This is a genomic window from Stenotrophomonas sp. YJH_SMC_57 (assembly GCF_059369755.1).
Window position 1 is genome coordinate 342137 of sequence record NZ_JCAFSZ010000001.1, and the last position, 115343, is coordinate 457479.

Genomic DNA, 115343 nt, shown 5'->3' on the forward strand with positions numbered 1-115343 from the left:
TGCCCGAACGCGACCACCACGCCCTGCTCGGTCGTGCCGGTACGGATGGCCTCTGCGATCTGCGATACCGGTGTGGGCTCGCGCGCTTGCTTGATGTCCTTCAGGGACTTCACCAGGCCAAAGCCCACCGAAAGAACGCACAGGAAGATCGCCAGCGCGACACCACGGCGCGGCTTGCCCGCCGCTTCGGCCGCCCGCACCGTCGACCACAGCACCAGGCCGATGATCGATGTGGCGAACACGATATTGGCCGCCTGGTAGTAAGGATGGGCGATGTGCAGGTTGGTGAAGACCAGGAACGGCGCCAGGTAGGCCAGCAGCAGGATCCCCACCGCCGCGCGCGTGCGCTTCTGCCACAGCCCGGCGATGATGAAGATGAGGAAGATCCAGTTGGAGCCGATCGCACCGGAGAAGCGCTTCTTGAACACCGTGCCCCACCAGGTGGCCGGGTCCAGGCGCTGGTGCAGGGTGCCGTAATTCCAGGTGGACAGTGCGTCAGACGTGATCTGCCGGCCCAGCGCGGACTGCGCCTTCAGCGCGTCGGCATGCTGCAGCCACAGGCTGAGTGTGGCCAGCACGGCAAGCGCGGACAGCGCCCCCCAGAACATCAGGCGCCAATGCTGCTGCAGCCACTGCGGGCGCCAGCCATGTTCACGCACGGCCAGCCACAGGAAGACCAGCGCGACAAACGCGGCAAAACCGAAGAATGAGGTGACCTTGATGGCCGCCGACAGCACTGCCGCGCAGATGGCAACCAGCCCCACCCAGAGCCGCGGCTGGTTGCGCAGCTGTGCCATCGCCCAGACGAAGAGCAGGCCAAAGAACACGGCACTGGATTCCATCATCACCGAACGCCCCCAGAACTGGGCATACGGCGAGACAGCGAACGCGCCCGTCACGCAAAGCGCCAGCGTGCGGTCAGGGCGCCAGGCGAGCAGCGTACGGTAAACCAGCCAGATGCTGCCGACGTGGAAGACGGTGGACACCAATCGCCCGCTGTTGTCGGCACTCATGCCGGTGATGCTGGACAACAGGGCTGCCAGCCACTGGTAAAGCGGGAACTCGAAGGGAATCGACCAGGGCGCCCCCAGCACCGGGGTCAGGTAGTCCAGCCAGGGACCGCCGCGCAGCAACCAGTCGATCGACAGCACTGTCTGCGTCTGCCGGAAACCGGAGGCATCGACCGGTGGCATCGACCAGCTGCAGGCCAGCAGGATCAGCAGCGTGATCGCCGAAAACCACAACAGGATCTTGCCTGGCAGGAGGCTGCGGTCTGGGTTGCTTTCCTGGGTCACGCCTGTTGCTCCTGTCGGTGGCCGCCCACGACAGGGCGCGCTTCACGGGCGCGCAGTGTCTGCGCTGGCGCACGCGAGTGCAAGCCATTGCGCGTGGCTGCGGCTCAGCCCTGCGGTGGCAGCGGCGCCTTCAGGGGCTCGGCGTGGATGACTTCGGTGGCCGCTACCGGTGCGGACTCGCCCTCGCCTGCCGGCTCCTGTTCCACCGGATCGACATCGAACGGCGTGCGGAACACCAGCGACGGCAGCAGCGTGGTCAGTGCCGCGTACAGCAGCAGCGCGCCGAACAGCACCGCCGGAATCTGGAAGCGTTCGCGCATGATCGCCGCCAGCACCAGGGTGAAGATCAGGGTCGGCGCCAGCGCCAGCGAGACCCGCAGGCTGCTGCGGAAACTCTCGCCGAACATCACCCGCCGCTGCAGCCAGACCACGCCGATGCGCAGCGGCAGCACCACCAGGGTGATCACGATGCCCAGCCCCAGCGCCTCAAAGCTGAGCGCTTCGCTGGGCACCTTGGTGCCGGCGTTGAAGAAATAGAACGGCACGAAGAACGAGGCGAACAGGCGCAGCGCGTGCAGGTTCTCGTGCGAGGCCAGCAGCGGCATGCGCTGGTGCAGCAGGCGTGCGACCAGGCCGGCGATGAACGCGCCCACCAGGTAGTACACGCCCAGCAGATAGGTGATGTAGGCCGCAACCATGCCGACCATCACCAGCAGCGAGAATTCCGAGCCGGGCGCGTGCGGTGCCACCCAGCGGCCCAACGCGATGAACAGCAGCGGCAGGCCGATCATCATCGCCAGCAGGGCCAGGCTGGACAACGCCATATGGCCCGGATCACCGGCCTGCAGCACGATGAACAACGCCGCCAGCGCCAGCAGTTCGCCGGCAATGGCCTTGCTGGTCACCCAGAACCGCTCGTCTTCGCTCAGGCCCAGCCGCGACAGCGAATCCATGATGAAGCCGGTGGAGGGCGTCAGCAGCGCCAGCGCCAGCAGGCCCGCGGCCTGCCACGGCAGCCCCGCGTAGCGCCAGGCCAGCCAGCCCACGCCAAACAGCGTGCCGGTACGGATCACCAGGTGCGCCAGCAGCGGCCACATGCCACGACGCAGCGCCCGCAGATCCACTTCCAGGCCGGCGAACAGGAACAGCGAGGAAATGCCCAGCGTGGCCAGCAGGCCGATCACTGCATCGTGCGCCTGGTCACCCAGCCACAGCATGCCGATGATGCCGAACAGCAGGCAGGTCAGCGGCGCCGGCAGGCTGAATCGCTGCAGCGCGCGTGGGATCACCAGCAACGCGAAGATCAGCAGCAGGTAGATCAACTCATGACTCATCGGGGTCTTCCGTGGCGTTCGAACGCGCGCAGGATGCGCGTGCCCGACCGATCCGGCAAGCCATTTTTCGAATGACCCCGGTTACCTCATCCGATCATCGCATCGGCCAGCGCACCCACCCGTGCGAGCACGGCTGCACGCTGGTCGTCATCGACCGACGCGCCCTGCAGATAGGCGGTGACCACCCACGCCGGGCCGCCCGCATGTGGCCACAGCACGGCGATGTCGTTGCGCGTGTCATCACCGTTGCTGCCGGTCTTGTCGCCCACCCGCCAGCGCTTGCCCAGCCCGGCGCGCAGGCAGGCATCGCCGGTCTGGTTGTCGATGAGCCAATCGGCCAACTGCTGGCGCGATGCCGGCTGCAGGCCATTGCCCACCGCGAAGCGGGCCAGGCTGGTGGCCATCGCGGCCGGGCTGGTGGTATCGCGCGGGTCTCCCTTCGCGAACAGATTCACGTCCGGCTCGTTGCGGTCATTGCGGGTAACGCTGTCGCCCTGCCCACGCAGGAATGCCGTCAGCGCCGGCGGCCCGCCCACCACGTCCAGCAGCAGGTTGGCCGCGGTGTTGTCGCTGGTGGTCAGCGTGCCCCTGCACAGGTCGCGCACCGTCAGGTCCTTGCCCACATGGCGACGTGCCACCGGGGCGTAGGACAGCAGATCCTTCCCGGCGATGGGTACGCGGGTATCGAGTGAAACGCGGCCTGCATCCGCCAGGCTCAGCACGTGGGCCACCAGCATCGACTTGAACGTGCTGCACATCGGGAAGCGTTCGTCCTGCCGATGCCCGCCGATGCGACGGCCACTACCGGTGTCCAGCACGGTCACGCCCAGGCGGCCACCACTGGCTTTCTCCAGCGCGGCGAAATCGGCGGCGCCGGCAATGGCGGCGTTCGCGGCGGATGTGCCGGACGCAGGGACAACGGCCCGCGCCAGCGCAGGGGCAAGCAGCGAGGAAGCAACGGCAGCACCACTGAACTGCAGGAATCGGCGACGGGCGAGCATAGGGGTTCTCCTGGTGACCGCTCGATTATTGAAGCCGCCTGCGGGGGCGACCAGCGCAAAAAATCAGCATCTGACATGAGATTTATTCATGCATGCCGCCTTCAACCCCCTAATTTCAGAAACCGGCCAGTGAAGCGCTAGGATCAGCCATCACTCCAGCTCACGGCTTCGCCATGCTGCACCCTACCCTGCCGCTGAATGCGCTGCGCGCCTTCGAAGCCGCCGCCCGCCACCAGAACTTCACCCGTGCCGCGCTGGAGCTGTGTGTCAGCCAGGCCGCGCTGAGCCATCAGATCCGTGGCCTGGAGGATCGGCTCGGCATCCGCCTGTTCCATCGCCTGCCGCGTGGTGTCGCGCTGACCGACGAGGGCGCGGCGCTGTATCCGGTACTCAACGAATCCTTCGAACGCATCTCGGCCAGCATTGCGCGCTATACCGGCGGACCGGCGCGCGAAGTGCTGACGCTGGGCGTGGTCGGCACCTTCGCCACCGGCTGGCTGCTGCCACGGCTGGCCGCATTCGAGGCCGCGCACCCGGACATCGAGCTGCGCCTGCAGACCCACAACAACCGCATCGACCTGGCCGGCGAAGGGCTGGACCTGGCGATCCGCTTCGGTGATGGCGACTGGCAGGGCCAGGCGTGCACCGCGATCCTGGAGGCGCCGTTCGCGCCACTGTGCGCACCGGCACTGGCACGACGGCTGAAGCAACCGCGCGACCTCGCCACGCTGCCGTTGCTGCGCTCCTACCGCAGCGACGAGTGGCCGCGCTGGCTGCAGGCGGCCGGGGTCAATTGCGTGGAAGCGCGCGGGCCGGTGTTCGATTCTTCGTTGACGGTAGCGATGGCCGCCGCCGGCGGTGCTGGTGTCGCGCTGCTGCCGCTGCGCATGTTCGAGCAGGAACTGGCCGAAGGACGGCTGTTGCAGCCGTTCAGCACCACGCTGGAGCTGGGCCGCTACTGGCTGACCCGGCTGCGCTCGCGTGCCGAGCGTGAGCCCGCCAGGCGCTTCCGCGAATGGCTGCAGGCGCAGGGCACGTAGGTAGTGCCGGCCGCTGGCCGGCAACTCCTTGATCGTTGTGGGCGCCCCGCGCTGCCGGCCAGCGGCCGGCACTACCGGTCAGGACTCCAGCAGCTCCATCCACGCCGCTTCGGCCTTTTCCAGCTGCGCGGCCGCGGTTTCGCGGTCACGACCGATCACCGCCATGCGCGTGGCATCGGCGTAGTTGGCCGGGTCGGCCAGCTGGCGGTCCAGTTCGGCCAGCGCACCTTCCAGTTCGGCCACCTTGGCTTCGGCGGCGGCCAGCTTGTGCGGGTTCACCGGCTTCTTCTGCACCACCTGCGCCACCGGTGCGGTCTTGACCACCACCGGCTCTTCCACCTGCTCCATGCGTGCCTTGGTGCCCTGCGCCTGCGGGCGGGTACGCAGCCACGCGGCGTAGGCATCGAGGTCGCCGTCGAACGGCTCGACCACGCCATCGGCCACGCGCCAGTAGGTATCGCAGACCAGGCCGATCAGGTGGCGGTCATGCGAGACCATCACGATCGCGCCCTCGAAGGTCGCCAGTGCTTCGGCCAGCGCTTCGCGCATTTCCAGGTCGAGGTGGTTGGTCGGTTCGTCCAGCAGCAGCACGTTCGGCTGCTGCCAGGCGATCAGTGCCAGTGCCAGGCGCGCGCGCTCGCCGCCGGAGAAGCCATCGACCGGCTCGAACGCGCGGTCGCCGGGGAAGTTCCACTTGCCGAGGAAATCGCGGAACGACTGGTTCGGTGCATCCGGCGCGATCTCGCGGAAGTGCTCCATCGGCGACTGGCCTTCGTGCAGCGACTCCACCGTGTGCTGGGCGAAGTAGCCGATCTTCAGGTCCGGGTGGGCCATGCGCTCGCCGACGATCGGCGCCAGTTCGCCCACCAGGGTCTTCACCAGCGTGGTCTTGCCGGCGCCGTTCGGGCCGAGCAGGCCGATGCGCTGGCCCGCTTCCAGGCCGAAGCCGACGTTGTGCAGGATCACCGCGTCCTTGCCGTAGCCGGCCTCGACGTGATTCAGGCGGATCAGCGAGAACGGCAGCTTGGCCGGCGGCGCGAACTCGATGCGGAACTCGCGCTCGGCACGCACCGCTTCGGTACCGGCCAGCTTGGCCAGGCGCTTCATGCGGCTCTGTGCCTGCGCGGCCTTGCTGGCCTGCGCCTTGAACCGGTCGATGAAGCTCTGCAGGTGGGCGCGTTCGGCCTGTTCCTTCTCGTGCGCGATCTGCTGCTGGCGCAGCTGTTCGGCGCGCTGGCGCTCGAAATCGGTGTAGCCGCCCGGGTAGAGCTTGGCGCCGCCACCGTGCAGGTGCAGGGTATGGGTGGCCACGTTGTCGAGGAACTCGCGGTCATGCGAGATCAGCAGCAGGGTGCCCGGGTACTTCAGCAGCCACTGTTCCAGCCAGTACACCGCGTCCAGATCCAGATGGTTGGTCGGTTCGTCCAGCAGCAGCAGGTCGCTGGGCATCATCAGCGCCCTGGCCAGGTTCAGGCGCACGCGCCAGCCGCCGGAGAACGAGGACACCGCGCGGTGGTGGGTCTCGGCCGGGAAGCCGAGGCCGTGCAGCAGCTTGCCGGCGCGCGCTTCGGCGTCGTAGGCGTTGAGCTCGGCCATCTTCGTATGCGCCTCAGCGACCGCTTCCCAGTCCTCGCGGGCGGTGGCGTCGGCCTCGGCAGCCAGCACCGCGGCCACCTCGATGTCACCGCCCAGCACGAAGCTCAGCGCCGGATCGGGCAGTGACGGCGTTTCCTGGGCCACGCTGGCGATGCGCACCTTGCCGGGCAGGTCGACGTCGCCCTTGTCCGCCTCCAGCTCGCCCTTCACCGCCGCGAACAGGCTGGACTTGCCAGCACCGTTGCGGCCGACCACACCCACCCGGTAACCGGCGTGCAGGGTCAGGTCGACATTGGACAACAGCAGCCGCTCGCCGCGGCGCAAGGCGAAATTACGAAGGGAAATCATCGGGGGAGGGGTCCATATAACCGGATGGAATGTGCTGGTGAGCACTGTTCCTGCGACGCAATTCTAGCGTTAACGAATACTTGACGCGTCCCGGGATGCGCGGCGGCCGACGTTCCTCTCTCCCACGTCCTCGCCGCGCGCCTCCCGGGCTCCCCTCCCCGCCTGTGCCTGTGAGAGCTAAATGGTTGCTGCTGCAACGTTTTTCTCGATGACCGGCATTTGACAGCCACTGAATATCCCGTTAATTCCTGCCTTGCGCACCGCAACAACCGCCGTCCGCCTCACCCCCGTGATGTCGATTCCGGTGCCACCCCCGCCAACCGGAGCCCCATCCCGATGACCCGCAAGACCCGCCTGATCGCCGCCGCCGTCGCTGTCGCACTCGGTGGCTCTCCGTTCGTCGCCGCTGCCCAGCAGGCCGGCACCGCCGCCAACACCCTGGACACGGTGATCGTCACCGGCACCCGCGTGGCCGACCGCACGGTCGCCGAATCACAGTCGCCGATCGACATCATCACCCCGGAAATCCTGCAGTCCACCGGCACCGGTGAACTGGCCACCGCGCTGTCGCGCGCCCTGCCCTCGCTGAACTTCCCGCGCCCGGCCCTGACCGACGGCACCAGCGGCGTGCGCCCCGCGCAGCTGCGCGGCCTGTCGCCGGACCAGGTGCTGGTGCTGGTCAACGGCAAGCGCCGCCATACCTCGGCGATGATCAACGTCAACGGCAGCATCGGCCGTGGTTCGTCGGCGGTGGACATCAACGCGATCCCGATCGCCGCCATCGAACGGGTGGAAGTGCTGCGTGACGGCGCTTCGGCGCAGTACGGCTCGGACGCCATCGCCGGCGTCATCAACATCGTGCTCAAGGGCAGCGGCCGCGGCGGCAGCCTGGCGGTGGACTACGGCCAGTACTCGGCCGGTGACGGCAACAAGTACCAGCTGTCCGGCGACACTGGCGTCGAGTTCGGCAACGGCCGTGGCCGCGTGCACGTGGCCGGCCAGATCAGCCAGCAGGACGAGAGCAACCGCGCCGGCCCGTACCGCGGCACCACTCCCAACACCGGCAATTTCCCCAGCATCGGCCAGACCACCTTCATCGTCGGCGACCCGCGCGTGGATGCCACCGCCGCCTCGGCCAACGCCAGCTTCGACTTCAGCGATCACGTGACCGGCTACGCCAGCGCGCTGCTGAGCAACCGCGACATCACCTCGTTCGCGTTCTACCGCTCGCGCAACCACAACGGGCAGAGCGCGCTGCTGGCGCAGACCTACCCGGACGGCTTCGTGCCGGAGATCAACCAGTACTCCAAGGACCGCTCGCTGGTGGCCGGGGTCAAGGGCAACACCGACAACGGCTGGACCTGGGACCTGAGCCTGAACCATGGCGAGAACACCCTGGACTTCCACACCCGCAACAGCATCAACTACAGCCTGGGTGCGACCAGCCCGCGCTCGTTCTACGACGGTACGCTGAAGTACCAGCAGGACATCTTCAACGCCGACCTGACCAAGTCGCTGGACTGGGGCCTGGCCTATCCGGTCACGCTGTCCTTCGGCGGTGAGTACCGCAAGGAGAAGTGGGACCAGAACCCCGGTGAGCTGAGCTCGTACACCGGCAGTGGCGCGCAGGGCTTCGGCGGCTTCACCCCGACCAATGAAGTGCATGCCGACCGCCACAACTACGCGGTCTACGCCGGCCTGGAAGCGGACCTGACCGAGAAGTTCTCGGCCGGCATCACCGGCCGCTACGAGGACTACTCGGACTTCGGCGACCGTTTCTCCGGCAAGCTGTCGGCGCGCTATGCGTTCACCGACAAGGTCGCGCTGCGGGCAACCGCCTCCAGCGGCTTCCGTGCACCGTCGCTGGCGCAGCAGGGCTACCAGGCAGTCACCAGCCAGTTCACCAACGGCGTGTTCGTCGAACGCGGCACGTTCCCGACCACCAGCGCGGCTGCGCAGGCACTGGGCGCCTCACCGCTGAAGGCCGAGACCTCCACCTCCTACAGCCTGGGCCTGGTGCTGCAGCCGGTCGACCGCCTGTACATCACCGTCGACGCGTACCAGATCGACATCGATGACCGCATCGCGCTGTCGTCCAGCATCACCACCAACGCCGCCAGCAGCGCCCTGCTGACCAGCCTCGGCCTGCCGCAGGTGACCGCGTTCTCGTACTTCACCAACGGCCTGGATACGCGCACCCGGGGTGTCGACTTCGTGTCCAGCTACACCGTCCCGTTCGCAGCCAGCAGCCTGGAACTGACCGCGGCCTACAGCTACAACGACACCGAAGTGCGTCGCGTCGGCGGCACCCCGGCAGTATTCGGCACGCTGGGCCTGACCCAGTCGCTGATCGGCCGCGATGAAATCGGCCGCATCGAAGACAGCTACCCGCGCGACAAGGCGATCCTGAGCGGCACCTGGCGTTCGGACCACTGGGAACTGGGCCTGGCCGCAACCCGCTACGGCAAATTCACCGTGCGCAACTCGGCCACCGCGCTGCGTGACCAGACCTACGGCGACGCCTGGGTGGTGGATGCCTCGGCCAGCTACAAGCCGAGCAGCAACTGGACCCTGACCGTGGGCGCGGACAACCTGCTGGACAAGTACCCGGACCGCACCGAAGACCTGCAGAACTCCACCTTCGGCATGCTGCCCTACAGCAACTACTCGCCGTTCGGCTTCAACGGCGCGTATGTCTACGGCCGCATCAAGTACACCTGGTAAGCGGTAGTGCCGGCCGCTGGCCGGCAACCCCTCGCCGCATCTGGAGGAAAGCCCCTTCGTGTTGAAGGGGCGCGCCGAAGGCGGGGGTAGAGGAGAAATGCGTGGGCAAACCCGCCGGCCACAGCATGTGGCCGGCGGGTTTGCCGTATCTGGCCTCATCGGTGAAAATCGGGACATCCCCCCGATTTCTGCGAGAGCCGATGCACCATGACACCGACCTGATCAACATCGTGGCCGTTGGCCTGGGGCTCGCCTTCATCTTCGGCGCGCTGGCCAACAAGCTGCGCTTGTCTCCGCTGGTCGGTTATCTGGTTGCTGGCATCTGTGTAGGCCCGTTCACCCCCGGCTTCGTCGCCGACCAGGCGCTGGCCAACCAGCTGGCCGAACTGGGCGTGATGCTGCTGATGTTCGGCGTCGGCCTGCACTTCTCGCTGAAGGACCTGATGGCGGTCAAGGCCATCGCCATTCCCGGCGCCATCGGCCAGATCGCGGTGGCCACCCTGCTCGGCTGGGGTGTGGCCTCGCTGATGGGCTGGCCCGCCATCCATGGCGTCATCTTCGGATTCTCACTGGCCACCGCCAGTACCGTGGTTCTGCTGCGGGCCATGGAGGAACGCCGCCTGCTGGAAACCATGCGCGGCAAGATCGCGGTCGGCTGGCTGATCGTGGAAGACCTGGCCTGTGTGCTGGCACTGGTGATGATGCCGGTGATGGCCGGCGTGTTCGGCCCCGACGCGGCCAAGGAATCGCACTCGCTGGGCAGCGTTCTGGCCGATATCGGCTGGACCTTCGTGCAGCTGGGCCTGTTCGTGGCGGTGATGCTTGTGGTCGGGCGCCGGGTCATTCCGTGGATCCTGGAACGCATTGCCGGCACCGGTTCGCGCGAACTGTTCACGTTGTCGGTGCTGGCGATCGCGCTGGGCGTGGCGTTCGGCTCGGCGATGCTGTTCGGCGTTTCATTCGCGCTGGGCGCGTTCTTCGCCGGCATGCTGCTCAACGAATCGGAACTGAGCCACAAGGCTGCGCATGATTCGCTGCCGCTGCGTGATGCGTTCGCGGTGCTGTTCTTCGTCTCGGTGGGCATGCTGTTCGACCCGAACATCCTCATCCAACACCCGTGGCAGGTCCTGGCCACGGTGCTGATCATCATGTTCGGCAAGTCAGCGGCGGCATTCTTCATCGTGCGCGCCTTCGGCCACCCGACCAGCACCGCGCTGACCATCTCGGCCAGCCTGGCGCAGATCGGCGAATTCGCCTTCATCATCGCCGGCCTCGGCGTGGCGCTGCAGATCCTGCCGAAGGAAGGCCAGTCGCTGGTGCTGGCCGGTGCGCTGGTCTCGATCATGCTCAACCCGCTGGTGTTCGGCCTGCTGGACCGCTGGCAGGCCAAGCAGGAGCAGTTGCCACAGCCGCCCGAGCCGGAAGAAGCCACTGGCCCGTCCCGGGACCTGCATGACCACGCCATCGTGATCGGTTACGGCCGGGTCGGCAGCGAACTGGCGCAGGTGCTGCGCGACCGTGGCGTGCCGGTGCTGGTGATCGATGACAACAAGGAGCACGTCGAGCAGGCCCACGCCAAGGGCCTGGCGGCGATCCGTGGCAGTGCCGCCGCTGATCGGGTGCTGGCCGAGGCCCACCCGGAGCGCGCGAAGATCGCGGTGCTGGCGATTCCGCAACCGCTGGAAGCCGGCGAGGCGCTGGCCAAGCTGCGCGCGATCAATCCCGACCTGACCCTGCTGGCGCGTGCGCACAGCGATGCCGAAGTGAAGCATCTGCTGGAACACGGTGCCGATGGCACGGTGATGGCCGAGCGCGAGCTGGCCTATTCGCTGGCGGAGATGATCATGTCCACGCCGCCGTACCGGAACCTGGGGCAGCACAGCATTCCGGTGGTGTGAGGGGAGTGCGGCAGGGCTTGCAGCCCTGCACCTGCCGAAGCAACGGCAACGGCAACGGCAAAAGCAGAAGCTGACATCCCGTGGGATGGCGGGGTGGGTCCAGTTGCTGTTGGTGGGTGTCGACCTTGGTCGACACGGCGGCACAAAAAAATCCCCGGTCGACCCGCATCGACCGGGGATCTGGATCGCCACGTTGCCACTGCCTTGGAGAGGCAGTTCCACCGTAGCGCATCGCGCGGCCGGTGGTGATCGCCGGTGGCGATATGCACCAAGCGCGTGGCTATCAGGCGTTGGCCAATGCCTGCTCCAGGTCGGCGCGCAGGTCGCCGATGTGCTCGATGCCGATCGACAGCCGCACGGTGTCTTCGCTGACCCCGGCCTTGGCCAGTTCGGCCGCGTCCAGCTGGCGATGGGTGGTCGAGGCGGGATGGGTGGCCAGTGACTTCGCATCGCCCAGGTTGACCAGACGCGTGAACAGTTTCAGCGCATCGAGGAAGCGCGCGCCGGCTTCGCGGCCGCCCGGCAGGCCGAAGGTCAGCACGCCCGAGCCGTGTCCGCGCAGATAGCGCTGTGCGGCAGCATGCTCGGGGTCGTCGGCCAACCCGGCGTAGCGTACCCAGGCCACCTTGGCGTGCGATTTCAGGAACTGCGCCACAGCCAGCGCATTGGCATTGATGCGCTCCATGCGCAGGGCCAGGGTCTCGATACCCTGCAGGATCAGGAACGCATTGAACGGCGACAACGCCGCGCCGGTGTTGCGCAGCGGCACCACCCGCGCGCGGCCGATGTAGGCGGCCGGCCCCAGCGCTTCGGTGTAGACCACACCGTGGTAGCTCGGGTCGGGCTGGTTGAGGCGGGCGAAGCGCTGGGGCTGCGCCGCCCAGTCGAAGCGACCGGAATCGACGATCGCGCCGCCGAGGCTGTTGCCATGGCCGCCCAGGTACTTGGTCAGCGAGTGCACCACGATGTCGGCACCGTGCTCGAACGGGCGCAGCAGGAACGGCGTGGCCACGGTGTTGTCGACGATCAACGGCACGCCTGCCGCGTGAGCGACTTCGGCGATCGCGGCGATATCGGTGACGTTGCCCCGCGGGTTGCCGATCGACTCGACGAACACCGCCTTGGTGCGCTCGTCGATCAGACCGGCGAACGCTGCAGGATCGGCCGGATCAGCGAAGCGCGCCTGGATGCCGTACTGCGGCAGCGTGTGCGCCAGCAGGTTGAGGCTGCCACCGTACAGCGCGCTGGACGCAACAATGTTGTCACCGGCCTCGGCGATGGTCTGGATCGCGTAGGTGATCGCGGCCTGCCCCGAGGCCAGTGCCAATGCGCCGATACCGCCTTCCAGCGCGGCCAGGCGTTGCTCCAGCACGTCGGTGGTGGGGTTCATGATGCGCGTGTAGATGTTGCCCGGCACCTTCAGGTCGAACAGGTCGGCACCGTGCTGGGTGTCATCGAAGGCATAGGCCACGGTCTGGTAGATCGGCACCGCTACCGCGCGGGTGGTCGGGTCGGGACGGTAGCCGCCGTGCACGGCCAGGGTTTCCAGTTGCCACTGCGGGTCGCTCATTGCACCAGGCTCCATCCGGGGAAACCGCCAACATAGGCCAAGCGCGGCCACCTGCTGAAAGCCGCTGGCGATGACGCCCATACCGCCGGTTATCAGGTTGGCCGCGATTCAGGCAGCCGTCATGGCCCGTTGCTAGGCTTCGCCGCCGGGCGATCCTGCCCGGGCATGGAGGCCCAATACGCATGCAGCCCTCTCCCTGGACACCCGCCGCCAGCGGCGCGCCGACCCCGGTCCTGCTGGTGGAAGACGATCGCCGCCTGGCCGAGCTGGTCAGCGACTATCTGCGCGAACATGGCTTTGCCGTGCAGCACGTTGCCCGCGGCGACCTGGCCGGCGCGGCGTGCCGCCAGCATGCACCGGAACTGGTGGTGCTGGACCTGATGCTGCCGGGCCTGGGCGGCATCGATGTGTGCCGGCAGATCCGCAGCTTTTCCGATGTGCCGATCCTGATGCTGACCGCCTGCGAGGACGATATCGAGCAGGTACTGGGGCTGGAATCGGGCGCCGACGACTACGTGCACAAGCCGGTTGAACCACGCCTGCTGCTGGCCCGCCTGCGCGCCCTGCTGCGCCGCCGTCATGGCAGCAGCACTTCCGGTACGCCGTGCCGGTTGATGCATGGTGAACTGTTGATCGACCGCATGCAGCGCGAAGTACACCTGCATGGTCAGCCGGTGGAACTGGGCACAACCGAATTCGAGATTCTGTGGCTGCTGGCCAGCCGGCCGGGGCAGATCCTGTCGCGCGACCAGATCCTGCAGGCGGTGCGCGGCATCGGCTTCGATGGGCTGGACCGCAGCGTCGATGTCAGCATCGGCAAGCTGCGCCGCAAGCTTGGCGACGACGCACGCGAACCCCGGCGGCTCAAGACCGTGTGGGGCCGCGGCTACCAGTTCAATCCCTCGGCCTGGTCAGCATGAAGCGCCTGTTCCTGTGGTTGTGGTTCGTCACCAGTGCCTGTTTCCTGGTGTCGGTGTTCGTCCTCAACCACATCCTGGACGGCATCTACCTGCCGGTACAGGATCGTGTGTTCGCCGAGCAGGTGCGCGGGCAGGTGTATGCCCTGCGCACTGGGCTGGCCGGCCTGGACGCTGCACAGCAGCGCGCGCGCGTGCAAGAGTGGCAACCCCACTATGGCATCGCGCTGACCCTGCTGGAGACGCCTCCCGTGCTCGACGCGCAGGAGCAGGCCCATCTGCAGGCACAGGGCTTCATCGTCCGCGATCATTACCAGCAGATCCTGTTGCCCATCGAAGCTGCCAGCGGCCGCTGGCTGCACCTGCGCCTGCCCGGCGAGGTGCTGATGACCACCTACATGTCCATCGCCGCCTACCTCAGCATCCTGCTGCTGGTCGGGGCCTGCCTGTATGCCTGGGTCCGCCTGCTGTGGCGCGACCTGGAAGCGCTGCGCCTGCATGCCGACCGCATCGGCGCCGGCGACCTGCAGGCGCGGGCGCAGGTGTCGCCGCGCTCACAGATCCGGGTCATCGTCGACCATTCCAACCGCATGGCCGCGCGCGTGGCCGAGCTGGTGCAGCGCCAGCGTGACCTGACCCACGCGATCTCGCATGAACTGCGCACGCCGATTGCACGCGTGGCGTTCGGGCTGGACCTGATGCAGGACAGCGACGATCGCGCACGTCGCGCAAATCTGGCGCAGGGGCTGCACGGCGACCTGGCCGAACTCAACCGGCTGGTGAGCGAACTGCTGGCCTATGAACGCCTGGAGCACCCCAGTGCAGGAGAGCCGCTGCAGCGCATCGAGGCCAACGACTGGCTGCAGGCCTGCCTGGCCGATGCGCGCCGCGACGCCGAACGTGCGGGCCTGGTACTGCAGGTGCAGCCCAGCGCGCTGCCGCGGGTGGATGCCGAACCGCGCCTGCTGCAGTTGGCACTAAGCAACCTCGTGGGCAACGCGCTGCGCCACGCGCGTTCGCAGGTGGAGGTGTCGCTGGTAGGCGTTGGCGGCCGCGCCTGCCTGCGCGTGGATGACGACGGCCCCGGTATCGCCGAGGCCGACCGCGAAAAAGTGATGCGCCCGTTCACCCGGCTGGATGACAGTCGCAGCCGCGATACCGGTGGTTTCGGCCTGGGCCTGGCCATCGTCAACCGCATCGCGGCGCGTCACGGTGGCGAACTGCGCATCAGCCGCGCCACGCTGGGCGGCGCTCGCCTGGAAATGCACTGGCCGCTGGCTGCCAGCTGAACGCCAACAGGCGTGATTACAGTTGCTTACAACTCCCGCACAACTGCGGACGGATCAGTCGACGGCCAATCGCCACGCTGTCGACCCTGCAGCGCGCGCCGGATGCGCGCGCTGCATCCCTCCCATTGTCGAGAGTGCCCATGTCCCAGCGTCACCGTACCCCGTCCCTGCTCTGCGTGGCCCTGCTGCCGCTGTTCGCTGCCCCGATTGCCCATGCCAAGGATGACCACTGGACCTTCGAAGTCGCCGCCGGTGCCGGCGTGACCCCGCGCTACAGCGGCAGCAAGGACTTCCAGGCCTCGCCCATGCTGTCCTTCGACGCCCGGTCACCCGGCGGCTGGTTTCTGGGCACCAGTGGCATCGGCTGGGGCACGGCCATTGGCGAGCATACCCACGTGCGCGCCTACATCGGCGCCAGCGGCAGCCGCCGTGACAAGGACTCCGCTCTCGGCGGTTCCGACTTCCTGCGCGGCATGGGTGATATCCGTACCCGTCCCCTGGTCGGCCTTTCGGCGGGTTATACGCTGGGAGAAGCCGTGCTGAGCGGCACCTGGCAATTCACGCGCAAGGACGAAGACCGCGGCGACAACGGCCTGGCCACCCAGCAGATGCACCTGAGCCTGGCCCTTCCGCTGTTCGACCTGGCCGGTGGCGTGGTCAGCGGCAGCGTCTCCACCGAGTATGGCAACCGCGGCTACATGCAGACCTGGTACGGCGTCAGCCCGGAGCAGGCCGCGCGGACCGGCTTTGCCCAGCACACGCCGAAGGCCGGCCTGGTGAGCGCCGGCCTCGGCCTGAAATGGAGCCATCGCGTGGGCCGCAATGGCAACTGGTACATCTCGGCCGAAGGCACGCGCCTGCTCGGCGACGCCGCCGACAGCCCGATCGTGCAGAAGCCGAACCAGTTCGGCCTGATGAGCGGGTACACGCACCGCTTCTAAGGGCGGGCCGGGCCCGGCCCGGCGTTGCTCACGGGAAACGGGGCGCTGCGCTCAGGCAGCGCCCCGATGGACTCACGCCTTGGCGAACACCAGGTGGCCGCCGTCGTTGCCGACTTCAATGGTGTCACCGTTGACGAAGGCGCCGGACAGGATCTTCTGCGCCAGCGGATTTTCCAGCTGTGCCTGGATCGCGCGCTTCAGCGGACGCGCGCCATACACCGGATCGAAGCCGACGTTGCCCAGCAGGTCGAACGCAGCATCGGACACCTCCAGCTTCAAGCCGCGCTCGGCCAGGCGCTTTTCCAGGCCACGCATCTGGATGCGCGCGATCTGCTTGATCTGCTGCTTGTCCAGCGGGTGGAACACCACGATGTCGTCCAGGCGGTTGATGAACTCCGGGCGGAAGTGCGCCTGCACCACGCCCATCACCGCCGCCTTCATCTGCGTGTAGGCCTCCGGGCTGTCATCAGCGCTCATGTCCTGGATCTGGTGCGAGCCCAGGTTCGAGGTCATCACGATGACGGTGTTGCGGAAGTCCACGGTGCGGCCCTGGCCATCGGTCAGGCGGCCATCGTCCAGCACCTGCAGCAGGATGTTGAACACATCCGGATGCGCCTTCTCCACTTCGTCCAGCAGGATCAGCGAATACGGACGGCGGCGCACCGCCTCGGTCAGGTAACCACCCTCTTCGTAACCCACGTAGCCCGGAGGGGCACCGATCAGGCGGGCGACGCTGTGCTTCTCCATGAACTCGCTCATGTCGATGCGGATCATCGCGTCGGCACTGTCGAACAGGAATTCGGCCAGCGACTTGCACAGCTCGGTCTTGCCCACGCCGGTCGGGCCGAGGAACAGGAACGAGCCGGCCGGCCGGTTCGGATCGGACAGGCCGGCACGCGAACGGCGCACCGCATCGGAGACGACCTTGATCGCTTCCTCCTGGCCGACCACGCGGTTGTGCAGCACCTCTTCCATGCGCAGCAGCTTGTCGCGCTCGCCTTCGAGCATCTTGTTGACCGGAATGCCGGTCCAGCGCGACACGACCTCGGCGATCTCCTCGTCGGTGACCCGGTCCTGCACCAGCTTGAAGTCCTTGTGCTCGGCTTCCTGGGCAGCGGCCAGCTGCTTTTCCAGCTGCGGCAGCAGGCCGTACTGGATCTCGCTCATCCTGGCGAAATCCTGGCGGCGCTGCGCCGATTCCAGCTCCAGCTTGGCCTGCTCGACCTGCTCCTTGATCTTGGTTGCACCCTGCAGCGCGGCCTTCTCCGACTTCCAGATTTCATTGAGATCGGAGAACTCGCGCTCCAGCGCCTCGATGTCGTTTTCCAGATCGGCCAGGCGCTGCCGCGAAGCCTCGTCCTTTTCCTTCTTCAGCATCTCGCGCTGGATCTTCAGCTGGATCACACGACGTTCCAGGCGATCCAGTTCCTCCGGCTTGGAGTCGATTTCCATGCGCAGGCGCGACGCCGCCTCGTCCATCAGATCGATGGCCTTGTCTGGCAGCTGGCGATCGGTGATGTAGCGGTTGGACAGCGTGGCGGCGGCCACGATGGCCGGATCGGTGATTTCCACGCCGTGGTGAACGGCGTACTTCTCCTTCAGCCCGCGCAGGATGGCGATGGTGTCTTCCACCGACGGCTCGCCCACGAACACCTTCTGGAAGCGGCGCTCCAGCGCGGCGTCCTTTTCAATGTACTTGCGGTACTCATCCAGCGTAGTGGCACCTACGCAGTGCAGCTCGCCGCGTGCGAGCGCAGGCTTCAGCATGTTGCCGGCATCCATCGCGCCGTCGGCCTTGCCGGCGCCGACCATGGTGTGCAGCTCGTCGATGAACAGGATGATCTGCCCTTCGCTCTTGGCCAGGTCGTTGAGCACACCCTTCAGGCGCTCCTCGAATTCACCGCGGAACTTGGCACCGGCGATCAACGCGCCCATGTCCAGCGACAGCACGCGCTTGCCGCGCAGGCCCTCGGGCACTTCGTCGTTGATGATGCGCTGGGCCAGGCCCTCGACGATGGCGGTCTTGCCCACGCCGGGTTCGCCGATCAGCACCGGGTTGTTCTTGGTCCGGCGCTGCAGCACCTGGATGGTGCGGCGTATCTCCTCGTCGCGACCGATCACTGGATCGAGCTTGCCGCTCTCGGCACGCGCGGTCAGGTCGATGGTGTACTTCTCCAGCGCCTGCCGCTGCTCTTCGGCATTCTCCGACTGCACGTTCTCGCCGCCACGCAGCTTGTCGATGGCGGTCTGCAGGCGCGCCTTGTCGGCACCGGCGGCGCGCAGCGCCATGCCCAGCGTGCCGCTGTCTTCCAGCGCGGCCAGCACGAACCACTCGCTGGCGATGAAGGCATCGCCGTGCTGCTGGGCCAGCTTGTCGGTCTGGTTCAGCAGCCGCCCCAGGTCGTTGCCCATCGAGACGTTGCCAGCCTGGCCGGACACCTTGGGCAGTGCATCCAGCGCCTCGGTCAGGCGCTCGCGCAGCACCGGCACGTTCACGCCGGCCTGGGCCAGCAGCGGGCGCGTGCTGCCGCCCTGCTGGTCCAGCAGCGCACTGAACAGGTGAACCGGTTCGATGATGCTGTTGTCGCGGCCCACGGCCAGCGACTGTGCGTCTGCCAGCGCCTGCTGGAAACGCGAGGTGAGCTTGTCCATCCGCATTGCAGAACCTCATCGGTGATCAGGGCCGGCCACTGCCGGCGATGCTGGAAAGATGCGGTTGCCCCACCCGGTTTCAAGGGTGACTGCGACTGCATCCGGAGGCCAGTCAGCCCGCGGCCAGCATGCCGCACCGCATGTTGCCGCCGCGTTGATCCTGCGCAAGCCAGTGCGCGCGTAGCACTGGAATCGGCGCATCACGGATGCCATACTTGCGAATCATTCTCATTTCGATCAGCGCCGCGCGTCTCCTTCATGCCTCCCCACCACGAACAACTGGGCGTGCTGTACCGCGATCACCGGGCCTGGCTGCAGGGTTGGCTGAGCAGTCGCGTAGGCAATCGTGATGTGGCCGATGACCTCACCCAGGACACCTTCGCGCGACTGCTGCAGGGCCGCGACCTGGCCGCGCTGCGCGAGCCGCGTGCCTTCCTGACCACCATTGCGCGCGGGCTGGCCGCCAACTGGTTCCGGCGCCAGGTACTGGAGCGCGCCTACCTGGAGTACCTGGCGCAGTTTCCAGAGCCGGTGCTGCCCTCGCTGGAGGAACAGGCGCTGGTGCGTGAGGCCCTGCAACAGATCGACGCGATGCTCGACGGTCTGCCCGCGATGGCACGCCGGGTGTTCATGCTGGCGCAGTTCGATGGGCTGCGCTATGAGGCCATCAGCGAACAGCTGGGGCTGTCACTGTCGACGGTGAAGCGGCACATGAAGCGGGCGCTGATGGACTGCCTGGCGCATGCCGGCTGAGACCGCCGCCGCACCGGCCCTTCCGCCGCGCGTATTGGAACAGGCCGCCGACTGGCTGATGCGCCTGCACGAGGACGACAGCGCGGCGCAGCGCGCGCAATGGCAACGCTGGCACGATGCCGATCCGGCACACGCCCACGCCTGGCAGCGCGCGGAACGTCTGTTGGCGCTGACCGCTCAGGTGCCTACAGCGCTGGCCCAGCGCACCCTGCAGCCGCCCGCGTCGGCTGGGCGCCGCGCCGTACTGCGCAGCGTCGCCGCTCTGCTGGTGGCGCCACTCGGTGGATGGCTGGCCTGGCGGTTGTTGGACGACGCAGCGTGGGATGCCAGTGCGCGCACGGCCGTGGGCGAGCGCGCCCAGCAGGTGCTGGACGATGGCAGTGTGCTGCACCTGGATACCAGCACTGCGGTCGACATCGCATTCGATGCACATGCGCGCCTTCTGCGGCTGCGGCATGGGCAGATGCTGGTGGAGACAGCCGCTGATCCCCAATGCCCGGCAAGGCCGTTCCGGGTTACGACCCCCTACGGCACGCTGCAGGCACTTGGCACCCGTTTCAGCGTGCGCCTGTTCGGGAACGACGCCCTGCTGGTGGTTCAGCGCGGCGCGGTGCGGATCTCCACGCCGGGTCAACAGCGCCAGGTCGACGCCGGGCAGCAGGTGCGCTGGAACCTGACCCGGCTGCCACGGCCCATGCCTGCGCCACCCGGCGCTGACGCGTGGGTCCGGGGCATGCTGGTCGCCGATGCAATGCCGCTGCAGCAGGTCTTGCAGGAGCTGGGGCGCTACCAGCACCGCTGGATGCGCGTGGATCCGCGCATCGCCGGCCTGCCGGTGTCCGGCGCATTCCCGCTGGACGACCTGCAACGCAGCCTGTCGATGCTTGCCGCCACCCATGCGCTTCGGATCGAGCAGGGGCTGTGGATCCACGTGTCGGCTGCGGGACATCGCGGCTGACACTTTTCCGAGCGTCGCGTGGCAGAGGGTATGAACCCCTCACTTTCCTCCCCATGACCGTGAACCTGCCCCGGCTTCGACTGAGCCTCCTCGCCACCGCGCTCGCCGCCACACCCGCGCTGGCTCAATCACCGCCCGATGAATCCCTGCACGTCCAGCGCAGCACCGTCTCGCTGGGCAGTGCACTGGGCGCGTTCGCCGCCGAGCATGGCGTGGCCCTGTCCTTCGACCCCGCGCTGACCCGTGGCCGCCAGGCTCCATCGATTGCCACAGGGCTGGACGTGGACGCAGGGTTCGACGCACTGCTGCACGGCAGCGGGCTGCGCGTGGTGCGCCGCGCCGATGGCAGCTACACCTTGCAGCGCGCGCAGCTCTCGGCAGGCGCACGACGCACCAGTACCCTGCATGTGCCGGGGCGGGACACTGGTTCGACCTTCGGAGGCAGCCTGCAGCTGGACCGCAGCTACGTCGCGGCGCAGGCCGCCGGCAACGGTGACATCACCCGGCTGCTGCGCATCCATCCCGCCGTGCAGTTCGACAATGCCGACCAGGGCAGCTTCAGCCCCGGCGAAATCCGCCCTGCGGAAATCAGCATCAATGGTGCGAAGTTCTATCAGAACGCGTTCATCGTCGATGGCATGAACTTCAACAACGACATCGACCCGGGTGCGGACCCGGAGGTATACCGGCTGTTCTCCGTTCCAGGCGGCTCGCAGGCGCTGGCGCTGGACAGCAGCCTGCTGGAAGACGTCACCGTGCATGACAGCAACGTTTCGGCCGCCTATGGTGGATTCAACGGCGGCGTGGTCGAAGCGAGCACCCGGCGACCATCACGCACCTTCAGCGGCCGCCTGTCCACCCAGTCCTCGCGATCTTCGTGGACACGCTACCACCTGGACTCCACCGTCGCAGACAGCTACCAGAAGGCGTCCGGCGCGAATGACGGGCAGCCGGAATTCAAGAAGACCACCACGCGCGCCGATCTGGAAGGCTATCTGACCGACCGCATCGGCGTCCTGGCCAGTTTCACCCGCAAGCGCTCGACCATTCCCACCTACAACCTGCAGTCGCACCTGGTCGACGACGCGCATCCGGAGAAGCAGATCCAGCGGCGCAGCATCGACAATCTGTTCGTCAAGGCGGTCTGGGAAGCGAGCGACACGCTCGACATCGAGGCAAGCTTTACCCGTGCGCCGGAGGAATCCCACTACTTCCGCTCCAACGTCCCCGGTGCCGGCATCGACATCATTGGCGGTGGCCGCCAGGCGATGCTCAAGGCGACGTGGTCGCCGCAATGGGGCACTCTGACCCAGCAGGTGGGCTGGAGTTCAACCGAGCAGTCCCGCCATCCGCAGTCTGCGGACTACATGAGCTGGCACTGGGCCGAGGGCAAGGACTGGGGAACTTCAGGCAGCTCGCTGGAAGGTGAATTCGGCGACATAGACCAGGCACAGAAGACGCTCCAGTACCGTGCCGATCTGATACTGGCACCGCAGCGCTGGCTGGGCATGGAGCATCGTTTCGCGGCAGGCGTCCAGTACCAGCACCAGGAAGTCGACTACGAGCGCCTGGACGACACCTACATCTATGTCTCGCCGGCGCGCACCACCAGCTGTACCAACAAGGCCGGCATCACCGACACGCAGACCTGCTGGATGGGCCTGACCCGCACCGGCCGCGCCAACACCAGCAACTGGCCCGGACAGTTCTTCACCAGCCGCACCTATTACACGCGCGGCCGGCTGGACTTCCAGATCGACAGCTGGAGCGCCTACGCCGAAGACAGCATCCGCGCGGGGCGCCTGTCATTGCGTCCCGGCCTGCGCATCGACCATGACAGCTACATGCAGCACACCACGGTCGCACCGCGCCTGGCGATGTCACTGGATCTCGACACCGCCGGCGACACCCAGCTGATCGCGGGCGCCAACCGCTACTACGGCCGCAACGCGGCCACGTGGCGGCTGCGCGATGGCCTTGATCGGCTGCAATACAGGAACCAGCGCCGCCCCACCCTCGACAGCGAGTGGACCGCAGGTACGCAGTCCGCCAACGGGCTGCATTTCGATCGCCTGAGAATCGCCTACGACGATGAGCTGATGCTGGGCGTCAAGCAGCAATGGAAGGGCTGGGAGTTCCTCGGCAAGGTCGTCAACCGCAAGGGGCGTGACCAGGTCGTGCGTTCCAGCAGCCGGGTACAGGACGAACGCGCGGATGACCCCTCGCTGGCCACCCACTACGAAACCTGGAGCAACGACGGCCGCAGCGAGACACAGATCATCAGCCTTACCGTGCGCCCCCTGCACCGCCTGCAGTTCGGCGGAACCAGCACCACGGGCCTGCTGGCGCTGGACTGGACCGACAGCCGATCTTCTGCGCCCGACTACGAGGACGACTTCAGCACCGCGTACTACGAGAATCCGATCATCCGCTACGACGGCAGCTACATCCGCTACCGCGATCGTCCGGCAGACAACTTCAACCGCCCATGGACCGCGCGACTGGCCAGCACCACGCATATCCCGGCAGCTCGGCTGACCTGGGGCAATACGCTGCGCTACCGGGCCGGGTATCGCGCGATCCGGGACACCGGACTGAAGGATGTCCATGACGGCCAGAGCGTCGCGGTCTGGGAAAGACGGCGGTTTGCCCCTTCGTTGATCTGGGACATGCGCATCGGCTGGGAGCAGCCGTTGTCGACGATGGGCACGGTGTTCGCCAACGTGGATGTGTTCAACGTGCTGGATCGGCGCGCGGTGAATGGCGTATCCAGCAGCGTCAGCCGCGCGCCGTACTACGAGATGGGACGTTCGTTCTGGCTCGAAGTGGGCTACCGGTTCTGAGGCCCGCGCGCCGCCGCAGGCTTGGCTGGATTGCAGTGCTGGTCAGCGCCGTGCTGGCCAGCGCTGCACAGCCACGTCCTTCCCAGCCGGTCTGCGCGCCTGCTCCGGGCAAGGCGGAACGCTGGGATGGCGCCTGCCTGCGTGCGCTCTACAGCAGCCCCAGTACGCGCTGGCCCGCGCCGGAGGTCGAACCCGGCGTGGCGTGGAAGGAACTGGCCCCACTGCCGTCGCCCGTCGATCCACCGGACAATCCTTCCACGCCAGCCAAGGTGGCACTGGGGCGGCGGCTGTTCTTCGATCCGGTTCTTTCGAAGTCGCGGCAGCTGGCCTGCGCCAGCTGCCACGATCCGGACCTGGGCTGGGCCGATGGTCGCCGCGTGTCCTTCGGTCATGATCGCCAGCCCGGCCGCCGCAATGCACCCAGCGTGGCCACCAGCGCACAGGTGGCACCGCTGTTCTGGGATGGACGCGCGGCCACGCTGGAAGCGCAGGCGCTGCATCCCATCGCCGATCCCATCGAGATGGGGTTCACCACGCAGGGCGCCGTGCGTCGCCTGCGCCGCGATGCATCCTATCGTGCTGACTTCGCCGCGGTGTTCGCGCTGCCGCGCATCGATGCCGCCCAGCTCGGCCAGGCTATCGCCGCCTTCGAGCGCAGCCTGTCGCCGCGCAACAGCCGCTTTGATCGCTTCCTGCGCGGCGATGTACGTGCACTGGACGACACCCAGCTGCGCGGCCTGCATCTGTTCCGCACGCAGGCCGGTTGCATGAACTGCCACAGCGGGGCGGCGCTGACCGACAACGGCTTCCACAATCTGGGCCTACATTTCCGCGGGCGTTCGCGGCAGGATCTGGGGCGTTATGAGGTCACCGGTGATCCCGCCGACAGCGGCCGTTTCCGTACACCGTCGCTGCGAGGCGTTGCCGCCACAGCGCCCTACATGCACAACGGCATGATCCCGAAATTGTCGGGCGTGCTGGCGTTCTACAACGTGGGCGGCGCGCGCCCGCGCGCCCCGGCCGCGCTGCCGGCTGATGCGGCGCCGTTCCCAGAGCCGGATCCACTGCTGCGGCCGCGCGGGCTGGGCCGCCAGGATCTGCAGGACATCGAGGCGTTCCTGCAGAGCCTGTAGCCGCGGATCAGCCGCCCGCAGGCGGCGTGGGAGCCGGCTTCGGCGGCAACAGCGGTGGCGCCACCGCAACGGCCACCGGGCAGCCATAGGTGCCTTCAACATCCATGTACAGGCTGTAGCGCTGGGTCGCGGCAAAGCCCACGCGCCAGTCCGGGTTGAACAGCGGGTTTGGCCCGGGCGACAGCCCCAGGTCCATCGGCAGGTTCAGCACTTCCTCCCCGATCATGACCGGCGTGGTCGCTTCCACGAACTGGATGTCTTCGCTGCCTTCGGTGGTGATCACGTTCTTGCGCCGGATCGCCGACGCAGGTGGCGTGGTCGGCAACGTTCCGCGGGCCTGGAAGGCGCCGTTGAAGCCGGTATCCACCTTGACCAGCACGTTCTGCTTGCCAGCGCGGATCGGATAGCGGACGTCGTACGCATCCGCCCATAGCGAGGACAGCGTGGCCATCCGCCGCGTGCACGGCACCGGGCTGGCCGTGGCCTGGATCACCAGCGCATCCTTGTTGACCCGCACCCGGCCCAGCGCGCGCAGTACGTCCAGGCCGATGCGTGGCAGGTCGTCCTGGCCCAGTACCGCAAAGGACACATCGCGCACGGCGACACCACCGATGTCCAACTCGACCGGTGCCGCCAGCGCATACAACTTGCCAGGGCTGCCATCGACCGCCATGAAGCCCTCGGTCAGCGTCAAGCCCAGCTCGGTCGCCAGCGCTCGGCCGATGCGTGAGTGTGCGGCGCCGCTGTCCAGATGCACGCGCAGCTCGCGTTCACCGGCTGCGGTGCGCAGCTTCAGGCTGAGCGTCGGCAGTTCGTTGTCCAACTGCAAGGGGACACTGATGTCGCTGGCTGGCGGCTGCGCTGCCATGGCATTACGCGGCCATGCGGTAAACCGCTCGAAATGCGGCTCGCTGATGCCAGCAAGATGGATGTCGCGCAGCTTGGGGCTCAGCATCGGCCGGATGTCGCGCTCCATCAGCGTGCGAACCTGGAGCATCTGCGCCGCCCAACCCGCGATATCGCCCTGCAGGAGCAGATTGCCGGCCAGGGTGGCCGAACACAGGTACTCGACCCCCTTCACACTGTCGGCCGCCTCGCTGGCCACGGCCTTCAGGCACTCCTGGGCCGCCTGGCTGGAGCGGTCCAGCTCGCCGCGCACGCGGTAGAAACCCGCCTGGCCCAGCTTGCCCTTCACACCGGGTGACTTGCCCAGCGTCTGCAGCCGGGACAGTTCGGCAAGGCGCACGCTGCGGGTGTAGCCGTAGGGATCGCCCAGTTCGCCATCGCGCGTCTCGACGGCCGCAGCCGAGGCCACTGTCGTGGCGAACAACGCACTCACGCCCAACCACATTCGATGCATCAAGGTCACTCCTGTCTACCTGATCCAGACCCTATCACGCTGGCGATGACACCTGCCCCTGCAGTCTTCAGCCTTCAGCCGCGAGCGATCGCGCTGCGGATCGCCTGCAGCTGCTGCTTGACCGCCCGCGCCTGCGCCGCGTCCATGCGTAGCAGCGCCTTCTGGCCGATCGACCTCGACTGCAACGTGGGATCGACAAAGCGGTAGCGGCCGCGTTCATCGCGTTCCACCTGCGGCGACTGCACCAGTTCCGGCGTGTCCAGCAGATGGTCGATAACCGCGACCAGGCGATCGTTGAAATAGCCTTCGGGCCGGCCCAGGTCGACATAGGCCTGCTGGATCAGCGGATAGAAGCGCCTGTACGCAGCCGCCGTCGCCGCGGGGTCCAGCGCAGTGAACGCCTGCACGTAGGGCGCATAGCGCGCCGCATTGGCCGCGGCAATCCGCTCGCCACCTTCAACGGGTTCCACCTGCAGGCTGCCCGGCAGTGGGCGCGCGGCCAGTGCGGTCGGCGGCACGCTGGGCTTGTCCAGGTTGTCGACCTGGGTCACCAGGCGCTGGATCAGATGATCGCGCAGCAGCAGGGTCAACGGCCCCTCGCCCTGGAACAGCTGGCTCAGCGCGCCCCAGGCGGCGGAATCGCTGTCAGCCAGCTTCGGCAGCGCCGGGTCGGCGGCGGCCCCGGTATCGAGCGGATGCTTGATCGGCGGGGTTGCTGGCGCGGGCGCTGTGGTTGCCTTCGGTTGTGGCGGTGCACCGCTGCTGGCGGGAGGTGACTGCACCGGCACCGACACACCGTCTGCCAGGCCCTTCAGCTGATCGCGGAACAACCAGCCCCCCGCGCCACCGATCACCACCACGCCCAGCACCCAGGGCCATACCGCCTTTCCACTCTGCATGATGCAGTCCCTCGTTGTTCACCTGCATGGACAAGGTGTGACCGGATTGATTGCGGTGGGTTCCCCGTCTGTTCCGCTGCCGTTGGGGTTGGGGCCTGCGCATGCGCCACGCTCACGCCTGCTTTGCACACCTTGCGCGAGGCTGTGGGTCTTGTCGTGCGGAGACGCTGCCATGCAGTACGCGCTGTACTACTGGACCGGCATCCAGGGCCGGGGTGAATTCGTGCGACTGGCGCTGGAAGATGCCGCCGCCGATTACATCGACATGGCGCGGGTGCATGGCGATGCGGTGATGCAGCCGTTCCTCGATGGAAACAGCGAGGGAGCACTGCCCTTCGCACCACCGTTCCTGAAGGCGGGCCGGCAGGTGATCGCGCAGGTGGCGGCAATCCTGGATTTTCTCGGTCCGACCCTGGACCTGGTACCGCAGGCCGCGTCGCGGCGGATGCAGGCGCTGCAGTTGCAACTGACCATCGCCGACCTGGTGGCCGAGGTGCATGACACCCACCATCCAATCGCCGCGTCGAAATACTACGAAGAGCAGAAGACCGAGGCCAAGGCGCGTGCGGCTTCACTACGTGGCGAACGACTGCCGAAGTTCCTCGGCCATTTCGAACAGGTACTGGCCGCCAACGGCGGCCGCCATGCCCTGCGCGAGCATTCCTATGTGGATCTGTCGCTGTTCCAGCTGCTGAGTGGGCTGGACTACATGTTCCCGCGGCGAATGCAGGCGTTGGCGCCCAACCTGCCCCTGCTGCGTGCGCTGCAGGAGCGTGTGGCGAAGCGGCCGAACATCGCCGCCTACCTGGCTTCGGAACGGCGGCTGGCGTTCAACACCAACGGCATCTTCCGGCACTACCGTGGGGTCAGCTTTTCCCATCCAGCGGCTTCACCGCCTGCTTCTGCAACGACAACAGCCCCAGCAGCAGCGCCAGCGCCACATAGGCGCCCGCGAACTGCCAGCTGATGATGCGCGCCAGCCCGTCCAGGTCCCATGGCAGGTAGATGCCACCGCGCGGGTCCACCGAGTGGATCAGGCCGAACAGGGTCAACAGCGCCGCCACCAGCAGGAAACCGCAGGCGCGACGCAGGCGACCATCGACCATCGCCGCCACTGCCGAGATCCACAGCATCGAGGTGATGATGAAGCCGTTGCCGAGGGTGAAGATCACCGCCAGTTCCGGCAGGCCGTGGCCGTCCAGCTTGGTCAGCAACTGCGGCAGCTGGTCCGGCGCGATCCAGCCCGGCGCCTTGATCGCCAGCAGGTACGCCACCGACGGCAGGAAACCGAACACCATCGCACCGGCGTGGTGGCGTGGCGTGGCCTGGAACGCCTGGGTGGTGATATCGATCGCCACGTACACGATGATCGGTGCCAGCACCGCCAGCGGCAGCCACTGCACCAGCCCGGAGATGATGCCGAGCATGCCGCCGATGCCGACGAACAGGCCGGTCAGCAGCGTATAGCCGCTGCGTGCGCCCATGTGCTTGTAGGCCGGCTGGCCGATGTACGGCGTGGTCTGCGCAACGCCGCCGCAGACACCGGCCACCAGCGTGGCCACCGCTTCCACCAGCAGGATGTCGCGGGTGCGGTAGTCATCACCGGCCGCGCGTGCGCTTTCGGACACGTTGATGCCGCCGACCACCATCAGCAGGCCGAACGGCAGCAGCAGCGGCAGGTAGGTCATCGCGGTGGGCAGGCCCTCGAGGAAACCCAGCGTCGGCAGCGGCAGCACCACCTGCGGCGGCACCCACGCCGGCACATGGAAGCCCGGCGCGCCCAGCCCGGCCAGGCCCAGGCCGTAATACAGCACGGTGCCGAACACGAAGGCCAGCAGCACGCCCGGGCCACGCACCGGCAGCTTGCCCTTGGCAATCAGCACGTACAGCAGCAGGCCCAGCGTGGTGAAGCCGACCAGCGGCGAGCGCAGCGTTTCCAGCAGCGGCAGCAGGCCCATCAGCACCAGCGCGATGCCGGCGATGGATCCCAGCAGCGCAGCACGTGGCAGTGCGCGGGTGACCGCTTCGCCGAAGAACGACAACACGAACTTCAGCACGCCCATGATGACCAGCGCGGCCATGCCCAGCTGCCAGGTGGCGATGCCGGCGGCATGCGGGTCCAGGCCCTGCTGCTTGAAGGCGATGAAGGCCGGGCCGAGCACCAGCAGGGCCATGCCGATGCTGGTCGGCGCATCCAGGCCCAACGGCATGGCGGTGACATCGTCGCGGCCGGTACGCGCGGCCAGCCGCCGCGCCATCAGGGTGTACAGCAGGTTGCCGACCAGCACGCCGAAGGCGGTGCCGGGGAACATGCGGCCGAACACCACGTCGGCGGGGAACTGGAAGATCCCGACCAGGGCCATGGCGATGAAGCCGAGGATGGAGAGGTTGTCGACGACCAGGCCGAAGAAGCCGTTGAAGTCGCCGGCGACGAACCAGCGACGCGGTGCGGCGGAAGCGGGAGCGGACATGGAAGGGGCGGTGGGGGTGGGGACCGCCGATGGTAGGCCCAGCGGGGCCTGCGCGCCAATTCCACAGTGGAATGATGGGTTCCAGGCATCGGTGGGCCTCTGGTGGCGGCGGCCTGCCGATGGGGTCAGATCCGTTTTCCGCAGGAAAATGGATCTGACCCCGGCGTTGCCGGCCAGCGGCCGGCACTACCGTGGGAGCAGGCGGCTCACTTCTTCAGGAAGTTGTCCACCAGCAGATGCTTCACATCGTCGAAGCGGCCGTTCAACACCGCCTTGGCCGCATACAGTGCGGTACCTGCCACCTGCTTCGCCTCGATCTGCGGCGGCATCACCAGCTCCGCGCGGCTGGTATGCACATCCAGCAGCGCCGGGCCGCGCTGGGACAGGAAGTCCTGCACCGCATCCTCCAGATCCTCGCTGCGGGTGACGGTGCGGCCATGGAAGCCGATCACCTCGGCCAGGCGGCCGAAATCCGGATTTTTCAGGTCGGTGTAGTTGTCCAGCAGGCCCTCCACCTTCTGCTCCAGCTCGACGAAGTTCAGCGAGCCGTTGTTGAACACCACCACCTTGATCGGCAGGTTTTCCTGCACCGCTGTCAGCAGGTCGCCGAGCAGCATCGCCAGGCCGCCGTCGCCGGACAACGAGATCACCTGCCGTCCCGGGAACGCCTTCTGCAGGCCAAGCGCCTGTGGCATCGCGTTGGCCATCGTGCCGTGCAACAGGCTGGTCAGCGTACGGCGGCGGCCGTTGACGCGGATATGCCGCAGCACCCACACCATCGGTGAGCCACCGTCGGCGGTGAACAGCGCATCGTCCGTCGCGTATTTCGACAACAACGCCGTCAGGTGCTGTGGATGGATCAGCTCGCCCTCGCCCGGCTGCTCTTCCTGTTCGCGCTTCTTCAGCGCCTTGTCGCGGCGCTCGATGCATTCGTCCAGGAAACTGCTGTCCTCGCGCGGCGGCAGCATCGGCAACAAGGCGTCCAGCGTCGGCGCGATGTCACCGACCACGCCCAGGTTCACCGGATGGCGGCGGCCCAGATGGCTGCCGTCGCGGTCGACCTGGATGATCGTGGCCTTGTCCGGATAGAACTGGCCCCACGCGAAATCAGCGCCGAGCAGCAGCAACGTGTCGCACTCCATCAGCGTGTGGAAGCCCGATTCGATGCCGAAAATACCGGTCATGCCCATGTTGTAGGGGTTGTCAGGCTCGACGAAGTCCTTGGCGCGCGAGGTATGCGCGACCGGCGCCTGCAGGCGCCGCGCCAGTTCCAGCAGCTGCGGGTGTGCGCCCTGGCAGCCGGCACCGGCGTAGATGCCAATGCGCCTGCCCTGCCCCAGCAGCTCGGCGATGCGCTGCAGTTCAGCGTCGGACGGACGCAGCACCGGTTGGGTGTAGTGCACCGAGAACGGCACATCGTGCTTCACTTCGGCCTCGCTGATGTCGGCCGGCAGGATCACCACCGCCACGCCGCGGCGGCTGATCGCGGCCTGGCAGGCCAGCGCCACCACGCGCCGTGCCTGCGCAGGGCTGTGCACCTGTTCGCAGAACACCGTGCAGCTGCCATAGACCGCCTTGAAATCCACTTCCTGCGGGAACTCCATGCCGAGCTCGCTGGTGACGATCTGGCTGGCGATCAGCACCATCGGCGCGCGATTGCGGTTGCTTTCGAAGATGCCGTTGATGAAATGCAGGCCACCGGGGCCGCAGGAACCCGCGCAGGCGGTCAGTTCGCCACTCACCAGCGAATCGGCACCGGCAGCGAATGCGGCCACTTCCTCATGCCGCACGTGCACCCAGGCGATGTCACTGCCATGCATCGCATCGGTCACATGGTTGAGCGTATCGCCCACGATGCCATAACAGCGGCGGACGCCTGCCTGCTGCAGGGTGTCCACCACGATTTCGGCCACGCGCTTGCTCATCGGATACATCCTCGAACGGGGGAACGTCCGAGGCTAGACCCGGGGAAGTGATGCCTCCGTGGGCAAATCGCGCATCACCTCGATGTGCAAACTGCGGACGGATGTCCGGTCAATCGTTGACGTTGATCCAGCCCAGCACCGCGCCGTGTTTGGGATTCTGGTAGCGCAGCTTCATCCAGCAGTCCTGTTCATCCAGCATTTCCACACGGTCGCCCTGCACCAGGTAACGCGGGGTGCTGGATGCGCCGGGCTTGTCGAACAGGAACAGGCGCGCGGGCACCACCGTCGCCTGCTGACCACGCAGCGGCCCGCCGGGCGGTGCGCCCAGGCCATCGGCGATGGCGGTCTCCAGCACCTTTCCAGCGGGGTCATAGGTCCGCCAGACCGCCAGCGGGCCCTGCTCGTCGCTCTGCTCCCAACGCAGCGCGGCGTTCAGCGTGTCGCCCAGCATCAGTACGCTCTCGGCGCGGTACAGATAGAGCTTCGAACCTGCAAACCGATACTGGTCGGCGTACCACATCGGGCCGCTGCGGCAGCTGCTGGTGAGGGTGCGGCTCGCACGATCGACCGTCAGCCCCATCAGGTCACCGCAGCTGTCCTTGCCGTGGGTTTCAGCCTGCAACGCACGGAACCCGCCACTGGCAGGATCAAAGCGGTACACCGCCACCGCTTCATTGACCATGCCCACCGATGCGCGTGCGACCAGTTCCGGGTAACCATCGAAGTCGACATCCTCCAGACCCCACCGCGAATTGCCGTCCGCATCCGCTGCGCCGGCCAGCGTCTGGCGCTTGCCCGACGGCGAAAGCTGCACCGCGATGCTGCCATCCTGCTGCGGATCGGCGTGCGCCTGCACGTGGGCGGCCACCTGGAACCGCAGCGTTTCGCTGCCGTCCCCGCCCGCCTGCGCGGCCGGGGCCAGCACGCCTGCCAGCACCACGCCCAGCACCCACTCCCTGCAATCCATCATCGCTCCCTGCGGCACCGCGGCGGCACCTTCAACTCAGAACGATACCTCGACCGGCTGCCGCGACCACAGCACCGACTGATGCTTGGTCTGCTGCTTCCAGGCCAGGCGGATCGCCTCGATGTCGGCCCGGCGCTGCGGGGTGTCCTCGTGCAGCACCACCAGCACCTTGGTGCGCAGGCGGTTGGGCGAGGCATCGCCGCGGAACAGCCACTGGCCGTAGGCATCGAACACGGTCAGGCCATCGGGGAAGCGTGGAGTGACTTCCTTGTCCAGGAAAGTGCGCCACTGCGCCTCGCTGATGGTGTCGGCCTGCGGACGGCTGCCTGCGCCCTGCTCTTCGCCAACGCCGAAATACAGCTCGCTGCGCACCCAGCCGTGGCCGTCGGACGGGCGCGCCGCATCGCCCTTCAGTTCGGCGGTGGTGGCCGTGGCATACGCACTGGGCGCCTGCGAGGACAGGCTGGCGCAGCCGCTGGTGGCCAGCAGCACGGCAAAGACGAGGCCAAGGTGTTTCATCGGTACAGCTCCGGACAAGAGGGGGGACAAGGCGAGCCGGCAGCGTACAGCGCCACCGGCCCGGCGTGCTGATGCCAACCGGGCATCAGCTCATGCCGGACCGGCAGGGGCTTGCATCGGCTACGGTCATCACGCGAAGATAATATATCGCTTCATCCGGATGGATGTAAGTGAAACTATCTCCCCTTCCCCGTCGTCGTTGTTGCTGGAGCCCCCATGTCCGCCCGCCTGCCCGCGTCGCCGCTCGGCCTCGCCATTGCCCTCGCGCTTTCCTCCGCCGCTGTCCCGGCCCTGGCCCAGGACGCCACCAACCTCGACACGGTGATCGTCACTGGCACGCGTGCCGCCGACCGCACCGTGCTCGAATCCACCTCCCCGGTGGATGTGCTCACCGCCGAGGACATCCGCAAGGCCGGCGTGGTCAACGGTGAACTGGGCAGCGCGCTGCAGGCGCTGCTGCCGTCGTTCAACTTCCCGCGCCAGTCCAACTCCGGTGGCGCCGACCACGTGCGCGCCGCGCAGCTGCGCGGCCTGTCGCCGGACCAGGTGCTGGTGCTGGTCAACGGCAAGCGCCGCCACCACACCGCGCTGGTCAACACCGACAGCAAGATCGGCAAGGGCACCACGCCGGTCGACTTCAATTCGATCCCGGTCAGCGCGATCAAGCGCATCGAAGTGCTGCGTGACGGCGCCGGTGCGCTGTACGGCTCGGACGCCGTGGCCGGCGTAATCAACGTGATCCTCGACAACGGCGGCGACGGTGGCGAGATCGAAGCCAGCTACGGCGCCAACCACACCGACCTCAAGCCGATCGGACGCACCCTCACCGATGGCCAGACCGGCAACATCAGCGCCAAGGTCGGTACCGCGCTGGGCGAGGACGGCGGCTTCCTGCGCGTCGGCCTGGAGTACAAGCACCGCGACGGCACCAACCGCGCCGGCTTCGACCAGATTCCGCCGTGGGACCAGACCCCGGACAACCTGGCGTTGCAGGGCAAGCGCAACTACGTGCTGGGCGATGGCAAGAGCAAGGACATCAACCTGTGGCTGAACACCGAGATTCCGGTCGGCCAGACCTCGACCTTCTACGCGTTCGGCACCTTCAACCAGCGTGACACCGAAGGCGCGAACTACTTCCGCTATCCCGATGGCGATGCCAACTGGAAGCAGGTCTATCCGAACGGCTACCGGCCGATCTCCGAAGGCGAGAACCGCGATGTGCAGGCGGTGGCCGGCGTGCGCGGCCAGTGGGGCGAGTGGAGCTATGACGGCAGCCTGGATTACGGTCAGAACGACTTCACCTACCGCCTGCGTGATTCACTCAACGCGTCGCTGGGCCCGACCAGCCCGACCCGCTTCAAGACCGCTGACTACGAGTACGCGCAGACCGTGGGCAACCTCGACCTGAGCCGTGTGTTCACCCAGAGCGACAGCATCAGCCACACGCTCGGCCTGGGCGTGGAAGCGCGCCAAGAGCGCTACCAGACCCGCCCGGGTGACCCGGCCAGCTACGCTGCCGGCCCCTACACCGACCGCCCGACCGGTTCGCAGGCCGGTGGCGGCCTGACCCCGCAGGACGCGGCAAACCTGTCGCGCGACGTGGCCAGCGCCTATGCCAGCCTGTCCAGCCAGTTCGGCGAGAAGTTCTCCACCGACCTGGCTGCGCGCTACGAGCACAACGACGACTTCGGCGGCGAACTGACCGGCAAGCTCGGCCTGCGCTACGAATTCACCCCGGCGTTCGCCCTGCGCGGTGCTATTTCCAACAACTTCCGTGCGCCGTCGCTGGCGCAGATCGGCTACGAATCCACCTCCACCGGCTACAACGCCGGCGGCCAGCTGGTGCAGGGGCGCCTGCTGTCGGTCAACAATCCGATCGCGCGCGGCCTGGGTGCGCAGAACCTGAAGCCGGAAAAGTCGATCAACACCTCGCTGGGCTTCACCAGCCGCATCGGCGAGCACTTCGACCTGTCGCTGGACTTCTTCCAGATCGACATCGACGACCGCATCGCATTGTCGGAGAGCATCACCGGTGATGCACTGACCGACTACGTGGCGGCCAACTACGGTGTCAGCGGCCTGCAGAGCGCCAGCTTCTTCGTCAACGCCGCCGACACCCGCACCCGCGGCGCCGAACTGGTGAGCAACTGGCGCCAGTCGCTGGGCGATGGCCAGCTGTTGCTGACCGGCACCTACGCCTACACCAAGACCACGTTGAAGAACGTGCTTGCCACGCCGCCACAGCTGCGTGCACTGAGCCCGGACTACGTGCTGTTCGGCATCGAAGAGACCAATACGCTCACCGATGCCACGCCGCGCACGCGTGGCAGCGTCTCGGCGGCGTGGAGCAACGACCACTGGTCGCTGAGCACGCGGGTGAACCGCTACGGCAGCGCTACCCGCGTGTTCAACTTCGGTGATGGCTACATCCCGCGCCAGACCTACCAGGCCGAATGGCAGCTGGATGCGGAAGTGGAGTACCGCATCACCCCGCGCTGGAGCGTGGCCATCGGCGGCCAGAACCTGACCGACAACTACCCGGATCGATCCAACAGCGATATCCACTACTTCGGCAACCTGCCGTATGACGTGCTGTCGCCGATCGGCAGCAACGGCGCGTACTACTACGGCCGCGTCCGCTATACCTTCTGATTCACCAGCCCGGTAGTGCCGGCCGCTGGCCGGCAACCGCGAGGTGCATCCATGGGCCATGAAGTAGCCGGCCAGCGGCCGGCACTACCCCGATTCGTAGCCTGACCTCGACCCTACGTACACGCCCACGCTGGCAAGCTGGGCGTCATGGCTGAACCGCTCCCCCTGCGTCCGCCACCGCCCTTGCTGGACGACGCCTGTGCGTTGTTCCTCGATGTCGATGGCACCCTGATCGAATTCGCTGCACGCCCGGATGCCGTGCAGTTGCTGCCGGATGTGCGTGAAGCCATCGGCCGCATCAGCGACCGCCTGGAAGGTGCCGTGGCACTGGTCAGTGGTCGTCCGCTCGAACAGCTGGACCAGCTGTTTGCACCGTTGCAACTGCCTGCCGCCGGCCTGCATGGCCACGAGCTGCGCGGCGAGGATGGTCGTGTGCTGCGCGACGCACATGACGATGACACCGCCGAGTGGCTGCACGCCCTGCACCAGCAGGCAATGCGTTTCGCCCATGGCCATCCCGGCGTACTGGTGGAAGACAAGGGCGTCGGCCTGGCCCTGCATTGGCGCGGCGCTCCACACGCGGCCAGCGAGGTGCGTGCCTTTGCCGACCGCCACGTGCGCGGCCGTACCAGCTATCGCCTGCAGCCGGGCGACCATGTGGTCGAGTTCGTTCCGGTGGGTACCGACAAGGGCCGCGCGGTGCGCCGGATGATGCAGTACCTGCCGTTCCGCGGTCGCCTGCCGGTGTTTCTCGGCGACGACCTCACCGACGAATTCGGCTTCGACGCCGCCAACGGTCAGCATGGCTGGAGCGTGCTGGTGGGCGAACGTGAACCCAGCGCGGCGGTGTTCGCGCTGCCCGACATACGCAGCGTGCACGCCTGGCTGCGTGAGAATGCCTATTGACCCGGCCACCCCCACGGCCGCAACCGACGAGATGTACCGCGTGATGACCCAACCCGATCTTGATCTGGGCGTGGTCGGCAACGGCAGCTTCGGCGCCCTGGTCGACAAACATGCCCGCGTTGTGTGGAGCTGCCTGCCCACCTTCGATGGCGACCCCACCTTCTGCGCGCTGCTCGGCCCCAACCAGCAGACCGGTGGCGATTTCGCCATCGAACTGGAGGATTTCGCCAGCAGCGAGCAGGAGTACCTGACCAACACCGCGATCCTGCGCACCGTGCTGCGCGACGCGCACGGTGGTGAACTGGAAATCCTCGATTTCGCCCCACGCTGGCGCCAGAACGACCGCTTCTACCGCCCGGTCAGCCTGATCCGCCAGGTGCGCCCCTTGGCCGGCAGCCCACGCATCACCGTGCATGCGCGCCCTCTGGCGGACTGGGGTGCACGCGTGCCCGAGTCTACCTGGGGCAGCAACCACGTGCGATGGATCCTGCCCGAGCACGTGCTGCGGCTGACCACCGATGTGCCGGTTCGCTTCGTTCGCGAGGGCCTGCCATTCGTACTCAACCATCCCATCCACCTGATCCTGGGTGTCGATGAATCACTCAACCGCTCGATCAGCGGCTATGTGCAGGAAGCCTTCCAGCGCACCCGCGATTACTGGCGCGAGTGGGTGCGCTACCTGTCCATTCCGCTGGAATGGCAGGACGCGGTGATCCGCAGCGCGATCACCCTGAAGCTCTGCCAGTACGAGGACAGCGGCGCGATCATCGCGGCGATGACCACCTCCATTCCAGAGGCACCGGGCAGCGTGCGCAACTGGGACTACCGCTACTGCTGGCTGCGCGATGCCGCGTTCGTGGTGCGTGCGCTGAACCGCCTGGGCGCGACGCGCACGATGGAGCAGTTCCTCGGCTACATCTTCAACCTGGCCACCACCGACGGCACGCTGCAGCCACTGTACGGCATCGGCTTCGAGGCCAAGCTGGATGAGGACGAAGTGCCCAGCCTGTCCGGCTATCGCGGCATGGGCCCGGTGCGCCGTGGCAACCTGGCCTGGGTGCAGCGCCAGCACGATGTCTACGGCAGCGTGGTGCTGGCGTCCACGCAGCTGTTCTTCGATCGCCGCCTGCAGGACCCGGGCGACGCGCACACCTTCGCCCGCCTGGAACCCCTGGGCGAACAGGCCTTTGCCCTGCATGACGTACCCGATGCCGGCCTGTGGGAATTCCGCGGCCGCACCGAGGTGCACACCTACACCAGCGCGATGTGCTGGGCCGCCTGCGACCGCCTGTGCAAGATCGCCGTGCGCCTGAAGCGCGACGACCGTGCGCGTTACTGGCGCGAACGTGCCGACACCATCCATGCGCGCATCATGGCCGAATCCTGGAGCGAGGAACTGGGCCACTTCACCGATACCTTCGGTGGCCATCGCCTGGATGCCTCGCTGCTGCTGCTGGCCGACATCGGTTTCATCGATGCGCTGGACGCCCGCTTCATCGCCACCGTCGACGCCATCGGCCGCGACCTCAAACATGGCAATTCGCTGTACCGCTACGTTGCCCCGGATGACTTCGGCGAGCCGGAAACCAGCTTCACCATCTGTACGTTCTGGTACATCGACGCGCTGGCCGCGATCGGGCGCCTGGACGAGGCGCGCGCGATGTTCGAAACGCTGCTGAAACAGCGCAATCATCTGGGCCTGCTGTCGGAGGATCTTGCATTCGACAGTGGCGAGGCCTGGGGCAATTTCCCGCAGACCTATTCGCACGTCGGCCTGATCACCGCCGCGATGCGCCTGTCGCGGTCCTGGCAGGAGGCATCGTGAGTCGTCTTGTAGTGGTTTCAAACCGCGTGGCGGTGCCCGGCGAGAACCGTGCCGGCGGCCTGGCGGTCGGCCTGCTGGCCGCGTTGAAGGAACGCGGCGGCATGTGGTTCGGATGGAGCGGCAAGAGCGTGCGCGAGGGCAGTGGCACGCTGCACACGCAGAAGGACGGCGACATCGAGTTCGTCACCCTGGACCTGAGCAAGCGCGAGGTTGACGGTTACTACAACGGCTTCGCCAACCGCACGTTGTGGCCGCTGCTGCACTTCCGCCTGGACCTGGTCGACTACGACCGTGGCACCCGCGAGACCTACCACAAGGTCAACGCGCTGTTCGCCGACAAGCTCGCCCCGCTGCTGCGCGAAGACGACATCGTGTGGATCCACGACTACCACCTGATTCCACTCGGTGCGTTGCTGCGCGAACGCGGCATCGGCTGCCGCATCGGCTTCTTCCTGCACATCCCGATGCCCTCGGCCGACCTGCTGCAGGCCATGCCCGATCACCTGCGCCTGTTCTCTGCGCTGTATGCCTACGACCTGGTCGGCTTCCAGACCCAGCGCGACGCCGATCGCTTCCAGACTTACCTGCGCCTGTTCGGCGGTGGCCGCGTGCTCGACAACGGTGAACTGGAAGCCCCCGGCGGGCGCCGTTTCCGCGCGGCCGCCTTCCCGATCGGCATCGACACCGACCTGATCGCGCGCCAGGCCGGCACCGCCGCCACCAAAGCGGCGGTCAAGGACCTGCGCAACAGCCTGCGTGACCGCCAGCTGGCGATCGGTGTCGACCGCCTGGACTATTCCAAGGGCCTGCCCGAACGCTTCCTCGGCTTCGAGCGCTACCTGCAGCGCCATCCCGACCAGCGCGGCTCGCTGACCTACCTGCAGATCGCCCCGGTCTCACGCGGCGACGTCACCGAGTACCGGCAGCTGCGCAGCCAGCTGGAACAGATCGCCGGCCACATCAACGGGGGTCACGCCGAGCCGGACTGGACGCCGCTGCGCTACGTCAACCAGAACTTCACCCATGCCACCCTCACCGGCTTCTACCGGGCGGCGGCGGTGGGCCTGGTGACGCCGCTGCGCGACGGCATGAACCTGGTGGCCAAGGAGTACGTGGCCTCGCAGGACCCGGAGGATCCCGGCGTGCTGGTGCTGTCGCTGCTGGCCGGCGCCGCCGACGAACTCAAGCAGGCGTTGCTGGTGAACCCGCACGACCTGGACGGCGTCGCCGATGCCATCGCCACCGCGGCGACGATGTCGCTGCGCAGGCGCAAGGAACGTTGGCACGCGATGATGGACCACCTGCGCACCTACGACATCAACCACTGGCGGCGCAGTTACCTGGACGCACTGGAGAACTGATGGATTGCGCCACCAGTCCAGCCATGAAGCGACAGAAGAGCGCCATGTGCGCTCGCAGATTGTCGCTTTAAGCCCGAAAGTAGATGCACGTGAAACCATTCGCCGAACAGGAGAATGGGGCGCCTGCCCGTCCCTGCGGTCCCGGGCAGGCGTGTAAGGCTCGCGTCGCACAAGGCCTCATCGTGTCCTGCCGCACGCTCTGCGGCATCGCCCGCCGGAACGAAGGAGGCACCACCGCCAGCCTTTCACCATGCATTGACGCGCGCTCCCCAGAGTGGCGCCCCCAGAGCTATCGCAATCCGTCGCGCCTGCTGCGCGGCGCGACGCACATCACATTCCGGGGAGTCACTGCATGTCTGCGTACGACCGTTTCATCGAAGATGCCGCAACACGCCTGGAGCTGGGCCATCGCGCCCGCTGGGTGGTGGAGGTCATCAGCGTCTGGATAACCTCCCATCACCGGGGCCTGGACGGTCTGCAGCAGCGGTTTGAACAGGCAGGCCTGGCCTCCCGTTTTCATTCCTGGCGGCAACCGGCAGCGTTGCGGCTGCCCATCGTCGCCAGTGAGCTCGAACGCGCGCTGGGCGCACACACACTGGCCATGATCGCGCACCGTTGTGGCATGTCACCCGGTGCTTTCAGGGTGGTCGCCTGCCACCTTCTGCCCGGGGTGGTCACACTGATGGATGCGCCCGGCGGCCTGGTGCCTTCCCCCCATGTCCATCGCAGCATCGTGGGCCCATCGCCCCGGCGCATGACCGGCACGGTGCCATCGCGCGCGATGTATGGGATGGCCGTGCGCAGCCTGTTGTGGCTGCTGGCCATCGTCGTTGTCCTCGGCCTCACCACCTGGCTGCAGCTGAAGGCCCGCACGCCCCTGTGGACGGTGCCGGACATTCCGCTCGAACACGACGCCTACCTGTCCCTGCAGCAACACGGCACACAGATGCAGGTGCACGGCAACCTGCCCACCGAGGGGGAACGTCGCCGTATCTGGAGCGCGCTGTTGGCGGTACACGGCCGGCAGAACGTGCAGGGCGGGATAACGCTGGACCCACGCGCACGCGCGCCGCGGTGGCTGGATCGCCTGATTGCCGATCTTCCGCAGCTGCAGGGCGATGGGCTGCGGCTGGAGTTCGCCGGATCGCAGCTGCGCATCGACACCTCGCAGATGGAGGACGCGCAGCGGCTGGCCATCTCGCACAGGTTGCGCCAGGACTTCCCGGCGCTGGACATGGCGGGCTTGTGGGGGCCGGGACTGGCTGCGCTGGCGCAGCTGCCAGCGCACGCCGATCCCACACAGCGGATTGAAGCACTGAACCGGACCACCCTGAAGTTCCACGCCGGCACCGCTACGCTCACCGGCGACTCGCGGCAGACGATCGGCACCGTTGCCTCCGCACTGCGCGCAATCCCGGCCGGTGCACGCGTGGAGGTCGCCGCGCACACCGACAGCGCCGGTTCGGCCACAAGCAACCAGCAGCTCAGCCAGTTGCGTGCTGAGGCCGTGGCCCAGGCACTGCAGGAACAAGGGGTGGGCTCGGCCGCACTGGTTCCCACCGGCTACGGGCAGGAGCAGCCGATCGCCGACAACCGCAGCGATCACGGTCGTGCGCTGAATCGACGCATCAGCTACCGGCTGCTCGACTGAAAAAAGGGGACGGAGGGAATCAAGTCGTTCATGCATGAACGACTTGACTCCCTCCGTCCCCTTTTTGTTCAGTCCAGGAAGCGCGCGGCCTGTTCCGGCGCCGGCAGAAGGCAGGCGTCGTGGCGCCCGAACCAGCGGTAGCGGTTGCGCGCCAGCACGAGATAGGCCGCGTCGCGCCAGCGTCGCGGCACCCACTGCAGCACACCGCTCAGGCGCCAGGCGCCGCCCAACCCGGCCAGCACGCGCAGGATCGCGTCGGTGTCGGTCCATGCGCCCTGCGCATCCAGCAGCAGGAATGACCTGGGGTCCTGCGGATCCAGTCCATGCGCGCGCAGCAGCGCACTGCCCCGGGTACCCTGCATCGCCGCGAAGCGATAGCGCCCCTTGCGGTCGAAACGCAGCAGGAAGCGCACCCACCGGTTGCACAGCGCGCAGACACCGTCGAACACGATCACCGCGCCGTCGGCAGCGGTCTCACTGCGGTTCGAGCCAGCCTTCATAGCGGATCAGGGCTCCTGCCCAGGGCAAGGTCACATCAACCCGGAAAGTGTAACGCTGCCCCTGCCCCGCTTCGCGGCAGCGCACGCCGCCAAACCAGCGCGTGGGCAGCGGCAGCACCCCGAACGCCCACACCCGGCGCACCGACCAATCGATGCCGCCCTCGCGGGCCTGCAGGTCGAACTCGAAACGCACCGCGCCCAGCTGCTCACGCAGATGGCCCTCGTGCGCCCACAACCGCGACACCATCGGCCAGCGGCCGAACCGGCGTGCCCAGCGCTCGCCCTGCCCGTGTGCACTGAACGCCACTTCGGTCGGCAGCGCTTCGCCCTCCCTCGGCAACTGCGCCAGGGCGGCCAGCAGCGGCACCAGCCAGTGCCGTCCGCGCTCGATCCGCGCCTGCCCCACGTAGCGGCACGGCAACGCAGCGGCGTGCAGCGCCTGTACCGGCGGCGCCAGGGTGGCAAAAGCCGGCCCCAGCACGCGCGCGAACAGGGGCATGCTCAGCGCGCGATCCAGGCCAGCGTCGCCATGCGCCCGGTGCGACGGTCGCGCCTGTGCGAGTACAGGTCCGGGTCGGCCATGGTCGACACCGTGCCGCCATACACCTGCGCCGGGTCCATGCCGGCGGCCTGCAGCCGCTGGCGGGCCAGCGCGAACAGGTCAACCTTCCAGTGCCCGGGCCGGGTCGCCACGAAAGCCGCCTCCGCAGCCGGGTCATGCCCGACGAAAGCGTGGAAGACCTCCTCGCCGATCTCGTAGTCGGCCGGTCCCGCAGCCGGGCCCAGCCAGGCCCGCAGCTGCGCTGGCGGTGTCTGCAGGGCGGCCACGGTGGCTTCCAGCATGCCGTCGGCCAGCCCGCGCCAACCGGCATGGGCCGCGCCCACCTCGCTGCCATCGGCAGCGGCGAACACCACCGGCAGGCAATCCGCGGTCAGGATCGCCAGCACCACGCCCGGCACCGAAGTCACCGCGGCGTCGGCCACCGGCTCACTGGCGCCCGGCACCGGCGGCGCATCGAAGCGCAGCACGGTACTGCTGTGCACCTGGCGCAGCCAATGCGGCGCGGACGGCAGCGCCAATCCCTGCTGCAACAGCTGGCGGTTGTGCTCGACATTGGCCGGGGTATCGCCATCGGCCGCGTGCCGGTTGCCCAGGTTGAACTGCGCGAATGGCGCCGGCGAGATGCCCGCGCCATGCCGGCGCGTGGTCAGCGCATGGACGCCTGCTGGCGCTGGCCAGTCGGCCTGCAGCAACGGCAGCGCGGCCGCCATCACCAGCGGTCCCGCTCGCGTGCGGCGAAGGCTTCGCTGTCTTCGCGCAGCACCTTCATCAGGTGCAGCATGTCCTCCGGCACCGGCGCGGTGTTGCGCACCGGCTCGCCGGTGATCGGGTGGGTGAACTCCAGCGTTTCGGCATGCAGGGCCTGGCGCTTGAAGCCGCGCAGCGCGGCCACCAGCTCGTCGCTGGCGCCCTTGGGCAGCTTCAGCGCGCCGCCGTACAGCGGGTCGCCGATGATCGGGTGGCGCACATGCGCCATGTGCACGCGGATCTGGTGGGTACGCCCGGTTTCCAGGCGGCACTCCAACGCGGTGTGCGCACGGAAGCGCTCGCGCAGGCGGTAATGGGTGATCGCTTCCTTGCCGTCCTCGCGCACGGCCATCTTCAGGCGGTCGCGCGGGTGGCGGTCGATCGGCGCATCGGCCGTGCCGCCGGCCACCAGTGCGCCCATCACGATGGCCAGGTACTGGCGGTGCACGTCGCGCGCGGCCAGCTGCTCGACCAGCGCGGTCTGCGCTTCCAGGGTCTTGGCCACCACCATCACGCCGCTGGTGTCCTTGTCCAGGCGGTGCACGATGCCGGCGCGCGGCAGCACCGCCACCGACGGGTCGCGGAACAGCAGGGCATTGACCAGGGTGCCGCTATGGTTGCCCGCGCCGGGGTGGACCACCAGCCCGACCGGCTTGTTGATCACCAGCAGGTGCTCGTCCTCGAACAGCACGTCCAGCGGGATGTCCTCCGGCTGGGCGTCGGTCTGGGTCTCGAGCACCACGGTGAGGGTGACCACCTCGCCGCCGCGCAGCGGGTCGCGCGGGCGCACCTGGGCGCCATCCAGCAGGACGTCGCCCGCCTTGATCCACTCGGTCAGGCGCGAACGCGAGTATTCGGGGAACAGTTCGGCCACGACGGCGTCGAAACGACGGCCGGCCGCAGTGTCGGGGACGATGGCCTGGCGGGCCGATTCAGAGGGTTGTTCAGACATGGCAGGGGGCATTCTTTGAAATTTTGGGGTCCCGGCGGCCGGTTTCAGTCGCTGGACAGGACACTAGGCTATCATCGACCCTTCGTATTCCAGCCGCGTCCCGCCTCGACCCCATGATCCGACGCTCCGCCATGCTCTCTGCGCCCGTCCGCCTCACCGCCCTGCTGCTGGTGCTGGTCATCGCCGCCACCGGCTGCCACCGTGGCGCCAAGAAGGGCGATCGCCCCGATGAAGGGACGCCGGTCGAACAGTTGTACGAGAAGAGCCACAAGCTGATGCAGGGTGGCAACTGGAGCGGTGCTGAGACCAGCTTCCGCCGCCTGGTGGCCCAGTATCCGTACGGTCCCTATACCGAGCAGGCGATGATCGAAACCGCCTACGCCCAGTACAAGGCCGGCAAGCACGACGATGCGGTGTCCAGCATCGACCGCTTCATCCGCACCTACCCGACCCACCGCAACATCGCGTACCTGTACTACCTGCGCGGTCTTGCCAACTCCAACCGCAGTACGGTTTTCCTGCGCCGCGTATGGTCGCTGGACGCCAGCCGCCGCGACCTGTCCACGCCGCACCAGGCGTATTCGGACTTCAACATCGTGGTCGACCGCTACCCGAACAGCCGCTACGCCGCCGATGCGCGCAGCCGCATGCTGGAGCTGCGTGACGTGTTTGCCCAGCACGAGCTGGACAACGCCCTGTACTACATGCGCCGCGGCGCCTGGGTCTCGGCGGCCGGCCGCGCCAACTACCTGCTGGAAACCTACCCGCAGAGCGCGTTCCAGTACGATGCCGTCGCCGTCCTGGCCGATTCCTACACCCACCTGGGCAACAAGACCCTGGCCGACGACGCCCGCCGCGTCCTGCAGCTGAACCAGCCGGACCACCCGTGGCTGGAGGGCAAGTGGCCGAAGTACCCGTGGATGATCCGCAAGCTGAACCCGTTCGCCGGCGAGAAGTCCGCCAGCACCGGCCAGCGCAACGCGCGACTGGAAAAGAAATAAGAGAAAGGGCCCCGCAAGGGGCCCTCTTCTTTTCTAGCGGTAGTGCCGGCCGCTGGGCCGGCAACCGATGGCCTGTCTGAGGGTCATGCAACAGCCGGCCAGCGGCCGGCTCCACCCATCGGCCGGGCCACGCCCGGTGCCCCTGCCTCAGCCCTTGTAGCCGTTGCTGATCGGGTAGCGACGCTCACGGCCGAAGGCGCGGCGCGAGACCTTCGGGCCCGGCGCGGCCTGGTGCCGCTTCCACTCGCTGATGCGCACCAGGCGCAGCACGCGGTCGACCACGGCCGCATCGTAGCCGGCGGCCACGATCTCCCCGCGCGACTGCTCCTGGTCGATGTAGCGGTACAGGATGCCGTCCAGCACGTCATAGGCCGGCAGCGAATCCTGGTCCAGCTGGTTCTCGCGCAGCTCGGCCGACGGCGGGCGGCTGATCACCGCCGGCGGGATCACCGGCGCGCCACCCACGGTATTGCGCCACTTGGACAGGCCGAACACTTCGGTCTTGTACAGGTCCTTCAGCGGCGCATAGCCCCCGCACATGTCGCCGTAGATGGTGGCGTAGCCCACCGCGTACTCGCTCTTGTTGCCGGTGGTCAGCAGCAGTCCGCCGAACTTGTTGGCCAGCGCCATCAGGATCACGCCGCGGCTGCGCGACTGCAGGTTCTCCTCGGTCACGTCCGGCGTGGTGCCCTTGAACATCGGCGCCAGCGATTCCATCAGGCCCTTGAACGCCGGCTCGATCGACACCGCTTCCAGCTTTACCCCCAGCGCCTGGCACTGCTCGGCGGCCAGGTCGTTGGACAGGCCAGCGGTATAGCGCGACGGCAGGCGCACGGCGGTCACGTTCTCCGCGCCCATCGCATCCACCGCCAACGCCAGCACCAGGGCCGAATCGATGCCGCCGGACAGGCCCAGCCACACCTTCTTGAAGCCGTTCTTGCGGCAGTAGTCCTGGATGCCGCGGGTCACTGCGCGCCAGGCCAGCGCGTCCATGCTTTCGTCGCCGTCGTCCATCCACACGTGCGGCAGGAACCGGCGGCTCTGGCCGTCGTAGTCCACCACCAGCCATTGGTCGACGAAGGCAGCGGCCGCCGGGTGCACGGTGCCGTCGCCATCGGCCACCACCGAGGCGCCATCGAACACCAGCGCATCCTGCCCCCCCACCACATTGAGGTAGGCGATCGCCGCCCCGCTCTCGCGGGTACGCGCGGCCAGTACGGCGTCGCGCTGGGCGTGCTTGCCCCGCTCGTACGGCGATGCGTTGGGTACCACCACCAGCTGCGCACCGGCGCGCACGGTGTCGGCCAGCGGTTCGGCGAACCACAGGTCCTCGCAGATCAGCAGCCCCACCGGAACCCCATTGACCTCGAACACGCAGCTGCCGCCGTCCGGGTCCACATCGAAGTAGCGACGCTCGTCGAATACCGCGTAGTTGGGCAGCTCGCGCTTGCGGTAGGTCTGCTCGACCAGGCCGTCGCGCAGCACGCTGGCGGCGTTGTAGACCACCGCGCCGGCGGCCTGCGGCCAACCGACCACTGCGGTCACGCCACGGCAGGCGGCGGCAATGCGGCCCATCGCCTGCTCGCACTCGTACAGGAAGCCCGGGCGCAGCAGCAGGTCCTCCGGCGGGTAACCGCTCACGGCCAGCTCGGGGAACATCACCAGCTCGGCGCCGTACTCGTCGCGCGCCTGGCCGATCATCTCGATGATGCGCTCGGTATTGCCGGCGACATCGCCGACCGGGAAGTCGAACTGCGCCATCGCGATGCGGATCGAAGCCATGGGAATCCAGCCTGTGGTTGCAATGCGCCCATTGTAGCGCCGCACCATGCGCGCGCCGGGCGCGCTCACTGCGTGGACAGCCCCGGCTCAGTAGATCCACGCCATGCGTGGATGGGCTTGCCGGGATGGCTGGGGCCAGACGCAGAAAGGCCGCCCGGAGGCGGCCTTTCTGTTTCAAGCAGCCGGCCAGCGGCCGGCTCTACAGAATCGTCTGCCGGAGGCAGTCGATCTTACTTCACCAGCTTGGCGATGGCAGCGCCCAGGTCGCCCGGCGAACGCACGGTGACGACGCCAGCGGCTTCCATGGCGGCGAACTTGCCTTCCGCCGTGCCCTTGCCACCCGAGGCGATCGCACCGGCGTGGCCCATGCGCTTGCCGGCCGGAGCCGACGCACCGGCGATGAAACCGACGACCGGCTTCTTCACGTGGTTCTTGATGTACTCGGCGCCGGCTTCTTCAGCGTCACCGCCGATTTCGCCAACCATGATGATGCCTTCGGTCTGCGGGTCTTCGTTGAACAGCTTCAGGCAGTCGACGAAGTTCAGGCCGTTGATCGGGTCACCACCGATGCCGATGCAGGTGGACTGGCCCAGGCCGACTTCGGTGGTCTGCTTGACCGCTTCATAGGTCAGGGTGCCCGAACGCGACACGATGCCGATCTTGCCCGGCTGGTGGATGTGGCCCGGCATGATGCCGATCTTGCACTCACCCGGGGTGATGACGCCCGGGCAGTTCGGCCCGATCAGCACGGTGTCCGGATGCGAACGGGTCAGCACGTTCTTGACGCGCAGCATGTCCAGCACCGGGATGCCTTCGGTGATGCAGACGATGACCTTGATGCCGGCAGCAGCGGCTTCCAGGATCGCGTCAGCGGCGTACGGCGGCGGCACGTAGATGACCGAAGCGTTGGCGCCGGTGCTCTGCACGGCGTCGGCAACGGTGTTGAAGACCGGCAGGTCGATATGGGTGGTGCCACCCTTGCCCGGGGTCACGCCGCCCACAACCTGGGTGCCGTACTCGATCATCTGAGTGGCGTGGAAGGTGCCCTGCTGGCCGGTGAAGCCCTGCACGATCACCTTGGTGTTCTTGTTGATCAAAACAGACATTGGAATTCCTTGGTGTCGGTATCAGGCGGCGTTCTTGACAGCTTCAACGATCTTCTTGGCGCCATCGTTGATGTTGTCAGCCGGGATGATGGCCATGCCGCTGTCGCGCAGCAGCTGCTTGCCTTCTTCCACGTTGGTGCCTTCCAGGCGCACCACGACCGGAACCTTGACGCCCACTTCCTTCACGGCGGCAATGATGCCTTCGGCAATCATGTCGCAGCGGACGATGCCGCCGAAGATGTTGACGAAGATGCCTTCGACCTTGTCCGAGGACAGGATCAGCTTGAAGGCTTCGATGACGCGCTGCTTGTTGGCACCGCCGCCCACGTCCAGGAAGTTCGCCGGCTCGCCGCCGTTGAGCTTGATGACGTCCATGGTGGCCATGGCCAGGCCGGCGCCGTTCACCATGCAGCCGATGTTGCCGTCCATGGTGACGTAGTTGATGTCCAGCTCCGAAGCGATCACTTCGGTCGGGTCTTCCTGGGTCTTGTCGCGCATGGCGACCAGCGCCTTCTGGCGGAACGCGGCGTTGTCGTCGCTGTCGAACTTGCCGTCCAGCGCGTACAGGTTGCCGTCGTCCAGGATGGCCAGCGGGTTGATTTCAACCAGCGCCAGGTCCTTTTCGTTGAACAGGCGGTACAGGTTCACCATGATGCTGGCGAACTGGCCGGCCTGCTTGGCGGTCAGGCCCAGCTTGAAGCCGAAATCGCGGCCGTGGTAACCCTGCACGCCTTCGACGAAGTCGACGTTCAGCGAGTGGATCAGCTCCGGAGTTTCAGCCGCGACCTGCTCGATCTCCACGCCGCCTTCCGAAGAGGCGATGTAGGTGATGGTCTTGGTGCCACGGTCGACCAGCACCGACAGGTACAGTTCCTTGACGATCTCGCCGGCGGTGGTCACCAGCACCAGGTTGACCGGCAGTTCGACGCCAGCAGTCTGGTAGGTGGCCATCTTGGTGCCGAGCATCTTGGCCGCAGCGGCCTTCACGTCGTCGGTGGTCTTGCAGAACTTGACGCCGCCAGCCTTGCCGCGGCCGCCAGCGTGGATCTGCGCCTTGACCATCCAGGGGCCCTGGCCCAGGGAGTTGGCAGCGGCAACCGCTTCGTCCGGGGTCGCAGCGACCTTGCCGGCCGGGACCGGGATGCCGTACTCGGCAAGCAGTTGTTTTGACTGGTATTCGTGGAAATTCATGCGTCACCGTGGGAATAGGAACGACCGCACGCAATTCCTCAGGGCCCCGGCGGGGCGCCGGCATGGACCGCGGCGGGCCCACTATTGTGGCCGAGCCAGCGCCGGGGCGCAAAGAAGTCTGTACAAAACGCCAGGCCCGGCCAGATTTCCACCGTCATTCAGGCAGTTGCGCCGGGCCCGACGCTGGCCACCGGTGTCCGCGGGGGGCCAAATGCGCGATCCGGGCCACGCCCACGGCACGCTTTGCAGGGCCCTATACTGGTCAGCCAGGGTGCGCAGCGTCGAGCCTGCTCGACCGCTTCCACCACGGGCCACATAGACGCGACGCGCCGGCCCGGCTTCAGGGGACGCCGGACCGGTGCATCGCAGATTCCAGACCCAGGCAGCCAGAAGGGGAGTTCCGGCGTGTCACCCAGTGCTTCATTGATCGACCGCATCGAATCGATCCCGCGGCGTGAGCTGTATTTCTTCGCGCTGTACCGGGTGCTGATCGCAACCGTCATCGCCGCCCTGCTCTACAGCCCGTTGTCCGGCCTGGTCGGCGAGGCCCATCACCCGCGGCTGGCCGATGTGGTTGCGGTCATCTATCTGGCGTTGTCGTTGCTGGCCCTGGTGATCGGCCGCAACGAACGCTGGCTGCGGCCGATCGTGGTCAGCGGCGTGCTGGTGGACATCGTTGCCGCCACCCTGCTGTCACATGCCCTGCCCGGTGCCAGCGCCGGCATCTCGATGTCGCTGCTGTTCAACATCGCCGCCGCCGCCACCCTGCTGCCACTCAGCCTGGGCCTGGGCCTGGCGCTGGCCGCCAGCCTGGCCACCGGCGTCGAATACACCTGGAAGCTGCTGGAAGGCGGCGACCCCACCCGCACCCTGGCCGAGCTGGCGATGTTCACCACCAGCTATCTGGCGCTGGCCTTCATCAGCTACCAGGTCGGCAACCGCGCCCGCCGCAACCAGCAGCTGGCCAACCAGCGCGGCGACGAAGTGGCCAACCTGTTCCAGATCAACGAACTGATCATCCGCCGCATGCGCACCGGCGTGCTGGTGGTGGACGCCGACAACCGCATCACCCTGGCCAACGAGGCCGCCTCGATGCTGCTGGGCGACAGTGACGGCAATGGCGAGAGCGGGCGCCTGGACCTGGCCAGCGCCGCGCCGGAACTGACCCGCCGCCTGCAGCGCTGGCGCAATGGCTGGGCCCAGGACGAACTGCCGCTGCAGCTCAACCCCGACCAGCCCGAAGTACAGCCGCGCTTCGCCCGCCTGCTGGCCGGCAGCGACCTGGCGCTGGTGTTCCTGGACGATTCCAGCGTGGTGTCCCGCCGTGCCGAATCGCTCACCCTGTCAGCGATGGGCCGCTTCTCGGCCAGCCTCGCCCACGAGATCCGCAACCCGCTGGCGGCCATCAACTATGCCGTGCAGCTGCTCGAGGAAGGCACCGGCTTCAACGAAAGCGACCGCCGCCTGCTGCAGATCATCCGCCAGCAATGCCAACGCACCAACGGCATCGTCGAAAGCGTGCTGGGGCTGGCCCGACGCGAACGCGCCACGCCCGAGAACGTGGACCTGGCTGCCTTCGTGCGCCGCTTCGTGCTGGAGTACAAGCAGGGGCAGACGCTGGAAACGGACAGCATCGAACCGATCATCAACGACAGCACGGTGATGGCCCAGGTCGATACCCGCCACCTGTACCAGGTGCTGACCGTACTGGTGCACAACGCGCTCAAGTACGGGCGCATCGGCCAGCAGCCGGCGCGGGTGCGCCTGCGCGTGGCCCAGCACGAGCGCAGCGCGGTGATCGACGTGATGGACCGCGGCCCGGGCATTCCCGAGAGCGTGGCCGCGCAGTTGTTCCGCCCGTTCTTCACCACGTCCGAGCACGGCACCGGCCTGGGCCTGTATATCGCCCGCGAGCTGTGCCGGGCCAACCAGGCGCGGCTCGACTACATTCCGGTGCCGGCCGGTGGCTCCTGCTTCCGCCTGGTGCTGCCCGGTCCGCACACGCTGTTGCCCACCTGATTCCGATTCCGTGCGTCAAACATTTGTCGCATCCAGCCCCCTCGTTTATCTTTCACGCCCATGAACGAAACCCGCAGCGCCCTCGTCGTCGACGACGAACGCGACATCCGCGAACTGCTGGTGCTGACCCTCGGCCGCATGGGGCTGCGCATCAGTACCGCCGCCAACCTGGCCGAAGCACGTGAACTGCTGGCCAGCAATCCGTATGACCTGTGCATCACCGACATGCGCTTGCCGGATGGCAACGGCATCGAACTGGTCAGCGAGATCGCCCAGCACTATCCGCGCACGCCGGTGGCGATGATCACCGCCTTCGGCAGCATGGACCTGGCGGTGGAAGCGCTGAAGGCCGGCGCCTTCGACTTCGTCAGCAAGCCGGTGGACATCTCGGTGCTGCGCGGCCTGGTCAAGCACGCACTGGAACTCAACAGCACCGAACGCCCCGCGCCCGGCCCCAGTGCCGAACAGGGTGCGCGCCTGCTTGGCGATTCGCCGGCCATGGACGTGCTGCGCACCACCATCGGCAAGGTCGCGCGCAGCCAGGCGCCGGTCTACATCCTGGGCGAGTCCGGGGTGGGCAAGGAGCTGGTCGCGCGCACCATCCACGCACAGGGTGCGCGTGCGGCCGGCCCGTTCGTGCCGGTCAACTGCGGCGCCATTCCCGGCGAGCTGATGGAGAGTGAATTCTTCGGCCATCGCAAGGGCAGTTTCAGCGGCGCGCATGCCGACAAGCCGGGCCTGTTCCAGGCTGCCCATGGCGGCACCCTGTTCCTGGACGAAGTGGCCGAACTGCCGCTGCAGATGCAGGTGAAGCTGCTGCGCGCGATCCAGGAAAAATCGGTGCGCGCGGTTGGTGCACCCAACGAGGAACCGGTGGACGTGCGGATTCTCTCGGCCACCCACCGCGACCTGGCGGAACTGGTCGAGGACGGGCGCTTCCGCCACGACCTGTACTACCGCATCAACGTGATCGAACTGAAGGTGCCGCCGCTGCGTGAGCGCCGCCAGGACCTGCCGGAACTGGCTGCCGCGGTGCTGGCGCGGCTGGCCCGCAGCCATGGCCGCGCCACCCCGCTGCTGGCGCCGTCGGCACTGGAGGCGCTGGCCCAGTACGCCTTCCCCGGCAATGTGCGCGAACTGGAGAACATCCTGGAACGTGCGCTGGCATTGGCCGAGGAAGACTGCATCAGTGCCGATGACCTGCGCCTGCCGCAGCACGCGCCGCGCGCGCCGGGCAGTGCCGCCCCCGCTGAGGCGGTGGCCGACCTGCAGCCGGGCAGCGCCGCCCTGCCCTCCTACATCGAGCAGCTCGAGCGCAGCGCCATCCAGCGCGCGCTGGAAGAGAACCGCTGGAACAAGACCCGCACCGCCGCGCAGCTGGGCATCACCTTCCGCGCGCTGCGCTACAAGCTGAAGAAGCTGGGAATGGAGTAGAGCCGGGACCACGCAATCCCGATCACGAACGCAGACCCAAGCGGTAGTGCCGGCCGCTGGCCGGCAACCTCATGCATCGCGGCATCCACGCATGGCGTGGATCTACCTCAATCCTTGGTGACGCGATTGATCTCGGCGAGGCTGGTGATGCCCGCAGCGGCCTTCTTCAGCGCCGACTGCCGCAGATCATTCACGCCGATCTGCTGCGCCGCTTCGGCAATCTGCAGCGCGTTTCCGCCGGCCAGCACGATCGTGGCGATCTCATCGGTCATCGGCATCACCTGGTAGATACCAGTGCGGCCCTTGTAGCCTTCGGTGCATTCATCGCAGCCGACCGCCTCGTACAACTGGATGCCCGCATCCAGCTGCGCCTGGGTGAAGCCCTCGGCCAGCAGCGCATGTTCGGGCAGCGTGGCCAGGCGCTTGCAGTTGCCACACAGGCGGCGCGCCAGGCGCTGGGCGATCACCAGCGTCACCGAACTGGTGATGTTGTACGGCGCGATGCCCATGTTCATCAGGCGCGCGATGGTCTGCGGCGCATCGTTGGTATGCAGCGTGGACAGCACCATGTGGCCGGTCTGCGCCGCCTTGATCGCGATCTCCGCCGTTTCCAGGTCGCGGATTTCGCCGACCATGATGATGTCCGGGTCCTGGCGCAGGAACGAGCGCAGCGCCGCCGCGAAGGTCATGCCGCGCTTGTTGTTCTGCTGCACCTGGTTGACGCCGGGCAGGCGGATTTCCACCGGGTCTTCGGCGGTGGAGATGTTGCGCGTCTCGTCGTTGAGGATGCCCAGCGCCGTATACAGCGACACGGTCTTGCCCGAACCGGTCGGGCCGGTCACCAGCACCATGCCGTAGGGCTTGTGGATGGCATCCTGGAACAGCTTCTGCTGGTCCGGCTCGTAGCCCAGCTTGTCGATGCCCAGCTTGGCCGCGCTGCCATCCAGGATACGCAGCACCACCTTCTCGCCGAACAGGGTCGGCAGCGTGCTCACGCGGAAGTCGATCTGCTTGGTCTTGGACAGGTTGAGCTTGATGCGGCCGTCCTGCGGCACGCGCTTCTCGGCGATGTCCAGCTGCGCCATCACCTTCAGGCGCGCGGCGATGCGCTGATTGAGCTTCACCGGCGCGCGCGCCACCATCTTCAGCAACCCGTCGATGCGCAGGCGCACCCGGTAGTCGTCTTCATAGGGCTCGAAGTGGATGTCCGAGGCGCCCTTGCGGATGGCATCCACCAGCACCTTGTTGACGAACTTCACCACCGGGGTGTCGTCGCCCTTGGCATCGATGCCGGAATCACCGCCGGTTCCCAGGTCCTCGTCACCCGCCGCTACATCCAGGTTTCCCATGCCCTCGTCGTCGCCACCCAGCGCGTCACCGAGCGCTTCGTGGCTGGCATGCCATTGCTCCAGCGTGCGACGGATCTGGTCTTCATCCACCAGAATCGGTTCCACCACCAGATTGGTGTGGAACTTGATCTCATCCAGCGAGTGGGTCGGGTTGCTGGTACCGACGAACAGCTTGCCGCCGCGTTTGAACAGCGGCAGCACGTTGTGCTTGCGCAGCAGTTCCTCGCTGACCAGGCTCATCGCGTTCTGGCTGGCGTCGAAGGTGGAGACATCGAACAGCGGCATGCCGAACTCGACCGCATTGGCGGCGGCCAGCTGCGCTGCGCCGACCACCCTGTTCTGGGCGAACCAGGTTGGCAGGGGCTGGCGTGCGGCGGCAGCCTTGGCCATGGCATCGCGCGCGCCCGCTTCATCCAGGGCGCCGTCCTGAACCAGGCGGCGGGCCAGGCCGGTGATGCCGACGAGGTTGGCGGTGGTTACAGCATTCATATGAATCCTTGGCTCATGGGTCTGGCGGTACCACGCACCTTCCAGAGGCGCAGCACCGGGCAGCAGAACCTGCCACGGCCCCGTGACCGTCGGCATTGCCCATCCATAAGCAACACTGCCATGCCTGAACCTTCCGGCCCGGCAGGCATGATCCTGACTCCCCCGGGCATGATAGCCCCGTCAACGACCCGCCAACATCCCATTGGCGGGCCGGATTTCACTCAACAGCCTGCCGGACGATACCGCGCTTCGAAGGCACTGCCATCGCAGCTCCAGATGCCATCCGCCGCACGGCGGAGGATCAGATCCTTGCCCTGCACCGCGCTACCACCTTGCAGCGTGCAGGTGATGCTGCCGATACCCGCACTGTCCAGCTTCGCTTCAATCGTCGGGCAACGCTGTGTCGGCACCAGGCCGATATAGGCTGCCGTTACAACGCTGGCATCCCTGCTGTCTTGGGCCACGTGTTCCATGGTGGTTTTCCCGGGACGCACATCTGCCAACGCTGCGCCAACCTGTGCCTTGGCCATGTAGTCCTGATAGAGAGGAAGAGCGATTGCGGCAAGAATCGCAATGATCGCGACGACGATCATCAATTCAATGAGGGTGAATCCCTCTTGATCTGGATGTTTCATGACGAGTCTGTCCCCAAAACAGATTGTCAAAGCTTCAACTTCAGGCACGAAAGCCGCACGCTGCAGCCCCCATAAACAAGAGCCCCGCATCGCGGGGCCCCTGTACGTGTGACTGATGGCGAGCCGATTACGGCGCCTTAGCCTCATTGCAGCCACCCGGAATGTACTTGGCATCCAGAGTGTTGGCAGTGCAGGACCAAGTGCCATCCGCAGCACGAGCCAGGACCAGCGAGCCCTTGGCAACCTTTGCATTACCAGCAAGCGCGCAGGTGATCGAAGCCGTGCCAGCGCCAGAATCACCATCAACGGTAATGGTGCAACGATCCGAGTTCTTCAGGCCAAGCTGAGCTGCAGTCTTGTCGAAAGCCTTGCCTTCATTCAGCAGAACTTCGGCCTGGGTCTTGCCCGGGGTGATTTCAGCGAGGCCGGCAGTGGCCTGCGACTTGGCCACGTAGTCCTGGTACATCGGCAGAGCGATGGCGGCCAGGATGGCGATGATCGCGACGACGATCATCAGTTCGATAAGGGTGAAGCCCTTCTGGTTCTTCATTGTGGTACATCCCCAAGATAGTGGTGGTTGATATCAGCGGACAGGTTCGGTCCGGCCAGCGGCCAGTTGAGCGGGTCCTGCCCCCTGCGGGTGGATCAACGCAGGTTGCGTGCCAACCCCGGCACGCCTCCCCCTGGATTTCCCCGCGCCCATGATGGCAGCAATTCCGCGGATGGGAACCCCCCATATCCGAATCTGCGATGGACGCGGCAATGTGACGCAGTGCGTCACCTTTGGCCGGCCCCCGGCACGAAATCGCACGCAGGGCCGCCTTCCAACTGCCCAGACGGCCATGAACCGGCTACCATCGACGGCTAGACGCCCGCTGGGGATGGCGGGTCTTGGGGAGCCTATATGTCTGTCAGTGGCAGTGCGATCAAAAAGGAGCCCGTGGCGCGCAGCACCACGGAGCTGCAGCCGTTTGTCTGGGAGGGGACCGACAAACGCGGAGTCAAGATGAAGGGTGAGCAGATGGCAAAGAACGCCAATCTGCTCAGGGCCGAACTACGCCGACAGGGCATCAACCCGGGCCAGGTCAAGGTCAAGCCCAAACCGCTTTTCGGTGCGGCAGGCAGCAAGATATCGCCGAAGGACATTGCCTTCTTCAGCCGCCAGATGGCGACCATGATGAAATCTGGCGTGCCGATCGTAACGGCGCTGGACATCATCGGCAGCGGGCACAAGAACCCGCGCATGAAGAAGATGGTGGACTCGCTCCGCACCGATATCGAGGGCGGTTCTTCGCTCTACGAGGCGGTCAGCAAGCACCCGGTGCAGTTCGATGAGCTGTACCGGAATCTGGTCAAGGCTGGTGAAGGCGCCGGTGTACTGGAGACGGTGCTGGATACCGTCGCTACCTACAAAGAGAACATCGAAGCCCTGAAGGGGAAGATCCGCAAGGCGATGTTCTACCCGGCCATGGTGCTGGCAGTCGCACTGATCGTCAGCGGCATCCTGCTCGTATGGGTTGTGCCGCAGTTCGAAGACGTGTTCAAGGGCTTCGGCGCGGACCTGCCGGCCTTCACGCAGATGATCGTCAACCTGTCCCGGTTCATGGTGTCGTGGTGGTGGCTGATACTCATCGTCATCATCGGCTCCATCTTCGGCTTCATCGCCGCCTACAAGCGCTCGCCCAAACTGCAGCACAACATGGACCGACTGGTCCTGAAGGTACCGGTGATCGGGCAGCTGATGCACAACAGTGCCATCGCGCGCTTTGCCCGCACCACCGCCGTCACCTTCAAGGCAGGCGTCCCGCTGGTGGAGGCGCTGGGCATCGTGGCCGGCGCCACCGGCAATACGGTGTACGAGGAGGCCGTCCTTCGCATGCGAGACGATGTCTCGGTGGGCTACCCCGTGAATGTGGCGATGAAGCAGCGCAACCTGTTCCCGCACATGGTCATCCAGATGACCGGTATCGGCGAAGAGGCCGGCGCCCTGGATGCGATGCTGTTCAAGGTGGCCGAGTACTATGAGCAGGAGGTCAACAATGCCGTTGACGCCCTGAGCAGCCTGCTGGAACCGATCATCATGGTGATCATTGGTACCATCGTCGGCGGCATGGTCATCGGCATGTACCTGCCGATCTTCAAGCTCGCTTCCGTCGTCGGATAACACATACATGGCTTTTCTCGACCAGCATCCCGGCCTCGGCTACCCCGCCGCGGCCGCCCTGGGACTGCTGCTGGGCAGTTTCCTGAACGTCGTCATCCTGCGCCTGCCCAAGCGGCTGGAGTGGCAGTGGAAGCGCGATGCGCGCGAGGTCCTGGAGGAACCGGACTACTACGAGCCGCCCCCACCGGGCATCGTGGTCGAGCCTTCGCACTGCCCGCACTGCAAGCACAAGCTGAGCTGGTACGAGAACATCCCCCTGTTCAGCTGGATCATCCAGGGCGGCAAGTGCCGCCACTGCAAGGCGCCGATCTCGTTGCAGTACCCGCTGGTGGAGGCCATGACCTCGCTGCTGGTGCTGGCCTGTGTCTGGCAGTTCGGCTTCGGCTGGCAGGGCTTCGGTGCCATCGTACTGACCTGCTTCCTGATCGCCCTGTCCGGCATCGACCTGCGCACCCAGTTGTTGCCGGACCAGTTGACCCTGCCCCTGATGTGGCTGGGATTGATAGGCAGCATCGACAACCTGTACATGCCGGCCAAGCCCGCCCTGATCGGCGCAGCGTTGGGCTACCTGTCGCTTTGGGCAGTCTGGTGGCTGTTCAAGCAGCTGACCGGCAAGGAAGGCATGGGCCACGGCGATTTCAAGCTGCTGGCGGCACTCGGTGCCTGGTGCGGGCTGAAGGGCATCCTCCCGATCATCCTGCTGTCCTCGGTGCTGGGCGCCATCATCGGCTCGATCTGGCTGTACAGCCGGGGCCGTGATCGCGCCACCCCCATCCCGTTCGGGCCCTACTTGGCCATCGCCGGCTGGCTGTACTTCATGTGGGGCGGGCCGTTGGTGGAGCAGTATCTGGTCCTGAGCGGCCTGCGCTGAGGGGATTCCCCATGAGCCGGTATGTGGTTGGCCTGACCGGCGGCATCGCCGCCGGCAAGAGCGAGGTGACCCGGCGCTTCGAGGCGCTGGGCATCGTGGTGGCCGACGCCGACCTGGCCGCGCGCGCGGTAGTGGCCGCTGGCAGCCCGGCGCTGGGCCGTATCGCCGAACGCTTCGGCGCTGACATGCTGCTGGCCGACGGCAGCCTGGACCGGGCGCGCCTGCGCGCCCACGTCTTCGCCGACCCGGCCGAACGGGCGGCGCTGGAAGCCATCACCCACCCGGCCATCCGCCTGCTGATGCAACAGCAGTGCGAGCAGGCCGCCAGCCCCTATGCGATTGCCGCCATTCCACTGCTGACCGAGGTGGGCGGGCGCCAGGCCTACCCATGGCTGGACCGGGTACTGCTGGTGGATGCCCCCGAGGCCGTGCAGCATGCGCGGTTGATGCAACGCGATGGCATCGACGCCGCACTGGCCGACCGGATGATTGCTGCGCAGGCCAGCCGTGCGCAGCGGTTGGCGCTGGCCGATGACGTGGTGGTCAATGATGGGCGGCCGGAGGATCTACAGGCGCAGGTGGAACAGCTGCATGCGCGGTACCTGGGCTTGGCCGCGGGCTGAGACCTGGCTGCCGGCCAGCGGCCGGCACTACCGAAGCACGTCCACGCACCGCGCGGATCTATTCCAATTGCAGGCGCGCGTGGCGGACCAGCTCTCGGGCACCCAACAGCAAGCCATCCACCACATCCGGGCTGAGCTGCTGGTGGGCACCGCCCTGCTCGCGTGCGGCTGCAGCGGCGTGCAGCACCTGGACCAGCACATCCAAGCCCGCCAACGTACGGCCAAGCCCAGCCCTGGTTGCGGCCTGCGCGGGACTGAGACCCTGCGCATCACACCGCCGACCATCCGGGCCGTCATGGCCATCCATGCGGGCCAACAGCGTCGGCAACAGGTCTTCAGGGTCATCGAGCAGGACTTCGAGCCGCTCGGCCGCATTGGCAGGCAGCCGGTTGACGGCATCGCCAATCAGGGCGGAAAGATGGGGAAATTCGGGGCGTGCGGACATGGAGAGTTCCTCGCAGACGGCAAGCCACCTGCAGAAGCAAGGTGGCGGACGGTGCGGGTTGGCGTACCGGACAACTCCCGACAGGTAGAAACTCCGGCGGATTTCAAGAATCCCCTCGCACCGTCCGCCGCAGGCGAAGCACGGTGCATTGTCTTCGATGCAAAACAGAACATCGGAGACTTCCTGTCGAACAGTTGATTTCAGGACGCCAATCCCGGCCAAGGCACCCGCCCCGGCCCAGCCATCACGCCACCTCACGAAGCGCATTTCTGTAGGGAAAATCGCCACTGCAAGGATTCGTGCAACGACACACGCCAGAGGCGCGCAACGCATCACACAGGTGTCGCGATGCACCTCGGCACTGAGCCGCACCAGTAGCGCCAAGCACGCCGGTTACGACACTCCGCGCGCTCCTTAGGCGGCCGCCTCCTCCGCACGCTGCCACCTGCGCGCCAATGCCTCGGCCACCGTCACGCCGGGCGGATTGAGATAGCAGGTGCGCCAGCGCAGGTAGCCCCACTGCCAGTGGTACTCGCGCCCGGTCAGCTGCAACGCTTCATCGAAGTCGTCAGGGCGCTGCCGCCAGTCGGTCAGCGCTTCCAGCTCCTGCACCGACATTCCCAACGGCACCCGTGGCTGGAACATCCGCCTGGAGCGTTGGATGCGCTCACGCTCCTGCCGATGGGACCGCTCAATCGCATCCAGCTCGCGCATCCGCTGCTGATACGCCTCACGCTCGCGCCGCTGCACGTGAACCCACTCGTCATCGTCCAGCCCGAACGGCTTGAACCATGCCCGCGAGTCGTGCACGTATCCATCCAGAAACGCTGCCACGGGCACCGGCGGGGCCTGCCGCGAGTCCCAGATCGCTTGGATCTGGCCATCCAGCCACTGCTGTTCCTTCTTGCCCCGCAACCTCGCCTGCACGAAATCCTGCACGGGAATGCCCTGGAACCGAGGCGGCGTGGCCATGCCGTGGTGGGCCGCGAAAGGTTCCTCGGTGCGCAGGCGGGCGGTGGCGTTGTTGTAGCGCATCGCCCGCGCCTCCTGCACCAGCTCGGCATTGCCGCCGCCCAGGTCCGCGCGGTCCTGCGCAGGCGCCTGCAGGTAGCCCGGCAGGCGATCGAAATCATCCAGATGCTGCCGACGCCACAGCAGGTACTGGCGATAATGGGCATACATCAGCACCGCGGTGCGGTTGGCCCTGGAGGCGGGGGTGCTGGCCGGCAGGAACGGCGCCATCGCCTGCAGGTACGCGTTGTAGTGCTGGCGCAGTTTCGGGGAGACCTCGAACTGAGCGGCGGTTTCCTTATCCGCTTCGTCCATCGGCAGCAACGGCACCCCTGCTGCCAGCGCATGCCGGTACATGTCGCATAGCGGAATCTGCGAAAGCTTGTCGGCATCCTTCGGCGAACGCCCCTGCTCACCGGGCGTGTAGCCGCCGCCCACATCCGAATGTACCCCGGGGTAAATGATCTGCTCGCAGTTCGCGCCGTCCACCAGGTCCACCGGGAACGAACCGCGTACTTCATGCGCGGCCACCATGTGCACGCAGCGGCGCACATCGGCGGGAATGCGCAGGTCTTCGGCTGTTGCCCAGCCGCCATGGCCATCGAATACCGATTCAAAGAAGCTCTGCGCAGCGCCTACCGAAGCGACCGTATCGAACAAGCCGACGAAATCGATCTGCACCGGAATTCCACACAAGCGCAGGGGCCCGGGGCCTGGGTCGCACGCATCGCCGAGCCAGTTGCAGAACACGCGCGCCTCGGTAGCGCCGCGTGAGAAGCCGAACACCGATACACGGATGCGATCCACCCGGGGATTCTGCGCTTGGAACGGCGCTACCTTCTTCGCCAGAAAGGCACGGCGCTCCTGCAACACCGCGCGACGCGAGGTGTGATCGGCACGCGCCAGATGGGTACCACGCACCCGTTGCAGCGCACCGACCATGTTCCAGAAGCCGCCGCTAAGTGAGTTGCGAAGATCGATTTCCTCCTGCCCCTGGTTGACGGCAAGGTAGTTGGACAACGACATCCGCGCCGCCTGCGCCAGGCGCTCAACGTCCTGCAGGTGCAAGCGGAGATCGGAACTCATCTTGCGCACGATGGGGACGGTGGAATCGAAGCCCATCGCAGCGGTGACGGTTGTCTCTGCGAAATGGGTCAAGAGGTGATCCTGGACCTTCATCAGCATCCAATTCACCCGCCCCTCGCCGCCCCAGCCCGCCGCCGCGCCGGCACGGGCATGCCAGCCGGTGCCGGTGTCGCCAATTTCTCTCAGCGCCTCGGTGCCGACGCCTTGGATGTAGCTCGCAAAATTGGTTGGCCGACGACCAATTCCTTTGGCTCGCCCTAGATCATAGACGTCGAAGAGTCGAGACACATTGCTCTCACTCATGTCCTTACGCTTCTTCGATGCCAGCCTGTGATTACGAGTCCCATCGAAGAAGCAGCCCATTGACACGTCTACTCCGCAATCCGTTTCAGTCCCCATACGGGAAGAGGAGTATCTCCCTAGTTCAGTCAAACTGAGTTGCGCCGAAGGATCTGACACCGGAGGCGCCACATTTACTCTCATTCTGTCACCCCGCCCCTTGCCGTCACCTCAAGAAATCCATTGATCTTTTCTGGATCACGCTCGCTGTCGGCAAAATCAAGATCGTAAGCAAATTTAGGGAATCCCGGAAAATATGGCGTAGCTATGACCCTCACCTCATCACCAGGGAAATACATAAAGAAGATGAAACCATCCAAGAAGGGCTTGTAGCGCGGCACAAAAATCTCCTTCTCAATATAGCTATGCGGATCCTTAAGGAACATGCTACTCGTACGGTAAGCAACCGTTACTTTCAGGCCCGGATGCCAAAGCCGAGGAAGCGTCACGCAGCAGGTTCGGCCATTGCTACTGGCTCGGGCACGCATCGCACCACCCCACGCATCATTGATGAAGACTTTTCCTAATCCCTCATCAGAGTAGTTCGCAATTCCAATCATCAGATGCATTTCTGACGGCGCGTCGGTGATATCGTGGCCAGACGCAGCGTCAATGATGCGTGGCTTCGGAGGACTGGGCGGTGGTGGACCCATCCTGAAATCCATGAACTTCAGCACCAGACCCGCCAAGGCAAACAGCGCAAGCCCGATCAGTGCAATCCTGACAAACACCTTTTTCACCACGGCCATTCGCTCGACGCCCTTCATTCAAACGCACCCTCGTCTACGACGCAGGTTGGGGTAGATGATCTGCTCGCAGTTCGCGCCGTCCACCAGATCCACCGGGAACGAGCCGCGTACTTCATGCGCGGCCACCATGTGCACACAGCGGCGCACATCGGCGGGAATGCGGAGGTCTTCGGCTGTTGCCCAGCCACCGTGGCCGTCGAACACCGATTCAAAGAAGCTCTGCGCGGCGCCTACCGAAGCGACCGTATCGAACAAGCCCACGAAATCGATCTGCACGGGAATGCCACACAGCCGCAACGGCCCGGGGCCGGGATCACAGGCATCGCCGAGCCAGCTGCAGAACACGCGCGCCTCAGTGGCGCCGCGCGAGAAACCGAAAACCGATATGCGGATGCGGTCCACCTTGGGATTCTGCTTCTGGAACGGCGCAACCTTCTTCGCCAGAAAAGCGCGTCGCTCCTGCAAGACTCCCCGGCGCGCCAGGTGATCAGCGCGCGCCAGATGGGTACCACGCACCCGTTGCAGCGCACCGACCATGTTCCAGAAGCCGCCGCTCAGTGAGTTGCGAAGATCGATCTCCTCCTGTCCTTGGTTGACCGCAAGGTAGTTGGACAGCGACATCCGCGCCGCCTGTGCCAGGCGCTCTACGTCCTGTAAGTGCAGGCGGAGATCGGCGCTCATCTTGCGCGCGATGGGGACGGTGGAATCGAAGCCCATCGCTTTGGTGACAGTGGTACCTGCGAAGTGATCGAGGAGATGATCCTGAACCTGCATCAGCATCCAATTCACCCGACCCTCGCCGCCCCAGCCGGCTGCCGCGCCAGCACGAGCATGCCAACCGGTGCCAGTGTCGCCAATTTCTTTAAGCGCCTCAGTGCCTACACCCTGGATATAGCTGGAAAATCGAACGGCACGCCGACCCAGACTATCACTTTGATCGCGATCAAAAATTTCAAAAAGGCGCGAGATGTTTGATTCAGTTTTATTGCCCAGGCGATGAGAATTCAGCCTGTGATTTCGCGTTCCATCGAAGAAGCAACCAATGAAGAGCTCCGCACCACAATCGGAAGATGATTCGACATTCGCACCTGCGTTGCGAGCTAGTGCACGATGACTCAAGCCGGTACTACTGTCAGAAGCCGGAGGTGATACAGCCGCTCTCATTGCACTACCTCCTCAGCAGCGGTCTCCATAAGAAACCGTGCAATCTTTGCTTCGTCACGTTCACGCCCTGCAAACTGAATGTCGTATGCGAACCCAGGATAACCGGGCGTGTAAGGTGTAGCCACCACCCTCACCTGATCACCTGGAAAGTAGAAAAAATAGATGAATCCATCTAGAAACGGCTTGTATGGCGCGACAAGGATGTCCCTCTCAACATAGCTCTTGGGATCCTTGATAAACATGCTACTGGTGCGATAGATCACCGTCACCTTCAACCCCGGATGCCAGAGACGAGGCAACGTTACGCAGCAAGTTGCAGCGTTCCCACTGGCTCGTGGCTGCATCCCGCCTGCCCAAGCGTCATTAATAAAGACCGTCCCCAACCCGTCATCCGAGTAGTTGGCTACGCCAATTTTCAGATTCATCTCCGGTGGCGCATCGGTAATATCATGACCAGTATCAGGCTCAATAATGCGTGGCTTCGGCGGAGCAGGCGGTAGCGGGCCCATTCTGAAGTCCATGAACTTCAGCACCAGACCTGCCACAGCAAGCAGCGCCAGTCCAATCAGAATCACCCTCGTCAGAAACTTCTTCATGGCGTCTCATCTTCGCCATGGCGCCCATTCCTCACGGCAACCGCCTTGATCGTCATCCGATGCGCCAGCGCGGGATGGTCGATGCCTCGGCGTGCCAGACGTCCCAGCACGTGTTCCGCGCAGCGATGCACCTGCGAGGGCAGCATGCCGTCCGGGCGCAGCACGGGCCGCTGCAGAATGAAGCGCGTGATGGCATCGGCATGGCTTCCGCTCCGTAGTGTGGCCTCCTGAGCCGCGGTGAACGTGAGCGGCCTGGCGTCGGCATCGAGCGGCACTCCCCCCTTGCCGGTTACGCACATCCAATCTCCGATGCGGGTGGGCAGGTGCCAGTCGTGTAGACCGCCCAGTACGCGCGTCCGCTGTGCATCGTCCAGCGCATCCAGCAGACGGGCGGCGGCACGCCCATCGGCCCAGCGCAGCAACCACGGCTGGCCGGTGCTGGAACAGCCCTCCCAGATCCGCCGTAGATGCTCGGCCAATGCATGCGGGTCGGCGGTGCTGCGCAGCACCGACAGCATCGGTGCGCCGTTGCTCAGGTCCAGCAGCGCCTGCCAGCAGCGTTCGCGTGCTCTGGCGTCGTCCGGCAGGACAACCAGGCATGGCGACAACCGGTCTAACCCTTTGCCGATATAGCGATGCGTAAACAGCGGCACCACGTCAGCGGCCAGCGCGCGCAGCTGCGTCCAGGCGTCCGGCGCGAATGCCATGTCCAGCAGCGCACAGGCGGGCCGCGCGTCCACACGCTGGTCGCCGGGGGTCTGCCACGGCAACCGGGAATGCCGCCACGGATCGATCCACGGGGCGTCAGCCATTCTTCGTAGACCATGGCAGGCCGGCCTGCATCGCCTTCAGCAGGCACTCCACGCAGACCGTCTGTGCGAACTGCGGCAGCGGAAACAGCTCCTGCACCGGACCGGTGAAGTGCCGGTTGCCGGCTTTGATGGTCAATGTGCCTGGACAGCTCACCCGCAGGTGCCCGTCCGCCAGGGTGATCGAAGCGCCGCCGGCAGTTGCGATGTGCAGCGTGTTGCCTGCCGCCAGTTGCACCTCCCCCTGCTGGCTGGCTGCCAGCAGCCCGGCGCGCGCCTGCAGGTGGACGGCGTCTGCCTGCGCCTGCATATCAAGCACCTGTTGGCCAGCCACCACGCTCAACCCGGCACTTCCCGGATTGCGTGTGGCACCCGCCAACACACCTATGGCCTGGCGGCACTGCCAACGCCCATGGCCGACAACGGTCACCGACGAACTGCCGCCACTGGCCAGCAACGTACTGTGCCCCACGCCCAGCTGGATCGCCTTCCCGGCCACCTGGCAGATGCCTGCCGGTGCGGACAGGCCAAGCACCGCAGACCCGGTTGCAGGGATGTCTTCGTCAGCGCCCTGCAGCCGCTGCGATGCCGCCACGCTGTCGGCCAGGGTCTGCAGCACGCTGGCACCGTTACCCTCGATGGCAGGGCCGCGCAGCCGCACTGTGCGCTGCTGCCGTGCCGCTTCATCAAAGGAGTGCGCCAGCACGAGCGTCTGCCGCAACAGCGCGACCGGCGCAGCGCGCAGACCGGCCGGGGTGGCCGCGGAGCGCTGCATGCTGTCCAGCCACAGGCCTGCCGTGGCACGCACGGCGCCCCACGCGTCGCTGCGCAGTTCGAATCCACTTCCGCGCAGGCTGCCGCGGAAATTGTGCTGCAGGTGACGCAGATGACCCATGCTGATCGCGCTGTGGCATTGCGTTGTGCCAAGCCGTACCTGCAGCTGGTCATCGCTGTCGTCGAACTCGAGACTGTTGCCGCCATGGCCGTCCCAGCTCTGCGAGCTGATGCCCCATACGGCGCCGGCATTACGCTGGGCCGATTCACCCGCGCCTGCAGCATGCCAGCGCGGGGCGTTGCCACCGGCCAGGTTGTTCTGGGCACTGCTGCCAGCATCGCTGGACAGCCCCAGCGCTTCAGCGCGTGACTCGCCCTGGCCGTTGTAGAGCGCACCCATCACGATGGGGCGGCAGAGGTCGCCGTTGATGAAGTCCACCACCACCTCCTGGCCCACGCGGGGCAGGAACTGACTGCCCCCGCCGGGGCCGGCAAAGGTCTGGGCGACGCGCAGCCAACCGCTGTCAGCCCTGCTGTCGGTGGCAAAGCCGAACCGCACACGGATGCGCCCGTTGCTGTCCATGTGCAGCGGTGCACCGTCATCGCCGCCGAGCACAGTGGCCAGTTGTGGGCCGGGGGCCGCCGACCGCCCTGGCCTGCCATCCGGAGATCGTCGCCATCGACGGTCGAACGGCATGGCCTCGAAGCGATTGGCATAGCCCAGCCTCTGCGCGCGGTCGGCAGGCACGGTGTCGGGCAGTGCGTGCAGCGGCAGGTGATCCTGCAGTTCGAGAACCTCAGGCAGCGTGTTGACCGCTGCGTGCTGCACCGCTGTAAGCAGCAACGCGGGCGCTACTCGCTGGCCGGGCTCTGGCAACACCTCGAATGCGTAGCCGGGCTGGAAGTCCGGCTCGGTGCCTTCGCCGGTCCAGCGCCGCTGCTCACACAACGCTGCCTCGGTGTCGCGCATCACCTCGGCCAAGGCCTCGCGCGAGGTCTCCCACGCCGCGTGGCGTGCCGGCGAACAGTCCTCCAATGGGCCACTGGCCACAGTGCGCACAGGCAGGCTGGCCGAAACCACATGCAACGGATCGTCCAGATCCGCCACCCGGGTCATGTGGGTCGGCACGACGCGACAGGTCTCATGCAACAGCGCGATGCCCGCGTCATCGGGCACGCGCTGGGTCTGGTGCAGGCGTCGGGGCCGTGACAGCAGCGAGCATCGGGTACTGTCGCCGAAGATCATCAGCGTATGCCCGCCCGGTACATCGGGCAGCGTGCGGATGCACCAGCCCAGGCCTTCATCGGCCATCAACTGCTGCAGGAACGCCATGTCCGATTGGCGGTACTGCACACGATAGCCACGGCACCGGCGGTCGATGGCAGCAGTACTTCCAACGTGCCAGGACCAATGCGCCAGCGGCGCATGCACCGAGAGCACCGTGCTGATGATGCTGGCCACGTCCTGATCCTGGAACACGCGACTGTGGCGGCTGTCATGCAGCCAGGCGGTCCAGTCGGCCAGGTGCACGCGGTACCGGACGAGACGGCCTGCGCAGGCCAGGCGCTCGACACTGCGGATCAGCCCGACCCGGACAACGTCTGCACCGTCCGGCAGTCGTGTGGTGATGCTTGCCGGCCGGGCCACCCAATCGTCCAGGCTGTGCTCGCACGCCTCGCCCAGCAGATCGATCTGGCAGCGCAGGCCTTCGGACAACGATTCGCTGCCGTGCCAGCGCTCCACGATCAACCGCAATGCGGTGGGACCGCAGAATCGATGGACGCGCGACGACGCCTCGTGGGCAGCAACGAACGACGATCGGTGATCCATGGCAGTTCCTTGACAAACACAGCGCGCGAAGAAACGCGCTTTCCATGCTTCAAGCCTTGGCGGATCAATGCCGAGGACGCAATCCGAAAAGTGTCTGAAAAGCGTCGAAGATCAATTTCTGCCCGGTATTACAGCCTTCGCCCGATGCATCGCGGGGGCGTGCAGCCGTTGCCGAGCCACCAGTAAGGCGGAATACGACAACGGCTGTGGGGCGGTGGCTCGCGCGCGGCTGCTATTGCAGCGTCGCTGAACCCCGATTCCTTTCGGCCTGCAACTGCCGCTGTGCGTGGCAGGTCAGCTCCCGCGCAGCCAGCAGAAGGCCATTCATCGCATCCGGGGGCACGACCTGCGACGGGCCTCCCCGGGTGCGCGCGACATGCACGGCATACATCATCCGGGTCAAGCTCGTGATTCCTGCGACGGTGTGCCGGATGCCCGCCGGCGTGCCAGCCTCCGGGGCACTCAGCCCGGTGCGCTGCGTGGAACCGTCGATGTCCATCTGTCCCTTCAGCATCGGCATCAGGCCATCGGGTCCGGACAGTACGTCCTCGACGCGCTGGGCGATTTCGACGGACAGCTGCCTGATCGATTCGCCGACCAGTTGGTACAGGTTCGGGTAATGGGTGCGGTATGACATGGCGCAGCTCCTGGCGGTCGGCGGGTGATCCCGGCAGAAGCATCTGACTCTATGCTCGTCAGTCCGTCAGGAGGCAAATGCGCCAACAGCGCAATCGGATCGCCGAACCATGAGCCCTGACACGCACCAGCAGCGCAACGCCCGCGGGGATCGCGAACCGGACGGCCCCGGACGGGCGTAGTCGTGCTGCGTACGACAGTGGATTCACGCCCTGCGTGGAGCTCACGTGCCGACCAAGGTCGGCACCTACCAAAGCAGCGGCCCTTACAACGGCTTCGGCGAGAACGTCAGGGTGGCGATTACGCCGCGCTCGCCGCCCGGGCGCACGCTTACCTGCCAGCCGTACAGATCGCACAGGCGGCTGACGATCGACAGGCCGATGCCGCCGCCCTGCGAATGGCCGGCATGAGTACCGCGATAGCCACGCTGGAACAGCTTGGCCGCGTCTTCTTCGCTCAGGCCCGGGCCGCTGTCGGTCACCGAGACCGCGTTGGCGCTCACGTGCACGCGCACTTCGCCATCCTGCGAGTACTTCACGGCATTGCCGATCAGATTGCCCAGGGCCACCGACAGGGCCGCTTCCGGCGCGTCGATCACCAGATCGCGTTCGCCTTCCAGCGCCAGTTCCAGCGGCTTGCCACCCAGCTGTGCACGGTGCGCATCCAGCAACTGCTCGGCCACCCGCGCGACGTTGCTGGTGCCCTGCCCGCGCTCGTTGCGCGACAGCAGCAGCAGCGCGCCGATCAGGTCGCTGCACTGCTGTTCGGCGCGCTGGATGCGCTGCAGACGCTGCAGCACCTTCTCATCCAGACCGGGGCGGGTCAGCAGCAGCTCGGTGGCGCCGCGGATCACCGCCAGCGGCGTGCGCAGTTCATGGCTGACGTCGGCATTGAACTCGCGATCGCGCTGCACCACCTCGGTCAACCGCGACGAGTAATCATCCAGCGCCTGTGCCAACTGCCCCACCTCATCGTCGGGGAAGCGCGGCGCCAGCGGTTCGGGATCACTGGTGCCGCCACGGTACGCGCGCAGCCGCGCCGCCAGGTCCGAGACCGGTTTCATCACCTTCGACGCCGACCACCAGCCCAGCACCAGCGACAGCACGCTGAACACCAGCACCGACAGCACCAGCGCGCGGTTGAGCTGTTTGCCACCGCGCACGCTGTCGGTCATGTCGTAAGCCAGGAACGCCCAGGCGTCGGGCGTCTTGCGCACGGCCAGCTTGTAGGCGTAAGGCTGACCGCGTTCGTCAGTACCGGAAATGTTGTGGTTGCCATCGGGCAACGCTGCCCAATCCGGCTCTTCCTCGCGCAATGCCTCGAACTTGTCGGGCTTGACGAGGCGCGCGCGCATCTGCTGCACGGGCAGGTCGGGGTTGCGATCCGGGCTTTCGTAGAACCGACGCACATACTCGTTGATATTGCGGTTCATGACGTCTTCCACCAACTGGTTTTCCACCCGCATGCGGGCCCAGTTGGTGGCGAACGCGAACAGTGTTGTCAGGCAGAAGCCCAACAACACGAACGAGACGATGATGCGGCTGCGCAGGCGCCGCCGGTAAGGCGTGCGCCGACGCTCCCCTTTCGCTGCCACCGAATCAGGCTTCCGGGGTGGCGATGCGGTATCCGATGCCATGGCGGGTCTGGATCAGCGGCACTTCAAACGGCTTGTCGACCACCGCACGCAGGCCATGGATGTGCACGCGCAGCGAATCGGAGTCGGGCAGTTCCTCGCCCCACACGCGGGTTTCCAGCTCCTGGCGGGTCACCACGGCCGGGGCCGCTTCCATCAGCGCCTGCAGGATCTTCAGTGCGGTCGGGTTGAGCTGCAGCAACTTGCCCTGGCGACGCACTTCCAGCGTATCCAGGTTGTACTCCAGGTCGCCGGTTTCCAGCACGCGGGTCTGCACGCCCTTGCCCCGGCGCGACAGGGCATTCAGACGCACTTCCACTTCCTGCAGCGCGAACGGCTTGATCAGGTAGTCGTCGGCGCCGGAATCGAAGCCGGCCAGCTTGTTGTCCAGCGAATCGCGCGCGGTCAGCATCAGCACCGGGGTCTGCTTGCGCGCTTCATTGCGCAGCTTGCGGCAGACTTCGATACCGTCCATGCCGGGCAGGTTGAGATCCAGCACGATCGCGTCGAACTCGTGCACCACGGCCAGATGCAGGCCGGTGACCCCGTCAGCCGCGAAGTCCACCGTGTGCCCGCGGTCCTCCAGGTAGTCACCCAGATTGGCCGCAATGTCGCTGTTGTCTTCGATTACCAGAATTCTCACTGTCACCTCTAATTGACGAATTTGCCGGTGCGCTGGGCCTGGTTCATATCACGCTGTGCCCTGTCCTTCTGCCGGGCGCGCTCGGCGACGGTGGTGCACTGCGTCGTAGACCGGTTCGATCCCGTCGCCTTTTCACGTTGGCATATTAGACGACTATCCTCACGCGCCTGTGTCAAAACCGTGTTCACGATCTGCTGGTCGTTGAAGACGTCGGTTCGCACCTGTTCAGGCATCGAATCGCGGTTCGGATGCTGCTCGACGGCCGTACGCATGCGCACCAGCGCCTCGCGCACGCGGCTGCGGTCGGTCTGCTTCAATTCGCTGTAGGTCTCGCCATCGTTGAGTTCGATTTCGATGCGCTCGATCTGCTGCTGCAGCGGCTTGCCGGGGATGAAGACTTCACCGGCCTCTTTGGACGCGGAGGCGGCGGTGGCCAGGGTCAGCCCCGAGAACAGCATCGCCGACATCAGGAGGGACTTCATGACAAACGAATCCTTGTTTGAATGGATCGCTGACTGTATTCGCACCGCCTTCACGCCAGCAAGTGCCAAGCGCAGGGGCGGCGGACGGCCTAGCGGTTGCCGGGAGGCGAGAGGTCGGTGAAGGTGCGCTGGTCATGGAGCAGGGCCTTGCCCTTCTCCTCGATGCGCCGCCGTTCGGCCACGGTCATGCAGCGGCTTTTGGGCATGTTGCTGCCGGTGGTGCGGGTGTATTGGCAGACCTGCCGGCTGTCGTCATGGGCCCGGGCCAGCACGGTATTGACCCGTTCCTGGTCGTTGAAGACGTCGTTCTGGACCTGCGGCGGCAGTTCCTGCAGCGTCTGGTGGTCCCCCATCCGCTGGGTGATGCGCGCCAGTGCCTGTCGCACCTGGGCGCGGTCATCCGCGGAGATCTCACTGTAGTCGCCGTCGTCCAGGGCCTTTTCGACCTTCCGGATCTGTTCGGCCACCGGCATCTGCCGGTCCATCTGTACAACGGCTTTTTCCGGCTTGGCGACAGCCGTGCCTGCCAGCCCCAGCAACAACGCGATCATGGTGACGCGATACATCGCTTGCCTCCGATCCATCCAGGAACGATGGCGGCCACTCTACGGCCGTCACGGCGCCTCCACAAGCGGCGCGCCCGGCCCATAAAAAAGACCCAGGCGGTGCCCCCGCCTGGGTCTGAAGTTGTATCCCGATACCGATCCTGCTGAGAGGCAGAGCTGCGGTTCGCTGAAGGCTACGCCGGGGCCGATTAAAGGCATGTTAAACCCCGCCTCATCAAACCATGAGATTTATAAGCAGCTGAATAATCAGGGCTTTTTAAGCTTCTCCACGTGCTCGATGATGCGCGTGGCCACGTCCACCCCGCACGCTGCTTCGATGCCCTCCAGCCCCGGCGTGGAGTTGACCTCCAGCACCAGCGGGCCGCGCGCGGAACGGATCAGGTCCACCCCGCATACCGACAGGCCCAGCGCCTTGGCCGAGCGCACCGCGACCTGTTGTTCGGCCCGGCTGGCCTTGGCCGCCACCGCCGTACCGCCGGCATGCAGGTTGGAGCGGAAGTCGCCCTCCGGCGCCTGCCGCTGCATCGAGGCCACCACCTGGTCGCCGACCACGAAGCAGCGCAGGTCCGCGCCCTTGGCCTCGCCGATGAACTCCTGCATCAGGAAGTTGGCGTACAGCCCGCGCAGCGCCTCGACGATGCCACGCGAGGCGCTGGCCTTCTCGGTGAGGATCACACCGCGACCCTGGGTGCCTTCGTTGAGCTTCACCACATGCGGCGGCGGGCCGAGCATGGACAGCAGGTCGACGGTGTCGTCGGGGTTGTCGCCGAACACGGTGACCGGCATGTCGATGCCCTTGGCGGCCAGCAGCTGGTGCGCGCGCAGCTTGTCACGCGAGCGCAGGATCGCATCGGACGGATTGGGCGTGCGCGCCCCCATCAGTTCGAACTGGCGCAGCACCGCCGTGCCATAGCGGGTGATCGAGGCACCGATGCGCGGGATGACCATGTCCACGCCGGTCATCGGCCGGCCCTTGTAGTGCATCGAGAAGCCATCGGCGGCGATGCGCATGTAGCAGCGCAGCGGGTCGAGGATACGCACGGTGTGGCCGCGCGCGCGCGCCGCCTCGACCAGCCGGCGGGTGGAATACAGGGAGCTGTTGCGGGACAGGATGGCGAGCTTCATCGCGGTGGGATCGGGCGGCAGGCGCGCAGCATAACGCGCGCGTGTGGCGGGCGGATGATGTCGCACCGGCCGGCGCCAGCACCGCTGCAGAGGCTGTGCCAAGATGGCGACGCCGGCCACAGGACAGGAACACGGCCGGCTTACACAATCCAAGGAGAACCACAGATGCGAATGGGAATTCCGCTGTTGTTGCTGTTTGGCCTGGTGGGTGGCGCCACCGAAGTGCATGCCGCGCCCACCCATGCAGTCTCCCGGCTCTATTTCGACGCCAACAACACACTGATTGGCCAGAGCCTGCGCTACTGCACCGGCAGAACCCAGCACCAGGGGGCTGCCTCACATACCAACACCCGCTGGATCGATGTCACCTATGCCTGCAACGGCGACTCGACCGAGGTGAGCTACGGAGGCTGGGTACCGGCCGACCTGCGGCAGGATTTCTGCGGCCTGTATGACGCCTGCACCTTGTTGATGCCGTGGCCGGAACACACGTTGCCCGGCCCGCTGGCGCCCGGCTTCAATTCCGACTGACCGGCCGCCCCGCAGCAACGTCTCCGGCGATGAAGCCATCGTCGCCGGAGACACCTTTCGACAGTGCGATGATTTCCTCCATGCGTGCGCGCGCCTGTTGCATCTGCTCGGGCGCAAGCATCCCATGGCTGTACAGCTCCTCAAGCGAGTTGTAACCACACACACCGGCGCGGCACATGCGTTGGAGGATGGGGGAATCGGCGCCGCACGGTACGCCCTTTCGGCAGCCCGCCAGCATCCATGCGGCCTCCTCGACGGGACTGCCCACCTTGTAGGGCTTCATTTCCTGGATGCGGTGCGAGGCGGCTCCCCCCATGGTTGCCGCAAGCGCCATGTAGGCTTCGCCGTCGTCCTGCATGAGCACGGCTTCCACAAACGTTTTGTGGTCCTCCACCGAAAGATCCTGATCCGCGAGGTGGAGGCCTGGCGCCGCCTGCTCGATCTGTGCAGCGAGGCTCCCCTGCTTCACGGCCAGCGCCTGGTAGCGTCTCGCATTGCGAATGCCACTCACAACGTCCCTGGACATACCCTCGCATCGCGCCTTGAACCACGCCGTGCTGCGCCCGAATGCGATCTTCTTCTCCTGCGCGATGTCCAACCCGGCGAGCGAGCCCCAATCAGGAATGACGGCGCAGTCGTCATGGATGCGCCCGAGTACAAAACTCGCGTTTGCGTCACCGCCGCTGGACAGGAACTCAAGGTCCCCCATCAGCGGTTGAACGTTCCGTGCGGTGTAGTACTTCTGATAAGCGGCGGGCGCATTTCCCCTGGCCGCCATGCCGGAGTTCGCGACTCCTGTGGCGGGGATGACCGTGGCGCTTGCGGCGCGCGCTGCATCTCCGGCTTCAGAAGGGGCTGTGCTGTCCGTGCACGCTGTGGTTGCAAGTGCCAGTGCCAGCACTGGAGCCAGCAGAACCGTGTTCCATCGTGAGATGGCCCGCATCCTCATTCCTTGTCCCAACGTCATCATCCGGCGTGAAGGCGCATTCACTCTAGTGATGCCGCACGCCGCTCACAAGGCTGGATCGACAGGCACACGAAAGCGGGCATCAAGCGCCCGTGTCTGCAGTGCAAAAGAAGGAGGTGCGATGGAGCGGGCGATGGGAATCGAACCCACGTCAGTAGCTTGGGAAGCTACAGCTCTACCATTGAGCTACGCCCGCGTTGCGGTGGAAAGTCTATGCGCTGGGGCCGGTGTTGCGCAATGGTCGGCCGCGCCGCATGCGCCGGACACGGTCCGGCGCTGTTGTCAGGCATCCCGGGCACCGTGCGGTGCCCGGGATGACGCGTGGGTCAGAAGCTGCCGCTGAAGTTGGCGAACAGCGTCGCGTCCTGGGCACGCTTCTGCCCGGCCGAAGCACTCACGCCGAAGTTGCTCTGCAGGCCGAACAGTTCGGTACGGGCACCCAGCACCACGGTGGCGTAGTTCTTGTCGAAGTTCAGGCCCGGCACGCGGTAGCTGCCCAGTTCCGGCAGGGTCTGCAGCCAGGCGCTGGCCTGCTTGTTGTCTTCGAACTCGTGGTCGTAGGTCAGCTGCGCGTACGGCTTGACCGCACCGCCGTCGAAGCGGGCCTGCCAGCCGATGCGGCCAACGGTCGAATCGACGTTCTGGCGGTCATAGCCCAGCGCGGTGGCCAGGGTGCCGGCCTCGGCGCTTTCGGTGTAACCGTCGATCTTCACCTTCTGCCAGATCACCGAGGCGATCGGGCCGTGGCGGAAGCCGCCCTCGGTGCCGAACTCGTAACCGGCGTTCAGCGCTGCGGTCAGGTTGCTGCCGTCCGGCGAACCGCCGTGCTCGCGGGTGGCCGGGCCGAGCTGGACCTTGCGGTTCACGTCATAGGACAGCCAGGTGTAGCTGACCTGGCCGTTGACCCAGATGCGGTCGTGGTACCAGCCGGCGAACAGACCGGCGGTGGTGTCCTTCTGGGTGAAGTCACCGCGGCTGTTGCCGAAGTCGGCATTGAGGCGGCCGAAGCCGGCGAAGCCGCCGAACACCATGCCGTCACGCGCCCAGTCGACACCGAACAGGCCGGCCGGCGCCAGGCCGTCGTACAGGTCGGCGTGGTCGTAGCGCTGCAGATCGCCGCGTACGCCGCCCCACCAGGACAGGCCGTCGGCCGGACGCCCACCCAGGTGCATGCTGACCTGGTCGGCGCGCGAACGGCCGATGGTCTGTGCCGAGTGGCTCAGTACCTGCTGCAGACGCGGGGCTTCCAGCACCGAGACCGCGTACTGGCCCAGCAGCTGGTGGCCGGCCGTGGTCGGATGCACGCCATCGGCGAACAGATAGGTATTGGCCGCATCCGGGCTGACATAGCTGGTCGGGTTGCAGGTCAGGATGCTCTGCGTCGGATTGGTCGGATCGATCCTGCAGGCGGTGCTGGTGACGTTGGTGAAGCCGTACATGGCCGGGTTGGCGGCCACTTCGCCCAGCACGGTGAAGGTGTCGAGCGGAATGAACTCGATGCCGGCCTGCTTCAGGCCGCCGTACAGGGCCTTGTTGTAACCGGCCGACAGCGCGGTGGCGGCGCCGGCATTCGGGCCACGGAACGACGGGGTCAGGCCGACGTTGGGCAGGTTCGGCACCAGCACGTACTGCGCGCCGGCCTGCTTGAGCGCGCCGACCAGGGCGATCTGGTCGGTGACCGCTGCGCCGATGATGGCCTGCGCCTGCGCCTGTGCCGGCGCTGCCGCCGCCGCGAACAGGTCATTGGCGCCGCCCCACACGGTATACAGGGCATTTGCGTCAGCCTTGCCGCCATTTGCGGCGAGGTAACGAGCAGCCTGCGACTTCAGCGAGGGAATCGGACCCAGGCCGCCGCTCCCTTCCACCGACACGCGGGCGCCGCCCACGGCGTAGTTGTCACCGTTCTGGCCGTTGCCATTGGGCGCGCCGTTGACACCGTAGTAGTTGGCCACCTGCTGCGACCACACCCAGCCCGGGTTGGTGGTGAACTGGCCGGTGACGGGCTGCACGCCCGGCGGCAGCAGCGGGCGGAAGTAGCCGGCGTCGGTCAGGCTGTCGCCGAAGAACACCGCGTGGGTATACGGGGATTCGCCTGCCATGGCCGGAACCGCGGCCAGCGCGATCGCGGCCGCCATCAGGGAGCGGATCGGGCGTTTGCTGAGCAGCATGTAAAGAACTCCTGTGGGGAAATCGTTGAGGACCCGGCGGACGTACGCCGGCGCACGGTGAATGGTTTCACCGCGCCGCCTTTTGCTCACGCTGCGCCGCCGCATGGATTGTCGCCCGGCCCTGCGCCAGCGTGCTGTGCAGGACGTGGCATCTGGCGCAGATTGCAACGGTTCCGATCCCGGCGGGCTATCAGCGACAATGCGCTGATGAACATCCAGCTCAATGGCGAACCCCGTACCCTGCCCGCTTCGGCGACCCTTCACGATCTGCTTGAGGCCGAGCAGCTGCTGCAGCGCCGGGTGGCGGTGGAGGTCAACGGCGAGATCGTCAGCCGCAGCCGCCATGGCGAGCATGTCCTGGCCGAGGGCGACGTGGTGGAAATCGTGCACGCGCTGGGCGGTGGTTGAAACCATTCCGGGTAGTGCCGGTCGCTGGCCGGCAATCCGACGCTGCCTGACGCCTCACATCTGCCGGCCAGCGGCCGGCACTACCTTTGGTTGCGTGACCCCATCTTCAGGCGGATAAGCGATAATCGCGCCATGAACGTTCATGTCTCCCCCGATTCGCTGGTGATCGCCGGCAAGACCTATGGCTCGCGGCTGCTGACCGGCACCGGCAAGTTCAAGGACCTGGAAGAAACCCGCCTGGCCACCGAGGCTGCAGGCGCCCAGATCGTCACCGTGGCCATCCGCCGGACCAACATCGGCCAGAACCCGGGCGAGCCGAACCTGCTGGACGTGCTGCCGCCGGACCGTTACACCATCCTGCCCAACACCGCCGGCTGCTACACCGCCGAGGACGCCGTGCGCACCTGCCGCCTGGCCCGTGAGCTGCTGGACGGCCACAACCTGACCAAGCTGGAAGTGCTGGGCGACCAGAAGTCGCTGTACCCGGACGTGGTGCAGACCCTCAAGGCCGCCGAACAGCTGGTCAAGGATGGCTTCGAGGTGATGGTCTACACCTCCGACGACCCGATCCTGGCCAAGCGCCTGGAAGAGATCGGCTGCGCTGCGGTGATGCCGCTGGCCGCGCCGATCGGCTCGGGCCTGGGCATCCAGAACAAATACAACCTGCTGCAGATCATCGAAGACGCCAAGGTGCCGATCATCGTCGACGCCGGCGTGGGCACCGCCTCGGACGCGGCGATCGCGATGGAGCTGGGCTGTGACGGCGTGCTGATGAACACCGCCATCGCCGGCGCACGCAACCCGGTGCTGATGGCCAGCGCGATGCGCAAGGCGGTCGAAGCCGGCCGCGAGGCGTTCCTGGCCGGGCGCATCCCGCGCAAGCGCTACGCCAGCGCCTCCTCTCCGCTGGATGGGCTGATCGGCTGATGACCAATCCTTTCGACAGCGCCGGCTCCAAGGCCCCGCCCAAGCCCTTCACCGTCAGCGAAGGCCGCCGTGAAGTGCGCAGCTTCGTGCTGCGCCAGGGCCGATTCACTCCCGCCCAGCAGCGTGCGTTCGACGAACGCTGGCCGCGTTTCGGCATCGACTACAACGGCCAGCCGCGCGATCTGGACGCCACCTTCGGCCGCCCGGCGCACAAGGTGCTGGAAATCGGCTTCGGCAACGGCGCCGCGCTGCGCTTCGCGGCCCAGCACGACCCGTCGCGTGACTACATCGGCATCGAGGTGCATGCGCCCGGCGTGGGCCGCCTGCTGAACGCGCTGGCCGACGACAACGCCGACCACGTGCGGCTGTACCACCACGACGCGGTGGAAGTGCTGCAGAACGAGATCGCCGACGGCGCGCTGGATGAAGTGCGCATCTACTTCCCGGACCCGTGGCACAAGAAGCGCCACAACAAGCGCCGCCTGCTGCAGCCGGCGTTCGCCGATCTGCTGGTGCGCAAGCTGCGCCCGGGTGGCCGCCTGCACTGCGCGACCGACTGGGAAGACTACGCCGAGCAGATGTGGGACGTGCTCGACGCCACCGCCGGCCTGGTCAACCGTGCCGGCCCGCGCGGCAGCGTGCCGCGCCCGGACTGGCGCCCGCAGACCCACTTCGAGACCCGTGGCCAGAAGCTCGGCCACGGCGTCTGGGACCTGTTGTACGACCGCACCTGACGATCGCCTGAGGACGCCGCGCCCCACATGGATACCGCGCTGACGCTGACCAACGACATGAAGCTCGTGCTTGGGCTGGTCGGCTTCACGATGGCGATGTTCCTGTTCGAGCGCATCCGTGCCGACGTGGTCGCACTGGTGGTGCTGGTGGTGCTCGGCGTCACCGGGCTGATCGCGCCGGAGGAGATCTTCGGCGGTTTCTCCGGTAACGCGGTGATGAGCATCATCGCCACCACCATCCTCGGTGCGGGCCTGGACCGCACCGGTGCACTGAACCGGCTGGCCGCCTGGCTGCTGCGGCGCGGCCACGGCGTCGAGCAGCGGCTGCTGATGATGACCACGGCCATTGCCGGCCTGAACTCGTCCTTCATGCAGAACCCGTCGGTGATGGCGCTGTACCTGCCGGTCGCCTCGCGGCTGGCCGCGCGCACCGGGCTGACCCTGCAGCGCCTGCTGCTGCCGATCTCGGCGGCGATCGTGATGGGCGGCGCGCTGACCATGGTCGGCAACTCGCCGCTGATCCTGCTGAACGACCTGCTGGCCTCGGCCAACAACAACCTGCCTTCGGGCCTGGCCACCATCGAGCCGCTGCGCATGTTCGCGCCGCTGCCGATCGGCCTGGCACTTCTGGTCGCCTCGCTGCTGTACTTCCGCTATTACGGCGACCGCAAGCTGATCGAGGAAGAGAACCTGGTCAACGACGGGGTCACCCCGGCACGTACCGAAAGCTACTTCGCCAAGACCTACGGCATTGAAGGCGATGTGTTCGAGCTGGTGGTCAGCGCCGAGAGCCCGCTGGTGGGCATGACCCTGGGCGAGGCGGAGAACCTGCACGATGCGCCGCTGCTGCTGGCCCTGAAGACCGGCAACGACACCCGCCTGGCGCCGCCGGCGGAGATGCGCATCTGGGTCGGCAGCGTGCTCGGTGCGATGGGCCCGCGCCAGCAGATCAGCGACTTCGCGCAGAATCAGTTCCTGCGCATGTCCTCGCGCCTGAAGCATCTGGGCGACCTGTTCAATCCCAGCCGCGCCGGTATTTCCGAGGCCGTGGTGCCGCCGACCTCGAACGTGATCGGCAAGAGCGCGGCCGACCTGCGCCTGCGCAAGGAACGCGGCATCAGCCTGCTGGCGATCAACCGCGACAAGCAGGTGATCCGCGAAGACGTGCGCGACGTGCAGCTGCGTGCGGGCGACATGCTGGTCTTCCACAGCATCTGGACCGACCTGGCACAGGCCGCCAGGAGCCGGGACTTCGTGGTGGTGACCGATTACCCGACCGGCGAGCAGCGCCCGCACAAGTTCAAGATCGCGATGGCGATCTTCGCGTTGACCATCCTGATCGCGCTGACCAGCAAGCTGCCGGTGGCGCTGACCCTGATGACCGGCGTGGCGGGCATGCTGCTGACCGGCGTGCTGCGCATGGACGAGGCCTATGCCTCGATCAACTGGAAGACGGTGTTCATGATGGCCGGGCTGATTCCGCTGGGCTGGGCAATGGACTCCAGTGGCGCGGCGGCGTGGGTGGCCGGCCACACCATCGACAAGCTGCCTACCGGCATTCCGCTGTGGGTGCTGGAAGTGGCACTGGCGTTGCTGACCACGGCCTTCTCACTGGTGATCAGCCATGTGGGCGCGACCATCGTGATGGTCCCCATCGCGGTGAACCTGGCGCTGGCTGCCGGCGGCAGCCCGACCGCATTCGCGCTGATCGTGGCGCTGTCGGCGTCCAACAACCTGATGACGGCCTCCAATCCGGTGATCTCGATGATCACCGGTCCGGCCAACTACACCCCGCGCGAGATGTGGCGGGTCGGCGGCCCGCTGTCGCTGATCTACACCTGCGTGGTGGTGTTGATGATCAACCTGATGTTCTGAGGGTTGGGTTTATTGGCAGGGCTGCGCCCTGCACCCGCCGAAGCAACGTCCACATCAAACGCTGGCTTCCTGTGGGATGACGGGGTGGGTCCGGCTACGGGGGACGCTGCAAGTACGTCCATGTAAGCTCGGTCGCCGCATCCATGCGGCTCACGCCCCCGCAACCGGACCCACCCCGCCTTCGATAGATCTCTACGATCTGCCAGAACGGCGTCGTGCACCGCTCTGGTAGGTGTCGACCTTGGTCGACACGGTAGATCCACGCCATGCGTGGATGAATCTCTGGATACCCATTGATCCTGTGGGTGCGAACCTTGGTTCGCTCGCCGGTTGCCTCAGGCCAGATAGACCTGCCCGTCGCGCACATCCACTGGCACGGCCCGCAGGCGGTCGCCCTTGCACGGGCCGGCGATGCAGTCGCCGCTGTCCAGCGCGAACGAAGCACCGTGCGCGGCGCACACCAGATGGCCTTCGCGGCTCTTCAGGAACTGGCCCGGCGCCCAGTCCAGGCGGCGGCCGGCATGCGGGCAGATGTTCAGGAAAGCACGCACCTGCGCGCCGTCGCGATACAGCAGCACCGACTCTGCATCGCCATCGACCACCGCCTCGACCTCGGCAAACGCGCCATCGGCAATGGCATCAAGGGCGATCAGGGCAGCAGCGGCAGTCATGGCGAAGGCTCGGACAGTAAAGCGGCATTGTCGCACGCCTGCTCAGGTGACTGGCTGCAAGATGAACACAAGTCATTGATTCGTAATAAGCACAGGCTATATTTAACGAGTTTTTCACTCAATGACAGTGGCGCGTCCCGATACTCTGTTTTCGCTGATCCCAGCCTATCGAGCCGCCATGTTCAATCGCGCATCCGCCTTCACCCAGTTCCGCACCCTGTTCGCGCCGCGCAAGCCGCGTCATCCGTTGGTGCGCGTTGCCGTGGGCCTGCTCGGCCTGGCGATCCTGGCCGCGATGGTGTTCATCGGCGTGTTCGTCGGTGCGGCGATGATCCTGGTCGGCCTGGCGTGGAAGCTGTTGGCCTCGCGCAAGCCGGGCACCAGCCGTCCGATCGATCCGACCGTGGTCGAGGGCGAGTACCGCGTGGTGCGCAAGCCGGTGTTGCCGGCCTCGCGTTGATCCATGCCTGACGCGCCCGCTGACGGCGGGCGCCATGCGTTCTAGACTGCGGGCACGCCCTTCCTGGATGCCCGCATGTCCGATGTCTCCGATGTGATCCCTGCCGTTGCCCTGCCGCGTGTGCCGGTCGTAGGCGGCGGCAGTTTCCCCGTGCACCGCATCTACTGCGTGGGCCGCAACTTCGCCGACCATGCCCGTGAAATGGGCGCGGCGGTGCCGGCCGCTGATGACCGTGGCCGCCCGATGTTCTTCAGCAAGCCGGCCGATGCGATCGTGGTCGGCCATGACGATGCCATTCCCTATCCGCCGGCGACCGCCAACCTGCACCACGAAGTGGAACTGGTGGTGGCCATCGGCCGTGACGCGCCGGCCGGCGAGCTGGCCGTGGCCGATGCCGATGCACTGGTCTACGGCTATGCCGTCGGCCTGGACCTGACCCGCCGCGATCTGCAGGCGGCCGCCAAGGACAAGGGCCATCCGTGGGATGCGGCCAAGGGCTTCGATGCCTCCGCGCCGATCAGCGAGATCGTGCACGCCGGCGAGGTTGGCGACCTGGCCGCGCTGAACCTGTCGCTGGAGGTCAACGGCGAAGTGCGCCAGCAGGCATTGCTCGACCAGATGATCTGGAACGTGCCGGAGATCCTGCATGAGCTGTCCAAGCTGTGGCACCTGCGCGCCGGCGATCTGGTGTTCATGGGCACCCCGTCCGGGGTGGCTGCGCTGAAGCCCGGCGACCGCTTCAGTGCCCGCCTGGAAAACGTGGCCGAGCGCCACGGCGTGATCGCCGGCTGACATCACCTGCGCTACCCTGCGCGCTGTCCACTTCCCCCACCGGAGAAAAACAACAATGGGAATGCTCACCGAGTTCAAGGAATTCGCGATGCGCGGCAACGTCATCGACCTCGCCGTCGGCGTGGTGATCGGCGCGGCCTTCGGCAAGATCGTGACCGCGCTGGTCGAGAAGATCATCATGCCGCCGCTGGGCCTGCTGATCGGCAAGGTGGACTTCTCGCAGCTGGCCTGGACGCTGTCACCGGCCAGCATCGGTGCCGACGGCAAGGAGATCCCGGCGGTGGTGATCGGCTATGGCGACTTCATCAATACGCTGATCCAGTTCGTGATCGTGGCGTTCGCCATCTTCCTGGTGGTAAAGACGATCAACCGCCTGTCGCGCAAGCAGGAAGCCGCCCCGGCCGCACCGGCCGAGGAAGTGGTGCTGCTGCGCGAGATCCGCGACAGCCTGAAGAAGTAAGGTCGCAGAACGGTAGTGCCGGCCGCTGGCCGGCAACATCGGAACATGTGGGTGCCGGCCAGCGGCCGGCACTACCGCGACTACCGAAAGCCCCGCTCCGGCGGGGCTTTCGCTTTGCCGGACGTGGCGGAAAACAGCGTTCGCGCCAGCCATGACCTCCCGCCCATGCGCACGCCTGAACGACTGTTAAGCTCCAAGGCTTAGGTCCCTTCCCGGAGTTGTCCATGCGTCGCCGTGTGCTTGCCATCGCATCCTCCCTCGCCCTGCTGGCCGCCCCGGCCTTCGCGGCGCCGCGCACCACCACCCTGCCCCCGGCCTCGCTGGCCACCGCCGCACAGCTGCGCGACCAGGCACTGGCTGACGACACCGGCTGGAAGGTGGTCGAATCGCTCACCACCGAGATCGGTCCGCGCATCGCCGGCAGCGAAGCCGATGCCCGCGCCGTGGCCTGGGCCGAAGCCAAGTTCAAGGCACTCGGTTTCGACAAGGTATGGAAGGAACCGGTGACGTTCCCGAAGTGGGAACGCCGCAGCGAACATGCCGCCGTGACCGGCAGGAATCCGCAGCCGCTGCAGATCACCGCGCTGGGCGGCAGCCCGGGCGGCACCGTTGAAGCCGAGGTGGTGCGCTTTGCCGATCTGGCCGCATTGCAGGCGGCGCCGGCCGGCTCGCTGAAGGGCAAGATCGCTTTTGTCGATTACCAGATGCTGCCGTTCCGCGATGGCCGCGACTACGGCCGTGGCGGCGCGATCCGCAGCAAGGGCCCGTCGGAGGCGATCCGCAAGGGTGCGGTCGGCTTCCTGATGCGCTCGGCGGGTACCGACTCGCATCGCGTGCCGCACACCGGCATCACCCGCTTCGATGAAGGCCTGACGCCGGTGCCGTCGGCAGCACTGTCGGTGCCCGACGCCGATCAGCTGGCGCGCCTGCTGGCCCGTGGCAGCACCACGGTGAAGGTGGCGCTGGATTGCGGCTGGGATGGCACGGCCACCTCGTACAACGTGATCGGCGAGATCACCGGCCGCAGCCTGCCGAAGGAAGTGGTGGTGATCGGTGGCCATCTGGATTCCTGGGACCTGGGCACCGGCGCGGTCGATGACGGCGCAGGCGTGGGCATCACCATGGCGGCCGGGCACCTGATCGGCCAGCTCAAGCAGGCGCCGAAGCGCACCATTCGCGTGATCGCCTTCGCCAACGAGGAACAGGGCCTGTACGGCGGCAAGGCCTACGCCGAAGCACACGCCAAGGACGTGGCCCTGCATCAGCTGGCAGCCGAGAGCGACTTCGGTGCCGGCCGCATCTATGCCTTCAATACCGGTTCGCCGAACCCGGAAGGCTCGCGCGAAGCGACCCGGCAGATCGCCGAAGTGATGAAGCCGCTGGGCATCGAGTACCAGGCCGACAAGGGCGGCCCGGGCCCGGATGTCGGCCCGCTGGCGGCCAAGGGCGGTGCGTGGGCGTGGCTGGCGCAGGATGGCTCGGACTACTTCCACCTGCACCACACCGCCGACGACACGCTGGACAAGATCGACCCGAAGGCGTTGGCGCAGAACGTGGCCGCGTACACGGTATTCGCGTACCTGGCCGCGGAAGCTGACGGTGGTTTCGGCAGCGAGGCCAAGGCGACCACGCCGCCGAACGAATGACGCTGGCGCCGGGCCATGCCCGGCGAGCGCAGCGGGAAGAGCGGTGCGAACCGAGGTTCGCACCCACCGGGCAATGGCGCACCCACTGGGCGTGGCGTGGGTCAGCGCCCTCGCCCTGGCGAGGGATCTGACCCCGATCCTGTCAGCCCTCCCACACACGGGTGTTGCGTACGCCCAACCGCTGTGGATTGAACAGCGGATCCGTACCGGCATGGCGATGCTGTTCGTAGTCGCGCAATGCCGCCAACGCCGGCTTCTGCAGCAGCAGGATGGCGATGATGTTGAGCCAGCTCATCAGGCCGACCCCGATGTCGCCCAGCGACCATGCCACCGTTGCGCTGTTCACGGCCGAGTAGCCGGCAACCGCCAGGAACAGCAGCTGGAATGCCCCCATCGCCCACCGCGAAGGACGATCCCGGCACAGGTAACTGACGTTGGTCTCGGCCATGTAGTACAGCGCCAGGATGGTGGTGAACGCGAATGGCAGGATCGCCAGCGCCACGAACGAACGGCCGAAGCCCGGCAGCGCCGATTCCACGGCGTGCTGCACGAAACGCGGCCCGGCCTCGACACCCGGAAGATTGGCCAGCAGCAGGCGGGCCTCATCGGGAACGCCGTTCACCGCCGGGTCGTAGATGTTGTACAGGCCGGTGGACAGGATCAGGAATGCGGTTGCGCTGCACACCACCATGGTGTCGATGTAGACCGAGAACGACTGCACCAGTCCCTGCTTGACCGGATGCGAGACTTCGGCGGCAGCGGCCGCATGCGCTCCACTGCCCATGCCGGCCTCGTTGGACAGCACGCCGCGGCGAACGCCCCACTGGATGGCGGTGCCGATCATCGCGCCGAAGGCCGCGTCCACGCCGAATGCGCTGTTCAGCACCAGCATGATCACGCCGGGCACTTTTTCCGCGTTGAGCACCATTACCACTGCGGCCACCATCAGGTAGGCCACCGCCATCAGCGGCACTACCCATTCGGCTACCCGTGCAATACGCCGCACGCCACCGATCAGGATGATGCCCAGCACCACCAGCAGCACCACGGTGGTGGTCATCACCGGCACATCCCAGGCTTCGTTCACTGCACTGGTGATGGCATTGGACTGGGTCCCTGCCAGCATGGCGCCGGCGAGCACGGTCACCAGCGCGAACAGCACTGCATACCAGCGCTGGCCCAGGCCCTTCTCGATGTAGTACGCCGGCCCGCCGCGATACTGGCCCTTGGCATCACGGTCCTTGTAGATCTGCGCCAGGGTGGATTCGATGAAGGCGCTGGAGGCACCGAGAAAGGCCACGACCCACATCCAGAAGATCGCACCGGGGCCACCGAAGGCGATGGCCATGGCCACGCCGGCGATGTTGCCCACACCGACCCGGCTGGACAACGAGATCGACAGTGCCTGGAACGGTGACACCCCGGACTCGGAGCGTTCATGGCGGAACATCAGGCGCAGCATGTCCGGCAGCGCGCGCAGCTGGATGAAACGGGTACGCACGCTGAAGTACAGGCCAGTGAGCAGGCACAGCACCACCAGGTAGGGGCTCCAGACCACGCCCAGGATCGCATTGACGATGGATTCGATGTTCATCGGCGGCCCCTCAGAAGAACATGCCGAGGGCAACCTGGGGGCTGACGATGCGGCCGGTGTTGCGCCCGGCCACGGTGAACTCGACACCGGCAATCAATCCCAGCGAGGGACTGAAGTGATACTCCACGGCAGGCGCCAGGCTGACGCTGCGGCTGGCGGGGCGGTGTTGATCGATGCGTTCGATCACACCGGCGCCGTTGCGTGCGAAACCACTCAGCCGCTGGCCGGTCTCGCGGCTGGCGGACATTTCCATCACCCCCACCCAACGCGAATTGAAGCTGTACTCGGCGCCCACCGACAGCCCCAGCACCGAGCCACGCGCGACGTGTCCCTGGAAGCTGTCGTCGGTGCCGTAGACGCTGGTGCCGGAAATGGCGGTACGCGAGGGAGCGGGGCCGGCGCTGAACTGGGCCCGCCACCGCAGCGGGCGGTCGTTGCCCAGCCACACCACCTGCTGCACGCCCAGGGCAGCAGTGGTGCGCTGCACACCGTCGCCCTGCGCATCGAGCGGATTGCCGGTGATGCGGTCATGGCTGCCGGTGCTGAAGCGCTGTACCAGCGCGACCGAGATGGCGGGGCGGGTGCCATCGGCGTTCGGCGCCTGCAGCAGGTACTGCAGCCGTGCAGTGGTGTCTCCGGCGCGGAAACCACTGCTGCGTGCACTGCCGGATTCGGAACGTGTCGCACTGAGGTTGACCTGGCCCATCACCCGGTCGCTGAAGCCATAGATGATCGGCACCACGGTTGCCCACGCGCCACTGCGCTCGGCGCTGCGGCGACGGTCACCGTTGTCGTCATAGTGGTCGCGGCTGTCGACCCGCACCAGATAGGGCTCGATGTACCAGTTGCCCTGCGGCAGGCCGGCCGGATTCGGGGTGATCAGCGGTCCGGTGAAGTTGATGCCGTCCAGGCTTCGCTCATCGGCGTGCACCGCCGGTGCGGCGAGCGCACACAGGGCCAGCAGCAGGGATGCGCGCATCGTGGGGTGTTTGACTAGATGCATGGGAACCACTCCTGTTCGACGTTGGATGGAGATCCACCGTGCGATGCGGGACATGGCTCGACAATGAGACAATTACTAAAAACATCTGATCATCGATCAAGCGTGCTTGATGCAACGCGTAGTGACGTAATCGGCTTGGCAGGCAACGGGGCACGCCCGCTTCTGCAGGGCGCAAAAGAAAACCCGGCCACAGGGGCCGGGTCCAGGTCGTCAATGGGACGGTGTCGCGGCGGTATCAGCCGTCGCGACGGCTCGCCCACTGCGCCAGCAGCACTGCGGTAGCCGAGGCCACGTTGAGGCTCTCCACCGCACCACTGCCGGGGATCGAGACCTGCAGGTCGCATTCGCCCGCCAGGCTGCGGTCCATGCCTTCGCTTTCGGCGCCCATTACATACACCAGCCGCGCCGGAAGCGACGCACGGAACACATCGTCACCGCCCTCGACCAGGGTAGCGGCCAGGCCGAAACCGGCGTCCCGCAGCTGCGCCATCGCCTGCGCGTTGGCCGGCAGCTGCACCAGCGGCACCGCTTCGGCACCGCCCTCCGCCACGCGTGCGGCGGCACCGGACAGCGCCAGCGTGCTGCCTTCGGGCAGCAGCAGCGCCTTGGCACCGAAGTGCGCCGCCGAGCGCAGGATCGCGCCCAGGTTGTGCGGGTTGCCCACGCCGTCCAGCCACAGCGCCAGCGCCGGGCCGTCACCGACCTGCTGCAGCCACTGTTCCAACGGCAGTGCTGGTGCGCGCAGCACATCGGCCACCACGCCTTCGTGATGGGTGGTACCGGCGAGCTTGTTCAGATCGCCGTCCTCGACCACGCGATAGCCCACGCGGTTGGCCACGCACCACTTCAGCAGTGGCTGCAGGCGCGGAATGCGCGCCTCCAGCAGGTACAGCTTGCGCAGCGCCTGCGGCCGCGCGTCGAACGCGGCCAGCACGGCGTTCAGGCCGTACAGGCGCAGCTCGTCGCTGCCGCCGCGCCCACCACCACCCGTGGCCGGTACCTCCGGGCGCGGCAACGGTGTTGCGCGCGGCGGACGGGCGGACGGGCGGCGGTTGTTCCAGGGGTTGTTCACTTACACACTCTCCTGCTTGCGCTGGCGCCAGAAATCGGCGTTCTTGATGCCCAGGGCATCAGGGTCGAACACCGGATCCAGGCCCAGCTTCTTCTGTCGTTCGTAGTCACGCAGGGCCAGCATCGCCGGCTTCTGGATGATGAGGATGGCGATGATGTTCAGCCAGGCCATCAGGCCAACGCCGATGTCACCCAGCGCCCAGGCCAGGGTCGCATTGTGGAACGCACCGAACACCACCATGCCGATGATGCCCAGGCGCAGCACCAGCACGGTCAGCGGGCGCTTCTTGTTGTGGTTCACATAGCTGAGGTTGGTCTCGGCCATGTAGTAGTACGCCATGATGGTGGTGAAGGCGAAGAAGAAGATGGCGATCGACACGAACGCCGAACCCCAGCCCGGCAGCACCGCTTCCACGCCGGCCTGCGCATAGCCCGCGCCTTCCGGAATGCCGGCCAGGCCCTGGAAGATCGGCGGGGCGCTGGCACCTGCCGGCGAGTACACGTTGTAGGTGCCGCTGGCCAGGATCAGGAACGCGGTGGCGGTGCACACCATCATGGTGTCGAAGTAGATGGCGAAGGCCTGCACGTAGCCCTGCTTGGCCGGGTGCGAGACCTCCGAAGCGGCTGCCGCGTGCGGGCCGGAACCCTGCCCGGCTTCATTGGCATAGATGCCGCGCTTGATGCCCCACTCCACCGCCAGGCCCATCATCGCGCCGAATGCGGCGTGGGTGCCGAAGGCACTCTTGAAGATGATGCCGAACATCTCCGGCACGCGGTCGTAGTTGATGACCATGATGACGATGGCGGTCAGGATGAAGGCCGCCGCCATGAACGGCACCACCACCTCGGCGAAGTTGGCGATGCGCTTGACGCCGCCGAAGATCACCACGCCCAGCAGCAGGCCCACCACGATGCCGATGCCCAGCTTCAGCGCCTGCACCGATTCCATGCCCAGCGTCTGGCCGTCCAGCGGACCGCACAGCGCGGTGCCGCGGCAGGCGTTGATGATGCTGTCGGCGATGGCGTTGGCCTGCACGCCCGGCATCAGGAAGCCGGCCGCGATGATCGTGGCGATGGCGAAGGCCAGCGCGTACCACTTCAGGCCCATGGCCTTTTCGATGTAGTAGGCCGGGCCACCGCGGTAGCGGCCTTCGGCATCCTTGGTCTTGTAGATCTGCGCCAGGGTGCATTCCACGTACGAGGTGGACGCGCCGAGGAAGCCCATCACCCACATCCAGAAGATGGCACCGGGGCCGCCGAAGGCGATGGCGGTGGCCACGCCGGCAATATTGCCGATGCCCATGCGGCCGGCCATCGACATGGCCAGCGCCTGGAACGAGGACACGCCGGCGTCGGATTTCTCGCCCTTGACGGTGAGGCGGCACATCTCGAGGAAACCACGGATCTGCATGAAGCGGGTGCGCAGGCTGAAGAACAGGCCGGCGGCCAGGCACATGAAGATCAGTGCCTTGCTCCAGATGATGCTGTTGATGAAATGTACGGTAGCTTCCACGCGCGCTCTCTCCAGTCGGCGGGTTGTAAGGACGTCCCGTCGGCTGGAGGGGACCGGTCGATTCTCCCTGATCGAAGGCCGCTGCGGTAGCGCCAGAAGGAATTCGCCGCTCAGGGCAGCTGCATGCGAACCCGGGCAAAGCGGCGCAGGTCGTGCAGGACGCCACGCTTGTAGACCGCACAGCGCTCCACGCCCTCCTCCTGGAAGCCGTTCTTCTCCAGCACCCGGGCCGAGCCAAGGTTGAAGTCGACCACCGTGGCCTGCAGCCTGAACAGGCGCAGTTCGTCCATCACCCAAGGGGCGAACAGACCGACCACGCGGGTCATCAGGCCCTGCCCCCACAGCGCCCGGCCCAGCCAGTAGCCCAATTCAGCGGTGTGCGCGCGCTCGGCGCTGCCCTGCTGGGCGCCGATGCTGCCGCAGGCATGGCCGTCGATCTCGATGGCCAGGTTGAGCGTTGCGGGCGCCAGTACGCGGCCGGCGAGGAACGCCTCGCCATCCTCGCGGGTGTACGGGAACGGGAAGCGGTCGCGCAGGCCACGCGAGACCTCGGCGTCATTGGCGTGGCGCAGCAACGAGTCCAGGTCGTCGCTGCACCACGGCCTCAGCACGAAGCCGTCGCCGTACAGGCGCTGCGCCAGGTCAGGCATGGCCGCCCACCGACGGCGACGCGGCTTCCTGCTTCTCCAGCTCGCGCTTCACCGCTTCCGGCGAACGCGTATAGGGCGCCAACCGCGCGTAGAACGCCGGCACCACGAACAGCGACAGGAAGGTCGAGAGGGTCACGCCGAAGATGATCACGATGCCGATCGTGCCACGGCTGGCCGAACCCGGGCCACCGGCCACCACCAGCGGGACCGCGCCGACCACGGTGGCGATCGAGGTCATCAGGATCGGGCGCAGGCGCACCATCGCCGATTCGATGATCGCCTCGCGCACGGTTCTTCCGTCGTCACGCAGCTGGTTGGCGAATTCGACGATGAGGATGCCGTTCTTCGCGGCCAGGCCGACCAGCATGACGATGCCGATCTGGCTGAACAGGTTCACCGTACCCCCGCTCACCCACAACCCGACCAGCGCGCCGAGCACGCCCAGCGGCACCGTCAGCATGATCGTCAGCGGGTGGATGAAGCTCTCGAACTGCGCGGCCAGCACCAGATACACCACCAGCAGCGCCATGGCGAAGGTCAGCAGCACCGCGCCACCGGCGCTCTGGTACTCGCGCGACTCGCCCTTCCAGTTCACCTGCGCATACTGCGGCAGTTCCTCGCGGGCCACGTTCTGCGCCCAGGCGATGGCCTCGCCCAGCGGATAGCCCGGCGCCAGGCCGGCGGTGATGGTGATCGAGCGCAGGCGGTTGAAGCGGTTCAGGGTGCCGGCCTCGGCCACTTCACTCAGCGTGACCAGGTTGGACAACGGCACCAGTTCGCCGGAGGTGGCGCGCACGCGGATGGCGGCCAGGTCGGCCGGGCTGGTGCGTCCATCGCGGCCGGCCTGCACCAGCACGTCGTACTCCTCGCCGTTGTCGACGAAAGTGGTGACGCGGCGCGAGCCCATCATGGTTTCCAGCGCCGAACCGATCGCGGTGACCGGCACGCCGAGGTCGGCCGCACGCTGGCGGTCGATGTTCACCCGCATCTGCGGCCGGGTTTCCTTGTAGTCCGAGTCCGGGCCGACCAGGCCGGGATTGTCGGCCATGCGCAGCAGAATGCGATCGCGCCACTGGGCGATTTCGGCGTATTCCGGCCCGCCCAGCACGATCTGGAACGGCTGCCCGCCACTGCGCACCAGGCCCCCGCCCACCTGCGTGCGCACGCGCACGCCGCGGATGGTGTCCAGTTCTTTCTGCAGCTCGTTGGCCACCTCCGGCGTGCCTTCACTGCGCTGCCGCCACGGCTGCAGGAAGATGCTGACCCGGCCGGTGTGCATTTCCTCGCTGGCGCCCCAGCCACCGGGCACGCGCGGGTTGGCGCGCACGATCGGCTTGTCCGCGCCCACGTGCGGGGCCAGCATCGCTTCCACCTGCTGCACCTGCTGCACGGTGTAGTCGTAGCCGGCGCCTTCCGGACCATCGATCATGATCTGGAACGAGCCACGGTCTTCGGCCGGGGCCAGCTCCGAGGGCAGCAGCTTGAGCAGGCCCCAGCTGGCGGCCAGCGCGGCCACCATCACCAGCAGGTAGATCCAGGTGCGGTCGACATGGTGGTCCAGCACGCGGCCATAGGCGCCGGCCAGGCGCTCCAGGTTGCGGTTGACGAAGCCATGCAGGCCGCGCGGCGCCTGCCCGGTGTGCGGCTTGAGCAGCTTGGAGGCCATCATCGGCGTCAGCGTCAGCGCGACGAAGGCGGACAACGCCACCGCCGCCGCCAGCGCCACCGCCAGTTCACGGAACAGGCGCCCGGTGTTGCCTTCCAGGAAGCCCACCGGCAGGAACACCGCCACCAGCACGGCGGTGGTGGCGATCACCGCGAAGGCGACCTGCGCGGTACCGCGCTTGGAGGCGACCAGCGGCGGTTCGCCCAGGTCGATGCGGCGCTGCACGTTCTCCACCACCACGATCGCATCGTCCACCACCAGGCCGATGCACAGCACCAGCGCAAGCAGGGTCAGCAGGTTGATCGAAAAATCGAACGCGTACAGCGCGATGAAGGCGGCCACCAGGCAGACCGGCACCGTCACCGCAGGAATCAGTGCGGCGCGGAAACTGCCGAGGAACAGCCAGATCACCGCCAGCACCAGGATCATCGCCTCGACCAGCGTGGCGTAGACGCGATCCACTGCTGCCTCGATGAAGGTGGTGTTGTCGAAGGCGACGAAGATCTGCGTGCCCTTGGGCAGCGTCAACGCAACCCGCTCGGCTTCCGCGCGCGCCACGCGGGCCACGTCCAGCGAGTTGGCGGTGGAGGTCTTGACGATGCCCAGGCCGATGCCCGGCTCGCCGTTGCTGCGGTAGTAGGCGCGGCGCTCGGCCGAGGCCAGCTCGATCTTCGCCACGTCGCCCATGCGCACCACGTAGCCGTCGCGGCCCTTGCCCAGCGGGATGGTCGCGAAGTCTTCCGGCTTGATGTAGTTGCGCTCCACGCGCAGGGTGAAATCACGGTCGGTCGATTCGATGCGGCCGGCCGGCAGTTCCACGTTCTCGTTGCGCAGCGCGGTTTCCACGTCGCCGGTGGTCAGGCCGCGCGCGGCCAGCTGGTCACGGTCCAGCCAGATGCGCATCGCGTAGCGCTGGCGGCCACCGATGCGGACCTGGGCCACGCCATCGAGGCTGGAGAAGCGATCGACCACGTAGCGGTCGGCGTAGTCACTCAGTTCCAGCGTGTCCATGGTCGAGGAGACCATGTTGAACCAGATGATCGGGTCGGCATCGCTCTCGACCTTGGCGATCTCCGGCGGGCGCGCTTCCTCCGGCATGCGGTCGGCGACGCGGCTGACTGCATCGCGCACGTCGTTGGCCGCCGCTTCGATATCGCGGTTGGAGGTGAATTCGATGCTGACCTGCGAGCGGCCGTTGGTGCTGCGCGCGTTGATCGTATCGATGCCTTCGATGCCGGCCAGCGCATCTTCCAGCACCTGGGTGATGCGGCTTTCGATGACCGCCGCCGAAGCGCCGGTGTAGTCCACCGACACCGACACGATCGGCGGATCGATGGCTGGCAGCTCGCGCAGGGTCAGGCGGGTGAAGGACATCACGCCCAGCACCAGCAGCAACAGGCTCATCACCACGGCAAACACCGGCCGCTGGATGGAGATGTCGGACAGCTTCATCCGCCGTGGCCCTCGGCGGCGACCGGCGCCGGCGCGTCAGCCGGCTTGGCACCACTGGCCGGTGCGGCGTCCTTGGCGGCGACCTTCAGGCCCGGGCGCAGCTTGCCGGTGCCATCCACCACGATGCGCTGACCGGCCTCCAGGCCCTGCTTGATCTCGACCACGCCGGCACGGCGCGCGCCGGTGACCACGTCCACCCGCTCGACGCTGTCGTCGGCCTTGATGCGGTAGACGAAGGTATCGCGGCCGACCTGCACCACGGCGATTTCCGGCACCACCAGCGCTGCGCGCTCGGGGTGGAACAGGCGCACGTCCAGCAGCATGCCCGGGCGCAGTGCGTGGTCGCCGTTGGCGAAATCAGCGCGTACGGTCACCGCGCGGGTGGCCGGGTCGATGCGCGCATCGATGGTGCTGACCACGCCCTCGAAGGTACGGCCCGGCCAGGCCACGCTGGTGGCGCTGACCTTGTCACCCACGCCCAGCGCGGCCAGTTCCACTTCCGGCACCTGGAAATCGATGTGCATGTGTTCGATGTCGTCGAGCGTGGCGATCACCGTGGTCGGCGTCAGCAGCGTGCCCGGGCTGACCTGGCGGATGCCGAGCACCCCGGCGAAAGGCGCGCGCACGCGACGGTCACCGATGTCCGACTGCATCTGCGCCACGCGCGCTTCGGCGGCATCGCGGATCGACTTCTGCGTATCCAGCGTGGCGCTGGACACCAGGCGCTGCGTGGCCAGTTCGCGCTGGCGCTTGTACAGCTGGTCGGCCTCGTGGAAGGTGGCCTGCGCCTGCACCAGCGCCGCTTCCTGGGCCTGCCCACGCAGGGTCACGATCGGCGCACCGGCAGCGATGTGCTGGCCGCTTTCGAAGTGCACCTTCTCGACAATCTCGCTGACCTTGGCGGTGACGCTGATCGACTCGCGTGCCTTGGCCGTGCCCAGTGCCTGCAGGGTGTCGTTCCATTGCGTGGGCCGCACCACCTGCGCGGTCACCGGCACCGCTTCGCCCTGCCGACGCGCGGCGGCCTCCTGCTTGCCTGCGCACCCGGCCAGCACGGCCAGGCTGAGGCCAAGGGCCAGGGTCGAAGCGATACGAGCCAACATGAACGGTCCTGATTGATCCACGGCCGCCGAGTGTAGGCAAGCGCCTGCAAAAGCGGTATGTGCCAAGCGTTTACCGGCGTGGAACCAGGGCCGCGATAGCGCCTTGAACCCGTTCCGTGCAAGGCTGCCGCGGGCAGTGTCGGCATGTGTCGGGGTGTATCCAGCCGCGCCTGCAGCGCCGGGGATTGCCCGGCGCTACCGGTGACACGAAGGGATCAATACCGGTAATTCACCTTCATCCACACGCTGCGGCCCGGTTCGTTGATGCGCACCGGGTCCGCCGGGAAGCCGAAGTCGGCACTGCCGGCCAGGTTCAGGTGCTCGCTGTAGGCCCGGTCGAACAGATTGTCGACGCCCGCGCTGAGCTGCAACTGCGAACTGAAACGGTAGGCGGCATTGAGCGCGAACGTGGCGAAGCCGGCGCTCGGTCCGAGGTCCTGGGCGACGACATTGCCCTGGCCATCTGCGACACGGTGCTGGTGGGTCACCGCGCGCAGCAGCGCACCGGCACTCCAGCGCTGGCCTTCCCACTTCGCACTCAGGCGCGCTTCCAGAGGCGGCATCTGCGGCAGCGGACGTTGCTGGTCGCGGTTCTCGCCCCAGGCGTAGGCCAGCGTGCCCCCCAGTTTCCACTGTTCGGCCACGCTCACTTCCAGCCCCGCCTCGGCGCCGGCAATGCGGGCGTCGACGTTGCTGGCCTGGCTCATGCCCATCATGCCGCTGCCGTGGTAGGTGAACAGGATGTAGTCCTGGATCTGCCCGGCATAGGCAGAGACCCACGCCTGCACGCGCGGCCCCTTGTACTGCAGGCCGACGTCGAGCTGGGTGGTGCGCTCGGGCTGGAGGCCGGCAAACGCGTTCAGCGCGCCAGCCGGGCCATGGTCGGGCGAGAACAGCTCCCAGTAGTCGGGCATGCGCTCACTGCGACCGAGGCCGGCGTACCAGGTCAGGCCATCGGCCAGGTCCTGTTCGTAGCGCAGGAAGCCGCTGCCCAGCCATTCCTTGCGGCGCTGGCCCGCGGTCGGATTGGGCATGTTGCCCATCATCCCGCGGATCGACTGCCGCTGGTCGCGGACGCTGGCGCGATCGATGCGCAGGCCAGTGATCCAGCGCTGGTCGGTGCCGGCGCCGAGGGTCAGCTCGGTAAACGCGCCATAGCGACGGAAGTTGGCATCGGTCTCCCAGGCGGCCTGGCGATAGGTGCCGCGGCCCATGCCCATGCGACCGCGATGGCGGCTGTCTTCGCCATCCACACCGGCCACCAGCTGCACGTCCTGCCAGCGCCATTCGGAACTGAGCCGGCCGCCCTGGGTACGGCGGTCCACGTTGGAGGCCATCGGCATCGGCATCATGCTGTGCGGATTCGGCGTGCGCAGCGTGTAGTTGTCCATCACGTGGTCGGCCTCGTTGTAGTACACGTTGGCCTGCACCGTGTCCCACGCGCCGGGCAGGTTGCGTTTCTCGAAGCGCGCGGCGTAGCTGGTGCGTTCGAAGGCAGCGCCGTCCATGCCACGCCCGGCGTAGCGCGCGATCGCATCGCCGGCACCAGCGGAGATTTCCAGCAGCGTGTCGGCATCCGGCGTCCAGCCGATGGCCACGTCGCCGTTCCACTTGCGCCACTTCGACGGCACCACATCACCGTGGCCATCCTTGTAATCATCGGCTTCGGAACGGTTGCCACTGGCGCGCACGTAACCGGTCGGGTTGCCCAGGGTCAGGTCCAGCACCTGGTCGTTGCGGTTGCGCGAACCGACCAGTGCACTGGCGTCGGCGCGCAGGCCCGGTTCCTCGAAACGCGGCGTATCGCGTTCGAAGCGCACGGTGCCGGCCGAGGCCCCCGCGCCCCAGCGCACGCTCTGCGGCCCCTTGATGATGGTCAGCCGGTCGAAGCTCTCCGGCGCGATGTAGGACAGCGGATTGTCCATGCGTGACGGGCAGGCACCGATCAGGTTGCCGTCGTTGCTGAGAATGTTCAGGCGCGAACCGAACATGCCGCGCAGCACCGGGTCACCGTTGGTGCCACCGTTGCGGATGGCCGAGAAGCCGGGAACGGTCTTGAGGTAATCGGCACCGTCGCTGGCCGGTACCGGCTGCCGCGGCAGGCGCGGATCGGTCACCCAGTGCAGCGGTGAAGACGGTGCGGCGGCGGTCACCACCATCGTGTCGAGGGTGCGCGCCTCGTCGGCGGGCGCAGCGTGGGCCAGTGACGCGGCCACGGCCAGGCCAAGGGCAACCGGCAGGCGCGCACAGGCGCCCGCGGGGCGGGAAGTCATTTTCATCGGAACAGCTCCAGGGTACGCATGCGCGCACGGCGCCCGGTCAGGCGTCGTGCGGCAGATTCGATAGGGACATCAGCGGACGATGGAAGCGCGCGGCGGCCCGCGTGCGGCATGTGCCGGCCAGCGCGCGGCGGGCAACACGCGTTGCGACCACGGGAACACCAGCCGCGGCCGCCACAGCAGCGGCAACAGCAGCACCAGCACCGCCAGCCAGGGCAGCAGGCGCATGGCCAGCACGCAGTATTCGCAGGCCTCGCCATGCATGGCGTGCGGGTCGGCCGGGCGGCTGGGCGTTGCCGGCGCTGCGCTGTGGTGATCGTGCCCGGGCATGGCCATGTCCTGCCTGTCATGGCCCATGGCGGCGTGGTCCATGCCCGCCATTGCCGCGTGATCCATCGGCGGTGCCTGCAGCGCGCGGCTGACCAGTGGCGCAAGCACCATCAGCAGCGTCGCCAGGACGGCGAGCTGGAGCAGGAGGCGCTGCGGGCGGGACAGGCGGGTCACCCCGCTAGTGTAGAGCCGGGTCCAGGGATGCCCGTGCGACGAACCGTCGCAGGAGGGAGGGTTATCGGCAGGGCTGCGCCCTGCACCCGCCGAATCCACATCAACATCAACGTCAAAAGCGGGCAGTCCTTGGGATGGCGGGGTGGGTCCGGTTGCGGGAGACGCCGTAAACCCATCCATGGGGGCTTGGCCGCGGCATCCATGCCGCGGACACTCCCGCAACCGGACCCACCCCGCCTTCGACAGTTTCCCGCGATCTGCAGTAGATCCACGCCATGCGTGGATGAATCTCCATCGGAATCGAATATTTCGAATTGGAATCGAAAAGCATCCACGCATGGCGTGGATCTATCGTGTCGACCAAGGTCGACACCTACCAACAGCCATCGGAATCTGTCAGAGGTGGGGCGGTGTCGGAGTGCGGGGTGTCAGCCGCATGGATGCGGCTGCCAAGCCCCCATGGATGGGTTCACGGCGTCCCCGCACTCCGACACCGCCCCGCCATCCCACGGAATGCAAGCTTTTGACGTTGCCGTTGCCGTTGATTGGGCGGGTGCAGGGCTGCAAGCCCTGCTCGACCAACCTCACACCGTGATGGTCTGGGTCAGTGACTCCCAGGTCGGGGGAACCGGCCACGCCGCCGCCTGGTTGCCATCCAGCACCCGACGCAGGTCGCGCGGATCGATCTGCGGTGCCAATACGTGCACCAGCTCCAGCGCGTAATCGCGCAGCACGCGGTCGCGCGGCAGCACCGCCCACGCGATGCACTCGGTGATCGGTGCCGGGGCCGGCCACGAGCGCAGGTCCTCATCGTTGGAACTGACCGCCATCTCGGCCAGCAGGCCCACGCCCAGCCCGGTACGCACGTAGGTCTTGATCAGATCGGCATCCAGCGCGGTCAGCGCCAGGTCCGGCACCAGGCCGTGGGCAGCGAAGGCTCGCTGCAGCGAGGAATTCGGCCGCGTCGAGGATTCGTAGCTGATCAGTGGTTGCCGGGCCAGCGCCGCCAGGTCCGGCGCGCGGCCGGCGCGGTCCAGCGGGTGGCCCTTGGGCACCACCACCAGGCGCCGCCAGCGGAACAACGGCACGGCGATGCCATCGGTCGGTTCACCACCGGCCGTGCTGATGATGGCGATATCGGCGTCACCCTGGTTCAAGCGGTCCAGCGCGTCGGCTTCACCGGCCTGCTGCAGATGCACGCTGACCTGCGGATACGCCTGCTTGATCGCCGCCACCGCCGGCGGCAGCACGAAGCGCGCCTGGGTGTGGGTGGTGGTCAGGATCAGCTGGCCCTGGCTCTCGCGGCGCTGGTTGGCGGCATAGGTGCGGATGTTGTTGGCCTCGGCCAGCACCGCGCGGGCGCGGGCGATGACCTCGGTCCCGGCCGGGGTAACCGATTCCAGGCTGCGCCCCTTGCGCACGAACAACAGGAAGCCGAGCTCGTCCTCCAGCTGCTTGAGCTGCTTGGACAGGCCCGGCTGGGTGGCGTGCACGCGCGAGGCGGCCAGCGTGATGTTCAGCTCGGCGTCGGCGATGGCAACCAGATAGCGCAGCTGGGTCAGCGTCATGGGAGGCGGGGGCGCAAGGGGGCGGAGGTCCACTCTAGGGTCTATTGCCGTCACCAGCTTATAACCAAAGGTTGTTTAAGAAAGGTATCTGGTCATTTCCGGGCGTCATATGCCGGCGCTACGGTCAGCCGGCAGCCGCTGGCCTGAACAGCCAGCCCTCCCCCTTCGCCCGCCGAAGCCCGGCGCGGCCCCGTTTCCGGAGCGCTTCCATGGCCCTGTACGACTCCATCCTCGATACCGTCGGCAACACCCCCATCGTCAAGCTGCAGCGCCTGGCGCCACCGCAGGTCAGCCTCTACGTCAAGGTCGAGTCGTTCAACCCGGGCGGCTCGGTGAAGGACCGCCTGGCGCTGGCGATCATCCTCGATGCCGAAGCACGTGGCCTGCTCAAGCCGGGCGATACGATCGTCGAAGCGACTTCCGGCAACACCGGCGTGGCGCTGGCAATGGTGGCCGCCGCGCGCGGCTACAAGTTCGTGGCCACCATGGTCGAGACCTTCTCGGTGGAACGCCGCAAGCTGATGCGCGCCTATGGCGCCAAGGTGATCCTGACCCCGGCCGCCGAACGTGGCAGCGGCATGGTGCGCAGGGCACGGGAGCTAGCCGAAGAGCATGGCTGGTTCCTCGCCAGCCAGTTCGCCAATCCGGCCAACCCGGCGTATCACCGCAACACCACCGCCGCCGAGATCCTGCGCGACTTCGCCGGCAAGCGGCTGGACTATTTCGTCAGCGGCTGGGGCACAGGTGGCACGCTCACCGGTGTGGGCGAAGTGCTGAAGGTTGCGCGCCCGCAGACCCGCATCATCGCCACCGAACCGGCCGGCGCGGCATTGCTCAAGGGTGATGACTGGAAGCCGCACAAGATCCAGGGCTGGACGCCGGATTTCGTGCCCGACGTGCTCAACCGCGATGTGGTGGATGAACTGGTGTCGGTCGAAGATGACCGCGCCATCGCCACTGCGCGCCGCCTGGCCGCCGAGGAAGGCATCTTCGTCGGTATCTCCGCCGGCGCCACCGTGGCCAGCGCGCTGGATGTGGCCGCGCGTGCCGAATCGGGCTCGGTGATCCTGGCCATGCTGCCGGACACCGGTGAACGCTACTTCTCCACGCCGCTGTTCGCCGATGTGAACGAAGGGTCTGACGACGACTGGCTGGCCGGGCTGCCGTGACGCATAACGCCGGGCATGGCCCGGCGCTGCCGCCCGTCACAAACCCCACCTGCTTCAGCCTGCATGAAGGCGCCGCCCGCCATCGTGCGTGAAGGCCGTCGGATCGCAGCGCGTGAGACGGTCATGACGCAGTATCGATGCCCTGTCCCCTACCGTGGGAACAGCCGGCGCAGATGCTGCGCGGATCACCTCACAGGCAGGAGACGGACGCATGAAGATCGAAGTTTGGCAGGGCGACATCACGACCCTGGCGGTGGATGCGATCGTCAACGCGGCCAATGAAACATTGCTCGGTGGCGGCGGTGTCGACGGCGCGATCCATCGCGCCGCAGGCCCGGCACTGCTGGCCGAATGCGAACAGTTGCCGGAGCTTCGCCCAGGCGTGCGTTGCCCGACCGGCGAAGTGCGCGCCACCGGCGCCCACGCATTGCCGGCGCGGCATGTGCTGCACACGGTGGGACCGGTCTGGCACGACGGTCAGCGTGACGAACCGGCGCTGCTGGCCAACTGCTACTGGAAGTCGTTGCAGCTTGCGGAATCCCTGGGCGTGCAGTCGATCGCGTTCCCGGCGATCAGCTGCGGCGTGTACGGCTACCCGCTGTACCAGGCCGCGCAGATCGCGGTGACCGAAACGCTGGCGTGGCAGCGCAGCCATGCACAGCCGATGCGCATCGTGCTGGTTGCGTTCAACACCGCCACGGCCAAGGCCTACCAGCAGGCACTGGCAGCGGCCGGGCAGAGCATGGAGAGCGAGTCGCGCAGCCTGCTGCTGCCGCCACTGGGCGATACGGGCTTCGCCGCCGCACACTGAGCCGCACTGTTTCGCGGAAAGTAGAAGGCCGGGCATTGCCCGGCCTTTTACGTTGCATCGTCGATGTCATCCACACAGGGTGTGGATCTGCCTCAGCGGCTCACTGCTTCCACTGCAGCTTCATCGTCGGCGACGGCCGCCGCGTCGGCAGCGGCACGTGCCGCCGAGGCAGCAGCGCCCTCGGCGCTGGCCCCATCCACCTGCACGCGCACTTCCACCAGGCCGGCGCCGTTGTTCAGGCTGGTCACGTCAACGGTGTAGTGGCCGGCCGGCAGCGTTTCCTGCAGGCGCGCGTTGGTGCCATTGCCACCATCGTCGTCGGACAGCTCGACATTGGCGCCAACCACACGCAGCACGGTGTCGACCTGGCTGGAGATCGCATCCAGGCGCACATCGGCCGCACGGTCCAGGGTCAGCAGGAAGCGGCGGCGACCTTCGCTGTCGAGCATGGTGTACACGCTGCCCGAGGTCGGCAGTGGCGTGCCATCGCGCTCGACCAGGTTGCCCGGCAGTTCGATGCGGGTGGCCGACAGGGTAAACATGCCATTGACGTCGTCACCGAGGCCCCGCGCGCTCAGGGTGTACTTGCCCGGCTTCAGCGACAGGCTCAGGCGCGAGTTGGTGCTGTCACCGCCATCGTCGTTCTCGGCATCCACGCCCTGGCCGGACACCTTCAGCACCGGATCAAAGACATCCGACACCAGCCGGATCTCGTACAGGCCTTCCTTCTCCACTTGCAGGGTGTAGTCCTGCGCGTCGCCATCCAGCATGTCGACGATTTCGCCACTACCCACCAGCGGCTTGCCGTCATACGGCTTCAGCTTCTCGGCACGCAGGCGGTACGGACCGAAAGCGGACGGGCCATCAGCATTGACCGCCACCTGGTAGGTGCCGCCACCGTTGGCACGGAATGCCAGCGAGACGTCGCCTTCGCGCTCGTAGACGGTAGTGCTGGTAGATACCAGGCTGCCGTTGTTGAACACGGCGATCGAACCGCTGAGCCTGCCGGTCAGCTTCAGGCCGACCAGATCCTTGTCGTCCAGCTTGATCTGGTAAAGCTGGTGATGGCTGCCGTCGTTGAAGTTGATGCCGCTGCGCGTGGTGATCTCGCCGGACACCGGCTTGTCGAATTCGAGCGACGCGGCCTTGCCCGCATCCATGCCCGCACCGATGCGGTTGCAACCGCCGGCGACCAGAGCCGCGGCAACGGCCAGTGTGAGTGCTGCCAAACGCATGTTGTTTCTCCTTGGCCTTCCATGTAATGCCCACGTACCGGCCGGGTACGCGGGGGCGGAAAAGATACCCGCAAAAGCAAACGCCGGCGTGATGCCGGCGCTGCCTTTTCATCCAGCGATGGAACCGATCAGCCGTTCCACTTGCCCAGCGCGGCCAGGCCATTGTCCTTGGCGCGCTCGTACACGGTCTTCTGGGCAGCGGCGTAGTTGCCCTTCATGTCCTTGGCCCACAGCTTCAGTGCAGCCTGCTGCATGGCGCGGCCGTAGGAGAAGCTCAGCGGCCACGGCAGGTTGCCCAGCTGGTTCATCGCGTTCAGGTGCTCGGTGGACTGCTCGTCGCTCTGGCCACCGGACAGGAACACCACGCCCGGCAGGATCGCCGGCACGGTGCTCTTCAGGCACATCACGGTCGACTCGGCCACTTCCTCGACGTCGGCCTGCTCGTCGCAGCCCTTGCCCGAGATGACCATCGATGCCTTCAGGATGGTGCCTTCCAGCAGCACGTTCTGCTGGTACAGCGCATCGAACAGCGAACGCAGGGTGGCTTCGGTGACTTCGTAGCAGGTCTCGATGTCGTGGTCGCCGTCCATGATCACTTCCGGCTCGACCATCGGCACCAGGCCGCATTCCTGGCACAGGGCGGCATAGCGGGCCAGCGCGTGGGCGTTGGACTCGATGCAGGTGCCCGACGGGATGCTCTCGCCGATGTTGATGACCGCACGCCACTTGGCGAAGCGCGCACCCAGCTTGTAGTACTCCTGCAGGCGCTCGCGCAGGCCGTCCAGGCCTTCGGTCACCAGCTCGCCCGGGCAGCCGGCCAGCGGGTGCGCACCCTTGTCCACCTTGATGCCCGGAATCATGCCGTGGTCGGCCATGTACTTGGCGAACGGCACGCCGTCCTTGGTCGACTGGCGGATGGTTTCGTCGTACAGGATGGCGCCGGAAATGTGCTCGTTGAGCTTCGGCGTGGTCAGCAGCAGTTCGCGGTAGGCGCGACGGTTCTCCTCGGTGTTCTCGATACCGACGCCAGCGAAACGCTTGGCGATGGTAGCGGTGGATTCGTCGATCGCGATGATGCCCTTGCCCGGGGCAACCATGGCCTGGGCGGTTTCAGCCAGCTGTTCGATGCTCATGTACTTCCTGTGGCGGGTGCGGGAAAAACGTAAGTATAGCCCCGCCACTGGTTGCCCCGACGTGCAGGCCATGCTGGAAACGATTCCAATGTCCGCACAGGACAGGCGTTGACCTGCCACGACCGGGCCAGAGCCACGTTGGCGTCCGCCCCCGGGGGCCGGACCCGCGCAGGGTTCCGGCCCGACGCAGTCCGTCTCTTACAGATCACCCAGGCCGCTGGCGCGGCCGTCTTCGCCCACTTCCAGCAGGCGCAGGGTGTTGGTCGCACCCAGGGTTTCCATGTGCTCGCCACTGGTGAACACCACGCGGTCACCGGCCTGCAGCAGTTCCGATTCCACCAGCAGGCGGATGCTGCCACGTGCGGCTTCGCGCGGGGTCAGGCCGCGGCTGTCGAAATTGATCGGATAGACATCGCGCATCAGCGCCATCTGGCGACGGGCACCGTCGTGGCGAGTCACCGCGAACACCGGCGCCTTGGCGCGGAAACGCGACAGGTAGCGTGCGGTACCGCCGGATTCGGTCATCGCCACGATCGCGCGCACGCCCACGTGCTGCGACAGGAACATGGTGGCCATGGCGATGGCCTGGTCGGCACGCTCCAGGTTGCGCGGCGAGGCATTGAAGTCGGTCTCGGTCTGGAACTGGCGCTCGGCGCCCAGGCAGATGCGCGCCATCGCTTCCACGGCCTTGACCGGATAGGCACCGGCGGCGGTTTCGGCCGAGAGCATCACCGCATCGGTACCATCGATGACCGAGTTGGCCACGTCCAGCACTTCGGCGCGGGTCGGGATCGGGCTTTCCACCATCGACTGCAGCATCTGCGTGGCGGTGATCACCACCTTGTTCTGCGACAGCGAGGCCTTGATGATCTTCTTCTGCAGGCCGGGCAGTTCGGCATCGCCGATTTCCACGCCGAGGTCGCCACGGGCGACCATCACCACGTCGCTGGCCTCGACGATTTCTTCCAGGTTCTCGATCGCTTCGGTACGTTCGATCTTCGACACCAGCGCGGCATCGCAGCCGTGCGAGCGGGCGATGTCACGCGCGTCGTTCATGTCCTGCGCGTTGCGGCAGAACGACACGGCGATGAAGTCCACGCCGATCTTGGCAACGATGCCGATCAGTTCCTTGTCACGCTCGGTCAGCGCACCCAGCGACAGGCCGCCGCCCTGCTTGTTCAGGCCCTTGCGGTCGGACAGCACGCCATCGTTGAGCACGGTGTTGATGATGCGCTCGCCCTGCACTTCCACCACCTGCAGCTGCATCAGGCCGTCATCGAGCAGCAGCACGTCACCCGGACCCACGTCCTGCGGCAGGCCCAGGTAGCTGACGCCGACCTGGCTGGCACTGCCGGGGCCGGCGTTCTCGCTGGCGATCAGGTCGAAGCGGTCGCCCGCCTTCAGCTGCACCTTGCCTTCGGCGAAGCGTTCGATACGGATCTTCGGGCCCGGCAGATCGGCCAGGATGCCCACTTCCACGCCGACGCGGGCCGCAGCGGCGCGCACTTCGGCGGCACGCTTGGCCTGGCCAGAGGGATCACCGTGGCTGAAGTTGAGGCGCACCACGTTGACGCCGGCGCGGAACAGATCCTCCAGCACGCCCGGCGGATCAGTGGCCGGGCCGAGGGTGGCAAGGATCTTGGTGCGACGCTGACGCTCGAACATAGTGAAGGGGCCTCTCCCGATAAAGAACGGAAATTAGCACATCCTTCACGCCGCATGTATACGGTTACAGCCTTGTGCCGCCTGACTTCGCGGGTCATGGAACGGACATGGTCCGGACATACGCTGGCGCAGGGCGTTCTGTAGAGCCGAGCCCGTGCCCGGCTCTACAGGGAGCTAGGCCAGCAGGGTTTCCAGCTGTGCCGGCTCATGGGCCAACTGGCCGGCGCCGGCTTCGGTGAGTTCCGCTTCGCCGCCGAAGCCCCACAGTACACCGACACTGCGCAGGCCGTGATGACGCGCGCCCTCGATGTCCATGCGGCGGTCGCCGATCATCCAGCACTGTGCGGGCTGCACCTGCAGCCGGCGCAGCGCCTCGCCGACCAGTTCCGGCTTGTGGCTGCGCGAGCCGTCCAGGGTCGAACCGATGATCTCCTCGAACAGCCCGCCGAACGGCAGGTGGGCAAGGATGCGGCGCGCATGCGGTTCGTTCTTGGCGGTGACCACCGCCAGGCGGTGGCCACGACCATGCAGCGTGCGCAGGGTGTCTTCCACCTGCGGGTACACCGTATGCTCGCGCCAGCCCTCGGCGTCGAAGCGTTCACGGTAGTAGCCCATCGCCTGTTCCACCCGCGCCGGTTCAACGAACAACGGCGCGAAGGTGGTGCGCAGCGACGGACCGATCCAGCCCAGCAGGGTCTCCTGCGGCGGCACCGGGTAGTCCATCTTCTGCAGCGCGTAGGCGATGCAGGTGGTGATGCCCACCTGCGAATCGATCAGCGTGCCGTCCAGGTCGAAGAACAGGACATCCTTGCGCGGGTCGGCACTCATGCGCCGCGCGCGTCGAGTGCGGCAACCGCCGGCAGCGTCTTGCCTTCCAGGAACTCCAGGAACGCACCACCGCCGGTGGAGATGTAGCTGACGTCGCCAGCGATATCGAACTTGTCGACCGCGGCCAGGGTGTCACCACCGCCGGCGATGGAGAACGCCTTCGAGCTGGCGATGGCGCGGGCCAGCGCTTCGGTGCCCTTGCTGAAGGCCTCGAACTCGAATACGCCGACCGGGCCGTTCCAGACCACGGTGCCGGCCTTTTCGATCAGCTGCGCGTACTGCGCCGCGGTCTGCGGGCCGATATCCAGGATCAGATCGTCCTCGGCCACGGCGTCGACCGCCTTCACTTCAGCCACGGCATCGGGCAGGAACTGCTTGGCGGTGACCACGTCGACCGGCAGCGGAATGTCAGCACCACGTGCCTTGGCATCGGCCACGATCTTCTTCGCGGTGTCCAGCAGGTCCGGTTCGTACAGCGACTTGCCGACGTTGTAGCCGGCGGCGGCGATGAAGGTGTTGGCGATGCCACCACCGACGATCAGCTGATCGACCTTGCCGACCAGGTTGGCCAGCAGTTCCAGCTTGGTGCTGACCTTGCTGCCGGCGACGATGGCCAGCAGCGGCTTGGCCGGAGCATCCAGCGCCTTTGCCAGCGCATCCAGTTCGGCCATCAGCAACGGGCCACCGGCGGCGACCGGAGCGAAACGGATCACGCCATGGGTCGAGGCCTGGGCGCGGTGCGCGGTGCCGAACGCATCCATCACGAACACGTCGCACAGCGCGGCGTACTTCTTCGACAGGGCCTCATCATCCTTGCCCTCGCCCACGTTCATGCGGCAGTTTTCCAGCAGCACCAGCTGGCCCGGCTGCACGTCGACACCATCGACCCAGTCGCGCACCAGCGGCACTTCGCGGCCGAGCAGCTCGGACAGGCGTGCGGCGACCGGCGCCAGCGAATCGGCCTCGCTCCACACGCCTTCCTTCGGGCGCCCCAGGTGCGAGGTGACCATCACCGCCGCGCCCTGCTCCAGCGCGCGCTTGAGCGTCGGCAGCGAAGCGGTGATGCGCTGTTCGGAGGTGATGCGGCCATTCTCGATCGGCACGTTCAGATCCTGGCGGATCAGCACGCGCTTGCCGGAGAGGTCGAGGTCGGTCATGCGGACGATGGACATGGGCAACTCTTTGGCTCGGGGACGGGGTGCCGGTGTACGGCAGGCGGCCATTGTATCGGGTGCGGGTGGTGGAAGGGCCTCTGCCTGCGGCAGGCAGAGGCGCAACAGCAACAGCCAGAGCCAAAGCCAGAGCCAAAGCCAAAGCGCTGGCGCCTTGTGATGCTGTGGGTGGGCCGGGGCGGTGTGGGCTGGCAGGGGACGCCGTGAATCCATCCCTGGAGGCTTGGCAGCCGCATCCATGCGGCTGACACCCCTGCCAGCCCACACCGCCCCGGCCTCGACAGCTTCATGAGGTGACGCGGATGGCAAAGGCGGAAGCAAGAGCGGTTTCTGGTGTCGGGAAAGAAATGTAGAGCCGAGCATGGGCTCGGCTCTACAAGGAGCGCACAGCCAAGCTGCTTTTGCTTTTGCTTTTCTTTTTTCTCTTCCGTGGGTGGACGCACCCGGAAACTGTCAGAGGCCGGGCGGGTGGGCTGGGCAGGGGTATCCGCGCCATGGATGGCGCGGCTAAGCCTCCAGGGACGGATTCACGGCGTCCCCTGCCCAGCCCACCCGCCCGGCCAAGCGCAGCTTTGCAGTCGAGCAAGCTCGACTCTACCGACGCTACGGCCACCCACGAGGGGCTGCGCCGTTCGCCGGCAACTACGCTGAAGGCGTCGGCTTCTGCCGAAGCAGGCTGACCGCCAGCCCACCCACCACCAACACACCCAGCCCCAGCAACGCCCACAGCAACCACGACTTCCAATCGTGCTGCGGCTTCAGCGCCGCCTCGCCGGCCAGCGGCTCCGGGCTGCCCTCCAGCCGCGCCAGCGTCGGCTGCCATGACGGATCATTGCGCTGGCGCAGTTCCTCGATCAGCACACCGATCGGCGCCTCCATCCGGCGCGCGGTCGAACTGCCGACGGCCAGGGCATACGGCGCCGCGCCCTGGCTCAGGAACACCAGCACCTCCGGCTGGTAGCCCAGGCGCAGCGTAGGCGCGGTGGCCGTTTCGGCAGGATTCGCAACCAGCTTCCAGTAGCGGTCGCGATGCACGCCCCCCAGCGACTGGGCCGCCGACTGCTGGCGTTGGCCCTGCCCGCCCTGCTGCAGCTGGTAGGCGATCCACGGCGCACTGCGACGCTGCCACTCCGCGCTTTCATCATCGCGGCTGAACAACGTCCACTGCACCAGGCTGTTGTCGGCGCTGGCCACGTCCGCACGCGCGACCGGGAAGCGCCCATCCAGTTCGAAGGTGAACTCGCCCTTGCCCTTCGAAACCGGCTCCAGCGACAACCATTCCCACGGCAGGGTGGCCGGGGCAGGCGGCAGTTCGGCCAACACGCTGTGCAGGGTCGGCAGGCGTGCATCGCCCTGTGCGAGCACGCGCAGGTAGCGTGCCTCACCGTTCACCTGCAGGCGGCGCTGCAGCAGGCGCTTGCCGGCACGCTGCAGGTCCACCAGCGGAATGTCGCGCCCGACCGCACGCCAGTGCTGCAGATCATCGCTGGCATCCAGCTGCACCTGCGCCTGCAAGGGTTGGCCACTGTCGGCCCAGTCCAGTACCAGCGCCGCCACCGGCTGCTGCCCCAGCACGCTGGCGTCGATCAGCCAACCGCCCTGCCCGTTCGCCACCGCACCGCCCCCCACGCGCGCCTCGACCCGGCGTACGCGGCCATCGGTATCGCGTTCGGTCAGCAGCTGCAGATCGTTGCGCTGTGCTTCGGCCAACGGCGGCAGCGCGAACCACGGCAGCTCCCGCTGCACCGGCGGCTGTGCCAGCGGCTGATCCGGCGCCAGCAATGCCGAGGGCAACGATTGCCCCGCCGCATTGAACACCTGCAGATCGCCCAGGTCGGCAGCACCGGCCCGGCGATAGATCGCCGGTTCCAGAACCACCCTGTAGGCGCCGGACTGCGCACTGGACAGCGTCAGCGGCCACTGTTCTGCGTACTGGCTGCGGTAATCGGCAGCCTGCGCCACGACGGCGGCCAGCATGCCGAACATCACCGGCAGCAGCGCCCTGCTCCACTTCCTCATTGTTTTTCCTCCACGGGCGGCGCCGCGCTCGGCGGTGCCGGTGCCAGATAACCCACGACCGTGCACAGCAGGCCGTAGGCGATGAACGATGCGATGCCCAGCAGGTTGCCCAGGTGCTGGCGATCGACGATGACCAGCTTGGCCAGCACCACGCCCATCAGCACGGCGCCCACCATCCACAACACGCGCTGGCCGCGGCGCGAGCCCCAGACCCAGGCGATCACGCCGAGCACGCTCCACAGCACGGTCAGACTGGTCTGGGCCAGGCTGAAACGCATCATCGACGCGTTCCACGACAGGCCGCCCCACTGATGCACGCCATGCAGCACCACGCTGGTCAGCGCGACGAAGGTTGCCAGTGACAGCAGCGGCATGCGGATGTTCTGCACTGGCTGCGGTGCCTGATCGCTGTACAGCCAGCGCGCCAGCAGCAGCAGGCTCAGCCACTGCGCAAGCTCGGCCGGATTCAACACCGGCAGCCACAGCAGCGGGGCAGCGTCGCCCGGCAACAGCTGGCCCAGCAGCCAGCCGATCGAGAGCAGGCCGAACAGCACGCACTGCAACGGCGTGCGTACGCGGTCAAACGCTTCACCCAACGGCCAGCGCAGCATGTTCCAGCGCCACAGCGACAGCGCTGCCATCAGCAGCCACGGCAGCGTGAACAACAGCAGCGTCCAGCCCTGTGCCAGCCCGGCCTCGCCGCCGCCCCAAAGGGCCAGCAGCGAGAGCAGCGACGGCCACAGCAGCCACCACAGGAACTGCGCGATGCGTGCCACGGTGTTGCCGCCCTGGCGCAGGCACAGCAACGTGTGTACGCCCAGCGCCGCGAACAGCGCCCAGGCCAGCGCGCCATAGCCGGCGAACGGCTGGTGGTGGGCATCGCTCTGCAGCAGGGCCAGCGGGAAGCCCAGCGCCAGCATGGCCAGTGCCGTCACGCCCAGCGCACGGGCCGGCTGGCGGCGCTGTGCTTCGGCAGCCAACCATGCCGTGACCGCCACCAGCATCAGCAGCGCATCCCCTTCGGTGCGGTACGGGAAGAAGCGGGTGATCTCATGCACCAGGCCACCCAGCCACCACAACAGGCCCCACAGGTAGTAGACCAGCGCGATCTCGTGACCCGACCGGCGCTGGTAGCTCCAGGCCGACGCAAAGCCGGCCACGGCCAGCAGCAACGCGCCGATGGCGGTGGGATTGATCAGGAAGCGCAGGTCCTCGTGCCAATGATCGCCGCCGGCCACGAAGGCGAATGCAGCGCCGATCTGCAACAGCGCACCGGACACCTGCGGCAACCAACGCTTCTGGCGCAGCCCCAGCCATGCCAGCCCCGCACCTTCCAGCGCGAACACCGCGCCGGTGGCGCGCGCCGACAGCGCCAGCGGCACCGCCAGCGTGGCAAAGCCCACTGCCAGCACTGCATGCGACTGCGCCAGCACGGTGTACGACGCCCGCCTGATCAACCCCCACGCCAGCACCGCATAGATCGCGGCCAGGCCCAGCGCGCACAGCGCCAGCGTCATCGGCTGCCCGTGCAACATGCCCGCCTGCAGCGAGAATGCGACCAGCGGCGTGCCGAACACCAGGCTGCCATCGACCAGGTCACGCCGCCCGGCCGGCTGGCGACGCGCGTACAGCAGCGGGATCAGCAGGTAGAACGCGAAGAACAGCAGCAGGAACGGTTCGGTGCTGCTGAACTTGTCCGGCGCGTACTGCAGCACACCCCAGAACGTACCGATGCCGAACGTGAAGGCGAAGCCCAGCAGGTTCAGCGCGCGCCACGGACGGAACCAGGCAATGGCGAAGATGCCCGCGTTGAGTACCGCGTAGTAACTGAACAAGCCCACGTGGTTGCCACTGCCGGTGGACAGCCACAGCGGCGCCATGAAGCCGGCGAGAATGCCCAGCACCGCCAGCGTGCGCGAATTCTGTACCACCGCCAGCACGCACAGCCCGGCCACCAGCGCGATCGAGCTGGCGAAGGCGAAGCCCGGCGGAATCAGCTCGAAGCGCTTGAACGCCGCAAAGATGGTCAGCAGCAGCACGCCGATGGCGCCGCCCTGCAGGGCCAGCGCGAACATCCGCCGGCGCTCTCGCTGGTGCCAGCCGAACGCCAGCAGGCCCAGCGCACCGACGGTGACGCCGGCCAGGCGCAGCTCGATCGGCAACACCAGCCAACCCTGGTCGCTGACGTACTTCAGCAGTGCGGCGACACCGGCCAGCAGCACCAGCATGCCGATCTTGACCGGTACGTTGCCTTCGGTGAACCAGCGTTTGACCGCACCGATGCCGCGCTCGATGAAATTCGGCAGCGCCGGTTCTGGCGGCAACGGCGGCTGCACCGGCGCCGGCGGTACCGGCGGTGGTGCAGCAGGAGGGGGGACGGGCGCCTCGATGGGCGCTGCTTCGCGTACCGGTGGCTGCGGGGGAGGCGTAGCAGCGGCGGCGATCGGCCGCAGGAACGGTGGATCGGCACTGGCCGCGGGCGTGACCACCGGCCGTTCAGGCGCGGGCGTGGCGACGGCCGGCCTGGCAGCAGCAGGCGCGGCGGCCATCGCGCTTTCCAGCGCGGCGACACGACGGCGCAGGCCGGCAATCATCACCAGTGCCACCACCAGCAGCAGCGGGATGGCCAGCAGAACCAGTACGACCAGGGCTATCAGTGCTTCCATTGCCTGCTTCCATTGCGTTCCCGCGCCCCAGCGGCAGCGGTCGACCGCCCCATGCTACGACAGGGCTGGCCCCATAAACGACGAACCCCGGCCAGGCCGGGGTCCGTCTTTGATCTGCACCGGCCTTACTTGGCGGCGATGACCTTGGCCATTTCCAGGCACTTGTTCGAGTAGCCCCACTCGTTGTCGTACCAGGTCACCAGCTTGACGAAGGTGCCGTCCAGGGCGATGCCGGCATCGGCGTCGAACACCGAGGTGCAGGTTTCGCCGCGGAAATCGGTGGCCACCACCTTGTCTTCGGTGTAGCCCAGGATGCCCTTCAACGGGCCTTCGCTCTGTGCCTTCACTTCAGCGCAGATCTCGGCGTAGGTGGCTTCCTTTTCCAGCTCGACGGTCAGGTCGACCACCGACACGTCCGAGGTCGGCACGCGGAAGCTCATGCCGGTCAGCTTCTTGTTCAGTTCCGGAATGACCACGCCGACGGCCTTGGCCGCACCGGTGGACGACGGAATGATGTTTTCCAGGATGCCACGGCCGCCGCGCCAGTCCTTGTTGGACGGGCCATCGACGGTCTTCTGGGTGGCGGTGGCCGCATGCACGGTGGTCATCAGGCCGCGCTTGATGCCCCACTTGTCGTTGATGACCTTGGCCAGCGGGGCCAGGCAGTTGGTGGTGCACGAGGCGTTGGAGATGATCGCCTGGCCGGCGTAGGTCTTGTCGTTCACGCCGTACACGAACATCGGCGTGTCGTCCTTCGACGGGGCCGACATGATCACCTTCTTGGCGCCGGCATCGATGTGCTTCTGCGCGGTTTCCTTGGTCAGGAACAGGCCGGTGGCTTCCAGCACCACGTCGGCGCCGACTTCGTCCCACTTCAGGTTGGCCGGGTCGCGTTCCTGGGTCAGGCGGATCTTCTTGCCGTTGACCAGCAGGTCGTTGCCCTGCACCGACACCTCGGCCTTGAAGCGGCCGTGCACGGAGTCGTACTTGAGCATGTACGCCAGATAGTCCGGCTCCAGCAGATCGTTGATGGCCACGATTTCGATGTCGTCGCCGAAGTTCAGCACCGCCGAGCGCAGGACGTTGCGCCCGATGCGACCGAAACCGTTGATACCAACCTTGATTGCCATGTTCTCAAGCTCCTGCGGCCGCGACAGGTGCGGCGGGATGGATAGGGCCCACAAGTCTAGCAAACCGGGGCTGGCCACCGTGGGCCAGCGCCCCCGGCGGAGGGCCGGCGGACAGGATTTGATCCGGATCAAAGCGTTAGCGCGGCGTGAGGCCGACACTGGCCCCATCCACCCAGCAACGAGATCACCCCCATGCGCAAGACCTCCCCCCTGATCCTGGCCGGCCTGGCCGCCGCCCTGTCCCTCGCCGCCGCCCCGGCCATGGCCCAGTCCAAGGGCGACTGGACCGTTTCGGCCGGCGTGCACCAGGTGGCGCCGAAGTCGAACAACGGCTGGCTGGCCGGCGGCACGCTGAAGGTCGACGTCGACAACGACGTCAAGCCGACCATCACCGGTGAGTACTTCATCGCCGACAACCTGGGCATCGAAGTGCTGGCCGCGCTGCCGTTCAAGCACGACATCAACATCAACGGCCTCGGCCGCGTGGGCAGCACCAAGCAGCTGCCGCCGGTGGTGACCCTGCAGTACCACTTCAACAGCAAGGGCAAGGTGTCGCCGTTCATCGGTGCGGGCGTGAACTACACGACCTTCTTCAGCGAAGACACCACCGGCGCGCTGAAGGACAGCCGCCTGAAGCTGCAGGATTCGTGGGGCCTGGCCGCGCATGCGGGCGTGGACTTCGCGATCGGCGAGAAGGGTGCCCTGCGCGTGGACATGCGCTGGATCGACATCGACAGCAAGGTGAAGTTGAACGGCGAGAAGATCGGCACGGTCAACATCGACCCGCTGGTCTACGGCGCGTCCTACGTCTTCAAGTTCTAAGCGGTGTGTTGAGCGCGGGGGCTTCGCCCCCGCTCCCCCGCTACACGCAAAACCCTCGCAGCATGTTGCCCCGGTGATTGCCGGGGCTTTTTTTTGCTGGGACTGAGGCGGTTCCGGAGCTGGGGCAAGGCGGGGAGCGGAGCCGGGACACGCCGTAAACCCCTCCCGCTGTGCTCCCACTTCGGAACAGGAACGCGCCGCACTTCAATCCACCTACCCCCGGCTAGAATGTGCGCATGAAAGCTCTGCACTCCTTCTTCCTTGCCGCCGCCCTGGCGCCGGCCCTGCTGTCCGTCTCCGCCCCCGCCCATGCCTGGGGCGCCCAAGGCCACCGCCTTGTCGCCGAAGTCGCCGACGCCCGTCTCAGTCCCGCTGCCCGCGCCGAAGTGGATCGCCTGCTGGCCACCGAACCGGACGCCACCCTGGCCAGCATCGCGCCCTGGGCCGACCAGCTGCGCGCCAAGGACCCGGGCCTGGGCCGTCGCTCGGCCGGCTGGCACTACGTCAACATCGCCGAAGACAACTGCCACTACGAAGCTCCGAAGCACTGCAAGAACGGCAATTGCATCGTCGAGGCGCTGAAGGCACAGAGCGCCATCCTCGGCGACCGCAGCCTGACCGACGGCGAGCGCCTGCAGGCGCTGAAGTTCGTCGTGCACCTGGTCGGCGACATCCACCAGCCGATGCACGCCGGCTATGCCCACGACAAGGGCGGCAACGATTTCCAGCTGCAGTTCGGCAACCGTGGTACCAACCTGCACTCGCTGTGGGACAGCGGCATGCTCAACACCCGCAAGCTGGACGACGCCGGCTATCTGCCGCTGCTGCAGCACCAGCGCGCGCCGAAGCTGGCGCGCCAGTCCAACCCGCAGCGCGACCCGCAGACGTGGGCCGAAGCCAGCTGCCGCATCTCCATGCAAGCTGGCGTTTATCCGGCCTCGCGTAAGATCGGTGATGAATACACCGAGCGCTATCGGCCGCTGGCCGAAGCGCAGCTGCGACTGGCCGGTGAAAACCTGGCGCAGTTGCTGAACCGCGTGCTCGGCACGCGCTGAGGAGCATGCAAATGGCGGTCCAGGTGCAGTCGTTCTTCCACCGTGACAGCAACACCTTCAGCTACCTGGTCAGCGACCCGGCCAGCAGCGAGGCAGCGCTGATCGACCCGGTGCTGGACTACGACCCGGATACTGACGCCAGCAGCGAATCGCCGTTGCACGCCGCGTTGCAGGCCATCGAGCAACAGGGCCTGCAGCTGCGCTGGCTGCTGGAAACCCATGCCCACGCCGACCACGTGTCGGCCGGGCGCCGGCTCAAGCAGCACTTCCCGCAGGCCACGCTGGCCATCGGCGAAGGCATCCGCGCGGTGCAGGCCACTTTTGCACCGCGCTATGGCCTGCAGCTGCCGGCTGCCGATGAAATCTTCGACCACCTGTTCAGCGATGGCGAAACCTTTGCGCTTGGCGAACTGCGCGGCCAGGTGATCGCCGTGCCCGGCCACACCAGCGACAGCATCGCCTACCTGATCGGCGATGCGCTGTTCACCGGCGACTCGCTGTTCATGCCCGACGGCGGCACCGCCCGCTGCGACTTCCCGGGCGGTGATGCCGCGCAGCTGTACCGCTCGATCCAGCGCCTGCTGGCGCTGCCTGATGCCACACGGGTTTTCGTCTGCCACGACTACGGCCCGGGTGGCCGTGATTTCGCCAACGAAACCACCATCGGCGAACAGCGCGCGCACAACATCCATGTGCACGATTGCGTGGCCGAGGCGGAGTTCGTCAGCGTGCGCCAGGCCCGTGATGCCACGCTGGAAGAACCCAAGCTGATGCAGCCGGCAGTGAAGGCCAACATCCAGGGCGGGGCCTGATCGACGCTGCGGTGCTCGCCGGGCCTGGCCCGGCGCTACCGGTTTCCGTCAGGCGTCGCGCGCTTCATTTGCCCTGCGTGCGCACCACATGCTGGCCCTTCACGATCTCGAAGGTGAAGGCGTACTGCAGGGTGACCGCCACCGGCTCGACGCGCTCTGCGCCGCGGCAATCGCCGCGATCCGCCGGCACCTTGCCCGGTGCGAAATGGCAGACCGCTGCGGACGAGTACTTCCACATGGCCACCGCGTCCTGTGCCGCCTGCAACAGAGGCGCGTTCTCAGGTGCAGCACCGGCTGCGCACTCATGGCGATCGGTCAATGGAAGGCTACGCTCCACACCACCATCGGCGTCCACCACCACCTGCAGGCAGATGGTGGTGGGCGCCAGTTCCGCGCGCGGATCACGATCACCGACCTCCGGGTCCGGTGCTGCGTACAGCTGCGGCATCCGGTAGCCCTCGCTGGCGCCCAGCGAATACGCCTGCACCTGTCCGCCGTCGCCCGCCGCCTCCGGTCGCAGCCGCTGGTGGCCAACACTTTCATTGCGGGTATCAACCGTGGTCAGGTGTTGCTGGCTCGCGCATCCCACCAGCAATGCCGCCAGCAGCAGCGATGCAGACTTCACTGGGGGGCCTCGGTGTC

Annotated in this window: 93 protein-coding genes, 1 tRNA gene and 1 pseudogene (2 of these 95 running past the window's edge); 36 read left to right on the forward strand and 59 right to left on the reverse strand. The window is 66.8% G+C overall.

Annotated elements, in window-relative coordinates:
- The 3 genes from AC5P7U_RS01500 to blaL2 form a co-directional block, all read right to left on the reverse strand.
- Nucleotides 1-1295: the 5' portion of an ArnT family glycosyltransferase gene (locus AC5P7U_RS01500; protein WP_495220730.1), read on the reverse strand. It extends 262 nt beyond the left edge of the window; only the first 1295 of its 1557 coding nucleotides appear in the window; it begins with the start codon at nucleotides 1293-1295; the stop codon falls past the left edge of the window.
- A 104-nt stretch (nucleotides 1296-1399) separates the two neighbouring features.
- Nucleotides 1400-2629 (reverse strand): cation:proton antiporter, encoded by a 1230-nt coding sequence (locus AC5P7U_RS01505; RefSeq protein WP_006438475.1) that lies wholly within the window; start codon nucleotides 2627-2629, stop codon nucleotides 1400-1402.
- 86 nt (nucleotides 2630-2715) lie between these two features.
- A complete protein-coding gene (blaL2, locus tag AC5P7U_RS01510) occupies nucleotides 2716-3630 on the reverse strand; it encodes a L2 family extended-spectrum class A beta-lactamase (RefSeq protein WP_006438473.1) in 915 nt (304 codons plus the stop codon).
- A gap of 173 nt (nucleotides 3631-3803) precedes the next feature.
- On the opposite strand from blaL2, the gene ampR reads away from it, so the two are divergent.
- Nucleotides 3804-4670: a LysR family transcriptional regulator AmpR gene (gene ampR, locus AC5P7U_RS01515; protein ID WP_006438470.1), complete on the forward strand. Its 867-nt coding sequence runs from the start codon at nucleotides 3804-3806 to the stop codon at nucleotides 4668-4670.
- A 78-nt stretch (nucleotides 4671-4748) separates the two neighbouring features.
- Here ampR and AC5P7U_RS01520 read toward each other — a convergent pair whose 3' ends face one another.
- Complete coding sequence (locus AC5P7U_RS01520) at nucleotides 4749-6614, reverse strand: ABC-F family ATP-binding cassette domain-containing protein (RefSeq protein ID WP_006438468.1); 1866 nt, start codon at nucleotides 6612-6614, stop codon at nucleotides 4749-4751.
- A 336-nt stretch (nucleotides 6615-6950) separates the two neighbouring features.
- Here AC5P7U_RS01520 and AC5P7U_RS01525 point away from each other — a divergent pair, with 336 nt between their 5' ends.
- Both AC5P7U_RS01525 and ybaL read left to right on the forward strand, forming a co-directional pair.
- Entirely contained in the window at nucleotides 6951-9338 is a 2388-nt protein-coding gene (locus AC5P7U_RS01525; RefSeq protein ID WP_006438466.1) for a TonB-dependent receptor plug domain-containing protein, read from the forward strand.
- 200 nt (nucleotides 9339-9538) lie between these two features.
- Nucleotides 9539-11236, forward strand: a complete 1698-nt coding sequence (gene ybaL, locus AC5P7U_RS01530; protein WP_049456805.1) for a YbaL family putative K(+) efflux transporter — start codon at nucleotides 9539-9541, stop codon at nucleotides 11234-11236.
- 283 nt (nucleotides 11237-11519) lie between these two features.
- On the opposite strand, the gene AC5P7U_RS01535 is transcribed toward ybaL, so the two are convergent.
- Nucleotides 11520-12806 carry an O-acetylhomoserine aminocarboxypropyltransferase/cysteine synthase family protein gene (locus AC5P7U_RS01535; RefSeq protein WP_312561400.1) on the reverse strand — a complete coding sequence of 429 codons (1287 nt, stop codon included), beginning with the start codon at nucleotides 12804-12806 and terminating at the stop codon, nucleotides 11520-11522.
- A gap of 182 nt (nucleotides 12807-12988) precedes the next feature.
- On the opposite strand from AC5P7U_RS01535, the gene AC5P7U_RS01540 reads away from it, so the two are divergent.
- The 3 genes from AC5P7U_RS01540 (at nucleotide 12989) to AC5P7U_RS01550 (ending at nucleotide 15953) form a co-directional block, all read left to right on the forward strand.
- Nucleotides 12989-13726 carry a winged helix-turn-helix domain-containing protein gene (locus tag AC5P7U_RS01540; protein WP_414555492.1) on the forward strand — a complete coding sequence of 246 codons (738 nt, stop codon included), beginning with the start codon at nucleotides 12989-12991 and terminating at the stop codon, nucleotides 13724-13726.
- Nucleotides 13723-15012 (forward strand): ATP-binding protein, encoded by a 1290-nt coding sequence (locus AC5P7U_RS01545; protein ID WP_414555494.1) that lies wholly within the window; start codon nucleotides 13723-13725, stop codon nucleotides 15010-15012. The genes AC5P7U_RS01540 and AC5P7U_RS01545 overlap by 4 nt, the downstream gene beginning before the upstream one ends.
- Nucleotides 15013-15152: 140 nt before the next feature.
- Nucleotides 15153-15953, forward strand: a complete 801-nt coding sequence (locus tag AC5P7U_RS01550; RefSeq protein ID WP_197564828.1) for a MipA/OmpV family protein — start codon at nucleotides 15153-15155, stop codon at nucleotides 15951-15953.
- A 72-nt stretch (nucleotides 15954-16025) separates the two neighbouring features.
- Here AC5P7U_RS01550 and clpB read toward each other — a convergent pair whose 3' ends face one another.
- Nucleotides 16026-18611 carry an ATP-dependent chaperone ClpB gene (gene clpB / locus AC5P7U_RS01555; protein WP_197564827.1) on the reverse strand — a complete coding sequence of 862 codons (2586 nt, stop codon included), beginning with the start codon at nucleotides 18609-18611 and terminating at the stop codon, nucleotides 16026-16028.
- A 252-nt stretch (nucleotides 18612-18863) separates the two neighbouring features.
- Here clpB and AC5P7U_RS01560 point away from each other — a divergent pair, with 252 nt between their 5' ends.
- From AC5P7U_RS01560 to AC5P7U_RS01575, 4 genes are read left to right on the forward strand one after another with little or no spacing between them, the layout of a single operon-like run.
- Nucleotides 18864-19358, forward strand: coding sequence for a sigma-70 family RNA polymerase sigma factor (locus tag AC5P7U_RS01560; protein ID WP_414555497.1), 495 nt, complete (start codon nucleotides 18864-18866; stop codon nucleotides 19356-19358).
- Entirely contained in the window at nucleotides 19348-20316 is a 969-nt protein-coding gene (locus AC5P7U_RS01565; RefSeq protein ID WP_414555499.1) for a FecR domain-containing protein, read from the forward strand. Before AC5P7U_RS01560 ends, AC5P7U_RS01565 begins: the two co-directional genes overlap by 11 nt.
- 53 nt (nucleotides 20317-20369) lie before the next feature.
- The gene (locus tag AC5P7U_RS01570; protein WP_414555501.1) at nucleotides 20370-23159 is read left to right on the forward strand and encodes a secretin and TonB N-terminal domain-containing protein; all 2790 of its coding nucleotides are present in this window, start codon (nucleotides 20370-20372) and stop codon (nucleotides 23157-23159) included.
- A gap of 35 nt (nucleotides 23160-23194) precedes the next feature.
- Nucleotides 23195-24292: a cytochrome-c peroxidase gene (locus tag AC5P7U_RS01575; protein WP_414555503.1), complete on the forward strand. Its 1098-nt coding sequence runs from the start codon at nucleotides 23195-23197 to the stop codon at nucleotides 24290-24292.
- A gap of 7 nt (nucleotides 24293-24299) precedes the next feature.
- On the opposite strand, the gene AC5P7U_RS01580 is transcribed toward AC5P7U_RS01575, so the two are convergent.
- Nucleotides 24300-25652: an aspartyl protease family protein gene (locus AC5P7U_RS01580; protein WP_239684222.1), complete on the reverse strand. Its 1353-nt coding sequence runs from the start codon at nucleotides 25650-25652 to the stop codon at nucleotides 24300-24302.
- Between the two features lie 74 nt (nucleotides 25653-25726).
- Complete coding sequence (locus AC5P7U_RS01585) at nucleotides 25727-26551, reverse strand: DUF3014 domain-containing protein (protein WP_414555505.1); 825 nt, start codon at nucleotides 26549-26551, stop codon at nucleotides 25727-25729.
- A 172-nt stretch (nucleotides 26552-26723) separates the two neighbouring features.
- Here AC5P7U_RS01585 and AC5P7U_RS01590 point away from each other — a divergent pair.
- Nucleotides 26724-27410: pseudogene (locus tag AC5P7U_RS01590) on the forward strand (glutathione S-transferase); the annotation flags it as partial.
- A 7-nt stretch (nucleotides 27411-27417) separates the two neighbouring features.
- Here the strand turns inward: AC5P7U_RS01590 and AC5P7U_RS01595 are convergent.
- The 4 genes from AC5P7U_RS01595 to AC5P7U_RS01610 all read right to left on the reverse strand — a co-directional run bounded on the left by AC5P7U_RS01595 (nucleotide 27418) and on the right by AC5P7U_RS01610 (nucleotide 32433).
- The gene (locus tag AC5P7U_RS01595; RefSeq protein WP_312561385.1) at nucleotides 27418-29022 is read right to left on the reverse strand and encodes a SulP family inorganic anion transporter; all 1605 of its coding nucleotides are present in this window, start codon (nucleotides 29020-29022) and stop codon (nucleotides 27418-27420) included.
- A gap of 206 nt (nucleotides 29023-29228) precedes the next feature.
- Nucleotides 29229-30947: a thiamine pyrophosphate-dependent enzyme gene (locus AC5P7U_RS01600; protein WP_414555085.1), complete on the reverse strand. Its 1719-nt coding sequence runs from the start codon at nucleotides 30945-30947 to the stop codon at nucleotides 29229-29231.
- A gap of 109 nt (nucleotides 30948-31056) precedes the next feature.
- A complete protein-coding gene (locus AC5P7U_RS01605; RefSeq protein WP_004154456.1) occupies nucleotides 31057-31914 on the reverse strand; it encodes an XAC2610-related protein in 858 nt (285 codons plus the stop codon).
- 36 nt (nucleotides 31915-31950) lie between these two features.
- Nucleotides 31951-32433: a DUF3574 domain-containing protein gene (locus AC5P7U_RS01610; RefSeq protein WP_414555086.1), complete on the reverse strand. Its 483-nt coding sequence runs from the start codon at nucleotides 32431-32433 to the stop codon at nucleotides 31951-31953.
- Nucleotides 32434-32649: 216 nt separating this feature from the next.
- On the opposite strand from AC5P7U_RS01610, the gene AC5P7U_RS01615 reads away from it, so the two are divergent.
- The 5 genes from AC5P7U_RS01615 (at nucleotide 32650) to AC5P7U_RS01635 (ending at nucleotide 40828) form a co-directional block, all read left to right on the forward strand.
- Nucleotides 32650-35085: a TonB-dependent receptor plug domain-containing protein gene (locus AC5P7U_RS01615; protein WP_414555087.1), complete on the forward strand. Its 2436-nt coding sequence runs from the start codon at nucleotides 32650-32652 to the stop codon at nucleotides 35083-35085.
- A 147-nt stretch (nucleotides 35086-35232) separates the two neighbouring features.
- Entirely contained in the window at nucleotides 35233-35991 is a 759-nt protein-coding gene (otsB, locus tag AC5P7U_RS01620; protein ID WP_004154453.1) for a trehalose-phosphatase, read from the forward strand.
- A gap of 43 nt (nucleotides 35992-36034) precedes the next feature.
- The gene (locus AC5P7U_RS01625) at nucleotides 36035-37816 is read left to right on the forward strand and encodes a glycoside hydrolase family 15 protein (RefSeq protein ID WP_133935409.1); all 1782 of its coding nucleotides are present in this window, start codon (nucleotides 36035-36037) and stop codon (nucleotides 37814-37816) included.
- The gene (otsA, locus tag AC5P7U_RS01630) at nucleotides 37813-39177 is read left to right on the forward strand and encodes an alpha,alpha-trehalose-phosphate synthase (UDP-forming) (RefSeq protein WP_495220731.1); all 1365 of its coding nucleotides are present in this window, start codon (nucleotides 37813-37815) and stop codon (nucleotides 39175-39177) included. Before AC5P7U_RS01625 ends, otsA begins: the two co-directional genes overlap by 4 nt.
- Nucleotides 39178-39529: 352 nt before the next feature.
- Entirely contained in the window at nucleotides 39530-40828 is a 1299-nt protein-coding gene (locus AC5P7U_RS01635; protein WP_495220732.1) for an OmpA family protein, read from the forward strand.
- 68 nt (nucleotides 40829-40896) lie between these two features.
- Here AC5P7U_RS01635 and AC5P7U_RS01640 read toward each other — a convergent pair whose 3' ends face one another.
- Genes AC5P7U_RS01640 through rluD form a run of 4 tightly spaced genes read right to left on the reverse strand, consistent with a single transcriptional unit; the run spans nucleotide 40897 to nucleotide 43589 of the window.
- The gene (locus AC5P7U_RS01640; protein WP_495220733.1) at nucleotides 40897-41328 is read right to left on the reverse strand and encodes a thiol-disulfide oxidoreductase DCC family protein; all 432 of its coding nucleotides are present in this window, start codon (nucleotides 41326-41328) and stop codon (nucleotides 40897-40899) included.
- Nucleotides 41303-41827 carry a DUF4166 domain-containing protein gene (locus AC5P7U_RS01645; protein WP_004154441.1) on the reverse strand — a complete coding sequence of 175 codons (525 nt, stop codon included), beginning with the start codon at nucleotides 41825-41827 and terminating at the stop codon, nucleotides 41303-41305. Before AC5P7U_RS01645 ends, AC5P7U_RS01640 begins: the two co-directional genes overlap by 26 nt.
- A 2-nt stretch (nucleotides 41828-41829) precedes the next feature.
- Nucleotides 41830-42600, reverse strand: coding sequence for a peptidoglycan editing factor PgeF (pgeF, locus tag AC5P7U_RS01650; protein ID WP_197563583.1), 771 nt, complete (start codon nucleotides 42598-42600; stop codon nucleotides 41830-41832).
- Nucleotides 42600-43589: a 23S rRNA pseudouridine(1911/1915/1917) synthase RluD gene (rluD, locus tag AC5P7U_RS01655; protein ID WP_080357259.1), complete on the reverse strand. Its 990-nt coding sequence runs from the start codon at nucleotides 43587-43589 to the stop codon at nucleotides 42600-42602. The genes pgeF and rluD overlap by 1 nt, the downstream gene beginning before the upstream one ends.
- Nucleotides 43590-43702: 113 nt before the next feature.
- Between rluD and AC5P7U_RS01660 the strand changes: the two genes are divergently transcribed.
- Nucleotides 43703-44590: an outer membrane protein assembly factor BamD gene (locus AC5P7U_RS01660; protein ID WP_004154436.1), complete on the forward strand. Its 888-nt coding sequence runs from the start codon at nucleotides 43703-43705 to the stop codon at nucleotides 44588-44590.
- A 147-nt stretch (nucleotides 44591-44737) separates the two neighbouring features.
- Here the strand turns inward: AC5P7U_RS01660 and AC5P7U_RS01665 are convergent, their stop codons facing one another.
- The 3 genes from AC5P7U_RS01665 to sucC all read right to left on the reverse strand — a co-directional run bounded on the left by AC5P7U_RS01665 (nucleotide 44738) and on the right by sucC (nucleotide 48669).
- On the reverse strand, nucleotides 44738-46372 hold the full coding sequence (locus AC5P7U_RS01665) for an NAD+ synthase (protein WP_495220734.1): 1635 nt from the start codon (nucleotides 46370-46372) through the stop codon (nucleotides 44738-44740).
- A 230-nt stretch (nucleotides 46373-46602) separates the two neighbouring features.
- Complete coding sequence (gene sucD, locus AC5P7U_RS01670; RefSeq protein ID WP_005410793.1) at nucleotides 46603-47478, reverse strand: succinate--CoA ligase subunit alpha; 876 nt, start codon at nucleotides 47476-47478, stop codon at nucleotides 46603-46605.
- A gap of 21 nt (nucleotides 47479-47499) precedes the next feature.
- Complete coding sequence (gene sucC, locus AC5P7U_RS01675; protein WP_004154430.1) at nucleotides 47500-48669, reverse strand: ADP-forming succinate--CoA ligase subunit beta; 1170 nt, start codon at nucleotides 48667-48669, stop codon at nucleotides 47500-47502.
- 405 nt (nucleotides 48670-49074) lie between these two features.
- Between sucC and AC5P7U_RS01680 the strand changes: the two genes are divergently transcribed.
- Nucleotides 49075-50688 carry a sensor histidine kinase gene (locus AC5P7U_RS01680; protein ID WP_049457164.1) on the forward strand — a complete coding sequence of 538 codons (1614 nt, stop codon included), beginning with the start codon at nucleotides 49075-49077 and terminating at the stop codon, nucleotides 50686-50688.
- Between the two features lie 60 nt (nucleotides 50689-50748).
- Nucleotides 50749-52122 carry a sigma-54-dependent transcriptional regulator gene (locus AC5P7U_RS01685; RefSeq protein WP_197563581.1) on the forward strand — a complete coding sequence of 458 codons (1374 nt, stop codon included), beginning with the start codon at nucleotides 50749-50751 and terminating at the stop codon, nucleotides 52120-52122.
- A gap of 107 nt (nucleotides 52123-52229) precedes the next feature.
- Here AC5P7U_RS01685 and pilB read toward each other — a convergent pair whose 3' ends face one another.
- The 3 genes from pilB to AC5P7U_RS01700 all read right to left on the reverse strand — a co-directional run bounded on the left by pilB (nucleotide 52230) and on the right by AC5P7U_RS01700 (nucleotide 55145).
- Nucleotides 52230-53960 carry a type IV-A pilus assembly ATPase PilB gene (gene pilB, locus AC5P7U_RS01690; protein ID WP_053510577.1) on the reverse strand — a complete coding sequence of 577 codons (1731 nt, stop codon included), beginning with the start codon at nucleotides 53958-53960 and terminating at the stop codon, nucleotides 52230-52232.
- Nucleotides 53961-54181: 221 nt separating this feature from the next.
- Nucleotides 54182-54595 carry a pilin gene (locus tag AC5P7U_RS01695; protein ID WP_308307704.1) on the reverse strand — a complete coding sequence of 138 codons (414 nt, stop codon included), beginning with the start codon at nucleotides 54593-54595 and terminating at the stop codon, nucleotides 54182-54184.
- Between the two features lie 127 nt (nucleotides 54596-54722).
- The gene (locus AC5P7U_RS01700; protein ID WP_049457168.1) at nucleotides 54723-55145 is read right to left on the reverse strand and encodes a pilin; all 423 of its coding nucleotides are present in this window, start codon (nucleotides 55143-55145) and stop codon (nucleotides 54723-54725) included.
- 354 nt (nucleotides 55146-55499) lie between these two features.
- Between AC5P7U_RS01700 and AC5P7U_RS01705 the strand changes: the two genes are divergently transcribed.
- Genes AC5P7U_RS01705 through coaE form a run of 3 tightly spaced genes read left to right on the forward strand, consistent with a single transcriptional unit; the run spans nucleotide 55500 to nucleotide 58253 of the window.
- The gene (locus AC5P7U_RS01705; RefSeq protein ID WP_495220735.1) at nucleotides 55500-56759 is read left to right on the forward strand and encodes a type II secretion system F family protein; all 1260 of its coding nucleotides are present in this window, start codon (nucleotides 55500-55502) and stop codon (nucleotides 56757-56759) included.
- 7 nt (nucleotides 56760-56766) lie between these two features.
- A complete protein-coding gene (locus tag AC5P7U_RS01710; RefSeq protein WP_008268831.1) occupies nucleotides 56767-57630 on the forward strand; it encodes a prepilin peptidase in 864 nt (287 codons plus the stop codon).
- A gap of 11 nt (nucleotides 57631-57641) precedes the next feature.
- Nucleotides 57642-58253: a dephospho-CoA kinase gene (gene coaE / locus AC5P7U_RS01715; protein WP_495220736.1), complete on the forward strand. Its 612-nt coding sequence runs from the start codon at nucleotides 57642-57644 to the stop codon at nucleotides 58251-58253.
- Between the two features lie 58 nt (nucleotides 58254-58311).
- Here the strand turns inward: coaE and AC5P7U_RS01720 are convergent, their stop codons facing one another.
- From AC5P7U_RS01720 to rimK, 13 genes are all read right to left on the reverse strand, one after another.
- Nucleotides 58312-58698: a hypothetical protein gene (locus AC5P7U_RS01720; protein WP_481458112.1), complete on the reverse strand. Its 387-nt coding sequence runs from the start codon at nucleotides 58696-58698 to the stop codon at nucleotides 58312-58314.
- A 414-nt stretch (nucleotides 58699-59112) separates the two neighbouring features.
- Nucleotides 59113-61158: a T6SS phospholipase effector Tle1-like catalytic domain-containing protein gene (locus tag AC5P7U_RS01725; protein WP_414555138.1), complete on the reverse strand. Its 2046-nt coding sequence runs from the start codon at nucleotides 61156-61158 to the stop codon at nucleotides 59113-59115.
- A 116-nt stretch (nucleotides 61159-61274) separates the two neighbouring features.
- Nucleotides 61275-61901, reverse strand: coding sequence for a DUF3304 domain-containing protein (locus AC5P7U_RS01730; RefSeq protein ID WP_197563573.1), 627 nt, complete (start codon nucleotides 61899-61901; stop codon nucleotides 61275-61277).
- Nucleotides 61902-63002: a phospholipase effector Tle1 domain-containing protein gene (locus tag AC5P7U_RS01735; protein WP_197563571.1), complete on the reverse strand. Its 1101-nt coding sequence runs from the start codon at nucleotides 63000-63002 to the stop codon at nucleotides 61902-61904.
- 41 nt (nucleotides 63003-63043) lie between these two features.
- On the reverse strand, nucleotides 63044-63643 hold the full coding sequence (locus tag AC5P7U_RS01740) for a DUF3304 domain-containing protein (RefSeq protein ID WP_414555136.1): 600 nt from the start codon (nucleotides 63641-63643) through the stop codon (nucleotides 63044-63046).
- Nucleotides 63640-64455 (reverse strand): DUF4123 domain-containing protein, encoded by an 816-nt coding sequence (locus AC5P7U_RS01745; protein WP_495220737.1) that lies wholly within the window; start codon nucleotides 64453-64455, stop codon nucleotides 63640-63642. Before AC5P7U_RS01745 ends, AC5P7U_RS01740 begins: the two co-directional genes overlap by 4 nt.
- Nucleotides 64448-67057: a type VI secretion system Vgr family protein gene (locus tag AC5P7U_RS01750; protein ID WP_495220738.1), complete on the reverse strand. Its 2610-nt coding sequence runs from the start codon at nucleotides 67055-67057 to the stop codon at nucleotides 64448-64450. The genes AC5P7U_RS01745 and AC5P7U_RS01750 overlap by 8 nt, the downstream gene beginning before the upstream one ends.
- Nucleotides 67058-67289: 232 nt before the next feature.
- Complete coding sequence (locus AC5P7U_RS01755) at nucleotides 67290-67694, reverse strand: hypothetical protein (protein WP_481458109.1); 405 nt, start codon at nucleotides 67692-67694, stop codon at nucleotides 67290-67292.
- Between the two features lie 264 nt (nucleotides 67695-67958).
- The gene (locus tag AC5P7U_RS01760) at nucleotides 67959-69329 is read right to left on the reverse strand and encodes a sensor histidine kinase (protein WP_049457171.1); all 1371 of its coding nucleotides are present in this window, start codon (nucleotides 69327-69329) and stop codon (nucleotides 67959-67961) included.
- Nucleotides 69292-69969, reverse strand: a complete 678-nt coding sequence (locus AC5P7U_RS01765) for a response regulator transcription factor (protein WP_005410804.1) — start codon at nucleotides 69967-69969, stop codon at nucleotides 69292-69294. The genes AC5P7U_RS01760 and AC5P7U_RS01765 overlap by 38 nt, the downstream gene beginning before the upstream one ends.
- Nucleotides 69970-69977: 8 nt before the next feature.
- Nucleotides 69978-70451, reverse strand: a complete 474-nt coding sequence (locus tag AC5P7U_RS01770; protein WP_004154404.1) for a hypothetical protein — start codon at nucleotides 70449-70451, stop codon at nucleotides 69978-69980.
- Nucleotides 70452-70540: 89 nt separating this feature from the next.
- Nucleotides 70541-71017 carry a hypothetical protein gene (locus tag AC5P7U_RS01775; protein ID WP_004154402.1) on the reverse strand — a complete coding sequence of 159 codons (477 nt, stop codon included), beginning with the start codon at nucleotides 71015-71017 and terminating at the stop codon, nucleotides 70541-70543.
- A gap of 246 nt (nucleotides 71018-71263) precedes the next feature.
- Nucleotides 71264-72142 carry a 30S ribosomal protein S6--L-glutamate ligase gene (gene rimK / locus AC5P7U_RS01780; protein WP_005410807.1) on the reverse strand — a complete coding sequence of 293 codons (879 nt, stop codon included), beginning with the start codon at nucleotides 72140-72142 and terminating at the stop codon, nucleotides 71264-71266.
- 165 nt (nucleotides 72143-72307) lie between these two features.
- Between rimK and AC5P7U_RS01785 the strand changes: the two genes are divergently transcribed.
- A complete protein-coding gene (locus AC5P7U_RS01785) occupies nucleotides 72308-72673 on the forward strand; it encodes a hypothetical protein (protein ID WP_232281370.1) in 366 nt (121 codons plus the stop codon).
- On the opposite strand, the gene AC5P7U_RS01790 is transcribed toward AC5P7U_RS01785, so the two are convergent.
- The 3 genes from AC5P7U_RS01790 to AC5P7U_RS01800 form a co-directional block, all read right to left on the reverse strand.
- A complete protein-coding gene (locus AC5P7U_RS01790; RefSeq protein WP_414555134.1) occupies nucleotides 72660-73616 on the reverse strand; it encodes a hypothetical protein in 957 nt (318 codons plus the stop codon). The two genes, AC5P7U_RS01785 and AC5P7U_RS01790, sit on opposite strands and share 14 nt — an antisense overlap.
- A 146-nt stretch (nucleotides 73617-73762) precedes the next feature.
- Nucleotides 73763-73836, reverse strand: a tRNA-Gly gene (locus AC5P7U_RS01795).
- A gap of 130 nt (nucleotides 73837-73966) precedes the next feature.
- Nucleotides 73967-75808 (reverse strand): autotransporter outer membrane beta-barrel domain-containing protein, encoded by a 1842-nt coding sequence (locus tag AC5P7U_RS01800; RefSeq protein ID WP_495220739.1) that lies wholly within the window; start codon nucleotides 75806-75808, stop codon nucleotides 73967-73969.
- Nucleotides 75809-76015: 207 nt separating this feature from the next.
- On the opposite strand from AC5P7U_RS01800, the gene thiS reads away from it, so the two are divergent.
- The 4 genes from thiS to AC5P7U_RS01820 all read left to right on the forward strand — a co-directional run bounded on the left by thiS (nucleotide 76016) and on the right by AC5P7U_RS01820 (nucleotide 79752).
- The gene (gene thiS, locus AC5P7U_RS01805; RefSeq protein WP_008265079.1) at nucleotides 76016-76216 is read left to right on the forward strand and encodes a sulfur carrier protein ThiS; all 201 of its coding nucleotides are present in this window, start codon (nucleotides 76016-76018) and stop codon (nucleotides 76214-76216) included.
- A gap of 132 nt (nucleotides 76217-76348) precedes the next feature.
- Complete coding sequence (locus tag AC5P7U_RS01810) at nucleotides 76349-77143, forward strand: thiazole synthase (RefSeq protein WP_049457175.1); 795 nt, start codon at nucleotides 76349-76351, stop codon at nucleotides 77141-77143.
- Nucleotides 77143-77877 (forward strand): tRNA (guanosine(46)-N7)-methyltransferase TrmB, encoded by a 735-nt coding sequence (gene trmB, locus AC5P7U_RS01815; RefSeq protein ID WP_008268324.1) that lies wholly within the window; start codon nucleotides 77143-77145, stop codon nucleotides 77875-77877. The genes AC5P7U_RS01810 and trmB overlap by 1 nt, the downstream gene beginning before the upstream one ends.
- Nucleotides 77878-77904: 27 nt before the next feature.
- A complete protein-coding gene (locus AC5P7U_RS01820) occupies nucleotides 77905-79752 on the forward strand; it encodes an SLC13 family permease (protein ID WP_049457176.1) in 1848 nt (615 codons plus the stop codon).
- Between the two features lie 335 nt (nucleotides 79753-80087).
- Here AC5P7U_RS01820 and AC5P7U_RS01825 read toward each other — a convergent pair whose 3' ends face one another.
- Nucleotides 80088-80423 (reverse strand): Rieske (2Fe-2S) protein, encoded by a 336-nt coding sequence (locus AC5P7U_RS01825; protein WP_004154391.1) that lies wholly within the window; start codon nucleotides 80421-80423, stop codon nucleotides 80088-80090.
- Nucleotides 80424-80601: 178 nt separating this feature from the next.
- Between AC5P7U_RS01825 and AC5P7U_RS01830 the strand changes: the two genes are divergently transcribed.
- The 4 genes from AC5P7U_RS01830 to AC5P7U_RS01845 all read left to right on the forward strand — a co-directional run bounded on the left by AC5P7U_RS01830 (nucleotide 80602) and on the right by AC5P7U_RS01845 (nucleotide 83781).
- Entirely contained in the window at nucleotides 80602-80883 is a 282-nt protein-coding gene (locus AC5P7U_RS01830) for a hypothetical protein (protein ID WP_197563559.1), read from the forward strand.
- A gap of 75 nt (nucleotides 80884-80958) precedes the next feature.
- Nucleotides 80959-81675: a fumarylacetoacetate hydrolase family protein gene (locus tag AC5P7U_RS01835; RefSeq protein ID WP_004154389.1), complete on the forward strand. Its 717-nt coding sequence runs from the start codon at nucleotides 80959-80961 to the stop codon at nucleotides 81673-81675.
- 55 nt (nucleotides 81676-81730) lie between these two features.
- On the forward strand, nucleotides 81731-82135 hold the full coding sequence (gene mscL, locus AC5P7U_RS01840; protein ID WP_004154386.1) for a large-conductance mechanosensitive channel protein MscL: 405 nt from the start codon (nucleotides 81731-81733) through the stop codon (nucleotides 82133-82135).
- 224 nt (nucleotides 82136-82359) lie between these two features.
- The gene (locus tag AC5P7U_RS01845) at nucleotides 82360-83781 is read left to right on the forward strand and encodes a M28 family peptidase (protein WP_004154383.1); all 1422 of its coding nucleotides are present in this window, start codon (nucleotides 82360-82362) and stop codon (nucleotides 83779-83781) included.
- 142 nt (nucleotides 83782-83923) lie between these two features.
- Here AC5P7U_RS01845 and AC5P7U_RS01850 read toward each other — a convergent pair whose 3' ends face one another.
- From AC5P7U_RS01850 to AC5P7U_RS01895, 10 genes are all read right to left on the reverse strand, one after another.
- Nucleotides 83924-85375, reverse strand: a complete 1452-nt coding sequence (locus tag AC5P7U_RS01850; RefSeq protein WP_049457684.1) for an alanine/glycine:cation symporter family protein — start codon at nucleotides 85373-85375, stop codon at nucleotides 83924-83926.
- A gap of 10 nt (nucleotides 85376-85385) precedes the next feature.
- Nucleotides 85386-86378 (reverse strand): hypothetical protein, encoded by a 993-nt coding sequence (locus AC5P7U_RS01855; protein ID WP_197564785.1) that lies wholly within the window; start codon nucleotides 86376-86378, stop codon nucleotides 85386-85388.
- Between the two features lie 235 nt (nucleotides 86379-86613).
- On the reverse strand, nucleotides 86614-87450 hold the full coding sequence (locus AC5P7U_RS01860; protein ID WP_049457682.1) for a TrmH family RNA methyltransferase: 837 nt from the start codon (nucleotides 87448-87450) through the stop codon (nucleotides 86614-86616).
- On the reverse strand, nucleotides 87451-88962 hold the full coding sequence (locus tag AC5P7U_RS01865) for an alanine/glycine:cation symporter family protein (protein WP_004154369.1): 1512 nt from the start codon (nucleotides 88960-88962) through the stop codon (nucleotides 87451-87453).
- Nucleotides 88963-89072: 110 nt separating this feature from the next.
- A complete protein-coding gene (locus tag AC5P7U_RS01870; protein WP_004154368.1) occupies nucleotides 89073-89612 on the reverse strand; it encodes a GNAT family N-acetyltransferase in 540 nt (179 codons plus the stop codon).
- Nucleotides 89605-92730: an efflux RND transporter permease subunit gene (locus tag AC5P7U_RS01875; protein ID WP_004154366.1), complete on the reverse strand. Its 3126-nt coding sequence runs from the start codon at nucleotides 92728-92730 to the stop codon at nucleotides 89605-89607. Before AC5P7U_RS01875 ends, AC5P7U_RS01870 begins: the two co-directional genes overlap by 8 nt.
- Nucleotides 92727-93833, reverse strand: coding sequence for an efflux RND transporter periplasmic adaptor subunit (locus tag AC5P7U_RS01880; RefSeq protein WP_053510722.1), 1107 nt, complete (start codon nucleotides 93831-93833; stop codon nucleotides 92727-92729). The genes AC5P7U_RS01875 and AC5P7U_RS01880 overlap by 4 nt, the downstream gene beginning before the upstream one ends.
- Nucleotides 93834-94048: 215 nt before the next feature.
- Nucleotides 94049-96112 carry a TonB-dependent copper receptor gene (locus AC5P7U_RS01885; RefSeq protein WP_414555128.1) on the reverse strand — a complete coding sequence of 688 codons (2064 nt, stop codon included), beginning with the start codon at nucleotides 96110-96112 and terminating at the stop codon, nucleotides 94049-94051.
- A 72-nt stretch (nucleotides 96113-96184) separates the two neighbouring features.
- Entirely contained in the window at nucleotides 96185-96616 is a 432-nt protein-coding gene (locus AC5P7U_RS01890) for a DUF2946 domain-containing protein (RefSeq protein WP_197564788.1), read from the reverse strand.
- A 584-nt stretch (nucleotides 96617-97200) separates the two neighbouring features.
- Nucleotides 97201-98184 carry a LysR family transcriptional regulator gene (locus tag AC5P7U_RS01895; protein ID WP_006465618.1) on the reverse strand — a complete coding sequence of 328 codons (984 nt, stop codon included), beginning with the start codon at nucleotides 98182-98184 and terminating at the stop codon, nucleotides 97201-97203.
- Between the two features lie 209 nt (nucleotides 98185-98393).
- Between AC5P7U_RS01895 and cysK the strand changes: the two genes are divergently transcribed.
- Nucleotides 98394-99353, forward strand: a complete 960-nt coding sequence (gene cysK / locus AC5P7U_RS01900) for a cysteine synthase A (protein ID WP_006465619.1) — start codon at nucleotides 98394-98396, stop codon at nucleotides 99351-99353.
- Nucleotides 99354-99564: 211 nt separating this feature from the next.
- Nucleotides 99565-100164, forward strand: a complete 600-nt coding sequence (locus tag AC5P7U_RS01905) for an O-acetyl-ADP-ribose deacetylase (RefSeq protein WP_006465621.1) — start codon at nucleotides 99565-99567, stop codon at nucleotides 100162-100164.
- Nucleotides 100165-100256: 92 nt separating this feature from the next.
- Here the strand turns inward: AC5P7U_RS01905 and AC5P7U_RS01910 are convergent, their stop codons facing one another.
- The 8 genes from AC5P7U_RS01910 to gap form a co-directional block, all read right to left on the reverse strand.
- Nucleotides 100257-101399 carry a hypothetical protein gene (locus AC5P7U_RS01910; protein WP_006465623.1) on the reverse strand — a complete coding sequence of 381 codons (1143 nt, stop codon included), beginning with the start codon at nucleotides 101397-101399 and terminating at the stop codon, nucleotides 100257-100259.
- 128 nt (nucleotides 101400-101527) lie between these two features.
- On the reverse strand, nucleotides 101528-102532 hold the full coding sequence (locus AC5P7U_RS01915; RefSeq protein ID WP_006465625.1) for a class I fructose-bisphosphate aldolase: 1005 nt from the start codon (nucleotides 102530-102532) through the stop codon (nucleotides 101528-101530).
- A gap of 198 nt (nucleotides 102533-102730) precedes the next feature.
- A complete protein-coding gene (gene pyk / locus AC5P7U_RS01920; protein ID WP_197564736.1) occupies nucleotides 102731-104197 on the reverse strand; it encodes a pyruvate kinase in 1467 nt (488 codons plus the stop codon).
- Between the two features lie 174 nt (nucleotides 104198-104371).
- Nucleotides 104372-105025: an HAD hydrolase-like protein gene (locus AC5P7U_RS01925; protein ID WP_414555968.1), complete on the reverse strand. Its 654-nt coding sequence runs from the start codon at nucleotides 105023-105025 to the stop codon at nucleotides 104372-104374.
- Nucleotides 105022-106197, reverse strand: a complete 1176-nt coding sequence (locus tag AC5P7U_RS01930; protein ID WP_053450652.1) for a phosphoglycerate kinase — start codon at nucleotides 106195-106197, stop codon at nucleotides 105022-105024. Before AC5P7U_RS01930 ends, AC5P7U_RS01925 begins: the two co-directional genes overlap by 4 nt.
- A 642-nt stretch (nucleotides 106198-106839) precedes the next feature.
- Complete coding sequence (locus AC5P7U_RS01935; protein WP_414555997.1) at nucleotides 106840-108216, reverse strand: DUF3999 domain-containing protein; 1377 nt, start codon at nucleotides 108214-108216, stop codon at nucleotides 106840-106842.
- Nucleotides 108213-110882, reverse strand: a complete 2670-nt coding sequence (locus tag AC5P7U_RS01940) for a DUF2339 domain-containing protein (protein ID WP_414555995.1) — start codon at nucleotides 110880-110882, stop codon at nucleotides 108213-108215. The genes AC5P7U_RS01935 and AC5P7U_RS01940 overlap by 4 nt, the downstream gene beginning before the upstream one ends.
- A 125-nt stretch (nucleotides 110883-111007) precedes the next feature.
- Nucleotides 111008-112012 (reverse strand): type I glyceraldehyde-3-phosphate dehydrogenase, encoded by a 1005-nt coding sequence (gene gap, locus AC5P7U_RS01945; RefSeq protein ID WP_006465708.1) that lies wholly within the window; start codon nucleotides 112010-112012, stop codon nucleotides 111008-111010.
- Between the two features lie 192 nt (nucleotides 112013-112204).
- Between gap and AC5P7U_RS01950 the strand changes: the two genes are divergently transcribed.
- The 3 genes from AC5P7U_RS01950 (at nucleotide 112205) to AC5P7U_RS01960 (ending at nucleotide 114701) form a co-directional block, all read left to right on the forward strand.
- Nucleotides 112205-112834 carry an OmpW/AlkL family protein gene (locus AC5P7U_RS01950; protein ID WP_006465709.1) on the forward strand — a complete coding sequence of 210 codons (630 nt, stop codon included), beginning with the start codon at nucleotides 112205-112207 and terminating at the stop codon, nucleotides 112832-112834.
- Nucleotides 112835-113070: 236 nt separating this feature from the next.
- Nucleotides 113071-113889, forward strand: coding sequence for a S1/P1 nuclease (locus AC5P7U_RS01955; RefSeq protein WP_006465710.1), 819 nt, complete (start codon nucleotides 113071-113073; stop codon nucleotides 113887-113889).
- 11 nt (nucleotides 113890-113900) lie between these two features.
- Nucleotides 113901-114701: an MBL fold metallo-hydrolase gene (locus tag AC5P7U_RS01960; protein ID WP_197563873.1), complete on the forward strand. Its 801-nt coding sequence runs from the start codon at nucleotides 113901-113903 to the stop codon at nucleotides 114699-114701.
- A gap of 64 nt (nucleotides 114702-114765) precedes the next feature.
- Here AC5P7U_RS01960 and AC5P7U_RS01965 read toward each other — a convergent pair whose 3' ends face one another.
- Together AC5P7U_RS01965 and AC5P7U_RS01970 are read right to left on the reverse strand one after the other, a co-directional pair.
- Complete coding sequence (locus AC5P7U_RS01965; protein ID WP_197563874.1) at nucleotides 114766-115326, reverse strand: hypothetical protein; 561 nt, start codon at nucleotides 115324-115326, stop codon at nucleotides 114766-114768.
- Nucleotides 115323-115343: the 3' portion of a M56 family metallopeptidase gene (locus AC5P7U_RS01970; protein WP_006465754.1), read on the reverse strand. It continues 1221 nt past the right edge of the window; 21 of the gene's 1242 nt are visible here — the last part of the coding sequence; the start codon falls outside the window, past its right edge; its stop codon occupies nucleotides 115323-115325. The genes AC5P7U_RS01965 and AC5P7U_RS01970 overlap by 4 nt, the downstream gene beginning before the upstream one ends.

What these genes read in the sequence shown, in the direction of transcription:
- AC5P7U_RS01825 (WP_004154391.1), bottom strand. Translation starts at nt 80,423, where the DNA reads ATGACTGCCGCTGCTGCCCTGATCGCCCTTGATGCCATTGCCGATGGC.
- AC5P7U_RS01580 (WP_239684222.1), bottom strand. Translation starts at nt 25,652, where the DNA reads ATGCATCGAATGTGGTTGGGCGTGAGTGCGTTGTTCGCCACGACAGTG.
- AC5P7U_RS01785 (WP_232281370.1), top strand. Translation starts at nt 72,308, where the DNA reads ATGCGAATGGGAATTCCGCTGTTGTTGCTGTTTGGCCTGGTGGGTGGC.
- AC5P7U_RS01930 (WP_053450652.1), bottom strand. Translation starts at nt 106,197, where the DNA reads ATGTCCATCGTCCGCATGACCGACCTCGACCTCTCCGGCAAGCGCGTG.
- AC5P7U_RS01710 (WP_008268831.1), top strand. Translation starts at nt 56,767, where the DNA reads ATGGCTTTTCTCGACCAGCATCCCGGCCTCGGCTACCCCGCCGCGGCC.
- AC5P7U_RS01610 (WP_414555086.1), bottom strand. Translation starts at nt 32,433, where the DNA reads ATGAAACACCTTGGCCTCGTCTTTGCCGTGCTGCTGGCCACCAGCGGC.
- AC5P7U_RS01925 (WP_414555968.1), bottom strand. Translation starts at nt 105,025, where the DNA reads ATGAGTGCCGACCCGCGCAAGGATGTCCTGTTCTTCGACCTGGACGGC.
- otsB (WP_004154453.1), top strand. Translation starts at nt 35,233, where the DNA reads ATGGCTGAACCGCTCCCCCTGCGTCCGCCACCGCCCTTGCTGGACGAC.
- AC5P7U_RS01545 (WP_414555494.1), top strand. Translation starts at nt 13,723, where the DNA reads ATGAAGCGCCTGTTCCTGTGGTTGTGGTTCGTCACCAGTGCCTGTTTC.
- AC5P7U_RS01535 (WP_312561400.1), bottom strand. Translation starts at nt 12,806, where the DNA reads ATGAGCGACCCGCAGTGGCAACTGGAAACCCTGGCCGTGCACGGCGGC.
- cysK (WP_006465619.1), top strand. Translation starts at nt 98,394, where the DNA reads ATGGCCCTGTACGACTCCATCCTCGATACCGTCGGCAACACCCCCATC.
- ybaL (WP_049456805.1), top strand. Translation starts at nt 9,539, where the DNA reads ATGCACCATGACACCGACCTGATCAACATCGTGGCCGTTGGCCTGGGG.
- AC5P7U_RS01750 (WP_495220738.1), bottom strand. Translation starts at nt 67,057, where the DNA reads ATGGATCACCGATCGTCGTTCGTTGCTGCCCACGAGGCGTCGTCGCGC.
- AC5P7U_RS01625 (WP_133935409.1), top strand. Translation starts at nt 36,035, where the DNA reads ATGACCCAACCCGATCTTGATCTGGGCGTGGTCGGCAACGGCAGCTTC.
- AC5P7U_RS01615 (WP_414555087.1), top strand. Translation starts at nt 32,650, where the DNA reads ATGTCCGCCCGCCTGCCCGCGTCGCCGCTCGGCCTCGCCATTGCCCTC.
- AC5P7U_RS01755 (WP_481458109.1), bottom strand. Translation starts at nt 67,694, where the DNA reads ATGTCATACCGCACCCATTACCCGAACCTGTACCAACTGGTCGGCGAA.
- AC5P7U_RS01850 (WP_049457684.1), bottom strand. Translation starts at nt 85,375, where the DNA reads ATGAACATCGAATCCATCGTCAATGCGATCCTGGGCGTGGTCTGGAGC.
- AC5P7U_RS01635 (WP_495220732.1), top strand. Translation starts at nt 39,530, where the DNA reads ATGTCTGCGTACGACCGTTTCATCGAAGATGCCGCAACACGCCTGGAG.
- AC5P7U_RS01935 (WP_414555997.1), bottom strand. Translation starts at nt 108,216, where the DNA reads ATGAGGAAGTGGAGCAGGGCGCTGCTGCCGGTGATGTTCGGCATGCTG.
- trmB (WP_008268324.1), top strand. Translation starts at nt 77,143, where the DNA reads ATGACCAATCCTTTCGACAGCGCCGGCTCCAAGGCCCCGCCCAAGCCC.
- AC5P7U_RS01845 (WP_004154383.1), top strand. Translation starts at nt 82,360, where the DNA reads ATGCGTCGCCGTGTGCTTGCCATCGCATCCTCCCTCGCCCTGCTGGCC.
- clpB (WP_197564827.1), bottom strand. Translation starts at nt 18,611, where the DNA reads ATGCGGATGGACAAGCTCACCTCGCGTTTCCAGCAGGCGCTGGCAGAC.
- AC5P7U_RS01570 (WP_414555501.1), top strand. Translation starts at nt 20,370, where the DNA reads ATGACCGTGAACCTGCCCCGGCTTCGACTGAGCCTCCTCGCCACCGCG.
- AC5P7U_RS01745 (WP_495220737.1), bottom strand. Translation starts at nt 64,455, where the DNA reads ATGGCTGACGCCCCGTGGATCGATCCGTGGCGGCATTCCCGGTTGCCG.
- gap (WP_006465708.1), bottom strand. Translation starts at nt 112,012, where the DNA reads ATGGCAATCAAGGTTGGTATCAACGGTTTCGGTCGCATCGGGCGCAAC.
- AC5P7U_RS01810 (WP_049457175.1), top strand. Translation starts at nt 76,349, where the DNA reads ATGAACGTTCATGTCTCCCCCGATTCGCTGGTGATCGCCGGCAAGACC.
- AC5P7U_RS01520 (WP_006438468.1), bottom strand. Translation starts at nt 6,614, where the DNA reads ATGATTTCCCTTCGTAATTTCGCCTTGCGCCGCGGCGAGCGGCTGCTG.
- AC5P7U_RS01950 (WP_006465709.1), top strand. Translation starts at nt 112,205, where the DNA reads ATGCGCAAGACCTCCCCCCTGATCCTGGCCGGCCTGGCCGCCGCCCTG.
- AC5P7U_RS01505 (WP_006438475.1), bottom strand. Translation starts at nt 2,629, where the DNA reads ATGAGTCATGAGTTGATCTACCTGCTGCTGATCTTCGCGTTGCTGGTG.
- ampR (WP_006438470.1), top strand. Translation starts at nt 3,804, where the DNA reads ATGCTGCACCCTACCCTGCCGCTGAATGCGCTGCGCGCCTTCGAAGCC.
- AC5P7U_RS01560 (WP_414555497.1), top strand. Translation starts at nt 18,864, where the DNA reads ATGCCTCCCCACCACGAACAACTGGGCGTGCTGTACCGCGATCACCGG.
- AC5P7U_RS01770 (WP_004154404.1), bottom strand. Translation starts at nt 70,451, where the DNA reads ATGAAGTCCCTCCTGATGTCGGCGATGCTGTTCTCGGGGCTGACCCTG.
- AC5P7U_RS01585 (WP_414555505.1), bottom strand. Translation starts at nt 26,551, where the DNA reads ATGCAGAGTGGAAAGGCGGTATGGCCCTGGGTGCTGGGCGTGGTGGTG.
- AC5P7U_RS01605 (WP_004154456.1), bottom strand. Translation starts at nt 31,914, where the DNA reads ATGGATTGCAGGGAGTGGGTGCTGGGCGTGGTGCTGGCAGGCGTGCTG.
- AC5P7U_RS01725 (WP_414555138.1), bottom strand. Translation starts at nt 61,158, where the DNA reads ATGGGCTGCTTCTTCGATGGGACTCGTAATCACAGGCTGGCATCGAAG.
- AC5P7U_RS01660 (WP_004154436.1), top strand. Translation starts at nt 43,703, where the DNA reads ATGATCCGACGCTCCGCCATGCTCTCTGCGCCCGTCCGCCTCACCGCC.
- AC5P7U_RS01760 (WP_049457171.1), bottom strand. Translation starts at nt 69,329, where the DNA reads ATGGCATCGGATACCGCATCGCCACCCCGGAAGCCTGATTCGGTGGCA.
- AC5P7U_RS01695 (WP_308307704.1), bottom strand. Translation starts at nt 54,595, where the DNA reads ATGAAACATCCAGATCAAGAGGGATTCACCCTCATTGAATTGATGATC.
- rimK (WP_005410807.1), bottom strand. Translation starts at nt 72,142, where the DNA reads ATGAAGCTCGCCATCCTGTCCCGCAACAGCTCCCTGTATTCCACCCGC.
- mscL (WP_004154386.1), top strand. Translation starts at nt 81,731, where the DNA reads ATGGGAATGCTCACCGAGTTCAAGGAATTCGCGATGCGCGGCAACGTC.
- AC5P7U_RS01640 (WP_495220733.1), bottom strand. Translation starts at nt 41,328, where the DNA reads ATGAAGGCTGGCTCGAACCGCAGTGAGACCGCTGCCGACGGCGCGGTG.
- AC5P7U_RS01730 (WP_197563573.1), bottom strand. Translation starts at nt 61,901, where the DNA reads ATGAAGGGCGTCGAGCGAATGGCCGTGGTGAAAAAGGTGTTTGTCAGG.
- sucD (WP_005410793.1), bottom strand. Translation starts at nt 47,478, where the DNA reads ATGTCTGTTTTGATCAACAAGAACACCAAGGTGATCGTGCAGGGCTTC.
- AC5P7U_RS01870 (WP_004154368.1), bottom strand. Translation starts at nt 89,612, where the DNA reads ATGCCTGACCTGGCGCAGCGCCTGTACGGCGACGGCTTCGTGCTGAGG.
- AC5P7U_RS01685 (WP_197563581.1), top strand. Translation starts at nt 50,749, where the DNA reads ATGAACGAAACCCGCAGCGCCCTCGTCGTCGACGACGAACGCGACATC.
- AC5P7U_RS01910 (WP_006465623.1), bottom strand. Translation starts at nt 101,399, where the DNA reads ATGCGTTTGGCAGCACTCACACTGGCCGTTGCCGCGGCTCTGGTCGCC.
- AC5P7U_RS01820 (WP_049457176.1), top strand. Translation starts at nt 77,905, where the DNA reads ATGGATACCGCGCTGACGCTGACCAACGACATGAAGCTCGTGCTTGGG.
- AC5P7U_RS01790 (WP_414555134.1), bottom strand. Translation starts at nt 73,616, where the DNA reads ATGCGGGCCATCTCACGATGGAACACGGTTCTGCTGGCTCCAGTGCTG.
- pilB (WP_053510577.1), bottom strand. Translation starts at nt 53,960, where the DNA reads ATGAATGCTGTAACCACCGCCAACCTCGTCGGCATCACCGGCCTGGCC.
- AC5P7U_RS01645 (WP_004154441.1), bottom strand. Translation starts at nt 41,827, where the DNA reads ATGCCCCTGTTCGCGCGCGTGCTGGGGCCGGCTTTTGCCACCCTGGCG.
- thiS (WP_008265079.1), top strand. Translation starts at nt 76,016, where the DNA reads ATGAACATCCAGCTCAATGGCGAACCCCGTACCCTGCCCGCTTCGGCG.
- AC5P7U_RS01600 (WP_414555085.1), bottom strand. Translation starts at nt 30,947, where the DNA reads ATGAGCAAGCGCGTGGCCGAAATCGTGGTGGACACCCTGCAGCAGGCA.
- AC5P7U_RS01915 (WP_006465625.1), bottom strand. Translation starts at nt 102,532, where the DNA reads ATGAGCATCGAACAGCTGGCTGAAACCGCCCAGGCCATGGTTGCCCCG.
- AC5P7U_RS01720 (WP_481458112.1), bottom strand. Translation starts at nt 58,698, where the DNA reads ATGTCCGCACGCCCCGAATTTCCCCATCTTTCCGCCCTGATTGGCGAT.
- AC5P7U_RS01940 (WP_414555995.1), bottom strand. Translation starts at nt 110,882, where the DNA reads ATGGAAGCACTGATAGCCCTGGTCGTACTGGTTCTGCTGGCCATCCCG.
- AC5P7U_RS01835 (WP_004154389.1), top strand. Translation starts at nt 80,959, where the DNA reads ATGTCCGATGTCTCCGATGTGATCCCTGCCGTTGCCCTGCCGCGTGTG.
- AC5P7U_RS01665 (WP_495220734.1), bottom strand. Translation starts at nt 46,372, where the DNA reads ATGGCTTCGATCCGCATCGCGATGGCGCAGTTCGACTTCCCGGTCGGC.
- AC5P7U_RS01955 (WP_006465710.1), top strand. Translation starts at nt 113,071, where the DNA reads ATGAAAGCTCTGCACTCCTTCTTCCTTGCCGCCGCCCTGGCGCCGGCC.
- AC5P7U_RS01800 (WP_495220739.1), bottom strand. Translation starts at nt 75,808, where the DNA reads ATGCTGCTCAGCAAACGCCCGATCCGCTCCCTGATGGCGGCCGCGATC.
- AC5P7U_RS01875 (WP_004154366.1), bottom strand. Translation starts at nt 92,730, where the DNA reads ATGAAGCTGTCCGACATCTCCATCCAGCGGCCGGTGTTTGCCGTGGTG.
- AC5P7U_RS01740 (WP_414555136.1), bottom strand. Translation starts at nt 63,643, where the DNA reads ATGAAGAAGTTTCTGACGAGGGTGATTCTGATTGGACTGGCGCTGCTT.
- AC5P7U_RS01895 (WP_006465618.1), bottom strand. Translation starts at nt 98,184, where the DNA reads ATGACGCTGACCCAGCTGCGCTATCTGGTTGCCATCGCCGACGCCGAG.
- pgeF (WP_197563583.1), bottom strand. Translation starts at nt 42,600, where the DNA reads ATGGCGGCCGCGCTGCCGTTGCTGCAGGCCGACTGGCCAGCGCCAGCA.
- AC5P7U_RS01525 (WP_006438466.1), top strand. Translation starts at nt 6,951, where the DNA reads ATGACCCGCAAGACCCGCCTGATCGCCGCCGCCGTCGCTGTCGCACTC.
- AC5P7U_RS01855 (WP_197564785.1), bottom strand. Translation starts at nt 86,378, where the DNA reads ATGCATCTAGTCAAACACCCCACGATGCGCGCATCCCTGCTGCTGGCC.
- AC5P7U_RS01960 (WP_197563873.1), top strand. Translation starts at nt 113,901, where the DNA reads ATGGCGGTCCAGGTGCAGTCGTTCTTCCACCGTGACAGCAACACCTTC.
- pyk (WP_197564736.1), bottom strand. Translation starts at nt 104,197, where the DNA reads ATGTTCGAGCGTCAGCGTCGCACCAAGATCCTTGCCACCCTCGGCCCG.
- rluD (WP_080357259.1), bottom strand. Translation starts at nt 43,589, where the DNA reads ATGTCTGAACAACCCTCTGAATCGGCCCGCCAGGCCATCGTCCCCGAC.
- blaL2 (WP_006438473.1), bottom strand. Translation starts at nt 3,630, where the DNA reads ATGCTCGCCCGTCGCCGATTCCTGCAGTTCAGTGGTGCTGCCGTTGCT.
- AC5P7U_RS01885 (WP_414555128.1), bottom strand. Translation starts at nt 96,112, where the DNA reads ATGAAAATGACTTCCCGCCCCGCGGGCGCCTGTGCGCGCCTGCCGGTT.
- AC5P7U_RS01540 (WP_414555492.1), top strand. Translation starts at nt 12,989, where the DNA reads ATGCAGCCCTCTCCCTGGACACCCGCCGCCAGCGGCGCGCCGACCCCG.
- sucC (WP_004154430.1), bottom strand. Translation starts at nt 48,669, where the DNA reads ATGAATTTCCACGAATACCAGTCAAAACAACTGCTTGCCGAGTACGGC.
- AC5P7U_RS01550 (WP_197564828.1), top strand. Translation starts at nt 15,153, where the DNA reads ATGTCCCAGCGTCACCGTACCCCGTCCCTGCTCTGCGTGGCCCTGCTG.
- AC5P7U_RS01830 (WP_197563559.1), top strand. Translation starts at nt 80,602, where the DNA reads ATGTTCAATCGCGCATCCGCCTTCACCCAGTTCCGCACCCTGTTCGCG.
- coaE (WP_495220736.1), top strand. Translation starts at nt 57,642, where the DNA reads ATGAGCCGGTATGTGGTTGGCCTGACCGGCGGCATCGCCGCCGGCAAG.
- AC5P7U_RS01905 (WP_006465621.1), top strand. Translation starts at nt 99,565, where the DNA reads ATGAAGATCGAAGTTTGGCAGGGCGACATCACGACCCTGGCGGTGGAT.
- AC5P7U_RS01595 (WP_312561385.1), bottom strand. Translation starts at nt 29,022, where the DNA reads ATGTCCGCTCCCGCTTCCGCCGCACCGCGTCGCTGGTTCGTCGCCGGC.
- AC5P7U_RS01880 (WP_053510722.1), bottom strand. Translation starts at nt 93,833, where the DNA reads ATGTTGGCTCGTATCGCTTCGACCCTGGCCCTTGGCCTCAGCCTGGCC.
- AC5P7U_RS01775 (WP_004154402.1), bottom strand. Translation starts at nt 71,017, where the DNA reads ATGTATCGCGTCACCATGATCGCGTTGTTGCTGGGGCTGGCAGGCACG.
- AC5P7U_RS01565 (WP_414555499.1), top strand. Translation starts at nt 19,348, where the DNA reads ATGCCGGCTGAGACCGCCGCCGCACCGGCCCTTCCGCCGCGCGTATTG.
- AC5P7U_RS01705 (WP_495220735.1), top strand. Translation starts at nt 55,500, where the DNA reads ATGTCTGTCAGTGGCAGTGCGATCAAAAAGGAGCCCGTGGCGCGCAGC.
- AC5P7U_RS01700 (WP_049457168.1), bottom strand. Translation starts at nt 55,145, where the DNA reads ATGAAGAACCAGAAGGGCTTCACCCTTATCGAACTGATGATCGTCGTC.